Origin of the sequence: Pseudarthrobacter equi (assembly GCF_900105535.1) — a bacterium.
In the GTDB taxonomy this organism is placed as follows: domain Bacteria; phylum Actinomycetota; class Actinomycetes; order Actinomycetales; family Micrococcaceae; genus Arthrobacter; species Arthrobacter equi.
Map to the genome: position 1 here is coordinate 3251949 of NZ_LT629779.1, position 115343 is coordinate 3367291.

Below are 115343 nucleotides of genomic sequence, written 5' to 3' on the forward strand. Positions count from 1 at the left end.
CAGGACAACCGCTCCACAGCAGCGCCGATCCGTTCATCGGAGCCTGTCAGGGCGACGCGGACGAACCCGTTGCCGGCTTCGCCGTAGAACACGCCGGGCCCTACCACTATGCCGCGATCGGCAAGCCGTGCAACGGTATCCCAGGTGCTCTCCCCTGCCGAGCTCCAGAGGTACAGCCCGGCGTCGGAATCCTTGATCTCCAGGCCGAACCCTCGCAGTGCGGGTACCAGCTGCTCCCGGCGCCTGCGGTAGAGGTCCTTCTGGGCCTCAACGTGGGCATCGTCGCCGAGCGCCACCCGCATGGCCTCCTGGACCGGGAATGGAACAATCATTCCTGCATGCTTGCGGCTGTTGACCAGGTTGGGCATCAGCGCCGGGTCTCCAGCAACGAACGCCGCCCTGTAGCCGGCCACGTTCGACTGTTTGCTCAGCGAGTACACGGCCAGCAGGCCTTCATGGGATCCGCCCGCCACGCGCGGATCCAGGATGCTGGGGACCGGCTGGCCGCCGCGCTGGACGTCCCAGTCCCCCCAGCCGAGTTCTGCGTAGCATTCGTCAGAGGCAACCACGGCGCCGAGCTCCCGTGCCTGGACCACCAGTGCCTTCAGCGACTCGACGTCCCGCACGCTGCCGGTGGGATTGCCCGGGGAGTTGACCCAGATGAGGCGCACACGGGCGCGGACGGCGTCGTCGAGCTCGTCCAAATTGTCCGTGGCCACAGAGGTGACGCCGGCAAACGTGGCGCCGATATCGTACGTGGGGTATGCCACCTTGGGACGTACGACGACGTCTCCCGGCTTCAGGCCCAGCAGCAGCGGGAGCCACGCAACAAGTTCCTTCGAACCCACCGTGGGCATGATGTTGCGCGGGTCCAGGCCGGCCACCCCGCGGCGGCGCTCGAACCAGCCTGCAATGGCCTCGCGGAGCGCGGGGGTTCCGTGCACCGTGGGATAGCCCGGGGCGTTGGCTGCAGCCTTCAGCGCGTCCTGGATGATGGCAGGCGTGGGGTCCACCGGCGTTCCGATGGACAGGTTGACTGCCCCGCCCGGGTGTTCCGAAGCCTTCGCCAGGTACGGCGCCATGGCCTCCCACGGGTAGTCGGGCAGGTCCAGGCCGAAAGTGCGCACTGCAGCGGTCACCGTTACGTCCGTATCAGTGGTCTTGGTTCTGCGGGGGCAGCGCGGCGATCATCGGGTGGTCCTTGCCCGTGTTGCCGATCTTCGCTGCGCCGCCCGGCGAGCCCAGGTCGTCGAAGAACTCGACGTTTGCCTTGTAGTAGTCAGCCCACTCGTCCGGGGTGTCATCCTCGTAGTAAATGGCCTCCACGGGGCACACTGGCTCGCAGGCGCCGCAGTCGACGCATTCGTCCGGATGGATGTACAGCGAACGCTCGCCCTCATAGATGCAGTCGACCGGGCATTCCTCGATGCATGCCTTGTCCTTGACATCTACACACGGCTGCGCGATTACGTACGTCACGTCCCTGGCCTCTCCACGTTGGTTCCGGCATCCCGCCGGCTCTTTCGCCCGGCGCGGCCGGACTATTGACATCTGAGCCTATTATCTCCCACGCCGTTCCCGCGAACCTAGCCGGGCCTCCTAGTATGAAGTGGTGACGCTGCCCACCCCCGCTCCCGCCGGTTTCCTGTCCGCTGCCGCCCCCGGAACCCGCGTCGTGGTGCGGTACCGGATCGATGGAGGCTTCACTGACGCCCTGGGCCACCTTGTCTCGTGCGACGGCGGTGCGTGCACCGTCCGGACGCGGCAGGCCGACGTCGTGATCCCCCTCGCCGCCGTGGTGGCGGCCAAAGAGGTTCCGCCGGCCCCGGAGCGCCGCCCGCGGGGCTGAGCCGCAGGCCTGCTTAAGCGCGGAATGCCGCCGGCATGGGAGCCGGCGGCATTCTGTATGTTGCGGGGTGTTACGACTTGGCGCGGGCGCGGGCGGCCTTGGCGCGCTCGTTGGTGTCCAGGATGACCTTGCGGATGCGGATGGCGTCCGGGGTCACCTCAACACACTCGTCTTCGCGGGCGAATTCGAGGGACTCTTCGAGGGTCAGGTCGCGCGGCGGCGTCAGGTTCTCGAAGGTGTCGGAGGAAGCTGCACGCATGTTGGTGAGCTTCTTTTCCTTGGTGATGTTGACGTCCATGTCGTCGGCGCGGGAGTTCTCGCCGACGATCATGCCCTCGTACACCTCGGAGGTGGGCTTCACGAAGAAGGAGCCACGTTCCTGCAGGTTGATCATGGCGAACGGGGTCACAACGCCGGCGCGGTCGGCAACCATGGAACCGTTGGTGCGGTACTCGATGGGGCCGGCCCACGGCTCGTAGCCTTCGGAGATGGACGCTGCGATGCCGGCGCCACGGGTGTCCGTGAGGAACTTGGTGCGGAAACCGATCAGGCCACGGGCCGGAACGATGAATTCCATCCGGCACCAGCCGGTGCCGTGGTTGGCCATGTTGGTCATGCGGCCCTTGCGGGCGGCCATCAGCTGCGTGACGGCGCCCAGGTACTCTTCGGGGACGTCGATGGTCATGTGCTCCATCGGCTCGTGGATCTTGCCGTCGATGGTCTTGGTGACTACCTGCGGCTTGCCCACGGTCAGCTCGAAGCCTTCGCGGCGCATCTGCTCGACGAGGATGGCCAGCGCGAGCTCGCCACGGCCCTGGACTTCCCAGGCGTCGGGACGCTCGGTGGGGAGGACTTTGATGGAGACGTTACCGATCAGTTCCTTGTCCAGGCGGTCCTTCACCTGGCGTGCGGTGACCTTGGCGCCCTTGACCTTGCCGGCCAGCGGCGAGGTGTTGATACCGATGGTCATGGAGATCGCGGGATCGTCCACGGTGATCAGCGGCAGCGGCTGCGGGTTCTCGGCGTCGGTCAGGGTCTCACCGATGGTGATTTCCTCGATACCGGCGACGGCGACGATCTCGCCGGGGCCTGCGGACTCGGCCGGGACACGGTCCAGGGCCTTGGTGGCCAGCAGTTCGGTGATCTTGACGTTCTTGAGTTCACCGTTGGCGCGTGCCCAGGCCACGGTCTGGCCCTTGCGCAGGGTGCCGTTGTAGATGCGGAGCAGGGCGAGGCGGCCCAGGAACGGGGAGGCGTCAAGGTTGGTGACGTGCGCCTGGAGGACGCCCTCCGGGTTGTACGTGGGAGCGGGGATGTGCTCGATGATGGTCTTGAACAGCGGCTCAAGGTCCTCGTTGTCCGGGGCGGCGCCATCGGCGGGCTGGTCCAGGGAGGCGCGGCCAACCTTGGCGGCAGCGTAAACAACGGGAACTTCGAGGATCTTGTCCAGGTCAAGGTCCGGAACTTCGTCCGCGAGGTCAGAGGCGAGGCCCAGCAGGAGGTCCATGGACTCGTGGACGACTTCCTCGATGCGGGCGTCGGGACGGTCGGTCTTGTTGACCAGCAGGATCACCGGCAGGTGCGCGGCGAGGGCCTTGCGGAGGACGAAGCGGGTCTGCGGCAGCGGACCTTCGGACGCGTCAACGAGGAGGACGACGCCGTCGACCATGGACAGGCCGCGCTCCACCTCGCCACCGAAGTCGGCGTGGCCGGGGGTGTCGATGACGTTGATGGTGATGGTTTCACCGTTGGACGACGGTCCGTTGTAGGCCACCGTGGTGTTCTTGGCCAGGATGGTGATGCCCTTTTCGCGCTCCAGGTCACCGGAGTCCATCACGCGGTCTTCGAGGTGGTTGTGCTCGGCAAAGGAGTTGGTCTGCTTGAGCATGGCGTCAACCAGCGTGGTCTTGCCGTGGTCAACGTGGGCCACAATCGCGACGTTGCGGAGGTCACTGCGCGAGGCAGTGGCTACCGCGGTGTTGGTGGTGGTTTCAGACATGCGTAAAGACTCGATTCCGTGGTCAGCTGTAGTCATCGCGACATTTCCAACCGAAACGCACGACAGATCAGGCCCATAACACAGGGCTCCTTCAACAAGTCTAACCGCAGTGGCAAGTGATGGCCTAAAACCGGTCAGGAACCGGCGTGAATCCTGCCCTCCGCCGGTCCCCCGCAGGACGGAATTTGAGAGCAGTCACACTCACTGGATAAATACGGATTTATGCCCCATTATTGCTGTTGATGAGCAGCGAATACCATGAGAAACCAGCATGCGTCCCGCATCCGCTTTAACGCGGATCGCGGTATTTGCTATTGCCGCCGGCATCGTCCTGGCGGCCCCGGGCCAACCGGCACAATTTCCGGCGTCGGATGCACCGGCAGCCTCGGCCAGCCCGGACCAGGTTCCGCCTTCCCTGCTCAGGGCCGCTGCGACGGATCCGGCGGATGCGCCCCGATACACGCCGGGCGCCGACCTGTCCGAGGTCCTCTCCCGCCCCGCCATGCGCCCAGGGGAGGTCTTCCGGAACCCGGTCTTTGGCCGGAACGAAGTAGTGGTGCCGAACGTACGGAACACCGCTGTCCTGATCGGCGACTCCCAGTCGGTTCCGGACGACAGCTGGCCCCGCCGCGCCTTGGTTTCCCTTGGCTACAACGTCCACTTCTGCGGTTATGGCGGTACGGGCTTCACGGCAGCCAACGGCAAGGTGGGCAACTACATTGACGCCCTGGAGCGGGGCGACTGGATGCTGCCGGTGGGAACTCCCGGACTGGTGGTGATTGAAGGCGGCGGCAACGATGCTGCCCGCGGCGCCTCGGATGCCCAGATCACCGCCAACGCCAACCGCCTTGTCCAGGCCATGAAAGCCCGCTACCCCACTACCAAGATGGTCATGGTGGGCACCCTCGCGAAGGGCGCCAACAACGGTGGCGGCCGCCGGAGCCAAGTGGACAACCTGCTCTCGAGCATCGCAGCCAAGCAGGGCATAACGTTTGTCAGCGCGGGAGACTGGCTGACCAAGTACAACCTGGTACAGCACCTTGCGGACCCCGTCCACATGGACAGCGAAGGCCGGAAGGCGCTGGGGACGGTGCTGGAACGCCGCCTCCGGGAACTGGGAATTCCGGACATCACGGCCACTGCCGCGGCCACCGCCCAGGCCGGAGCCGGCAGCAAGAAGGGCTGAGGCCACGCTCCATTCGGAGCGGCGCCCCAGCCCTTCAGCTGTACGACGACGGATCGCGCTTTATGCCACTTCCGGCGGCAGCATCAGCTTCGCACCCGGGATGGCGTTCAGGAGTGCCCTGGTGTACTCCTGCTGCGGCGCTTCGAAGACTTCGTCGGTGGTTCCGGTCTCCACCAGGCGGCCCTTCTCCATGACGCAGACATGGTCGGCAATCTGCCGGACGACTGCCAGGTCGTGGGTGATGAAGAGATAGGTCAGGCCCAGGTTCGACTGCAGGTCAGCCAGCAGGTTCAGGACCTGCGCCTGGACCAGGACGTCCAGTGCGGACACGGCCTCGTCACAGATGATGACCTCGGGGTCCAGTGCGAGGGCGCGGGCAATGGCGACGCGCTGACGCTGGCCTCCGGAGAGCTCGTTCGGGTACCGCTGCATGGCGGACTGGGGCAGTGCCACCTGGTCCAGCAGTTCCCGGACCTTTTTCTCGCGGCTGGCCGCATCACCGATCTTGTGGACCCGCAACGGCTCCTCGATGGTGCGGTAGATGTTGTACATCGGGTCCAGGGATCCGTACGGGTCCTGGAAGATCGGCTGCACACGCCGGCGGAACTTGAACAGGTCCCCGGCCTTCAGCAGCGAGGTATCCACGCCGTCAAAGAGGATCTTGCCGTCGGTAGGCTTCTCAAGCTGGAGCACCATCTTGGCCACCGTGGACTTGCCCGAACCGGACTCCCCCACGATCGCCGTCGTTGTTCCGCGTTTGACGTCGAAGCTCACGCCGTCCACGGCCGCGAAATCGGTGGCCTTGCCCAGGCCCTGGCGGAGCTTGTACACCTTCCGAAGGTCCTGGATCTGCAGGACGTTGTCCGCGACGGACGTTTCCGCTGCAGGAGCCAGCATGTCCGCCGTCTCCACGCCCTGTTCCTTGGCTGCCTGGATGCGCCGGCTGGCAAGGGATGGCGCCGACTCAACCAGGCGCTTGGTGTACGGGTGCTGCGGATTACGCAGCAGTTCCAGTGACGGCCCTGCCTCCACGACGCGTCCCTGGTACATGACCACCACTTTGTTGGCACGTTCTGCTGCCAGGCCCAGGTCGTGGGTGATCAGCAGCACCGAGGTGCCAAGTTCCGTGGTCATGGTGTCCAGGTGGTCCAGGATCTGCCGCTGGACCGTCACGTCCAGCGCGGACGTGGGTTCATCGGCAATCAGCAGGCGCGGCTGGCATGAAAGGCCAATGGCGATCAGTGCACGCTGGCGCATACCGCCGGAGAACTCATGCGGATACTGGTTCGCGCGGCGTTTGGCGTCGGGCAGGCCGGCTTCGGACAGCACCTTGGCGATGTCATCCGGTCCGCTCGGACGGCCATTGGCGCGCAGGGTCTCCCGCACCTGGTACCCGATCTTCCACACCGGGTTGAGGTTGGACATCGGGTCCTGCGGAACCATGCCGATGGTGTTTCCGCGCAGCTCGATCATCCGCTGCTCACTGGCGTGGGAAATGTCCTCGCCGTCAAGCAGGATCTGGCCGCCGGAGACGCTGCCGTTATTCGGCAGGAGTCCTATGGCCGCCAGTGCCGTGGTGGACTTGCCCGAGCCGGACTCCCCCACAATGGCTACCGTCTCTCCGGGCATGATGGTCAGGTGTGCGTTGCGCACGGCCTGGACTTCGCCGCTGCCGGTCTTGAAGGTGATGGCAAGGTCGCGGATTTCCAGGAGCGGCTTGTTGCCGTTGGCGCGGGCCTCGCCGATGCTGACGTCTGGAGTTGTCATCTCTTTATCTCTCATCGCTGGCGGCTCTTCGGGTCGAGGGCGTCACGGACGGCATCGCCCAGCATGATGAAGCTCAGCACGGTGATGGACAGGGCTGCAGCGGGGAACAGCAGGATTTCGGGCCGGGTCCGGATGGAGGCCTGGGCACCTGCAATGTCATTGCCCCACGACATGATGCTCTGCGGCAGTCCAATGCCCAGGAAGGACAGCGTGGCTTCGGCCACGATGAACACGCCCAGTTCCAGGGTTGCCAGAACGATGATCGGTGCCAGGGCGTTGGGCAGGACGTGCCGGACCAGCGCCTTGAACTTCGACACGCCCAGCGCCTGGGCCGCGGTGACGAAGTCTGCGTTGCGTACTTCTATGACGGCGCCACGGGTAATGCGTGCCATCTGCGGCCAGGCCAGGAGCGATATGACGAACACTACTGTCCACACGCTCTTGTTCTCGCGGAACAGCGGCAGCTGGGTGATCACCAGGGCGCCGAGGATCAGCGGCAGCGCGAAGAAGATGTCGCCGAGGCGGGCCAGTACGGCATCGACCCAGCCGCCGTAGTAGCCAGCCAACGCGCCGAGGGTTACACCGATCACCAGTACGCAGAGCACCGAAAGGATGCCAACGGACAGTGATGCCTGTGTGCCGTGGATGACGCGCGAGTAGATGTCGCAACCCTGGAACGTAAACCCGAACGGGTGGCCGGCAGTGGGCCCGCCTTCCGAGTTCCCGAGTTCGCAGCCGTCGTTCGGCGGGGTGGACGTGAAGAGGCCGGGGAACAGCGCAATCACGATCAGGGCGAGGATCAGCAGCGACGAGATGATAAACAGCGGACGACGGCGGAGCTTGCGCCACGCGTCTGCCCACAGGCTGAGCGGGGCTTGGTCGGTCTTGACCGCGTCCGTCGCCTGCAGCGGGGTTTCATCGATGGGCGCCACGAAGTGGCTGTTGTTACTGGTCATAGCGAATCCTCGGGTCAAGCCAGGCGTACAGGAGATCAACGAGCAGGTTGGACACCACGAACACCAGCACCAGCACGCTGACGATGGACACGATGGTGGGGCCCTCAGTGCGCAGGACTGCCTGGTACAGCTTGTTGCCGACGCCCGGGACGTTGAAGATGCCTTCGGTAACGATGGCGCCGCCCATCAGGCCGCCAAGGTTGGCGCCCAGGTAGGTCACCACGGGGATCAGCGAGTTGCGCAGGATGTGTGCCAGGACCACCCGGGGCCGGGACAGGCCCTTGGCGGTGGCGGTCCGGACGTAGTCCGCGTTCATGTTCTCGCTGACCGACGCACGGGTCAGCCTGAGGACGTACGCGAAGGAGACAAGGCCCAGCACGACGGCGGGCAGCAGCAGGCTGCCCCAGTCTGCGTTGGCGCCCACGGTGGGTTTCGCCCAGCCGAGTTGTACGCCAAAGACCAGCTGGAACACGAAGCCCAGCACGAAGGTGGGAACTGCGATGACCACCAGGGAAGCGACCAGGACGGTGGAGTCAAACCAGCCGCCACGGCGGAGCCCGGCGAATACGCCGAACGCCACACCGAAGATGGCCTGGATGGCCAGCGCTTCGACGGCCAGCATCGCCGTTACCGGGAAGACTCGGGCCAGGCTTGCCGCAATGGGCTGGCCGGTGAAGTCGTTGCCAAGGTTGAACGTGAAGAGGTTCTTCAGGAACAGGCCGTACTGGACAATGAAGGGTTCATCAAGGTGGTACTGGCTGCGAAGGGTATCGATGACTGCCTGGGGTGGCTGGCGGTCGCCGAACAGTGCCGCGATGGGATCGCCGGGCAGGGCGAAGACCATGTAGTACACGAGGAGGGTGGTGCCGATGAAGACAGGGATCACCTGGAGGAGCCGGCGAAGGATAAAGCGGACCACGGTATCACCAGCCTTCCGGGGAGGAAGTGAACAGGTTCATGCATACCTTCCTGCCGTGCAAGCCAATGGGGGCCCGGCCGTAACCGGACCCCCATTAGCCTTGGCGGCAAGTTAGATTAAGGACTACTTAGCCGTGATGTTGTAGTAGAGGATGCTGCCGTTCCAGCCGGTTTCGGCCTTCACGACGTTGTTGCTCCACACGATCGGACGTGCCTGGTCCCACAGGGGCAGGCCGGGCAGATCCTCGAACAGCACTTCCTGTGCCTGGTTGAACTTGGCGTTTGCATCCTCGGTGGATGTGGCAGCCAGGCCCTCCTTGAGGAGCTTGTCGAACTCGGGGTTCGTGTACTTCTCGTAGTTGGAGGAAGCGTTGGTGCCCCAGACCGGGCCGAGGAAGTTGTACAGCGACGGGTAGTCACCCTGCCAGCCTGCACGGGTCAGGCCGGGGAGCTGCTGGGACTTGCGCAGGTTCAGGACTTCAGCGAACTTGGCGAAGGGCTGGATTTCAGCCTGGATGCCGAGGTTGTTCTTGAAGCCGTTAGCAACGGCGTCGATCCATTCCTTGTTGCCACCATCGGTGTTGGAAGCAATCTGGAGCGGCTTGGAGTCGTCGTAGGGCTGGATCTTGTTGGCCTGCTCCCAGAGGTCCTTAGCCTTGGCGGCGTCGAACTTCAGGACTTCGCTGCCCTTGAGGTCTCCCTTGAATCCGTCGATGACCGGCGGGACAAAGGCCTTGGCCGGGGTGCGGGTGCCGTTGAAGACAACCTTGGCGATTTCCTCGCGGTTGATGGCGTAGGAAAGGGCCTCGCGGCGCAGCTTGCCGGCTTCACCCTGGAAGTTCGGGTTGTACGGCGGGATGTTCAGCGTGGAGTTGGTGGCAACTGCCTTGGTGGCGTTACGGTCCTGGAAGTCCGTCTCATAGGTCTTCAGGGCGTTGGACGGCAGGACATCGGTGATGTCCAGGTTGTCCGACTGGAGATCCGTGTATGCGGGGCCCGGATCGGTGTAGAACTTGAAGGTCACGCCGCCGTTCTTGGACTCGCGCGGGCCGCTGTAGTCAGCGTTCTTGACGAGGGAAATCGACTGGTCGTGTACCCAGGCGCCTTCCTTCTCGAGCTTGTACGGGCCGTTACCCACCGGGTTCTCGCCGAAGGTCTTCGGGTCTGCCAGGGCAGCGGAAGGAAGCGGGAAGAAAGCGGAGTAGCCCAGGCGCAGCGACCAGTCTGCTTCAGGCTGGGCAAGCTTCACGGTGATCGTGGAGTCATCGGTTGCTGCCAGGCCGGACATGGTCTCGGCCGTCGGAGCAGGGGTGGTCTTGGTCTTGCCGTCGGCCGTCTTCTCGCTGTTGACCGCCGATACTTCTTCGTAGCCGGCGATGGACTCAAAGAAGAAGCCGTTGTTCTGCAGGTTCTTCGAGTTGGCTGCGAAGTTCCAGGAGTCTACGAACGTCTTGGCCGTGATGGCCTCGCCGTTGGTGAACTTCTGGCCCTGCTTGACCTTGATGGTCCAGTTCTGGGCGTCGGAGGAATCAATGGATTCTGCCAACGCGTTGACCGGCTTGCCGTCGGCGTCGTAAGTCCGCAGGCCTTCGAAGAGGAGTTCGACGACGCGGCCGCCGTAGACCTCGTTGGTGTTGGCCGGCAGCAGCGGGTTCTGTGGTTCGTTGCTGTAAGCCGTGATGACCTTGTTGGGATCGCCGGTGGCGTCGCTGGATCCCTCCGTGGTGCCGCCTCCAGCGCCGCACCCGGTCAGGGCAAGCGCAGCGATTGCCACGATGCCCAGTGCTTTGGAAGTGCGCGTGAAACGCATTCCGCCTCCTATGAGTTGTGGGAGATAACGAGGGGAAATCTGGTGTTTCCCCGCAGGCCGGGCACAGCTGTGAACTGTGACCTGTCCTACATGTACGAGTAGCCTAACCGCACGAAGTCCAGATACTGGTACTCCGTTGCCAAACCGTGACCGGGGCGTTCGAGACGCGTTAACCGGTTAACGGAAGTTGTGCAAGTCACATGCTACTCGGCGGTAGCGCCACTGCGAAATCGAAGCGTGGCCTGCATCACCCATTTGCCCGGCGGGGAATCAGTTCTTGGTGCCCTGCTGGGCCAGGCGCCAATCGGAGATGTTCCACCACACGCCGAGGGGACCCGGGCTGGGTTTCACGCCTGCCACCCGGGCGTTGAAGGCTATGGCTCCGACCGTCTGGTACAGGGGCAGTCCGTACGCCTTCTCCCAGACGCGTTTATCGATCCCGGCCAGCAGTTCGTCCTGTTTTCCGAGGTCAGTGGTGGTGGCCAGTTGTTCCATCGCCTTGTCCGCGTCGCCGTCGGAGAATCCGTTGAAGTTGCTGCCCGCTCCGGTGCGGAAGATCTGGGGGATGCGGCCCACGCCGGCGCCCGTTCCGATCCATCCCAGCAACGCGGCGTCGTAGCCTGCGCCCCCCAGCGACTTTGCCCAGTCCGCGTTTCCCTGGCCGGCATCAACCACGCGGAAACCGGCCTGCTGCGCAGAATCGCGGATCAGGGTGAACGCCTTGGCCCGGTTGGGGTTGTCCCGGTTGTACAGGATCCGGACCGTCGGTGTGGCGCCGTCGAGGAGTTCCTTGGCTGCGTTGATGTCCACCTTGGCGTAGTCGGCCGAGCCGTTGTTTTTCACCGTGTCCGCGTATTTGGGCTGCCCGGGAAGGAAGACCTGCGAATCAAGCGGTTTGGCGTCCGCAATCAGGTCCCCCACCACCGCGTCCACGATGGCCTGCCGGGGCACGGCCTTCAGGAAGGCCTTGCGCACGTCTTCGTCCGCGAAGGGCCCGGAGAAGTTGAGGTCGAGGTGGTCGTATCCCGACTGGCTGTACTGCTCCACCGTGTTTCCCTGGTCCGCCAGGCCGGCGAAGAGTTTTGCGGTGTCAGCAGAAGGCTGCGGCGAGATGATGTCCGCCTGACCGCTGCGGAGCGCATCAACAGCGGTGGGAAGGGCACCGGTGAACCGCACGTTAATCTCGTCAAGCCACGGCTCGGTTCCCCAGACGTAGTCGCGGTTCCGCACGAGCTTCATGGATACTTCAGGAACGATGTCCCGCACGATGTAGGGTCCGCTGGAAAGATACAGCGCGGGGTCGTCAGGCAGGGATTTCGTATCGAATCCGTTGTTCCAGAAATCTCCCACCGTCTTCAATGCCGAATTTACTGCCGGCTTCCCGGGGTTTCCCTTGGGCGCGTCCTTGATCAGGTCGACCAGGTCCTCTTCGTCGCTCAGCCCGGCCTTGGCGGCGACTACGTGGGCCGGCAGGCCGACGTCGAACGCGGTCTGCCAGTCCGCGTACGGCGCGGCGTACTGCAGCGTGATGGACCGGCCGTCGTCGCCGAGCTCGGGGAACGCCGTGCCCGCGAGACCGCCGGCGGCTGACGCGGCCGAGAAGTACCTGGTGCCCGTCCCCGCCGCGGGATCCGCGTCGTCGAAGTAACCCGAACCCGCGGCCCAGCTCAGGAGGAGGTCGCCGGCGTCGATCGGCGCGCCGTCGGACCATTTGACGCCTTCGCTGACTGTGTACCGCACCTTGAGCGGATCATCGGAGACTTTTTCGTAGCGGCCGAACTTGTCGTTCCGGACCACCACGGATTTGTCGTCCAGGTAGTAGAAGCCGGAGTGCGTGGCTGAACCGATCTTGGAATTGATGTCCGTGTTGCCATCGGTGCTGAACGGGTTGAAGGAGGAAAAAGCGTTGACCTCAGCCACGGTGGCGCTGCCTCCGCGCTTGGCCTCGCCCACCACGACCGGCGCGCTGCCGCCGCCTGAGCAGCCTGAAAGGGCCATTGCGGCCACTGCCGCTGCGGTGATGTACTGCATCAGGCGCCTGACTGGCATGCCTCCGCCTCCTTGTGTATTCCATCCCGGGGAAGGGGGCCTGGAGTCGCCAGGAACGCGCCCTACACAGTCAGGATACTTTGGTGTCGCCGGCTGGGCGGGGAGGAGGAACCCTACGCCCCCGGTTCGGGGGCGGGCCGCAGCAGCCGCGTGCCGCCGTCGTTCGGTTTAAGCAGCGCCTCCGCGCGGCGCCGGTGGCCGTTCCGGGTGTCCGGATCCATCGAGTCCAGCAGGGAGACCGCCATCCGGGACCGGGAGTTGCGCTCAATGACAGGGCGGTGGTCATCGATGAAGCTCCAGTACAGGGCATCCCAGTCGGGGATCCACTCCCCCGGAGGCAGATCGGACATTTTCCGCAGGTAGTTGCTGCCGGAGATGTATGGCTTGGTGGTGATTCCGGCACCTGAGGCGAACTGGCTCATCGCGTACACGTTGGGAACCATGACCCAGTCGTAGGCGTCCACATACATGGCCATGAACCATTCATAGACGTCGTGCGGGTGGATGCGCAGGAGGGACATGGCGTTGCCCAGGATCATCAGCCGTTCAATGTGGTGGCTGTATCCGGTGGTGAGCACCCGGGAAATCACCATATCCACAGGGGCCAGCCCGGTGGTGGCATCCCACCACCCGGCGCCCAGCTCATTCGTGTGGTTGAGCAGGTTGGCGCTGCGCATCTGCCGGCCGCGGAGACGGTAGGTGGCGCGCATGTACTCCCGCCATCCGATCAGCTGCCGCACGAAACCCTCGAGCGAAGCCAACGGCGTGTCTTGGCCGGCGCCGTCCAAAACTGCGTCCAGGACCTCGCGGGGGTCCAGTAGCCCGATATTGAGTGCCGGGGTGAGCAGGGCGTGGTTGATGAACGGGTGCGCGGTGGAGATGGCGTCCTCGTAGGCACCAAATCCGGCAAGCCGATCGCGGACAAACTCGTGTACGTGCTGCCTGGCCTCCGCCGCGTCGGTGGGCCAGGCAAAGGAAGCAGGGTTCCCCGGGGCGTCCGGAAACTCCTCCGCTACCCAGGCGATGGCTGCCTCGACCTCACTCGACCCGGCGTCGGGGGTGGCCTCCGGCCCGCCGTCGTCGTCCATCAGTGCGTCAAGGTCGAACATCGCTTGCCCGGCGTCGTTTCCGCTGTTGAACCTGCCCACGGCGGCCGGGACGTACCCGCGGGGAAGCTTCTTCCTGTTCTCGGCGTCAAAGGACCACTTGCCGCCCACGGGGCCGCCGCCGTCCACCAGGACGTTGAGCCGGCGGCGTTGCCACACGTAGAAGTCGTGCATCCGGGCAGGATTGCCCGCGAACCATTCGTCGATCCGACGGCGGTCCGTGAGGAAGTTGGGAGTCTCCAGGACGTCGCCGGCCTGCATCCGGTAGCCGCCGTCAGCGAGGGCGGCGAACAGGTCCTGCTCAAGCCAGTCGTCCACGACGTCGAACCAGGTCACCTGCCGCGGGCGGCTGCTGCGGATGAGCTGCCCCAGTTGGCTGCGCGATGTGCGCGAGGGGTGGCTGGCCAGGACGGCTACCTCATAGCCATGGCTGCGGAGCCGCCGCGCAAAGCGTGCCATCGATGCCCGGTGCAGGACCAGTTTGTGGGAGTGGAAGGCGTACTGCCGGAACATGAGGTCGTGCTCGATCAGCACAAACACCGTGCCGTCAGCCGGCAGTTCAAGCTGCTGTTCGAAGAGCTGATGCGGCAGGACGAGGCGCAGGTGCTGGCCGGCTTGCATGCCCCAACGATAGTTGGAATGTTCTCCGGACGTTGCCGGGCGGACAGCGGCTCCGCTGTCGCAAACGGTAACCTGCACCTGCCCTGTCCACGAGCGGCGGGCCAGGCGAGCATATTCTGGGGTCAACCACCAGGCCCAAGCAAGCAAAGGAAGCCCATGCCAGATCAGAACCGTCCCCTGCGAAAGCTTGGCTTCCTGACCATCGGCTTCTTCGATCCGGCCAACCCGGCCGCAGGCCACGAATCCACTTTGCAGGTCATCGAACTGGGTGAGCGGCTCGGTTTCGACAGCGCGTGGCTGCGGCACCGCCACCTGCAGTTTGGCATTTCCTCGCCCGTGGCGGTCATGGCAGCGGCCAGCCAGCGTACGTCCCGGATCGAGCTCGGTACAGCCGTTACGCCGCTGGGCTGGGAGAATCCCCTGCGCCTGGCCGAGGACATCGCCACCACGGACCTGCTGGCGGGCGGCCGGATCAACCCCGGCCTCAGCGTGGGCGAACCGATGCACTGGGACACGGTGAAGCATGAGCTCTACCCCGATTCCGCCGAGGTGGAGGACTTCAGCTACGCACGTGTGGAGCGGTTCGCCCGGCTGGTTGCGGGTGAACCTGTCCGCGATTTCTCCGGCAAGCAGGGTGTGGTGGAGGAGTTCTCCAACCGCGTAGAGCCGCATTCCCCGGGACTGCGCGATCGCCTCTGGTACGGCGCTGCCAGCCGGAAATCCGCGGTCTGGGCAGGGGAAAACGGCTTCAACCTGCTCTCCAGCAGCGTGATTTTCCCTGAAGCAGGCGAAGAACCCGACTTCGCCCGGATCCAGCAGTCCCAAATCCGCGCCTACCGGGACGCGGCCGCAGCGTCAGGACAGCCGCAGGAGCGGACCCGCGTATCGCAGGGGCTGGTGGTCATTCCCACCGATTCGGCCTCAGCGGCACAGAGGGAGAAGTACCAGCAGTACGTCGACGAACGCACGCCCCGCACGGCCGCCCCGCAGGGGCCGAAAAGAATGCTGTTCGCCCGGGACCTCATCGGCACGAGCGAGCACATCGCGGAGGAACTGTACGCGCACGCAGGTTTCCAGGAAGTTGACGAAGTAGCCTTCGCCCTGCCCTTCAGCTTTGAGCACGAGGACTACGTCCAGATCCTCACCGACGTCGCCACCCGGCTGGGTCCGGCACTTGGCTGGTCTCCGGCCGGAGCTGAACGAGCTTAGAAGGCGGTGCTGGGCAGGTCCTTCTCGCCATCGGCGATCGCAGTGACAATCCGCGCTGCAACCAGGTCGGGATCCAGCGCCGCGCCGAATCGCGGCGCTGTCCCGGCGATCGGATGCTCAGACAGGGCGGTGCCGGTGTGGCCTGGACGTGCGTCCACGATTCTGATGCCCGCCCGGCGATACTCGCGGGCCGCTGCAACAACGAAGGCCGCGAGTCCAGCCTTCGACGCCGAATATGCCGCCAGGCCAGCGACGGGCGCCTCGGCCACAACGCCACTCAATGTGACAATGAAGGGCTCCCGGCCCTCGCGTGCGGACACCGCGAGGTAGGGCTGGCTCTTGGTGATGAGGCGGATCGGACCGGTCGTGTTCACAGCGAAAAGTTCGTCCACTGTGGCGGGTTCAAGGTCTGACGCGGCGCCGAAGGCAACGACCCCTGACGCAACCACTAACCCGTCGAGGCGACCGTACTGCGCATTCGTCTCATCCAGCATCGCTTGGATCACGGAAGGTTCGCGCAGATCGTACCCATCTGACTTTGAGGACCGGGCGACGACGGCGCCGCTGCTCTCCAGCAGGGCGGCGACGCGCGAACCGAGTCCGCCGCTGGCGCCGACTACCAGAACCACCGCTCCCCGAAGTGTCGTCATGGAGAGATCCTAGGCCACGTGAAGCGCGCCAACAGGAACGGGCCCATCTGCGCAAGCAGATGGGCCCGTTCCGAAATCCTCTGGAACTAAACGTTAAAGCGGAACTCCACCACGTCGCCGTCGGACATGACGTATTCCTTGCCTTCGATCCGGACCTTGCCGCGGGACTTCGCCTCGGCCATGGACCCGGCCTCCACGAGGTCGGCGAAGGAGACCACTTCAGCCTTGATGAAACCGCGCTGGAAGTCCGAGTGGATCACTCCTGCGGCCTGCGGGGCCGTGTCACCCTGGCGGATGGTCCAGGCGCGCGCTTCCTTGGGACCCGCCGTCAGGTAGGTCTGCAGCCCGAGGGTGTGGAAACCGACGCGGGCCAGCTGGTCCAGGCCGGACTCTTCCTGCCCGTTCATCTCCAGCATTTCGCGGGCTTCTTCCTCGTCCAGCTCAACGAGGTCCGCTTCGAGCTTGGCGTCGAGGAAGATGCAGTCCGCGGGGGCTACGAGGGCCCGCAGTTCGTCCTGCTTTTCCTGGCTGCCCAGGATGGCCTCGTCGGCGTTGAAGACGTAGATGAACGGCTTGGCCGTCAGGAGCCCGAGCTCCTTGAGGTGCTCCATCTCCAGCTTGTCGCTCTTGACCGAGGAAAAAATGGTGTCGCCGCGCTCGAGGACGGTCTGGGCGGCCTTGATGGCAGCCAGTTCGGCGGCCTCCCGCTTCTTGATCTTGACCTCTTTTTCGATCCGGGGAATGGCCTTCTCGATGGTCTGCAGGTCCGCGAGGATCAGCTCGGTGTTGATGGTCTCCATATCCGAGCGCGGATCAACCTTGCCGTCCACGTGGATGACATCGGGGTCATCGAACACGCGCACCACCTGGGCGATGGCCTCCGCCTCGCGGATGTTCGCCAGGAACTGGTTGCCCAGCCCTTCGCCCTCGGACGCGCCCTTGACGATGCCGGCGATGTCCACGAAGGACACGGCGGCGGGCAGGACGCGCTGCGAGTTGAAGATCCCGGCAAGCTGCTGCAGCCGGGGATCCGGCAGGTTCACGACGCCGACGTTCGGTTCGATAGTGGCGAACGGGTAGTTCGCCGCCAGGACCTGGTTGCGGGTCAGCGCGTTGAAGAGAGTTGATTTGCCGACGTTGGGCAGTCCGACGATGCCAATAGTAAGAGCCACGAGCACTGATTCTACCCGCAGCGTCCCGTCCGCCCGTACCGGCGGATGTCACTCCCGTTGATTGTCAGTGCCCCGTGCAACAGTGAACTCATGGATGGATTTGCCTTGATTCTTGCCCTCTTCATGCTTCTTGCCGGTGCCCTGGCCGGTGCGGCCGCCACCTACTTAGTGCTGCGGAAGAACACCAACGGCGTGGAAGCTGACTTTGACGCCGTGTCCGCCCGGCTGTCGGAGGTTAGCGCACAGTTTGCAGCGGCCGACGCCGAACGCCGGCTTTTGGCGGCACAGAACCGCGAGCTGGGTGAGGCCAGGTCGCAGGACGGCAGCGTGCTGCGCGCCCTTGCCCCGGTGGCGGAGAAGCTCACGGCAGTCCAGCAGCAAGTGGCGCTGCTGGAACGGGACCGCGTGGAACAATACGGCCAGCTTGCCCAGCAACTCCAGGAAGCGCGCCTCTCCGACGAACAGCTGATGCGCTCCACGCATGCGCTGGAATCGGCCCTCAGGTCCAACAGCGCAAGGGGCCAGTGGGGTGAAGTCCAGCTGCGGCGCGTGGTGGAGGCTGCCGGCATGCTCCGCCACGTTGATTTCGTGGAGCAGGTCCACAGCGCGGGCGGCGACTCCGCAGTCCGTCCCGACCTTGTAGTCCAGCTTCCCGGCGAGAAGATCCTGGTGGTGGACGCCAAGGTCCCCTTGTCCGCCTACCTCGAAGCACAGGAGATGGGCGCTTCAGCGGCAAGCTTCACGCAGCATTCCGAGGCGCGGCAGGCACCCCAGTCGGTCTCCGACCGCCGTTCACAGCAGGCGCTCCTGGCTGCCCACGCAAAGGCGCTGAGGGCCCATGTGGATGCTCTGGGCAACAAGAGGTACTGGGACATTCCGGGGAACTCCCCCGAACTGGTGGTCTGCTTCATCCCTGCGGAATCGATTCTTGCGGCTGCCCTTGAAGCCGACGCGTCGCTCCTGGACCACGCGCTGTCCAAGAACGTCGTCCTGGCCTCTCCGGGGACCCTGCTTGCCGTGCTGAAGTCGGTGGCGTTCACGTGGCGGCAGGACGTCCTGACCGACAATGCGCGGGAACTGTTTGACCTCGCCCGGCAACTCTACGACCGGATGGGAACCCTGGGCGAGAACGTCACCAAGCTGGGGTCATCGCTGAAGACGTCGGTCGACCGCTACAACTCCCTGGTGGGGACGCTGGAAGCCCGAGTGCTGCCCACGGCCCGCAAGCTGAACACCTTGGACGAAGCGGGCCTGGCCTCCCCGGCACCCGTGGAGGTCACACCCCGCGCGCTTTCAGCCCCCGAGCTCCAGCAGGACGAGGCTGCCGCGTAGGACGCCGGACGTCAGTCGCGCGGCCGGCGTCCGCCGAGGGCGCGGCTGACGTCGCCGGCCTCCTTCAGGGTGGCGCGGAGTTCCTTGGGCAGCGAGAACAGGAGGTCTTCCTCGGCGGTGACCACTTCTTCCACGCTTCCGTAGCCGTATTCAGCGAGCAGTCGGAGCACATCCTGGACCAGCACCTCGGGAACGGAGGCCCCCGAGGTCACGCCGACGGTCGCTACGCCTTCAAACCATGCTTCGTCCACCTGGTTGGCGAAGTCCACGCGGTAGGACGCCTTGGCGCCGTATTCCAGGGCCACTTCCACAAGCCGCACGGAGTTCGAGGAGTTTGCGGACCCCACCACGATCACCAGGTCCGCCTGGGGCGAAATCTTCTTGATGGCCACCTGCCGGTTGGTGGTGGCGTAGCAGATGTCGTCGCTGGGCGGGTCCTGCAGGGTGGGAAACCGCGCCTTCAGCAGCCGGACCGTTTCCATGGTTTCGTCGACGCTGAGGGTGGTCTGTGAAAGCCAAATGACCTTTTCCGGGTCACGGACGGTGACCTTGTCCACCTCGTGGGGGCCGTTGATGATCTGGATGTGGTCGGGCGCTTCACCTGCTGTTCCTTCCACTTCCTCGTGGCCGTCGTGGCCGATCAGGAGGATGTCGAAATCGTCCTTGGCGAACCGGACGGCTTCCTTGTGCACCTTCGTCACCAGGGGGCAGGTGGCGTCGATGGTGCGCAGTCCGCGCTGCCCGGCAGACTCGACGACGGCAGGTGACACTCCGTGCGCGGAGAAGATGACCAGGGCACCTTCGGGAACCTCGTCCGTCTCGTCAACGAACACAGCACCCTTCTCTTCGAGGGAGCTGACCACATGGACGTTGTGGACGATCTGCTTGCGGACGTACACCGGGGGGCCGTAGTGCTCCAGTGCCTTTTCGACCGCGATCACGGCCCGGTCCACTCCCGCGCAGTAGCCGCGGGGGCCGCGAGCAGCACCTTTTTGGCCCCGGTGACGGGCGCTGCAGCTGCTACTTCCTCGGGCGAGCGGCGCCTACGCGGGACGGTTGGCATCGAGAGGGAAACAGCTGTGGAGGTCATCTCTCCATGCTACCGGGTTGCCCGGGGCCGCCTTCGCGATACGGCTCCGCCCACAAGAGCCAGGACCAACAGCCCCCCGCCGGCCACGGCCGTGCCCAGGGTCCAGCCCCCGAAATTCGATGCCGCAGCGGGAACGAACCCGTCACGGAACAGGTTCGCCACGTCGTTGCCCGTGTCTGTTGCAAGGGCCCTGGCCGTTCCGGCATCCGTGGCCAGCTTCCACGCACCGGCCATCAGGAGCGCACCGATGCCGGCAGCAGCCACCACTGTCCAGCGGCGGCGGGCCGCCACCAGCGCGAGGAGGAAGGCGACACCTGAACCGATGGCCAGCAGGTACCCCATGGGCGCGTAGGTAGCGAGGCGTTCCACCCACTCCCGGTGTTCCGGCTGGCCGACGTTGATCAGCGTCTCCTGCGGTGCATCAATGGGAATCCCGCTGGCCCTGGAAATTTCCTCCACCCCGAGGGCCACCAGCGGCGCGACGTCGAGCGTCAGGGAAGATGCCTGCCCGGCGGCGCCTGCATCACCGTCCGTGGAGGCGAAACTCAGGCGGTGGCTCTTGCGCAGCGTCTCGTCCCACGCCGCGGGATACCCGGGAAGCCCGGTCAGGGTTGTTGCCGCGTTCTCCAGGACCGGCTGCACCAGGTCGTTCAGGAACCCGGGAACGGCGCTGGTGTCGATGGTCCCGACGGCGGCCGTCGCCAGTTGCTGCCGGAATTCGGGGTCCTGCCCCATGGGCGCCGCAAGGCTCACGAAACCGTCTTCGCCGACGATGTTGCGGTCCAGCCAGATGGCAGGAACCGCCACGGCGGCCAGGAGGATGCCCAGCACGGTAGCCAGGGCGGAAACGAAAGTGCGCACAGCAGGTCCTTCAGGTTGATGGCGGTAACCCCATCCTAGGCAGGTAACCTGACCGGGCTCTGTCAGCCCGCGTGCTATTGCTTATGGATAAGGTTGAAGAACCGGTACCCAGCTTTCTTCGAACGCAGCTTTTCCTGACAGCCTGATTGTCACAGCCACCAAAGGACCCCATGCCCGCAGTTCCAGTCCCGCAGGGGCACACGCATGTCTGAGCAGCCTTCCCTGCCGGACACCGCGCCGACCACCCTGCCGGCCACGGCCGCTGAAACCACGCCGGAGAACCCGTGGCCCCTGCAGTTGCTCTCGCAGAAGCTGAAAGTCCACATCGACCGCACGCCGTCTGCCTGGGTGGAGGGCCAGGTCATCGAGATGAACCGCCGCGGAGGCAACGCCTACCTGACCCTGCGCGACGTCGATGCCGAAGTGTCGCTGCCGGCGTCTGTGTGGACCAAGGTCCTGGAACGCAAAAATCTTCCCTTGGAGCGCGGATCACGGGTGGTGGCCCTGCTCAAACCCGAGTTTTGGCTGAAGACCGGCCGGCTGAACATGCAGGTCCGGGATATCCGCCCCGTCGGCCTTGGGGACCTGCTCGCGCGCATCGAACGGCTCCGCCAGGCCCTCGCAGCTGAAGGCCTGTTCGCTGATTCGAGGAAGAAACCCCTCCCCCTCCTTCCCCACCGCATCGGCCTCATTACCGGCCGGGACTCGGACGCCAAGAAGGATGTCGTGCGCAACGCCGCCCTGCGCTGGCCCGCCGTCGAATTTGAGATCCGCGAAGTGGCAGTCCAGGGCAACAGCGCCGTCTCGCAGGTGGTGCGCGCCCTCAGGGAACTGGACGGCCTCCCGGAAGTCGACGTCATTGTGATCGCCCGGGGCGGCGGGGCGCTGGAGGACCTGCTGCCGTTCAACAGCGAAGAGCTGGTGCGGGCGGTGGCGGCGGCAGCCACGCCGGTAGTCAGCGCCATCGGGCACGAAGCCGACCGGCCGCTGCTTGACGACGTCGCCGACCTCCGCGCATCCACTCCCACCGATGCAGCCAAGCGGATCGTTCCGGAAGTCTCCGAGGAGCTGGCCGGTGTCCGGCAGGCCCGGGAACAGCTGCGCCGCTGCATTGAACGGCTGGTGGACAGGGAAACCGACCGGCTGGCCTCCCTCCATTCCCGTCCCGTCCTGGCGTCGCCGGAAGGCCTGGTCACTGTCCGCAGCGAGGAAATCGAACGGCTGCTTCGGCGTTCGTCAACGGCCGTGAACTCCACGGTGGTCCGTGCCGGTGACCGGCTGGAGCATCTCAGGACCCAGGTACGTGCCCTGTCCCCCCAGAAAACGCTGGACCGAGGGTACGCGGTGGTGGAGCTCGCCGGGCCGCACGCGGCGTCGTCTGGCTCCGGCCACGCAGTGGTGCGGCGCCCGGCCGATGCCCCCGCGGGGCAGCCCCTGGCCATCCGCGTCGCCGAAGGCCGCTTCGGCGCCACGTCCACCGGCAGCGGCAGCCGCAGCCCCGGGGAAAAACCAGAAACACCTGACCAGCACCATCCGGAAACGGGAGAAACAACATGACCGAGCAGACGCCGGCTAACGGCACCGCCGCATTGAGCTACGAGGAAGCACGCGAACAGCTCATCGCCGTCGTAGGCCGCCTTGAGGCAGGGGGCGCCAGCCTCGAGGAGTCCCTGGCCCTGTGGGAACGCGGCGAGGCCCTGGCGGCGCGCTGCGAGGAATGGCTGGAGGGCGCCCGCAAACGGCTCGCCGCCGCCCGGGACCAACCGCTCTGATCCACCCCCGTATTACGGCAACCCTTCCGCGACCGCCGGCGCGACACCCCGGCGTGGCCGGCCGGTCAGGAGCGGGCTACCAGTTCCCGTTCCACCTCAACGTCGAACGCCGCTTTAGGCCACTCCAGGCGGAAATCTGACAACGCGGACATCACCAGCTGTTGCACGGCGATCCGCGCGTACCACTTCTTGTTGGCCGGAACCACGTACCAGGGGGCCGCGGCAGTGCTGGTCTCGTTAAAGGCCGCCTGGTAGGCCGCCATGTAGTCCTCCCAGAAGGCCCGTTCCTTCAGGTCGCCGCTGCTGTACTTCCAGTGCTTGGCGGGATTGTCCAGGCGGGCCAGCAACCGGGATTTCTGCTCGTCCTTGCTGATGTTGAGCATCACTTTGACGATCCTGGTGCCTGCGTCCGCCTGCCGTGCCTCAAATTCATTGATGGCCCGGTAGCGGCGGGTGATTTCGTCCGGTGTGGCCCAGTTGTGGACCCGGTGGATGAGGACGTCCTCATAATGGGAACGGTCAAAGATACCCACCATGCCCGCGGCCGGCACCTCTTTCTCGATGCGCCACAGGAAATCGTAGGACTTCTCCAGCTCCGAGGGAGCTTTGAATGCCTTGAACTGGACACCTTGGGGATCCATGGTGGCCATGACGTGGTTGACGATCCCGCCTTTGCCTGCGGTGTCCATGGCCTGCAGGACCAGGAGGATCCGATTCTTCCCGCCGAACCGAGACTCCGCGAACAGCTTCTCCTGCAATTCGGTAAGTTTGCCGTCGAGGTCGGCCAACAAAGCTTCGCCGTCAGCCTTGCTGCCGCTGTATCCCGGAGTGGCCTCCGGATCCACCGCCGCCAGCGAGAAGCCCTTCCCGACGCGGAGGGTATCAGAGGGATGCTGGTCGAATCCGACAATGCTGGCCACGAGGGTCCTTCCGCAGGAGGGTCACGGACGCGGCGCGCCCGTGACCACAGGCTAGTTCCCCTGGTACCTGCTGAGGAAGTCCCCCATCCGGCCGACAGCTTCTTCGATGTCCTTGACGTTGGGCAGGGTGACCATCCGGAAGTGGTCCGGGCGCACCCAGTTGAAGGCGCGTCCATGCGACACCAGGATCTTCTGCTCGCGCAGGAGGTCCAGGACAAACTTCTCGTCGTCGCGGATGTGGTAGACCTCGGGGTCCAACCGCGGGAACAGGTACAGGGCCCCCTTGGCCTGCTGGGTGCTGACACCGGGAATGGCGTTGAGCATCTCATAGGCCTTGTTGCGCTGTTCGAGCAGCCGACCGCCGGGAAGGATGAGGTCGTTGATGCTCTGGTAACCGCCCAGGGCCGTCTGGATGGCGTGCTGGGCGGGAACATTGGCGCACAGGCGCATGTTGGCCAGCAGGCTGATGCCCTCGAGGTAGTCCGCGGCGTCCTTCTTCGGCCCGGAGATCGCCATCCAGCCTGCCCGGTACCCGCACACCCGGTAGGCCTTGGACAGTCCGCTGAAGGTCAGGCAGAGGACGTCGTCGCCGGTCAGTCCGGCCATGTTCACGTGGACGGCGTCCTCGTAGAGGATCTTTTCGTAGATCTCATCCGCGAAGAGCACCAGGCCGTGTTTCTCGGCCAGGGCAACGATCCGCTTCAGCGTCTCTTCCGGGTAGACGGCACCGGTGGGGTTGTTGGGGTTGATCACCACGATGCCCTTGGTGCGGGGCGTGATCTTCGCTTCCATGTCCTCAAGGTCGGGCTGCCAGCCGGATTCCTCGTCGCAGAGGTAGTGCACGGGCTTTCCGCCGGCAAGGGCCACGGACGCTGTCCACAGCGGGTAGTCCGGGGTGGGGATGAGGACTTCATCGCCGGAATCCAGGAGGGCCATCAGCGACATGGTGATCAGTTCGCTGACGCCGTTTCCCAGGTAGATGTCATCCACGTGGATGTTCTGGATACCGCGGGTCTGGTAGTACTGCGAGACGGCGGTGCGCGCCGAGAAGATGCCGCGGGAATCGCTGTAGCCCTGGGCGTGCGGGAGGTGGCGGATCATGTCCACCAGGATGGCGTCCGGGGCCTCGAAGCCGAACGGGGCGGGATTGCCAATGTTCAGCTTGAGGATGCGGTGGCCTTCCGCTTCCATTTGCTGGGCGGCCTGCAGGATGGGTCCACGGATGTCGTAAAGGACGTTGTTGAGCTTCGTGGACTGCCTGAATTCTGCCATTCCTCAAATATGCCACAGGAAGGATGGACAGCCGCTGAGACCTCGCCCACATACGGACGACGGCGGCTGCCGGACTTTGGAAGTCCGGCAGCCGCCGTCGTCATGGCAAATCTGGCCCCGAGGGGGCGCGGGAACTACTTGACGATGCCCTTGTCCTTCAGCCAGGCGGCCGCAGCGTCCTTGGCGTTCTGCTTCTGGCTGCCGCTGACTGCGCGGTTGAGGTTGATGAGGTCATCGGTGGTCAGGATGCGGGAAACAGAGTTCAACGCTTCCTTGGCCTTGTCCGTCATGTTCTTTTCGTTGTACAGCGGCACTACCTGCTGGGCGATGAAGTTGTTCTTCGGATCCTCCAGCACCACCAGGTCGTTGTCCGCGATGGACGGGGTGGTGGTGTAGATATCCGCCACCTGGACCTGGTCTTCGAGGAGCGCCTTCAGGGTCACGGGGCCGCCGCCGTCGCTGAAGGGTTCCAGCTTCTTGGGCTCGCAGTTGTAGTTCTTCTTAAGCCCGGGCAGCCCGTAGGCGCGTTCTGCGAACGTTGCCGGCGCACCCACCACAATCTCGCTGCAGACCTTGGCGAGGTCCTCGATGGACTTGAGCTGGTACTTCTCGGCGGTGGCCTTGGTGACCACCATGGCGTCCTTGTCCTCAGCCTTGGACGCGTCGGCTACGGCGAGGCCGTCGGCCAGCTTGTCCGGCAGGGCCTTGTAGATGTCGTCGGCGGAGACCTGTGTGGCTGCCTTGTCCACGTACAGCAGCAGGTTGCCGGTGTAGTCCGGAACCACGTCAACGGAACCGTCCTGGACGGCCTTGAAGTAGACCTCGCGCGAACCGATGTTGGGTTTGGTGGTGGCGGTGACGCCGGCAGCGTTGAGCGCCCCGGCATACAGTTCCGCGATGATCTGGCTCTCGGGGAAGTCGGCCGAGCCCACCGTCAGGGACGTCGCACCGCCGGAGGACCCGGCGTTGCTGGACGGGGCGTTGCTGAGCGGGTCGGAGGATCCGCCGCAGCCGGACAGCACAACGGCAAGGCCAAGCCCCGCCGCGAGGCCGCCGAAGCTCCTCCGGCCCAGGTTGAGTGGACGGTTTTCTTTCATGACTTACCTCCTTGTAGGACAGTCTCCGCAGGGACGGGGTCTGTACGATCTGCCGCGGCCTGCTGGCTGCGGCGTGGCTTGTGTGAGGCCCCGGTGGTGAGGAAGAGCCTTTGGAACAGGGCGAGGACAAGGTCGACGGCGATGGCGAGCGCCGCGATGAGCAGCGAGCCTCCCAGCATCTGGGGGAAGTCGCTGAGGACCAGTCCGTCGAAGAGGTACCGTCCCAGGCCGCCCAGGTTGATGTAGGCAACCACGGAGACGGTGGCCACCACCTGCAGCACGCCCGTGCGGAACCCTCCGAACATGACGGTCAGGGCGTTGGGGAGCTCGGCCCGGAACAGGACCTGCAGTTCCGTCATGCCCATGGCGCGGGCGGCATCCACGACGTTGCGGTCCACGCTGGAGATTCCGGCATAGGTTCCGGCCAGGAGTGGCGGAACGGTGAGGATCACCAGTGCCCAGACCGGCGGCATGAGGCCGATGCCGGCGAGCAGCACGAACAGCGTCAGGAGGCCCAGCGTGGGCAGGGCCCGCAGCGCGCCCGCCAGGGCCACCACCGCCACCCGCCCTTTTCCGGTGTGGCCCACGAACAGGCCGATGGGGACGGCAATGGCCGTGGCGATCAGCATCACCAGCCCTGTGTACTGCAGGTGCTCGGCCAGCCGGACGGGGATCCCCATGCTTCCGGACCAGTGCAGGGGGTCCGCGAGCCAGGCGAAGGTATCGGTGAAGACGTTGCTCATGCGTTGCCCCCTCCGGCCTGCGGCTGGGACAGGCGCCGCGCGGCATCGGCCGGTTCATCGGCAGCATACGCGTCCAGTCCCGGCCGGGAGTGCTTTCCGGCCCGTACCCAGGGCGTGAGGATTCTTTCAAGGAGAACCAGGACGGCATCCATCAGCAGAGCCAGCACCAGGATGGCGACGATGCCCACCACGATCTCGGTAACGAAGTCACGTTGCAGGCCGGAAGTGAAAAGCATGCCCAGGTTTCCGATGCCCAGGAGCGCTGCAACGCTGACCAGCGAGATGTTGCTGACGGACACCACGCGCAAACCGGCAAACATGACGGGCAGGGACAGCGGCAGGTCGACCTGCAGGAACCTCGCGAGCGGCCGGTATCCCATGGCGACGGCGGCCTGGCTTACTTCCTGGTCAACGGAGTCGAAGGCGTCCAGCGCGGCCCGCACGAGCAGTGCCACCGCGTAGATGGTCAGGGCCACCACCACATTCAGGGGGTCCAGGACGCGGGTGCCCAGGATGGTGGGGAGGATGATGAAGAGTGCCAGCGACGGAATGGTGTACAGCAGGGAGCTGGACGTCAGCACCACGGACCGCAGTGCCCCGTTCCTGCGCGCGAGCTGCGCCAGCGGGATGGACAGCACCAGCCCCAGCACCATGGGCACAAGGGCGAGGACCAGGTGTTGTCCGGCCCTTTCGAAGACCATGCCGCTGTTTGACAGGAACCATTCCATCAGAGCGCTGCCTGCCTGACCTGGCGGGCCTCTTCGATCAGGGCCAGGACTTCACCGCCCCGGACTGCACCGAGCACCTTGCCGGCGGCGTCCACGGCTACGCCCAGGCCCGACGGCGAGGACAGGGCCGAGTCCAGGGCACGGCGCAGGCTTTCCCCCGGCCGGAACAGCGACCCGCCGGGAATGAGGCCGGTGTCGTTGCCGGGCACCGCCCAACCGAGGGGGTGCATGTCCGCGTCCACCACCAGCTGCCAGCCGCCGGCGGCCCCGGGATCGGACTCGTTGCCGGCCGCCCCCCGGATGATCGTGGGCACCGGATGGAGGGTGACGCCGTCGGACGGGGTGAACCCGAGGTGGCGGAACCCGCGGTCCCTGCCCACGAAGGACGCGACGAAGTCGTTGGCCGGTGCCCGGAGGATCTCCTCCGGTGTGGCGTACTGCGCCAGTTTCCCGCCGACAGCGAAGACGGCAACCATGTCCCCCAGCACTGTGGCCTCGTCGATGTCGTGGGTGACGAAGACGATGGTCTTGGCCAGGTCCTTCTGGAGGCGGAGGAGTTCCTGCTGCAGCTCTTCCCGGACCACGGGGTCCACGGCGCTGAACGGCTCGTCCATGAGCAGGACCGGCGGGTCGGCCGCCAGGGCGCGCGCCACCCCCACGCGCTGCTGCTGGCCGCCGGACAGCTGGGCGGGGTACCTCTTCCCGAGGGGCCGGGCCAGGCCCACGACGTCGAGAAGTTCTTCGGCGCGCTTGCGGGCGTCGGCCTTCGAGACGCCGTTCAGCCGCGGAACGGTGGCAATGTTGTCCAGCACCGAACGGTGCGGCAGCAACCCCGCGGACTGCATGACATAGCCCATGGAACGCCGCAGTTCGGCGGCAGGCGCCGAAGTGACGTCCTTGCCGTCCACGGTGATCACTCCGGAGGTGGGCTCCACCATCCGGTTGATCATGCGCAGCGACGTGGTCTTTCCGCAGCCGGATGGTCCCACGAAGACCGTGATGGAGCCTTTGCGGATGGACATGGTCAAGCCGTCCACGGCAGCCTGTCCGCCCTGGTACTCCTTGGTCACGTTCTGGAATTCGATCATCGATGTGTCCATGGTGCGGACTTACCTGTTCTGCTCGGATGCCACTGAAAGCGACGTGACATGGTCATCGGCACGCTGATAGTTACGGTAGCCCAAGCCGGCCCGGCGCACAGCAGTTTGCGGCACGGATCCGGACAAAGGAATCCCTACTGTGACCATTCGCAGCCGGGTGCGGTCCGGATGGGACACCGCTGCCGCACTGCAGCACGCCACGGCCCTAAAGTGGGAGGGTGACCAACTTGGAAGTATCGCCGCAGCAGGAAGTCTGTCCCCCGGCCGCCGCAGAGGGTCCGTCCGGCCCGTGCCTGCAGCTGTGGCCTGAACGCGAAGTGCCGCTCGGCGGGGTGCGCGCCATGAACGTCCGGCGGACCCTCCCCCAACGCGGCCTGCCCACCATCGGCGCCTGGTGCTTCCTGGACAGCTTCGGCCCGGACCGGACGGCGATGTCCGTCCTGCCGCACCCGCACATCGGGCTGCAGACGGTGACCTGGCCGCTGGCCGGGAACATCAGGCACCGCGACAGCGTGGGCAGCGACGTGGTGGTGCGGCCCGGTGAACTGAACATCATGACGGCGGGCCACGGCGTCTCCCACTCGGAGTTCGCGGTCCTGCCGCAGGACGGCGTCCTGCCTGTGCAGCGCGGCCTCCAGTTGTGGGTGGCGCTTCCTGACGCCGACCGGCACTGCGCGCCGGCGTTTGAACAGCACCGGGAGTTGCCGCGGGCCACCGGTGCCGGTTTCACCGCCACCGTCATGGTGGGAACGTTCGACGGCGTGGCCTCGCCTGCCACGATGTTCTCACCCATTGTTGGGGCTGACGTCTCCTGCGACGGCGATGCCGTCCTGCCGCTGGATCCGGAGTTCGAACACGGGATCCTGGTGCTCGACGGCGGGCTGCGCCTGGACGGGCAGGAGCTTCCGCCGGGGCCGCTCGGGTACCTGGGGACGGGCCGAAAGGAGCTTCGGCTGCAGGCAGATCCCGGCACCAGGTTCCTGCTCATCGGCGGGGAGCCTTTCCGGGAGGAACTGCTGATGTGGTGGAACTTCGTGGGCCGCACCCATGATGAGGTGGAGCAGGCCCGCGGGGACTGGGAAGCGCAGGCGGGCCTGTCCGGGGCCGAGGCGGCAGCCGCACGCTACGGGCTGGTTCCCGGCCATGGCCCGGACGCCGGCGCTGAAGCCGGACGGATACCGGCCCCGCCGCTTCCAGGCGTCCGGCTCACACCCCGCAAGCGGACCGTCCGGGACTGACGCCGGGCCGCCCTGCCCGTCAGGCGGGCTCGGCCACCAGTTGGAGCACCCCGAAGACGGGTTCCTGGTCCAGCACCCTGACGTCGGCCGCGCCGCCCTCAGCAAGGTGGCGCCGGAAAGCCTCCTGGAGGGGAACCACATTCATGCCCAGGCCGCTTCCGAGGATGACCGGACCGTTGATTCCCAGCTGGCGCAGGACCTGGAGGGCCAGGCCTGCAAGGTCCTTGCCGGCCTGGTCGAGCATGTCCCGGCTTTCCCGGTGCCCACGGGCGGCTGCCTCAACAACGTGCCGTGCCTGCTGGGCCCAGAACCTGCGGCCGGTGTCCGGTGAGTGGAACAGGGCAATGAGCCGGTTGGGGTGGTCCACTCCGCATGACTCCAGCAGCGCTGCCGTGAGTGGATCGACAGCCAGTCCCTGGTCCATCCTGCGGAGGCTGTGGCGGACCGCTTCCCGGCCCAGCCAGTATCCGCTGCCTTCGTCACCGAGCAGGTAACCCCACCCTCCGGCCCGGGCCTCGGCGCCGTCGGCGTTCTTTCCCCACGCCGCCGAGCCGGTGCCGGCGATGACAGCCACGCCGGTACGGGCGCGTCCGGCTGCCAGCAGCAGGCGGGAGTCGTGCACCACCGTGACCACGGCGCCGGGAACGTGCGGCCGGATCAGGGCGGCGAGGGCTTCGGCGTCCTCGGCGGTATCGATGCCGCCGGATCCGGCGTAGACGCGGGACACGGCCCCCTCACCGATCCGTGCGAACAGCTCGGCAATGTTGCGTGCGGCCTCGTCGCGGCTGACGTTCTGGACGTTGGAGCTTCCCACTGACTCGTCAGCCGCCGGAATCCCGTCTTCGAACCGGATTCCGCGGGTCTTGGTGCCGCCGATGTCGAGGCCGATGATGATGCCGGCCAATGGGCCGGCGCCGGGCGCAGCGGAGTTCTGGAGGGGAACGGCAGGGGGTTGTTCGCTGTTTTGCACGTCACAAGACTACTGTCCGGAGCGGCCAGCGGGGCTGCTGCGGCATGCCGGAATGTCACTGCCGGTGTCAGTGCTCCGTGCGGTGCCTGACCAGGCCGGCCAGCAGCCGGGGACCTTCGGTCACCACCATCTCCCGGAACAGGCGCACGGACGCAGGTTCGGCGCCGGCCTTGGCCCGGCGCCAGGACAGGCCCACTTCGCGAACGGCGAGCGCCGAGCTTAGTGGCACCTCCACCCACCCGAGGTTGCCGGTTTCGGGGCTCACCGTGCGGCCGGGTGCGTCACCGCCCGGCGGCAGGATGCTGACACCGAGCCCGGCCGAGACGAGCCCTCGGACCGTGTGGGAATCCTGGCTTTCGAAGGCTATCCGGGGCCGGTAGCCGGCCTCTTTGAACAGCGCGTCAGTCAGGGACCGCAGCCCGTATCCGGCGCCGAGGGCCACGAATGGTTCCGTCCTGATGTCGGCAAGGTCCGCCGTCGGCCTTCCCGCGAGGCGGTGGGCATGGTGCACCACGAGGCGCAGCGGCTCCCGGTAGAGCGGCGCCGATTCCAGGTGGCGGCCGGCAGGTGCTGCCGGGGCGGTGAGGGCGAGGTCTGACTCGCCGGATGCCAGCTCTTCGAGGCAGGCGTTCCGGGCACCCTGGCTCAGCGTAAAGGCCGCTCCAGGGTGCCTGCTGCGGAAGGCGCTGATGAGCAGGGGCAGTGTCCCTTCGCCGAAGGTGTGCTGGAACGACACCGCGATCCTTCCCCGAGCCACATCCGATTCATTGCGCACCACGTCCAGGCCCGCCCGGAACTCCTCCAGGGCGTTTTCGATGTAGGGCAGGAGGGTCCGCGCGGCGGGGGTCAGGCGGACTCCCCTTCCGTCGCGGACCAGGAGTTCGGTTCCGACGACGGCGCTCGCCCGGGCGATGGCGCGGCTCACCGTGGACTGGGGTACTCCCAGGACTTCCGCTGTCCCGGTGATGTGCTCCGTGCGGCCCAGCTCGGACAGCACGGGGAGCAGCGGAAGCAGCTGAACGAGTTGTTTCCGGTCCGGTTCCATCAGCCCTTTCCTCACTCAAACCATCCGTGATGGCTATGAGTCTGACACGAACTATGCATTGGAAGCATCTGTTGGCCCGGGACTACGCTTACCCCATGCCACCAGACACCAGCCTTGCAGGCACCCACGCCTCGCCGCCGCGCTGGACCGGGCATGCGAAGGGATCCGCCGCCTACGCGAGGATCCTCGCCGGCCTGTCCTTTGCAGGTGTTGCCACCTTCGCCCAGCTCTACTCCACGCAGGCGGTGCTGCCCCTGCTTGCCTCCGACCTGCAGATCAGCGCAGCCGAAGCCGCACTGACCATCTCGCTGGCCACCGTGGGACTTGCCGCGACTGTCATCCCCTGGTCTTTCCTCGCCGACAGGATCGGCAGGGTCCGTGCCATGACGTGGGGAATCAGCATGGCCACCGTCCTGGGCCTCATGGTTCCCTTGGCCGGCAGTTTCCAGCTCCTGCTGGCCCTGCGCCTGCTGGAAGGGATGGCGCTGGGCGGAATCCCGGCCATTGCCATCGCGTACCTGAACGAAGAAGTGACAAAGGTGCACGCCGCCGTCGCTGCCGGCAGCTACGTGGCAGGCACCACCCTTGGCGGCCTGGCCGGGAGGCTGGTGGCCGGACCGGCCGGGGAACTGTGGGGCTGGCGCGCAGCTGCCCTGGCGGTGTCCGTCCTGGCCACGCTGGCAGCTGTTGCCTTCCTGCTGCTGGTCCCCAAGGCGCGGGGTTTCGTGGCATCCGGGGGCACCGGCCTGCGCGGGGCTTTCAGGACGCTTGCCGGGCATGTGCGCCATGGCCGCCTGCTGGCGCTCTACCTCCAGGCCTTCCTCATGATGGGCGGCTTCGTGGCTGTCTACAACTACCTGGGGTTCCGGCTGTCCGGCGAGCCGTTCACCCTGCCCGCGACCCTGATCAGCCTCATTTTCCTTGCCTACTTGTCCGGGACCGTCACCTCCCGCTGGGCTGCCGGCCTGACCATGCGCTTCGGCCGCCGGTCCGTCCTCCTGGCCGGCCTGGCGCTGTCCGTCGGCGGGCTTGCCCTGACACTGACGCAGTCCCTGGCACTGATCCTCGCCGGCCTGGTGGTCTTCACCGGCGGCTTCTTTGCCGCCCACAGCATCGGGGCCGGGTGGTCGGGAGCCATTGCCACGTCCGGCCGGGCCCAGGCGGCATCGCTGTACAACCTGGCCTACTACCTGGGCTCCAGCGTGCTCGGCTGGGCGGGCGGGCTGCTGTTCCAATCCCTGGGCTGGAACGCCCTGGCAGCAGCCGTCATGCTGCTGGCCTGCCTCACGGGGGCGATTGTCGCCGTCGTCCATCCCTCGCGCGAGCCCGCGGCGGGCTGAACGCGGCCCCGTGACTACCTGCGCAAAGAATTAAGTCCTTCGCAGGAGCCGATGGGACCGCAGAAATTCGGTGTGAGCGGCCCTGCAGGGCCCGGGAGGGCGGTTCCGGCGGTCTAGGATGAATGCAGGACCGTTGGAAGGAACCCGCAGTGAGCATGAATCCCCGGCACCCCAGGCCCGGAGCGCATTTGGAACCACTGGATGCCATCGACGAGCGCCTCCTTGCCGCGCTGGTGGCCGATGCGCGGATCTCGAACAAGCAGCTCGCCGAAATGGTGGGCATCGCGCCGTCCACAGCCCTGATGCGCACCCGGGCACTCTCCGAACGCGGAATCGTCAAGGGCTATGAAGCAAAGCTGAGCCTTTCGGCCATCGGCAGGTCCGTGCAGGCACTGGTGGCTGTCCGGTTGCGCGCCCACGACCGCGACCAGATCGACCGTTTTACGGCACGGGTTCCTCACCTGCCCGCGGTGCTGTCCACCTTCCACACCTCAGGTTCCGTGGATTACCTGCTGCACATCGCCGTCGGCAGCACCGAGGACCTCCGTGACTGGGTGCTCGACAACCTGGCCACGGACCCCGTGGTGGGCCATACCGAAACCACACTGGTTTTTGAGCACATCCAGGGCAACCACGGGCCGCTGCCCGACTGACGGATTACTGCCGTCAGGCGTGCCGGCCGCGCAACGCCCGTGCCAGCGTAAGGCCGGCCAGGACCAGCGCAGCGGCGCCGCACGCCACAACGAAGCCGAGCACCGCCGCAGGCTGTCCCACCATGCCCGACGCCCACCCCAGGCCCAGTACCGGGACGGCGCTGCCCAGGTACGTGATGACGTAAACCGTGCTGATCACCTGGGCATGGCGGGCGGGCTCCACCTTGCCCGCAACGTCATTGAAGACCGTGCGGAAAGCCAGCCCCTGCCCCATCCCAGCTGCCACGCAGGCGGCCACCAGCAGCAGCGGGCTGTGCATGGCCCCGGCAGTCCCCAGCAGGACCACCGATACCCCCAGGACGGCAAGGCCCGCCGGAACAACAAACCGGCCCCGCACGGTGAGCAGCTGGCTGAAGGCCGAGGCCGCCAGCGGCAAACCGGCAAGGACACCTATCAGTGGCCGGGAATCAGTCTCCAGGACCCGTGCAAAGTACCCGGGCGCCAGGGAAAGGGAAAACCCGAACACGGCGAAACTCAGGAACCCCACGCCGGAAGCAAGCCAGAAAGCTCCCCGCGCATTCCGGGACACCGCCGGGCGGCGCGGGGCAAGGGCCTGGAGCGGCCGCGACACGGCCGGAACCGCAATGGCCGGGCGTGCGCGGATAAGGAAGAGCGGGACCAGCAGGCCGGCGAGGACCACAGAATGCACGCCGTAGGGTGCCGTGGTGGCTCCCGGCAGCAGGGACAGCAGGCCGCCGATGGCCGGGCCAGCAGCGACTCCCCCGGAGGAAGCCAGCAGCGTGAAGCGCGACGCCCACTCCGGGCGGGAGGGCAGCAGCTCGCGCAGGGCGGCCGCGCTGGCGCCCGTTGCCAGCGCAACAGCGATCCCCTGCAGGGCCCGGCCCGCGCACAGCCCTGCCAGGGTGTGGGCCTCGGCAAAGACAAGGTTGCCGGCGAGGCCGCCCAGCACAGCCAGGAGCAGCGCGGCCCTGCGGCCGATGTGGTCCGACCAGTGCCCGGCCAGCATCAGGGTGGCCACCAGGGCCAGGACGTAGCTGGCGAATGCCGCCGTGACGTCCAGCGCGGAAAGTCCCAGCGATGCCTGCAGCAGCGGATACAGCGGGGTGGCGAGGTTGGCCCCCACCAGCAGGGCGAAGATCACCGCGCCGGAGATCACCAGCCGGGCAGTGGTAGAGGCGTTCCAGCCGGACGCCGTGGCGGGGCGCATCCGCAGTTCACTGAAGACCGTCATGGTGCCGCCTCCGGGGTTGGCCGCGCGGGTGGCCCTTGTGGGGTGCCGCGCAGGGGAAATACAGGTGTGACTCCAGAGTGCGGCACTGCTGCCCCTTTGATCCGAAACAAGTGCAAGAATTGAGCACAATCATCAAAGATGCCGCGAGCGAGTGACGGAGAATGAGCATTTGAACAATCTGGATGCCACCGACCTGAAGATCCTGCTGGCCCTCATCCGGGACCCCCGGATCCAGGTAGGGGAACTCAGCGATGCCGTGGGTATTGCCCGGAACACCGCGCAGACGCGGGTACGGCGCCTGATCAGGACCGGCGTCCTCCGGCCCGGCGGACGGGAAGTGGACCTGGAGGCCGTGGGCTACGACGTGGTGGCCTTCGTGACCATCGAAGTGTCACACCGGGAACTGGACGGCGTTGTGGGAGCCCTGAGGCTGATTCCCCAGGTGCTGGAGGTCCACGAAATTTCCGGGCGCGGCGATGTCTGGTGCAGGGTGGTGGCAACGGATACCCACAACCTCCAGTCATCGCTGCGCCAGGTGCTGCGGATCAAGGGCGTCATCCGTACCGAAACGGTGTTGGCTCTGCACACCCACATCCCGTACCGGACCGAACCACTCATCAGTGGCCTGAGCAATTCGGCATCCGCCGGCCGCTAGGATTTCCTGAATGACCATCATCGATAACGCCGTGTACGTGGACGGCGCCCGCCATGCGGAGCCGGAAAGCCTTGAGCAGACGTTCGAAACCCTGGCCCGGCACGGCGGCATGGCGTGGATCGGCCTGTACAGGCCCACCGCCGAGGAGATGGCTGCCGTAGCTGCCGAGTTCGGCCTCCACGAACTGGCTGTCGAGGACGCTATCTCGGCACACCAGCGCCCCAAGATGGAACGCTACGACGACAACCTTTTCACCGTCCTGCGGCCCGCGCGCTACCTCGATGCAAGCGAGACCGTGGAGTTCGGCGAACTCCACATCTTCACCGGAAAGAACTTCGTGGTGACCGTCCGGCACGCGGAGATGGCCGGCGTGGCCAGGGTTCGGCAGCGGCTCGAAGCCCGTCCCGAACTCCTGCGGCATGGGCCCGAAGCCGTGCTTTATGCCTTGCTGGACCGTGTGGTGGACGACTATGCCCCCGTGGTGGCCGGGCTGGAAAACGACATCGATGAGATCGAGGACCAGCTGTTCAGCGGCGATAGCAGCGTTTCGCGCCGGATCTACGAACTGGCCCGTGAGGTCATCCAGTTCCAGCGCGCCATCCACCCGTTGCCGGACATGATGCACCAGCTCAAGCGGGGGTTTGCGAAGTACGGAGTGGAAACCGAACTCCAGCACAGCCTGCGGGACGTGGAGGACCACGCCGAGCGTGTCATCTCACGGGCCGATTCCTTCCGGGACCTGTTGCAGAACGCCCTGACCCTGGACGGGACCCTCACCGCCAACCGGCAGAACGAGGCAAGCGCCGAACAGAACGAACAGGTGAAGAAGATTTCGTCCTGGGCAGCAATACTGTTCGCGCCGTCCTTCGTGGCAGGCGTCTACGGCATGAACTTTGACCATATGCCCGAACTCCATTGGGGTTTCGGCTACCCCATGGCGCTGGTCCTGATGGTGGCCGCTGCGGGACTCATGTACGGAATCTTCAAACGCAAGGGCTGGCTGTAGCCAGGCGGTGCCTGAAGAGCCTCCGGCAGGACGCGGGCGTCACTCCTGCCTGGGCCGTGACAGCGGCGGGTGGACATACCGGTCGGTTGCCGTAAACAACGCAGCGGGCGCTCCGCCGGTTGAGGCGCGGGCCTTCCTTCCGGTGTCCTCGAGGTGTGGTGTCATCTTGCGGGTGAAGTTTCCTGCCGCCAGCGGAGCGTTCCACACTGCCTCGTAAACGGTGCGCAGCTGGGTGAGCGTGAACTCTTCGGGGAGGAGCCTGGCCGCGACGGTGGTGTATTCCATCTTGCCTGCGAGCCGCTGCAGGCCCTCCGCAAGGATCTGCGAATGGTCGAAAGCCAAGGATCCGCCGGCGCCGCCGGCAAGCATGTCGTGGACCGGATACCAGTCGGCACCGGCGGCATCGGTCCCGGCCGAGACGGCGGGAAGGGTTGCGCCGTCCGTCGCCAGCAGGACCAGGTGGGCAACGGAAACCACCCGCATCCGGGGGTCGCGCCCGGGGTCGCTGTACGTAGCCAGCTGCTCGAGGTGGACCGGCAGTGTTCCCAGGTCCAGCCCGGTTTCCTCGGAGAGCTCGCGGCCGGCGGCTGCCTCCGCTGATTCCCGGGGTCCGACGAATCCCCCCGGCAGTGCCAGCCGGCCCCTGAAGGGGTGGGAGCCGCGGCGGACCAGGGCGGCGTGGAGGACGCCGCCGTTGACGGCGAAGACCACAAGGTCTGCGGTCAGGGCGACGGAGGGGTAGTCACCGGGCCGGTAGGACTCGAGATAGTCCCGCTCGGCGTTGGAGTCATTCATGCCGGCGCACCTTCCAGGACGGTGCGGGTGGCCCAGGGCGGGGTGGTGAAGCCGTTCCGCTGGGCCAGGACCAGGTCGATGACGTCGGTGGCGGTTTTCATGCGCCGTTCGTGGCTGCCGGTGACCAGGATCCAGGAGTGTCCTTCCGCGGTCAGGGTCTCCTTGAACCATTCGGTTATATCGGCACGGCGGTGCTCGCCTTCCCGCCAGCCGTCGTCTTCGAACGGCACGCCTGCATCGTCGGTGACCAGGTACAGATCACGGCGCGGCAGGGTATCCATGGCGTGATAGGAACCGTAGCTGCGCTCCCCCAGGTAATACCGTTCCCACAAGGTGGTGGCCAAGGCGTCGGTGTCGGCGATGACCAGCGGGCAGGTATCGGCTGCCGTGTTCTCCAGCTGGTTTTGCCGGGCACCGATAACGCTGAAGTCCCGCGCGGTCCACACCATGTCGGCCAGTTCCGCGTCCGGCTTCCAGGCCCGCAGGGCGTCGAACTTTTCGTAGGTGTAGGCGCGGCCGTATTCGGGCACGTCGGCGATCAGCGGGAACCGGGCCCGATAGTGGTCCATCAGGGCCCGTGTGAGGGTGGTGGTGCCGGTGGATTCCGCGCCGACAATGATGATCCTGGTGGCCAGCTCCTGCCGTGCCGGGGCTATCACATACGGCCAGGCCGCGCCGGGGTCGTCGCGGCAGATGGTGCCGCTGATCGGGTAGGTGGTGCGGGACTGGTCGACCAGCACGTGGTCGGCGCCGAAGTAGCCCGCCAGCCGGGCGCCGTAGGCCTCGGAGCTGAAGACGGCGTCGACGGCGGTGATTCCGTGGCACTTCAGGGCCAGGCGCATGAGCTCGTTCTGGGCTTTCCAGATGGCGTCTGAGTGGTAGTCCTCGGGGCAGTCGTTCGGCATGGCGATGACCTGCACGTTGGTGTCTTCGAATTCGGCGGCCAGCCATTTGGCGCGGTCGGCGACGGTGACGGACTCAAAGCGCGTGCCGAGGACAAGGACCGCGACACTTTCGGACTGTGAGGCGGCCGTGGCAATGAGATGGGCGTGGCCGGCGTGGGGAGGGTAGAACTTGCCGATGACCATTGACTGGGTGAACATTCTCAGGCTCCTGCCGGGACGGTGATCAGGGTGGTATTCGCAGCGGCCCGGGTGCGCTTCCAGCCGATGAGCCCGTAAATGCAGAGGGCGAGGAATCCGATGTAGAGGATGGCTGTCAGGGCCAGCCCCCGGCTGAAGTACAGCGGAATGGAGACCACATCGATGAGGATCCAGGCGTACCAGTGCTGGAAGATTTTCTTCGCCTGCCAGTAGGTCGCCACCAGGGAAGCTGTCAGGACAAAGGCATCCGGCCATGGCACCTGGGAGTCGGTGCCGTGGGTCAGGATCATGGCCACGGCAACAGTGCCGGCCAGGGTGGCACCGGTGCCGAGGAGGACTTCCTTGCCGGTGGCGTCCCGGATGGGCAGATCATTGCTGGCCTCGGTGGCGGAGCTGCCGCGGACCCAATTGAACCAGCCATAAACGGCCACTGCAGCGAAGATGACCTGAAGGACCGTTTCGCCGTAGAGGCCGGCACCCAGGAAGAGAATGATGAACGCAACGTTGTTCAGAATTCCCACCGGCCAGTTCCACAGCTTCTGCTTCGCGACGCCGTAGACGCACGCGGCGCCGGTGACGAAGCCGATGACCTCGATCCAGCTCACGGGAGAGCCGAGGAGATCTGGCACTGCGGTGGAGTTCATCCAGTCGAGTAGGGCCGTCATCGCCACTTCCTTTCCTAATTATCAATCCGATAATTACAACCTAGCGGGTAATTATCAAACTGACAACTCTGGTCCAAAGAACGGCGGCGCACTTTCCCCGCTGTGCCCGATGTTGCCTGGAAACGACAAAGGCCATCCCGGAGGGATGGCCTTTGATGAAACGAAAACTGTGGAGCTAAGGAGATTCGAACTCCTGACCTCTTCGATGCGAACGAAGCGCTCTACCAACTGAGCTATAGCCCCGGAACGGTGCGACCTTTTGGCGGGATCTGAACCGGTGACCCTAGGCTACACATTTTTCCTGTCCCAATGCCAACCGACGTTCCCGGCACCGTGAAGGCCCGCGCTGGCGGGCGTCGTCGGGTCCCTGTGGGGACTAAGCCCTGCGGCGCTGCAGGACGTCGTCGAGGTTGCTGAGCGCGCTCTGCGCCTTGGTGAGCTGCTGGGCGTCAGCAGGTGCAGCGCCGGCCGCTCCCGCCGTGTTTCCGGCCGCGCCCTGCTTCAGCGACGGCTTGCCGACGGCTTTCGGCGCCTCGGGAAGCTCAAGCGGCTTGGGCTCCGGCCGCTCGGCCTTGGCAGCCTCCACGTAAACAGGCTTGGGGACCTCAACAGGCTCCCAGGGCGTGCTGGAGGGAACGTCCGACGCCGGGGCTGCCGCGCTGGTATCGCCCGCGGCCACGGCTACGGCAATGGCTGCTTCACGCAGCTCGACGGCGGTCAGCGGCTTGGCCTGGGGTTTGTGGGCCTCGGCGTCGAAAAGCGGGCTGTCCGGCCGGGGAGGCACCGGTGCGGTTTCCGGCTTAGGCGGAATCCGGTCAACGGGGACAGCTGTCCTGGACGGGGCGCTCATGGCTGAGCGGAACGCTGCGTTGACCTTTTCCTTGCGGCTCCGGACAGCGAGGGTGCGGAGAAGAACGACGCACGCCGCCGTGAGCGCCACGCAGGACAGCGGCAGGACCGCGGAACCGAGGCCGAAGGGGAGCAGGACGCCGGAGACGAACGCCGTGATGAGCGAGAGCAACCCGACGAGTGCAATGGATGTGCGCCCGTAGTGGATGCGCAGCCGCCCATTGGCTGCGCCGGTGGCCCCGGCAGCGGCCGCGGGCTTGGCAGCGGGTGCGGCGCTCTTCCTCGTATCCATCGTTTTCTCCTGCTTGGCGGCGACGTTCAGAACCATGCCTTGCGGCCGTTCCGGTTTCTCCTCTGCGGGTGTGTCCGCCGTGAAATCGCCGGCGGGCTGGAACTGGTGCCTGCGGTTCCGGAGGACGTAAGGGGCAACCCACACGATCCAGAGCACGACAGCAACCACAAGGATCACAGAGCTGCTAAGGGGGAAGTCCACACTCAAAACCGTATGAGTATCACCACTGCCACAGTGGCATTGGCTGCGGTGTGTCGCAGGGCGGTTGCCAAATGAGTGGAATTAAGACGGCCGGGACGACATCCAACGCGGCAACAGGCCGTCCGGGACTTCTTCGGAGGTCAGCGCAAAGGACCGGTGGTCAGCCCACTCACCGTTGATGTGAAGATAGCGGGGCCGGTACCCTTCGTCGCGGAAGCCCAGCTTCTCCACCACCCGCAGGCTGGGTCCGTTTTCTGGCCGGATGTTGATTTCCATCCGATGCAGCCCAAGGGTCTGGAAGCAGTGGTCTGTCACCAGGGCCACCGCCGTGGGAGCAATCCCCCGGCCCGCCCGGGCCTGGTCCACCCAATAACCCAGCGTGGCCATCATTGCCGAGCCCCAGAGGATGGATGACACCGTCAGCTGGCCCACGATGTGCGGGGTCCGGCTGCCGGCCACCCGCTCCGTAATGAGGAACGGCAACGCCGTGGACTGGGCCGCCTGGGAATTCAGCGAACGTACCATTTGCCGGTAGTCCGGCAACCCTCCGCGCGGATCCGGATTGGACGCTTCCCACGGCGCAAGCCACTGGCTGTTCCGTGACCGCACTTCAGTCCATTCTTTCCGGTCGCGGTAGCGGATGGGCCGCAGGACCAGGTCACCGCACTCAAGCGTGGCCGGCCAGATGGGACCGAAGCGCACGATGCTACTTGGAAAGTTGGGCGGCGAAGCCCGGCAACCACTCCCGCAGGCCTGGGCCCAGGTCATCACTGTCGACGGCCAGCTGCACGCAGGCCTTCAGGTAGCTCAGTTTGTCGCCGGTGTCGTAGCGGCGGCCGCGGAAGATCACGCCGTAGACGCCGTAGCCTTCGCCCTCGCCGGTGGCAAGTTCCTGCAGGGCGTCGGTCAGCTGGATCTCGCCACCGCGGCCGGGGCCGGTTTCCTCCAGCACGTCGAAGACGGCGGGGTGCAGCACATAGCGGCCGATGACTGCCAGGTTGGACGGTGCCTCGTCCGCTGCAGGCTTCTCAACGAGCCTGTTGATCCGGACGTAGCCTTCGCCGTCGATCTCTTCGATGTCCGCGCAGCCGTAGGCGCTGATCTGGGACGGATCCACTTCGATCAGCGCAACCACCGAACCGCCGGTCTTGGCCTGCACGTCGATCATGGTTCCCAGGAGCTCGTCCCGGGCATCAATCAGGTCATCACCGAGGAGCACGGCAAAAGGCTCATTGCCCACATGCTGGCGGGCCCGCAGCACGGCGTGACCGAGCCCGTTGGGGTCGCCCTGGCGGACGTAGTGGATGTCGCCGAGGTTGCTGGCGGCCTGGATGGACTCCAGCTTCTTGGTGTCACCCTTGTCCGAGAGGGTGGACTCAAGCGACGGGACACGGTCAAAGTGGTCCTCGAGCGCCCGCTTGTTGCGTCCCGTAATCATCAGGACATCGTTGAGTCCGACGCCAACGGCTTCCTCCACGACGTACTGGATGGCAGGCTTGTCCACCACCGGAAGCATTTCCTTGGGCATAGCCTTGGTGGCGGGAAGGAACCGGGTACCCAGCCCCGCAGCGGGGATGACGGCTTTGCGAACTCTCGGGTTACTGGTAGTCACCGGACTAATCTAGCGTCAGCGGCAAGCATTAAGTAATCAGCGGTCCGGCCCCGGCGCCGACCTGCACATGAACCCGCCGCCCGCGGCGATGGAGGGAAAACCCATGACTGAACATCAGACCGGTGCCAAGGACGGCATTCGGGCTGCCCACCGTGCCCGCCGCGCGGAACTCTCGCCGGCGGCTCTGGAGGAGGCGGGCAACGCCCTGGCGGAACATGGCACAGCCTGGGCCGGCTCCCTTGCGGACGGCGCGGCCGCAACCTTCTGCGTCTACCTGGGCGTCGGCGTCGAACCCCCTACCCTGCCGCTGATCCAGGCCCTCCACGCCCGCGGACACCGGGTCCTCCTGCCGGTGTGCGAACCGGCGCGCGAACTGAGCTGGGTGTTCTGGTCTCCCGGCATCCCCTTTGCGCGCAGCCGGTACGCGCCCGTCATGGAACCCGACGGGCCGCGACACGGGCCGGATGTGGCCGGTGGGGCGTCCGGGCTGTTCATCCCGGCCACGGCCGTTGACCTTTCCGGTAACCGGATCGGCCAGGGCGGAGGCTACTACGACAAGTTCCTGGGCCATTTGGACACTGCCGGGAAGCATATTCCGCTTGCCGCTGTTATCTACGACGAAGAACTCCTGCCTGCCGGGCGGATCCCCGCCGAGGAGTTCGACCGTCCCGTTCCGGCCGTCCTGACTCCGGGCGGACTGCGGGTCCTGGCAGGCGCTCTCTGAACCCGGGACGCTGGTGGACGGGGATGATAGAATTAGCACTCAGGCCCTGCGACTGCTAACGGACCACCACTGGAACGGATGGCAGCACGGGACCTCTCGTTTGCCCAAGAGGAGGAGCACCAGTGCCAACATATGCTTACGCCTGCAAGGATTGCGGCCATGCTTTTGACATCGTCCAGTCATTCTCGGACAGTTCGCTGACGTCCTGCCCGGAATGCGAAGGCACGCTGCGCAAGAAGTTCAACAGCGTTGGCGTCGTCTTCAAGGGATCGGGCTTCTACCGCACCGACTCCCGCGACTCCAAGGGCAGCACCGTCTCCGCAGCACCCGCGGCCCCGGCAGCCCCTGCTCCGGCACCCGCACCGGCGGCTGCCGCCAGCTGACACCGGCCCCCACCACACTCGGGCTGACCGCGGCCCCGCTCCTGTTGGCAGCACCATGTTGTCCACATAGGATCGGGGCCGCTGTCGTCTGCCATGCCTGCCCGCCTAGCGTGAAGGCATGCCTGCACATCCCGTCCGTGCCCACCGCAGACCGCCTGTCTTCCAAGCCAAAAAGGGAGCTGCCTCGTCCCGGCGCGGCAGCCCGCTGACCCGTATGGGCGGGTTGCTCAACCGCAACCGGCGCCTCGCTGTTGCCCTGCTGCTCTGCGCAGCGGCGTCCATGACCGTCCACCAGCTCACCCCTGCGCCGGCCGACACTGCCACAGCCCTGTCCGCAGCGAGGGACCTGCCCGCCGGAACGGCTGTCACGGCCTCTGACCTTGTTCCGGTGCGGGTACCGCCAGGCCTGCTGTCCGAGGGCGTGCTGAGTGAGCAGACTGAGGCGGAAGGCAAACAGTTGGCAACGCCGCTGCGAAAAGGGCAGCTGGTCACCGATGTCCAGCTCCTGGGTCCCGGGCTGCTCACCGGCACTCCCCCGGGATCGGCTGCCGTTCCGTTGCGGATGGCCGATGCCTCGTCCATCCAATTGGTTTCGCCCGGGCAACTGGTGAACATCGTCCTGACATCCGGGAACGGGTTCGACCGACAGGGACCCTCGGAAGTCCTGGCCGCGGGAGTCCCCGTCCTCTGGACCGCTGCCAAAGGTGGCCAGGGCGGACAATGGTTGGGCACCGCCGAAACCGACGGGCTGATCGTGGTGGCAGCCACCGCTGAACAGTCAGCACGGCTGGCCGGGGCGTCCACGCAGGGCAAGTTGTTCTTCGTCCTGGTGGGACCGCCGTCGTGACCGGCCCTGCCTTGCCCGGCAGGGCCTGCCATCACGTCGGCAGCGCTATTGGCCGTCAGCCCCAGTGCGGGGGCTTCTGCTCCTTCAACCACGCGTCGTGGTCGTCGTCGCGATCGCCCCAGGCCCGCGGGTCATCTTCCGCGGCGGTCTTGGGCAGTACGTCCTCTACTTGGCCGCGCGCAGCCGGTGAGCCGGCCTCTTCCGCGTCCGCGGCATCGCCAGAACTTGCGGCGCTCCCGGTATCGGTCGCGTCCACGGTGCTCTCAACATCCTCGGCGTTCACGGCATCTTGTGGCGTCACGGCATCATTCGGGGTCACGGTGCCCGCCTCCTCACTGTCTGGTCCTGCAACGGCGTCATCGGCGCCGCCTGAATCGGAATCGTCCCGGGATTCGTGGCGTTCCTCGCCCCGCGCGGCGTCACGCCGGAACCCTGACCCATGCGTGCCCGCGTACGGGACCGAAGCGGGCTGCGCAGCGTCGATTCCATTCAGCGCCTGATGGACGTCGTCGTCAAGGAAACCGGCGGACTCGGCAGAGCGGCCCGGAAGAACCACCCGTTCCAGCCCCAAGTACCCTGCAATCCGGTCCGCACAGGCCGAAGGATCAGTGAACACCTCAATGGTCCACAGCGGCATGTACCGCCACCCCAGCCGCTCCAGCATCTGCGGGCGCAGCCGGCTGCGCTCACGGACACTCATGGTGCGGTACTGCTCGGTGCCGTCGGACTCGATCGCCACCGGCCAGGGAAGGTCTGCCTCATCCTGGCCCATGGTGCCCAGCGGGTCTGCGGCCGCCACCACGTCGATGACGCCGTCGTACTGGTGCCACACCCGGGCGCCGCGGGCACGAAGCCTGTCGCCGAGGTCGGCAACAAGCGGGTCGGCTCCGAGCGCCTGCTCGCTGGCAGCCGCCCGGGACGCCGGAGTGCCGAGGTCGGTGTTCCCCGAAATCTCCCGGTCAAGCAGCGCGTACAGGTCCAGAGCACCGTACGCCAGCCTGGTCTGGTCCAGGTCCTCCGGGCGGAAGCACGTCAGGACGTGGATGGAACGGCGGGCACGGGTCATGGCCAGCGCGAACTTCTCCCTGCCGCCCTCGGCGGACAGCGGGCCGAAGTTGTGAAGGGCCCGCCCATGCGGTGTGCGCCCGTAGCCGGGCGAGAAAATGACATGGTCACGCACCAGGCCCTGTGCCCGTTCAAGGTCAACAACCCGGAAGGACTCCGGCCCCGCTCCGAAGAAACTGGCCAGCCCGGGGTAGTTCGGCAACTGGAGCCGGATGGACTCGCCGATCCTCGCGGCATGCCGCAGGCTTGCTGTGACAACCGCCAGGGACGTCCTGGGCCGCAGCCGAGCGTGCTCGAACACCAGCTCCACCACGCGGTTGACCTCAGCCACCACAGACTCCACGCCCTCGTGGTCGGCGCTGGGCAGGCCGGTGCCGTCCGGCAAGTACTCCACGAGCAAGGACCGGTCCAGCCCGGTGGCCGACTGGCCCTCTGGAAGGCGGCGGAGGCCGCCGTCGTAGAAGTTCCTGCTCAGCTGCAGTACCAGGTCCTCGTCCACACCCCGGTAGACGTTGGTGAGCTGCCACACCGGCAACACGGCGGAGAGGGCCTTGAAGGCGCTCTCGACCCGCTGGTGCGCGGACTCGCCGGGCGCGAGCCGCTCCACCCCCACGGTGAAGCTGCGGGGACTGGCGATCCGGGCATCGCCGAAGGCAATGACCTGCCGGGCGCGGGCGATGGAAGGCAGGACCGCCTGCAGGCTGGTGGCTTCGGCGTCGAGGATCACCACGGCGTCGAAGTGCTGTTCCGCGGGCAGCAGCCCGCTCATGAGGTAGGGGCTCACCGACCAGACGGGAACCAGCGTGCCGATCAGGTCCGGCGCCTGGGCGGTCAGCGCCGGCAGTGAGACCCGTCCGTCCTTGAGCAGGCTGCGCAGGAGGCCTGCCTGCCGGGGCTGGTCCCCGATGGCTTCCCTCCAGCGCTCGGCCAGGTCCCAGCGCAGGCGTGCCGCCCCGCTGGCGATGTGGGCGTTGTCCGCGAGGCGGTACTCGGCTTCGAGCTGGCGCAGGGCATCGCCGTCGGACATTGCGAGGTAGTCGTCGCCGCTGATCATGGCCTCGAGGGCTGACTGCCACCAGGCCAGTTCAAGTTCAGCAGCCACCGATCCGGCGGGAACCTCACGTTCGGCGAGGTCGGCCAGGAGCTCGCCGAGGCCGTGCTCGCGCATGTTCTCCACGAGGAGCGTCCGTTCGGGGAGCGTCTTGAGCGTGTCAGTATCGGCGACCAGCCGTTCCAGCCGCTCCAGGAGGTCTTCGTAGCGCACGGTGGACAGCGCCCCGCCCCCGGCTGTGTGCTTCAGGCATTCACCAAGGCTCGCGAGCTCCTGGTCCAGCTCGCGGTACAGGGCGTTCATCTCCGCCAGCCCGGACGGGACGGCAGGGTGCCGCTGGGTGGTGGCGTAGCCTGCCCAGCGGACCCGCTGTTCCTGGACCAGGACCAGGGACGTGTGCAGGTCTGCGATGTGGACGCCCGGCCGGACGTACTCCTTGGCCACCCGTCGGAGCCGCGACCGCTGCATGGAGGTCATCTCGATCCCGCGTTCACGCCGCCACGCCGAGGGTGCGGTGGCGGAAATGAGGTCGGTGACCGGCCGGTCGAAGATATCCGGCGTGAACTTATCCAGGCTTCCACGCACGGCGACCAGCAGCTCCAGCTGTTCGCCCCACTCGGCGAACGATTCACCAAGACGGATTTCCGCGTGCTCGGCCACGGCGTTCATCCGCTCCCGGAGCACGGGCAGGCTCTTTGCGATGGCCCGGACCAGGTCCTGGGCTTCTTCCGTTTCCTTGCGCGTCAGGAGCCGGGCGCCATGCCACGGGCTGGTGGTGGACGCCTTGCTGAAACTGCCCAGCTCTGCTGCACGCTGCAACCGGCCGGCGAGTTCCTCGCGGTCGCGGATGCTGTCCAGGACGCTTCGCTTCAGCCGCACAGTGGTGGCGGGTGCGGGATGGATGGAGGTCAGCTCGGCCAGCGACTGCATGGCCTGGTAGGGCGAGCAGCCCCACCGGTCGCGGACATTGTGCAGGGACGCCACATGGTCCATCAGCGCGTGGCGGTGTTCGGTCAGCGTGCTGTGCAGGTTCCCCAGCTGTGGCTTGAGGGACTTTTCGTTCCGGACAATGGCGCGGACCAGCTGGGACTTCAGCTGCTGCGCGGTGACGTTCCCGGACAACTGGAACAGGATCGAGTCGAGGCCCAGGGCTTCGAGCTGGCCGGACACCTCGTTCAGGCTGGCGCGCCGGTCCCCCACCACCAGGACGGTCCGGCCGGCGTCCACCAGGGCGCCGATAGTGTTGATGGCTGTTTGAGTCTGCCCTGTCCCGGGCGGGCTGCTGACCACCAGCGAGTCGCCGGCGCGGGCGGCGTCCACCACGTACTGCTGGTCAGTGTCCGCGTCCAGGAGGAGCAGTTCGTCCTGGGGATGCCGGCTGTCCAGCGGCGGGAAGCGGGCCGGGTCCGGGGCCTCGACATCCACCACTTCCCCGCCGCCGGCCGTGGCCAGGGCGGAGACAACCGGGTTGGAGTCATTGATCCACGGGTCGTCAAGGTTCCCGGAGAGGTCCGCGAACGTGGACACCAGCAGGTTGTGCTGCGCTTCGGCGCCGTGGATGGGGCGGATGAGGGTGGAAAGCCGGTCCAGGACGGGCTGCGGATCGAAACGCGCTGTGCTGTACGCGAGGCGGGTGACGGCGTTGACGTCAAAGACAATGCCGTGGACAGACTTCAGGTGGCGGACCAACGCGGGGTTGATATGTGCCTGCTCCGTCAGCTGGAGCTCGTAGTCGTCTTCCCCGGGCCGGACGGTAAGGGAGATCGCTGTGAGCATGACGGGCGCGGAAACCCGTTGCGGTTTACCTCCGACGGCGGAGGTCCACACCACGGTGCCCGCGGAGAGGTACCCGGCGTCGATGCCGCGGTCATTGGACAGTTCGAAGATCTTGGACCGGATGTTGCGGGATGCCCTGGCTGCCACCACATACTGCTGCTGATCGCGGATCAGTGTGGACAGGCGTGTGCGGCGCCCGGCCATGAGCTGGGCCAGGCCTGAGGGGTGGGCCGAGGTGAGGTCTATGGAACCTTCGGGCGTCTTGGTGAAGCGCAGCATTGTGTCTGCCCCGGTGACGGGTTTGAGCCCGGACAGCCATTTACGAAGCTCTTCCGAGCCTTCCGGGTGGCCTTGACCAACTGACACTTCTGCCTTCTTTTCTGCGTTTGCACGTGACGCCCTGGACCATACCGGCATAGGTTCGAGAGTAGCCGCTTCCGCGGCCGGACTGAGAGACCGCAACACTGGAGCCGCGAAATAGGGGAGATTTCACAGGCGGATCCCGGGAGATTCACCACCGTGGCCCAGGCGCCAAGACAAAAGTGGCCGGCCTCCGTCAACGGAGGCCGGCCACTTCAGGATGCTATTCCCACTCGATGGTTCCCGGTGGCTTGCTGGTGACGTCCAGCACGACACGGTTGACGCCGTCCACCTCATTGGTGATCCGGTTGGAGATCCGGGCCAGGAGGTCATAGGGCAGGCGTGACCAGTCAGCCGTCATGGCGTCTTCGGACGAGACCGGGCGCAGGACGATGGGGTGGCCGTAGGTGCGGCCGTCGCCCATGACGCCGACGCTGCGGACATCTGCCAGCAGCACGACGGGCATCTGCCACACCTCGTTGTCCAGGCCTGCGGCGGTCAGCTCGGCGCGGGCGATGGCGTCGGCCTTGCGCAGCAGGTCCAGGCGTTCCTTGGTGACGTCGCCGACGATCCGGATGCCCAGGCCGGGGCCCGGGAACGGCTGGCGTCCCACGATCTCCTGGGGCAGTCCCAGCTGGGCGCCCACGGCGCGGACCTCGTCCTTGAACAGGGCCCGCAGCGGCTCCACGAGCTCGAACTGCAGGTCCTCGGGGAGGCCGCCCACGTTGTGGTGGCTCTTGATGTTTGCTGCACCTTCGCCGCCGCCGGATTCGACGACGTCAGGGTACAGGGTGCCCTGGACCAGGAACTTGATCTTCTCACCGTGCGCGGCGGCCTCGGCGATGATGGCCAGTTCGGCTTCTTCGAAGGCGCGGATGAACTCGCGGCCGATGATCTTGCGCTTGGTTTCGGGATCGCTCACGCCGGCCAGTGCGGTGAGGAAGCGTTCCTGCTCGTTCGCGATGTAGAGCTTGACGCCGGTGGCAGCAACGAAGTCGCGTTCCACCTGCTCAGCTTCGCCTTCGCGGAGCAGGCCGTGGTCAACGAACACACAGGTGAGCTGGTCGCCCACGGCGCGCTGGACCAGGGCAGCTGCGACTGCGGAATCGACGCCGCCGGAGAGGCCGCAGATGACCCGGGCATCGCCGATCTGGTTGCGGATGCGCTCAATCTGCTCTTCGAGGATGTTCCCCGTGGTCCAGTTGGGCTCGATCTTGGCGCCCTTGAAGAGGAAGTTCTCCAGCACCTGCTGGCCGTAGGCCGAGTGCTTGACCTCGGGGTGCCACTGCACGCCGTAGAGGCACTTTTCTTCGTTGGCGAAGGCTGCAACCTCGGCGCCGGCCGTCGTGGCCAGGACCTCGAAGCCGTCCGGGGCCGCGTGGACGGAGTCGCCGTGGCTCATCCAGGTGTTCTGGTGCTGGGGCATGCCCTCAAGCACGGAGCGTCCCTCGCCCAGGATGGTGGTCTGGGTGGAGCCGTATTCCCGGAGGCCGGTCTTGTCCACCTTGCCACCAAGGGCGTTGGCCATGGCCTGGAAGCCGTAGCAGATGCCAAAGACGGGTACGCCGGCTTCGAAGAGGTCGGCACCCACGCTGGGGGCGCCGTCGGCATAAACGCTGGAAGGTCCGCCGGAAAGGATGATCGCGGCGGGGTTCTTGGCGAGGAGCTGTTCGGTGGTGTAGGTATGCGGAACCACTTCCGAATACACATTCGCTTCCCGGACGCGGCGGGCAATCAGCTGCGCGTACTGGGCTCCATAGTCAACAACCAGCACCGGCTTCTGGGAAGTCTGGGATGCAGTGGGAGTAGTCACTGTAATAGCCTACGTTGCGGCGTTGCACCGGCGCACCTTGAGACGCCGCGCTGTGACGGAGCAAACGTCCGACGGCGGGTGGGCGGCACAGCTGCTGGCGAGGCAGCGCCGTGGTTCAGGCCTGCCGGGATTTCAGTAGCGCTGCGGCGCCTGCGGGTTCGCGGCGAGCTCGGCTTCCACCTCGGCATGGAACTTCTTCTCCACGATGAAGGAGAGGAACGGGACCACGCCGCCCAGTGCCAGCAGGATCAGCTTGAGGAACGGCCAGCGCATGAGCGACCAGAGCCGGAAGTTTGAAATCAGATACACCACGTACATCCAGCCGTGGACGATCAGCACCGTGATGGACAGGTTGACGCCGTTGAGGACTCCCGGCGGCTCGGCGTCGGCAAAACCGAAGCCGAAGGGCTGGCCGGTGGTGGCGTTGGTGCCACCGGCGAAGAGGTACTGCCCGAAGCCGTACCGTGCCACGAGCTCGGCGCACAGGAGCAGCAGCATGGCACCGGTCAGGTAGGCCAGCACCTTGTAGAACTTCAGGGCCGACCGGATCTGCGCTTCGGTGCCGCCGAACCGGCGCTTCCTGGGGGCGGCCTTCCCGGCCGTTTCGTTTCCGGTGGCCGGCTTCGGATCAATCATGGCTGTACCTTTTGCTCGGTGTGTTCAGGCTGCCGGGTGGTCCCTGGCTGCTGTTCTGGTTCATGCGGTTCGGCATGGCCCTCGAGGGCATCTTCGAGGTCCCGGTGGTAATCGTCCTTGACCAGGCGCCACCAGATGAAGAATGCGAACCCGGCAAAGACCACCCATTCCAGGGAGTAGAAGAGGTTGAGCCAGTTGATCTGCTGTGCGGGCGGCTGCGGACCGATCTCCAGCGGCAGGAGGTCCCCCGGGACGGCGGCAGCGCTGACGTCCGCTCCCCCGGCAACCTCGGCGGTGGCCGCCACGAAGCCCGGGTAGCTGCTGATTTCCCAATCGTTGATGAGTTCCGCCACGGAGACCGCCGTTGCTTCGCCGGGGTTGGCGGCCTTAGCGGCCACGGGCGCTTCGGAGGGCAGGAGCCGTCCGGTTACCTGCACGGGGCCCGACGGCGGCGCGGTCGCGTCAGCGGCGTCGGCCACCCATCCGCGGGCCACAGGGATCCAGGTCCGGGGCGACACAGCGGCACCGGTCAGCGCGGGTGCGCCGTCCACCGCGAAAGCGGAGACAACCCAGTAGCCGGTCTTCCCGTCGTGCAGGCGCCCGGGGACCAGGACCTGCTTGGCAGGATCATAGGTTCCGGTGGCACTGACCATCTGGTCGGCGTCGGACCCGTGGAAGAACTCGCCGGGCTGGAGGGTGTCAGTCAGCGGCTGGACCTTCTCGGTGTCCGGATTCACCGGCATTTCCGGGCTGGTGGAGCGGCCGAACTGCCACTGGCTCAGCAGCACGAAGACCCCGGACACGGCGATCGCAAAGATGAATCCCGCAATCCATCGGGGCTTAAGGGCTGTTTTCCACACGTCTTAACCGTACTTCGTAGTTCTGTAGAACAACTAAACGCCGGAGCTGCGGGCACGCCCGCCGGCTCCGGTCAGTGGTCGAAGAACACCAGGCTGGAGTTGATGAGTTCGGCGATCACTTCGGCGTCGTAGGCCCGGCGCAGCGATTCGCGGAACGATTCCTTGGACAGCGAGCGCGCCAGCGTGGCCAGGACCTCGAGGTGGTCCGAGAAGGAACTGGCGGGGGTGGCGATGAGCAGGATCACGGTGGCCGGGCCGTCGGCGGCGCCGAAGTCCAGGGCATGGCCATACTTGGTGATGCCCACGGCGATGGAGGTGCGGGTGACGAACTCGCTGCGCGCATGCGGCAGGCCGATGCCGCCCGGGAGTCCGGTGGCGAGCTGGTGTTCCCTGGCATTGACATGCCGGAGGAACCCGTCGAGGTCGGACACCCTGCCGGCAGCGAACAACCGCTCGGACAGTTGAGTGGCGGCGTCGTCCTTGTCCGTGGCCTCCAACTCCAGGATGACCATGTCCGGGGTGGTGAGTTCGGCGTCGTACGGGTCAAGCGGTTCCGCCAAGGCGTGTCCCTTCAGTCAGCAGCGCCGGCCATCCACCCCTTAGCGCAAGGGCACGATGTCTTCCACGCCCAGGCGGGCGGCGTCTGCGGATTCGTCATCCGGCTGTTCCTGGCTGAGCCGTTCCGCCTCAACCCGGGCAATGTAGTGCCGGACCTCATTTTCGCGCTGAGCGTCGCTCCAGCCGAGGACGTCACCCATCAGTTTAGCGACAACCGGAACAGCGGACACGCCGCGGTCCCAGGCCTCGATGGAAATGCGGGTCCGCCGGGTCAGGACATCGTGGACATGCCGGGCGCCTTCGTGGGTGGCCGCGTAGACCGCTTCGGCCTGCAGGTAGTCATCCGCTCCCGGCAAAGGCTCGGCCAGTTCCGGATTCTCGGCAATGAGGGCCAGGACTTCCGGGGTCATGGAGCCGTAGCGGTTGAGCAGGTGCTCGATGCGGGCCACGTGCACGCCCGTTTCCTCGGCCGTCCGGTTACGGCGGTTCCAGGCTGCGCGGAAACCGCTGGCCCCCAGCAGCGGGATGGTCTCGGTGCAGCTCGGCGGTACCCGTTCGTCCATGGTGCGGGTGGCCTCGTCCACCGCGTCCTTGGCCATCACGCGGTAGGTGGTCCATTTGCCGCCAGCCACCACCACCAGCCCCGGCACGGGGTGGGCCACGACGTGTTCGCGGGAGAGCTTCGCTGTGGAGTCGTTCTCGCCGGCCAGCAGGGGCCGGAGTCCCGCGTAGACGCCTTCGACGTCTTCCCGGGTCAGCGGCCGCTTGAGGACCTTGTTGACGTGCTCGAGGATGTAGTCGATATCCTTGCTGGTTGCGGCAGGGTGGGCCTTGTCCAGGTGCCAGTCGGTGTCCGTGGTGCCGATGATCCAGTGCCTGCCCCAGGGGATGACGAACAGCACGGATTTCTCGGTGCGCAGGATCAGCCCGACGGTGGATTGGAAGCGGTCCCTCGGCACCACCAGGTGGATGCCCTTGGACGCCCGGACCTTCAGCTGCCCGCGGTCCGTGACCATGGCCTGGGTTTCGTCGGTCCAGACACCCGTGGCGTTGATGACCTGCTTGGCACGGACGTTAAACCGGGAGCCATCCTCGCGGTTTTCCACCTTGGCTCCCACCACCCGCTCGCCTTCGCGGAGGAAGTCCACCACCGCCATCTGGTTGACGGCATGGGCCCCGTAATGGGCGGCAGTGCGGACCAGGTTGGCGACGTACTTGGCGTCATCCACCTGCCCGTCGTAATAGCGGATGGAGCCCACGAACGCGTCGTTCTTCAGGCTCGGCGCAGCCCGCAGGGTGCCGCGCCTGGACAGGTGCTTGTGGAAGGGCACGCCGCGGCTGTGGCCGCTGGAGACGGACATGGCGTCGTAGAGGGCGATGCCCGCGCCCACATAGGGCCGTTCCACGAAGGGCTTGGTCAGCGGGTAGAGGAAGGGAACGGGCCGGGCCAGGTGGGGCGCCAGTTCGGAGAGCAGCAGTCCGCGTTCCTGCAACGCCTCCTTAACCAGGGCGAAATCCAGCATCTCCAGGTAGCGGAGGCCGCCGTGGATGAGCTTGGATGACCGGGAGGACGTTCCTGCCGCCCAGTCGCTGGCCTCGACGATGCCCACGCTCAGGCCGCGGGTGACGGCGTCCAGCGCCGCTCCGGTTCCCACGATCCCGCCGCCAACAATCAGGATGTCCAGCTCCTGGCCGGGTTCCGTCGTGGCGCGCAGCCGCTGGATGGATGCTTCCCTGGCTTCCGGGCCCAGGGCCCCGCCGCCTGCAGGATCAGTCTTCATTGAACGCCTCCAGTGCCTCAAGTGCCGGTAGTAGAACCACCCTACTTGCTTGGGGCACGCTTGGGCAGAGCGCCCTTTTGGACGCCCTGCCGGAGTGCGTGGGTGTCAGTTTCCTTCGTAGGGGGAAACCACGACGTCGACCCTCTGGAATTCCTTCAGGTCCGAGTAGCCGGTGGTCGCCATGGAGCGGCGCAGCGCACCGATGAGGTTTGACGTTCCATTGGTGTGGTGGCCGGGCCCGAAGAGGACTTCCTCCATGGGCCCAACGGTTCCCACGTTGGCCCGGTCCCCGCGCGGGAGTTCCAGGTGGTGGGCTTCCTGGCCCCAGTGCCAGCCCTTGCCCGGCGCTTCTTCAGCGCGGGCCAGGGCACTGCCCAGCATGACGGCGTCGGCGCCCATGGCGATGGCCTTGACGATATCGCCGGAGGTGCCCATGCCGCCGTCGGCAATGACATGGACGTACCGGCCGCCGGACTCGTCCATGTAGTCGCGGCGGGCGGCGGCGACGTCGGAAATCGCCGATGCCATGGGCGCGTGGATCCCCAGCGCGCGGCGCGTGGTGGTGGTGGCCCCGCCGCCGAAGCCGACCAGGACACCGGCGGCACCGGTGCGCATGAGGTGCAGGGCCGGCGTGTAGCCGGCGGCCCCGCCGACGATCACGGGTACGTCGAGCTCGTAGATGAACTGCTTGAGGTTCAGCGGTTCGTGGTCCTTGGAGACGTGCTCGGCGGACACGGTGGTGCCGCGGATGACGAAGATGTCGACGCCGGCAGCCAGGACTGTCTTGTAGTGCTCCTGGGTGCGCTGCGGCGTGAGGGCGCCGGCCACGGTGACGCCGGCTTCACGGATTTCGGCCAGGCGGGACGTGATGAGTTCGGGCTGGATGGGGGCCTTGTAGAGCTCCTGCATCCTTCCGGTGACGGCGGGGCTGTTGGTCTCGTCCTCCAGGGCACTGATTTCATCCAGGACTGCCTGCGGATCCTCGTACCGGGTCCAGAGGCCTTCGAGGTCGAGGACGCCCAGTCCGCCGAGGCGTCCAAGCGCAATGGCCGTCTTGGGAGACATGGCTGAATCCATGGGGGCGGCGATGACAGGCATGCTGAACTGGTAGGCGTCGATCTGCCACGAGACCGAGACGTCCTTGGGGTCACGGGTGCGACGGTTGGGGACAACAGCTATGTCATCCAGGGAGTAGGCACGACGCCCACGCTTGCCACGGCCAATCTCGATCTCGTAAGTCACTGCTCTAGGTTATCCCAGCAGGTTCGGTGGCTTCGCCTGGCCTCGGCTCCGCGCGGACAAGCGGGGGTCCGGATGGGCAGGGCTGCCCATGGCGGCGGCGTGGACCAAGCACGTAGCCTAGGGCCGGGGGCTCGGTGAACGCTCCCGTGCCCAGCTTCCGAGGAGAACCACCATGGCCCCTGGCCTCTATGGCGCCGACATCGAACAATTGCGGTCCTTGTCCAAATCCATGGACCGTTCCGGATCACGCCTGATGGATACCGAACGCCAGATCACCAGCCTGGTATCGGCTATCGACTGGAAGGGAAACGACGGGGGCCGCTTCCGCCGTGAATGGAGCGATACGTGGCGCCCCATGATGAAGCAAACGTCGCAATCCCTCCTTGACGCCTCCAAGACTCTCGTCACGCAGGCTGATGAGCAAGAGAACGCCAGCACGGGCGGATCGTCCGGTGGTCCCGGTGCGTCGGGTCCGGGCGGTACTGCCCCGGACGCTGCCGCGACGAACCCTCTGGACAGTGTGCTGGGTGTCGCCGCGAGTCCTGGCTGGTGGGGTGCCAACGCCGCCGTGACCGGTGCGGGGCTGTACACGGACAACCTGCTGGCCACCATGGCCAAGGGCGGGCTCCTCACGAAGCTCACCAACTGGCCCTGGCTCAGCGCGCAGTACGCCCAGGTTCCGGGGGTCGGCTATGTGCGCGGAACACAGCTCCTCAACGGGACATCCATGCTGGGCCGGCTTTCCGGTGGCCTGGGAATCGTCACCGGCGGCCTCCAGTTGGCACAGGGCCTGGAGAGCGGCAATACCGGAATGGCGATCGACGGAGGTGTCTCCGCGGTCCTTGCGGCCGGAAGCTTTATCCCGGGCGCAGGACCCTTCTTCGCCGTGGCCGGGATCGCGTGGGGCGGTATGGGCCTGCTGGCCTCGAACCTCGGCTACGGTTCGGCCTCGGAGATGGTGGCAGATGCCGCCAAGAAGACTGCGGATGCCGTGGCTGACGGTGCAAAGAAAACCATTGATGCCGTAGCCGACGGCGCCAAGAAGGTGTGGGGCTGGCTCACCTGAGGGCCGGCTTCCCTAGAATAAGACCCGAGACCTGTCGACCCTAAGGCTGTTGTGACTATCCAAGAAGACGCACCCCTGCCCATTACCGAACACGAACTCATCGCACTGGTTGCCCTGGCAGGAACGCCGGGCGCACTGAAGTGCCAGAGTCTCTTCAGGCTTGACCACGCTGCCGGGGCGCCGCTCGAACAGGCCGGAGTGGCTACCCTCCTGGAACGCGGACTCATGACCGTTGAAGGGGAAAGCCTCGTGCCGGCAGGGCCGGCCGCAAGCGTGGCAGGGGTCCTTGCGGACTCCGATGCCTGGCTGGAAGTTGCCCTGGTGACCCCCAAAGCCGAACACGTCTACTTTCTGTTCGGCTCGAACGGCGGCGCCCTGGTCCTCAGCCTCAGCAAGTTCGGTGTCCACGAACTGCGACCGCTGACCGGTTCCGAGGGAATGTTCACCACCGCCGTCGAGATGGTCACGTTCTACCTTGGGACCGCACCGGACGGACGCCCGGCGGCCGGCACGGTCCGCAGGCACCTCGCGGACGGCAGCTTCCACTCCGTCCACGTCAAGACGGAGCCCGATGGTTCCCTGGAGATCGTCACCGGTGATGACGCCAAGCCTGCCCCTGCGCCGCTGCAATCGGAGGACCTTGAGGACCAGCTCCGCCGGGGACTGGGCCTGCTCCCGGCATGACACATCACATTCCTTTCCCCGCCGGCGCGCCCGCGCATTCGCTCGACCACTGGCTCTCGCCTGAACTGGCCCGCGTCAGCCCGCCGAACGCACCGTCCCGGCTGCGGCAGTTGGCAGATGCCCAAGGCACCATCGCTGCCGGTTGGAGCAGCGCGATCGCGGGTGGACCCGTTCTGGCCCTTGCGGGCGCATTCTTTTCAGCCATGTACGGACATCCGGCCCCGGTACTGGTGTTGCTCCCGTTGGGGGCGGCACTGACGCTGCTCGGCGTGTGGTCCTGGAAGCGGGTGCGCACCTCACTTCCGGATACCGGCCGGCTCCTCATCAGCCGCGGCCCGGGATCGGCCCGCGGCGGCATCGCCATGGTGTCGGTCCTGGGAGTTGCCCTGGCGGGGATCCTGGCCCTGTACCTGCCCTCCGCGGCGGCCAAGGGTGACGGCACGGCGATCTCCCTTGTGGGCGCCTTCGTGCTGCTCCTGGCCCTCCTGGTCGCGTGCATCGTGGTCCCCTCCACGGTCATGGGCCGTGCCCGGCAGTCATTTCGGCTGCGGGTTCAGTCCAACCCAGGGCTCCGGAGGGCTGTGGAAGAAGATCTGGCGGTTTGGCGGGATCCCCACGGCAACGCCGGCTACGGCCCGCTGTGAGCCGGTAGCGGGAGCAGCGCGATGCGCAATCGCTGGATCTTCGACGGGCACATTGCCGGGATCGGTACCTCATCTGGCCTCCGTGCAGTGGTGGGCATGTGGCAGCATTCCCCCTTCGGTGCTTTTGCGGACGTCATGGTCCAGCAGCCCACAGGGCACAGGCTGCTGTTGGCACCCACGGAAGCCATTGCGGAGTTCATCTTCGCCACGTACCGGTTTGACGATGTGCAGGTGGCTGACGTCCGGGCAGTCCTGGCCGACCGGATCCTGTCGGTCGATGCCGGCCCGCTGGCCATCCGGGCGGTGACCGGGCGCAGGACCTTGCTGGGTACAGCGCTGGGAATGCTTCCGCACCGGCTTGCCGTGCATCCACGCTGGCTGGCCACCGTCAACACCCTCGCATCGCTGGTGGCTGCGGGTGCGCAGACGTTCGGTACGGCCGGCAGCGGCAGGCTGGAGTACTACGGGGTGAGCGACCTCCACCATGTCAGGTCCGCCGTCGTCAGCTGGGATGGGGCCGACGCCGGTGCGCTGGCTCCGGTGGTGCCGCCGGTGACCTTCGGGTTCAGCAGCGTGCCGCCCCGCCCCAGCCTCGCCCGCGTCCGTACGACTGTGGTGGAAGGGCATGATCCAGTCCGGCGCTGACTTAGGGCTGGCCGGCTTCATCCACGGTGAGCTGCGATTCGAACATCCGGAAGTAGCGGCCGCGGAGGGCCACCAGTTCCTTGTGTGTTCCCTGCTCCACCACCTGCCCGTCCTCCAGCATGTAGACGACGTCCGCCTTCTCGATGGTGGCGAGCCGGTGGCTGATGGCGATGATGGTGCTGCTGCGGTCCGCGAAAAGCCTGGTGAAGATCCGGTGCTCGGCAAGGGCATCGATGGCTGATGTGGGTTCGTCCATCACCATGAAGGCTGCGTCGCGGTAAAAGTTGCGGGCCATGGCCAGCCGCTGCCACTGGCCTCCGGACAGGCCGCTCCCCTTGCGGCCGCGCGGGTCCTCCATCCAGTTGCTGACGTGGTTCTCCAGTCCGTTGGGGAGCTTGTTGATGAAGTCCAGCGCCTCCGCGTCGGCCGCCGAGCGGCGGATCCTGGCCTCGTCCCGGGGGCTTTGGACATCCCCGAAGTAGATGTTCTCCGCGGCGGTGGCGAACTCGTACTTGAGGAACTCCTGGCTGAGCACCGCCAGGTGCCGGTGCCATGAGGTGACGTCCACCGCGGCGAGGTCGACGCCGTCGAGCATCACCTGCCCGGAATCCGGACGGTAGAGGCCCGCGAGGATGCGGATCAGCGTCGACTTGCCGGCGCCGTTCTCCCCTACGATGGCGATGTGCTGGCCCTCCCGGATGGTCATGCTGATGCCGCGTATGACCTCTACGTCGCTGCCCGTGTAGGTGAAGCGGATGTCCCGGAGTTCCACTTCGCGAGGAGCGGCCGGCAGCGGCGGGGCGTGCCCGGAGTGGACGGGCAGGTCCATGAACAGTTCGTAATCCTTCAGGTTGGCGAGGTCCTCGTCGATGGAGCTGAGCGAGGAGACGAGGTTGTTCGCCGTGGACAGGGCCCGGCTGACGATCTGCTGGACGTAGAGGAACTGGCCCACAGGCTGGGCGTGCGCAATGATCTGGCCCACCACCCAGATCAGCGAAACCACCTCCGCACCGTACTGGAGGGCGTCGGCGGCCAGCTGGCGGGGAATGTAGCGCCGCTGGTAGTCAAGCCGGCGCCGTTCATCCGCGTCGCGCAGGCGGGACCTCAGGCCCATCAGGAAACCGACCACGCCGTAGAGCCGCATCTCGGCAATGTGCTGGGGGCGGAGCAGGTTGGTTTCGATCATCCGCCGCTGCCGCCGGGAATCCACCTGGGTGTTCCAGTGCGCTATCTGTTCACGGGACAGCTTGAACTGCAGGTAGACGCTGGGGATGATGGCCACCAGGACGATCACCGCTATCCACCAGCTGACCAGCAGCAGCGCCCCCACCGCCAGGATGACGGAGACCAGCTGTGTGAAGATCGCCGCGATGCGGTCCAGGACCCGTGCATAGGAATCCGAGAAGCGCTTGGCCCGGTCGTAGAGATCGACCGTTTCCTTGTCGTCGTAGCGCCAGAATTCCAGCGCCAGGAACCGCTCGTACATCTGGTCGCCGACGATGGCTCCCACCTTGAAGCTCATCAGCTGCTGGATGTAGCGGTCCACACTGGTGAAGGCCCCCCAGAAAAGGCCGAGCACTGCGGTGATGACGACGTAGACGATGGCCCGTTGTCCCGCCCCGGCGTCGCCCGCGTACGCGGCCGCCAGGGCTGTGGTGGTGAGGGCCGCGAAGTAGGTGGTGACGAGCGGAAGGACGGCGGAGATGAGCGAGCCGAGCACCTTCATGACCACGGCCCCCGGGGAGGCCCGGAAGCTTACCCTCAGGACCTGGGCCACCGCGCGGGCATAGGGCCGCAGGGCAAGCCTGCGTGCGGGCTCGCGTTTGGGGCTTAGTTCGGGCGGATGGCTCGGTTGGGACATGCCATCAGCCTATTACCGCTGGCAGCACGGATTTTCGCAGCAAAAAAGATGGGATGGGCAGGCTGCCCATCCCATCTTCATCGCAAGCGTCAGCGTCAGCGTTAGCGTTAGCGTCAGCGTGAACCGTAGTTCGGCGCCTCGACCGTCATCTGGATGTCGTGCGGGTGCGATTCCTTGAGGCCGGCCGGAGTGATCCGGACAAACTTGCCGCGGGCCTTGAGCTCGGGAATGGTCGGCGCACCGGTGTAGAACATGGTCTGGCGCAGGCCGCCGACCAGCTGGTAGGCCACGGAGGACAGCGGGCCGCGGTAGGCCACGCGTCCCTCGATGCCCTCGGGGATCAGCTTGTCATCACCGGATACGTCGGCCTGGAAGTAACGGTCCTTGGAGTAGGACGTGTTCTTGCCCCTGGACTGCATGGCGCCCAGGGAGCCCATGCCGCGGTAGGACTTGTACTGCTTGCCGTTGACGAAGATCAGGTCGCCCGGAGATTCGTCGCAGCCGGCCAGGAGGGATCCGAGCATGACGGTGTCAGCACCGGCCACCAGGGCCTTTCCGATGTCGCCGGAGTACTGGAGGCCGCCGTCGGCAATCAGCGGAACGCCGGCAGGAATGGCGGCCTTGGCGGATTCGTAGATGGCGGTGATCTGCGGAACGCCGACGCCGGCCACCACGCGGGTGGTGCAGATGGAGCCGGGACCGACGCCAACCTTGATGCCGTCAGCACCTGCGTCGATCAGCGCCTGTGCGCCTTCGCGGGTGGCTGCCTGGCCGCCGATGACGTCCACGTGGGCGGCCACCGGGTCTGACTTGAGCCGACGGATCATGTCCAGGACACCCTGCGAGTGGCCGTTGGCTGTGTCCACGAACAGGGCGTCGACGCCGGCGTCAATGAGCGTCATGGCACGCTCCCAGCCGTCCCCGAAGAATCCGATGGCTGCGCCGACGCGGAGGCGGCCTTCGTCATCCTTCGTGGCCAGGGGGTACTGCTCGGCCTTGGTGAAGTCCTTGGTGGTGATCAGGCCCTTGAGCCGGCCCTGCTCGTCAACCAGGGGCAGCTTCTCGATCTTGTTGGTGGCCAGCTTGTGCGAAGCTTCTTCGCGGCTGATCCCCACGTGCCCGGTGATCAGGGGCATCTTGGTCATGACGTCGCTGACGAGCCGCAGCGGGAAGTCGGACTCCGGCACGAAGCGGGTGTCGCGGTTGGTGACGATGCCCAGCAGGCGCATGCCCTCGTCCACTACGGGCAGGCCGGAAACGCGGTACTGGGAGCAGATCTCATCCAGCTCGGCAAGGGTGGCCTGCGGTCCGATGGTCAGCGGGTTGGTGATCATTCCTGACTCGCTGCGCTTCACCCGGTCCACCTGGTCCGCCTGGTCCTGGATCGAGAGGTTGCGGTGGATGACTCCCAGGCCGCCCTGGCGTGCCATGGCGATGGCCATCCGTGATTCGGTGACGGTGTCCATGGCCGCGGACAGCAGCGGCGTGTGAACCGAAATCCGCTTGGAGATCCGGGAGGAAGTGTCGGCGTCCGACGGGATGACGTCCGTGTGCCCGGGCAGGAGCAGGACGTCGTCGTAGGTCAGGCCGATGAGGCCAAAGGGGTTGTGTTCGGGCTCGGTCATGAGTGCGCCTCTTACCTTGGTTGCTGGGGCGGGTAGGGGTTGCAGCCGATGACCAGCCCGTCATTACGGAACTGGCCTGTGCAGGACATACTTCGGAACGCCGCTTGCGTCAGGCGGCCATCCGGAGCAGAAAGTGTTGAGTAAATATTAGAACCTTCGCGCCAATCCCCCTATTCCAGCCGGACGATGTGAGCAACCGCACTCCGCCGGCCCCGCACCTTGGCGTGCGGCCCGCAGGGCATGGCTCAGGTCCAGCCCGTGGCGGCGAGCAGCCGTTGCTCGAACATGGGAATCATCGATTCGGCGTAGGTCCTGCTCAGGTGGTTGTCGTCCTTGTAGACGTAGACGTTGCCCACCACAGCTGGGCAGACGCCGCGGGCGCAGATGAAGTCACTCATGTCCATCAGGTGCAGGCCGTCCACCTTGCCGCGGTAATTTTCCAGCGGCGAAGGCTCCACCAGGGACTCGGCAAGGGGCGGGTTGCATTCCGGTGCGTCGGCACCGTTGCGCTGGACGCACTCTGGCATGTTGAACGTGAACCGGGGGTTGTCGCGGATGCCCAGAATTTCGATCCCAGCGTCAGCAAACGGGCGGATGCCGTCCAGGTAGCCGGGGACTTCAGTTTCGAACGGGGCTTCCTCGTGCGTCAGTGATGCCACGGTGAAGACGGCGTCGGGCCGGTGTTCCAGCACGTAATCAGCGCTTGCCCTGTTGTAGGCGTTGCATTCGGCGGTCCTGGTGTCCGACTCGGCACCGAACCTGCAGGCAGGCATCAGGAGAGTGACCAGTTCCCAGCCTTTGGCCGCGGCGATGGGGGCCAGCGCACCGAGATACTGCTGCGAGTGGGAGTCACCCAGGACGACGATCCGCTTGGTCCCGCCGCCTTCGGGGATCTCCTGGCGGCAGCCCTCGAGGATGGGATCGTCCGTGGAATTGGACCCGACGCAGGGGGTCTGGATACCGGCCCAGTCATTGTCCAGGGCTGAGGGGCCCGGGATGATCCTCGCGGCGGGAGCGGGGTCCGCTTCGATCCCCGGGGTGAGCGCCGCGGCGCCGGGCGTCAGCTCCCTCGGCTGGGCCGCCGTCGCGGTTTCTTCCGCGGTGAGGAAGGTCTGCCAGACGGAAACGGGTCCGGCGAGGATGGCACCACAGGCGGCAATGACGACGGCGGTGCGCCAGGCCCGCAGCTTGGGCCAGTGCCAGTCCCGCAGCGGTTTCTCCACGAACCGGGTGGTGAGGACGGCCAGCAGGACGGACGCGCCGACGATGCCCAGCCCCTGCATGAGGTTCGGAGCTTCGACGCCGGTGGCCGCGAGCGCAAGGACCAGCACCGGCCAGTGCCACAGGTACAGGGCGTACGAGTTGTCGCCCAGCGCCACGGCCGGCCTGCTGCTGAGTACGCGGTCCACGCCGTACCGGCTGCCCGTTTGTCCCGCCACGATGATCGCGGCGGCGGACAGGGTGGGCCACAGCGCCACGAAACCGGGGAAGGACCTGTCCACCGTCAGGAGGAGGCCGCACGACACCATTCCCACCAGGCCGGCCCAGCCCAGTACAACGCGCAGCGCCTTCCCGGGTTTGAGGTACGGCAGTGCGAGCGCCAGCAGGGAGCCCAGGGCGAACTCCCATAGCCTGGCCCTGGTGTCGAAGTAGGCGTAGGCCTGGTTGCCGGCCGTTTGCTCAACGGAGTAGGCCAGCGACACGGCGAACACGGCGCCGAAGCCGATACCCAGGAGGCCACGGTAGGTCAGCCCTGCGCAGGCCGGGAGGCGGCGCAGCGCAGCGAGGATGCCGGCGGCGGCCGCGAAGATGAGCGGCCAGAGGATGAAGACCTGGCCCTGGATGGACAGCGACCAGAAGTGTTGCAGCGGGCTGGCTCCGGCGTGGTCCTGGGCGTAGTAGTCCACAGCGGTATCGGCGAGCAGCCAGTTTTGCCGGTACAGCAGGGAGGCCCAGGCCTGGTCCAGGATCTGCGGCCAGCGGCCCTGCGGCAGGATCAGCCAGGTGCCGGCGAGCACGCCGAGGATCACCACGACGGCGGCGGGCAGCAGGCGCTTGAAGAGGTGCAGCCAGTGCCCCAGCAGACCGAAGGGGCGGCCCGTTTCGGCTTTCCGCACGAAGGACAGCGTGAGGAGGAAGGCGGAGATGAGCAGGAAGATGTCCACGCCGCCGGAAACCCTTCCCAGCCAGACGTGGTAGGCCACGACCATCAGGACAGCGAGGGCCCGCAGTCCCTGGACCTCGGGCCTGAAAGAGGCCGCCCGGGTCTTGGCCCCGGCCGCCGGCTGCACCTTATCGCTGCCTGTCATTTCCACCCCGTTGCTTCGAAGAAGCGCCTGCCAAACTCGTCCGCCATGCTCTCCGTGTATTCGGCCGTGAGGTGGTTGTCATCCAGGTACACGAAGATGTTCCCCACCACTCCCGGACATTCCATTGCCGTACAGATACGGTCTGTGAGGTCCAGGATTGCCAGGCCCGGCAGGCTGTCCTTGAGCGTGGCAAGGGGATTCTCCGGCGCAAGGGAGTCCCGTACGGCCGGGCGGCAGGACTGGGCGTCCGGGCCGTCCGTCACGACACATTCGGCCATGTTGAACGTAAACCGGGGGTTGTCCCTGAGCGCCACCACGTCGATGCCCTTGTCGATCCACGGCCCCACCAGGTCCGCGAAGCCCGGCGTCAGCTCCTCTGCGGTACTGGAAGGCGCCGCAGCGGTGCCCAGCAGGATGATGGCGTCCGGCTGCTGCCGCTCGATCTCCTTCTGCACGGAAGCGTTGTAGGTCTCGCAGTCATCGCTGGCCGCCTTCCCGGCCGGCGCGACTTTGCAGGCGCCTTTCAGCATGGAGTACAGGAGCCAGTTGTTTTGGGCGGCGATGGGCTTGACGGCCCCGGACCACTGCTGCGCATGGCTGTCCCCCAGCACCAGGACGCGGCGCGCTGGATTACCGGACGGCTTTTGTTCAAAGCAGGTGTCCTTTACCGCCTGGTCCTGCGGAGTGATGTCGCCCGTGCAGGGTCCGTCGAGTGAAACCCAGTTCTGGGGCAGGTCGGTGGCAGTCGGCAGCAGGGTGACGTCGCCGGCGGGCACGGTACCGGCGAACGCCGGATCCAGAGCCCGCGAGCCCGGATTGTTCGCCACTTTCTGCTCCTGGGCCACCCGGCGCTCTGTGTCCAGCTGGTTGCGCCACAGAGCCAGGGGCGCCGCTGCCACGGAGACGGCCAGCATGATGGCCAGGACGGCACGGCGTTTCCTGGCCTCGGGCCACTTCCATTCCCGCCAGGGCTTTTCGATAAAACGGGTGGTCAGGTACGCGAGTGCGAGCGCCGAGACGATGATGACCGTGCCGGAAAGCCAGCCCGCATGCTCCTTGCCGGTCCAGGCCAACGCGAGCACCAGCACCGGCCAGTGCCAGAGGTACAGCCCGTAGGAGATGTCTCCCAGCCTGACCAGGGGTTTGGAGCTGAGGATCCGGTCCACACCGGCCGGGCTTTGCGTCTGGCCGGCCACAATGACGAAGGCGGCCGCCACGGTTGGCCACAGTGCTGCCACGCCCGGGAATGCTGCCTGGACGTTGAGCAGGATGCCGCAGGCGAGCATGGCGATGACACCCACCCAACCCATGACGATGCGCACGGCACGGGAGAGCCGCAGCCCGGGAAGGAGGAGGGCCACCAGCGTGCCCAATGCGAATTCCCAGAGCCGGGCGCCCGTGTCGAAGTACGCCTGGACCTGGTTGGTGGCCGTGAAGTAGATCGAATACGCCAGCGAGACGAGGAACACGAGGAAGAACACGTAGGCCAGCAGCGGCCGGTAGGAGAGCCTGAACCGGCGGGCCGCCCAGGCGGCTGCGAGGAAGATCAGCGGCCACAGGATGAATACCTGGCCCTGGATGGACAGAGACCAGAAATGCTGCAGGGGGCTGGCAAGGCTGTGGTCATTCGCGTAGTAGTCAACGGCCTGCGCCTGCAGAAGCCGGTTCTCCGAGTAGAACAGCGACGCCCAGCCCTGGTCGATGAGGTCCAGCCACCGGGTCCGCGGCAGGACCAGGTACGAGACGGCCAGGGTGGCGACGATAACGGTGACTGCGGCGGGAAGGAGCCTCCGGAACAGGTGCAGCCAGTGCTTGAGCAGGGCAAAGGGCTCCCTGCGCTCGTGGCGCCCGACGAACTGGAAGGTCATCAGGAATGCGGAGATCAGGAGGAAGACGTCCACGCCCCCAGACACCCTTCCAAACCACACGTGGTAGGTCACCACCATGAGGACAGCGAGGGATCGAAGGCCCTGGATTTCGGGGCGGTATGACGACTTTCGGGACGCCTGCCGGCGGTCAGCGGCAGGCGCCGTCGCTCCCTTGGTCCACAGTGTTGGCACAATCAAACCCTTCGGAGCGCGTAATCAACCGTCAAGTTTAGCGGAAGGCGGCACTCCTGCCCGAATCTACCGCGTGTCGTTCCGGTAGCCTGCCGGCCAGATACCGGGCATCACGGACGCTTCCGGTCACCGTGGCGGACGCCGCGGCGTACTGGAAATTCCGGCCGAGGAAGTAGAGGCCAGGAGTGTCCAGCGCTTCCCCGCGGTACTGCCGCGGCCCTCCCCCGGCGCCCGCCAGGGCCGGGTCAACCCAGTCCAGGTCCTCCTGGTATCCCGTGCACCAGATGACGTTCGCGACGTCCGCGCGCGCCCCGTCTGCGAGGACCGGCAGCCCGTCCTCCACGCCGCTGACCCGGGGGACGAACTGGACGCCGGCGGCAGCGAGGTCGCTGCGCTTGGTCCTGATCAGCGGTGCTCCGTGGGCTGTGAACTCCGGCGCAATCTTCCGTCCCACCGGGGTGCCCAGGCTCAGGATGTGCAGGCCGGCGAACCGGACCAGGGGCAGGATGAAGCGGGCCGTTGTCCGGCCGTGCTTGAACGGCATTTCCTTGGGCGCGTTCGCGGCAACAAACGTTGCGTGGGTACGGGCAACCTCCTTGGCGATTTCGGCTCCGGAGTTGCCCAGTCCCACCACCAGGACGGGGCCGTCCTGGAGCTGCGCGGGGTTCTTGTAGGCGCTGGAGTGGAGCTGCACGATTGAGTCCTTCAGTTCCGCGGCAAACGGCGGAACCTTGGGAGTCCGTTCCGCGCCCGTGGCCAGGACCACGTTGCGGGCCTCCCAACGCTCTCCTTTGGCGGCGGCCACATAGCGGCCGCCTTCACGCCAGAGGCGCTCCACCCTGACTCCCGTCAGCACGGGAAGCTTCAGGCCGTCGGCGTAGCGTTCCAGGTAGTCGGCCATGGTGTCCTTGCCGGGAAAGGACAGCGGATCCGCCGGGAAGGGAACTCCGGGAAGGCCGTTGTATTTTGCCGGGGTGAAGAGGCGCAGGGAGTCCCAGCGCAACCTCCAGCTGTCACCGATTCTCGGGTTGGCATCGAGAATCAGGAATCGCCGGCCTTGGCGGGACAGATGGTGGCCGATCGCCAGCCCTGCCTGCCCGCCGCCGATCACCAGGGTGTCCAGCACTTCCGGAGCGCTGTTGGTACCTGCAGTACCGGTGGTGTTCTCGTTCATGCTCTGAGGCTATGCCCGGGCCCGCCCGGCATGCGTCGGCGAAAATGTGCAACTCCCAGAGGCACTCCGTGGGTATTTCTACCCAGGGCCATCAGCCGGCCAGCCCGTGCTCGAAGGCATAACGCGTGGCTGCTGCCCGCGACGTGAGGCCCAGCTTGAGGAAGATGTTGCTGACATGGCGTGCCACAGTCTTTTCACTGAGGAAGAGCCCGACGGCGATGGCACGGTTTCCCTGTCCGGACGCCACCAGCCGCAGGACCTGTTCCTCGCGCGGGGTGAGCGGGCCGGCACCTTTGCCTCGGCCACGCGGCATCAGCGAGGCCGCCCACGCAGCGGCAGGCGCTGCACCGAGCCCGGTCAGGGCCTCGTGGGCGGCGGTCAGCTCCATGTCAGCCGACGTTTCGTCGCCCATCCCAAGGCAGGCCTGCCCGATGAGCACCCTGCACCGGGCGGCCTCGTAGGGCACGCCGAGGTCGAACCAGAGCCTCCATGCCCGCCGCAGGGCCGTGCAGGCTCCCAGGGGGTCCCCCTCTGCCAGCAGGACGGCGCCGTCGGCCTGTGCCGCAACGGCGCGCACCATGGGCGTGGCGGAGCCTGCGGCGAAGCGGCCCAGTTCATCGGCTCCCTGCCGTGCCGCCGCCACATCCGGAACCGCCAGTTCAATCTCCACCAGCGCCGGCAACAGGTGCCGTCGGATGACGGCATCCGCGGTTCCGGCAGCCCTGCGGATCATCGACTGTGCCTGCTGAAGGTCTCCGCGCTGAAGCAGCAGAAGGGCCAGGCCGGGTTGCGGCTCGTACCCGCTGTTGGCAGCCGTCCTGAAGGAGAGGCCGGCGGCTTCCAGCTGGCCGCGAAGCCGTTGCACCTCGCCCCGCTGGTAGTGGGCTCCGAACAGCACCTCGGGATCGTTGTCCGCAGCGCGCGCATCCGCCGTGGTTGCCGCAGCAAGCGCCTCTTCCCAGGCACCGTGCCAGCGGAACAGTTCTGCCCGGTGGGCCTGGCACTGGCCGCTGAATGCCGCCATGTCCGGTTGATCGGCACACCAGCGGTCAAGTGCTGCCGTCCATTCCAGTGCCCGGCCGAGGTCGAAAGCCAGCTGGCAGGATGCAATGACGGCGCAGTAGGCAATCCCTGACGGTATGGCCGAAACTTCACCCGCGGTCACCGCAACCATGACCTCATCGAAGATCTGCAGGCCCTCCTCCACCCGGCCCTGCCCCACCGCTGCCTGGCCGGTACCGAGCAGGGCGAGCGCCATGAGGTCCCGGTCCTGGAAGGCCTGGCCGATGCCGGCGGCCCGGGCGAGCAGCTCAAGCGCTCCACCGGGGTCACCCTGGTGCAGGCGTGCCAGGGACGTCGGGATCAGCAGGAACCCCTCGACGGCGTCAGGCCGCGGGATCTCCGCCACCAGCCGCTGCCCCCGGGCCAGCCAACCGCCCGCACGTTCTCCCTCGCCAAAGTGCATGAGGTGGATTGCCATCCAGCCCGCACAGCGGGCGGCCCCGGCAAGGTCGCCTACCACCAGGTATTCCTCATGGGCCCGGGTCAGCGACGCAAACCCGGCAGCGGCGCTGCCGGTCAGGATTTCGGCGGTGGCAAGGCGTTCGAGGTCCGCCGCGGGAAGTCCGCCCGATTGGTCTGCTTCCCGCAGGGTTTGGAAGGCATCGGTCCAACGCTGCTCGCGGAATGCCGCGCGGCCGCGGTCCAGGCCGTCATCCAGTCCTGTTTCAGCCGACACCTGGCCTCCTTCCGGATACCCGCCGAGCCGGCCCGCCGCCGTCGTGCGCTGGCCGCAGCGGTGCCTAAGCGTCACCGTACGCCGGGCACCCGCGCCAGACAAGCAGCAGGCCGGCTGCCGGATCAGGGGCGCAGCAGCGCTCGAAGGGCCTGGATGGTGTCGGCCTCAGCGGCGGTCTTGTCCTCGCGGTAGCCCTTGACCCGTGCGAAGCGGAGGGCGATGCGGCCCGGGTAACGCGGGGACTGCTGCACGCCGTCGATGGCAATCTCGACGACGGTGACCGGCTCCACCCAGACGGTGCCGGCGGTGCGCCGCACCTCGATCTCCTGGAACCGTTCGGTCTGCCACTGCAACAGGGCATCGGTGATGCCCTTGAAGGTCTTGCCCACCATCACGTACCCGCCGGGCTCACCGAACTCGCCGGCAGGGTCGAGGGCACCAAGGTGCAGGTTGGACAGCATCCCGGCGCGCCGCCCCGAGCCCCACTCGCATGCGAGCACCACAAGGTCGTAGGTGAGCACCGGCTTGACCTTGATCCAGTTGGACCCACGGCGCCCGGCCGAGTACACGGACCCCACCGATTTCAGCATGACGCCCTCATGTCCCGCCGAGAGCGCGTCACGCGATATCCGCCCGGCAACCTCCGGGTCCGCGGTAATCTCCCCCGGGATCCGGTGGGCGGGGGCAATGGATTCGAGCACCTTAGTCCGCTCGGACAGGGGTTCATCGAGCAGGTCCCGGCCATCAATGTGCAGCACGTCAAAAAACCAGGGATGCAGCACCGTGGTGCGTGCGGCGTCGGCACCGAACCGGGACATGGTCTCCTGGAACGGCCGCGGGGCGCCGTCCTCTCCCAGGGCCAGGGTCTCGCCGTCGAGGATCACATCGTGCACCGGAAACCCGCGCACCACCTCCACCACCTCGGGGAGCCGGTGCGTCACCTCGGCCAGGGTGCGCGTGAAAATGCGGACGTCGTCGCCGGACCGGTGCACCTGGATGCGGGCGCCATCGAGCTTGTATTCCACGGACGCTTCGCCCGTGGTCTCCAACGCGGCCGTGACGCTTGCGCCGGTCCCTGCGAGCATGGGCTGCACGGGCCGGCCCACCTGCAGGCCAACCTCGTCCAGCTCCGCCGCTGTGCCCGTCAGCGCCAGCCGGGCCGTCGAGCCGAGGTCACCGGACAGCATCGCGGCCCTGCGGACGGACTCGACTGAGCGCTCCGCTGCGCGGGCCACCGCATCGGTCAGGACACCTTCCAGCGCCCCCGTTCGCAGTTCGCCCAGGAGCACGCCGCCGATGAACGCCTGCTCCCGTTCGGTTGCCGCTGCGGTGAGCTCGCGGAGGGTGGCCGCGCGTTCGGCTGCCGAGCCCGCTCCGGCGAGGGCCTGGAGCCGGTCCAGCGCGGCGTCGAGGGCGGCGAGGGTGAGGCAGGGTTCCGCGGCAGGCACTCCCATGGCAGCTGACATGCCGCGCCACCCGACGCCCACCCGCCCTTGGCGGGGTTTGGCGGTGAGGAGGCCGACGGCGGCAGGAATGTCCGCGGGGTCGAGCCGCTTCAGCAGCTGGGCCAGGGCGTCCACCTTCGCCAGCCTGGAGCGGGTGGACGCGACGGCGTCAGTGGTCCTCACAAGCTCGTCCAGCAGCATGGCAACAGTCTGCCACGCCGCCGGACCCTCGACAGGTACGGACGGCCGGTTCCAGAATGGACGGATGGGCATCATCGTTGCGAACCTGTTCATCACCCTTGACGGCGTGTACCAGGCGCCCGGTGGCCGGGAGGAGGACCCCACGGACGGCTTCGCCTTCGGCGGCTGGCAGGCGCCGGTCTCCGATGATGAAGCAGGGGCGGACATCGCCGCGGCCATCGACCGCATGGATGCCCTGCTCCTGGGCCGGAAAACCTACGACATCTTTGCCTCATATTGGCCGCACCAGTCAGACGAGATCGCCGGCGTGCTCAACCGGGTCCCGAAGTTCGTGGTGTCCGGGTCCCTCACCGATCCCGGATGGGAGGGCACCACGGTGCTCCCGGACCCGGCGGCAGCGGGAGAGCTCCGCCGGCAGTATGACGAAGTGCAGATGTTCGGCAGCGGCGAGCTCATCCGTTCACTGTTGGCCGCCGACGTGCTGAACCGCCTCCACCTGTGGCTCTATCCTGTGGCACTCGGGCAGGGAAAGCGGTTGTTCGACGCCGGGACCGTCCCTTCCACGTTCCGCCTCGCCGAGCCGGTCCGTTCCTTTCCAAAAGGTGCGGTGTCGCTGGTCTATGAGCGTGCCGGAGACGTTGAAACCCGGGAGATGGATGCCACTTAGGCCGCCACTAACCTCGCTTCGCCCGGCCGGCGCCCCCTGGCGGCGTGGGCCCAGCCACTGACGGCACAGAAAAACCGGCCCGGCGGATGCCGGACCGGTTTTCTGTATTCGCGGCTTTACCCGCGGGACAACAGCCTTAGTGGCTGTGGCCTGCGTGCTCGTCCTCGTCAGCCGGCTTCTCCACAACAAGGGTCTCGGTGGTGAGAACCAGGGCTGCGATGGAGGCAGCGTTACGGAGGGCAGCGCGGGTGACCTTGACGGGGTCGATGACGCCTGCAGCGATCAGGTCCTCGTACTCGCCCGACTTGGCGTTGAAGCCGTTGTTGGTGTCGAGTTCGGCCACCTTGGCGGTGATGACGTAGCCGTCGAAACCGGCGTTCTGGGCGATCCAGCGCAGCGGCTGGACCAGGGCGCGGCGGACGATGCCGACAGCAGCTGCAGCGTCGCCTTCGAGCGCCTTGACGGCCGGGTCCTCATCCAGTGCCTTCAGGGCGTGGATCAGCGCGGAACCGCCGCCGGCCACGATGCCTTCTTCCAAGGCGGCGCGGGTGGAAGACACCGCATCTTCGATGCGGTGCTTCTTTTCCTTCAGCTCGACCTCGGTGGCAGCGCCAACCTTGATCACGCCGATGCCGCCGGCCAGCTTGGCCAGGCGTTCCTGGAGCTTTTCCTTGTCCCAATCGGAGTCGGTGCGGGTCAGCTCAGCGCGGAGCTGGGCAACGCGGGCGGAGACGTCCTCGGCCGAACCGGCGCCGTCAACGATGGTGGTGTTGTCCTTGGTGACGGTGATGCGGCGGGCAGTACCGAGCACCTCGAGGCCAACGGTGTCCAGGCTCAGGCCCAGCTCAGGGGAAACAACCTGCGCACCGGTGAGGGTGGCGATGTCCTGCAGCATGGCCTTGCGGCGGTCGCCAAAGCCGGGAGCCTTGACTGCCACCACGTTGAGGGTGCCACGGATGCGGTTGACGATCAGCGTGGACAGGGCCTCGCCATCGATGTCCTCGGCGATGATGAACAGGGGCTTGGAGCTCTGCAGCGCCTTCTCCAGCAGCGGCAGGAATTCCTGCACGGCGGAGATCTTGCCCTGGTTGATCAGGATGAGGGCGTCCTCGAGGACTGCTTCCTGGCGCTCTGCGTCGGTGACGAAGTACGGGGACAGGTAGCCCTTGTCGAACTGCATGCCTTCGGTGAGGACCAGCTCGGTCTGCGTGGTGGAGGATTCCTCGATGGTGATCACACCATCCTTGCCCACCTTGCCGAATGCCTCGGCGAGCAGTTCGCCCACCTCGTCGCTCTGGGCGGAGATGGAGGCCACGTTGGCAACCTGGGTGCCTTCGACCGGACGGGCGTTCTCGAGCAGGCGGGCAGCCACGGCCTCAACCGAAACCTCGATGCCCCGCTTGATCTGGCCGGGAGCGGCGCCTGCGGCCACGTTGCGGAGGCCTTCCTTGACCAGTGCCTGGGCCAGGACCGTTGCGGTGGTGGTGCCGTCACCGGCAACATCGTTGGTCTTGGTGGCAACTTCCTTGGCGAGCTGTGCGCCAAGGTTTTCGTAGGGGTCGTCCAGCTCGACTTCGCGGGCGATGGTGACGCCGTCGTTCGTGATGGTGGGTGCGCCCCACTTCTTGTCCAGGACGACGTTGCGGCCGCGGGGGCCGAGCGTCACCTTGACAGTGTTGGCGAGCTTGTCGATGCCGGCTTCGAGGGACCGGCGGGCAGCGTCGTTAAACGCAAGCTGCTTTGCCATGGTTGTGTCCTTTCAAGACAGAAACCCCGCGCAGCTGACCAGCATCAAGGCATGACCAGCGGCGCGGGGATCCGGAAGATTTACTTTACGACGATCGCCAGGACGTCGCGGGCGGACAGCACGAGGTACTCGGTGCCACCGGTCTTGACTTCGGTTCCGCCGTACTTGGAGTAGATGACTACGTCGCCGACAGCTACGTCGACCGGGACGCGGTTGCCGTCTTCGAAGCGGCCGGGGCCAACTGCGACAACTTCGCCTTCCTGCGGCTTCTCCTGCGCGGAGTCCGGGATTACCAGGCCGGAAGCCGTGGTCTGCTCGGCTTCGAGCGGGCGGACAACAATACGATCCTCAAGAGGCTTAATAGAGACCGACACTCGGACCTCTCCTTTTCGTCAGCAAATTCGTGGACTTGAAAGCCGTTTGCCGTGGCTGGCAACCGTCGTCGCGGTGCCGGCAGCAGCCAGGCTGGCAGCTCTTCATGTGTTAGCACCCTCCTAGGGAGAGTGCTAATGAAGACTCTAGGCCGGGGTTAGCACTCGGTCAAGGCGAGTGCCAGCCATTTCGTCATCGGAGAACACTTAGCCTGTACATTGAACCGGTGCGAGCCGCCTTCTTCCTGATCCTTGCCACCCTCTTCTGGGCCGGAAACTTCGTGGTGGGCCAGGCCGCCGTTCAGTCCATGGCCCCGCTGCAGTTGACGTTCTGGCGCTGGACACTGGCTGCCCTGCCGCTGCTGTTCCTCGCGCACGTGGTGGACCGCCCCAACTGGCGGGCAGTCCTCCGCCACTGGCCCACGCTGCTCATGCTCAGCGCGCTCGGCATGACCGCCTACACGCTGCTGCTCTACAGCGCCCTCCAGCACACGTCAGCACTGAACGCATCCCTGGTGACGGCCGCAAACCCGGTGCTGATCATGGTGCTTGCCGCGGTGTTGCTGAAGGACAGACCGCGGCCCTTGGGCTGGATCGGCCTGGTATTCGGCCTGGCGGGTGTCCTGCTGGTCCTCACCGGCGGGCAGCTGCAGCGGCTCCTGACCTTCTCGCTGGGCGCCGGCGAACTGCTGATCCTGGCGGCCATCACCGTCTGGGGCCTCTACACGGTCCTGGCCCGTCGCGTAGCCGTACCCGCCGTCACCTCCACAGCCCTGCAGGCGGCCATAGCGGCCGTTGCCCTGGCTCCTGTGGCCGCCGTGACCGGCGCAGGATTCCCGTCCAGCCAGTCCGGAGCCTGGTCCCTGGCGTTCATCGCCATCTTCCCCTCGCTGGGCTCCTACCTGCTGTGGAACCTGGCGCTGAAGCGCACCAGCGCGGCCAATGCCGGAAACTACCTCAACCTCATCGCGGTCTTCACGGCGATCATCACCGTACTGCTGGGCCAGCCCATCACAGCGGCCCAGATTGCAGGCGGCGTCCTGGTGATTTCGGGGGTCCTGCTGACGGGTGCGGGCCAGCGCCCTCAGCGGCCGAGGTCGTCGAAGCCGACGTCCTCGCCGCCATCGGAGGCGTTGCCCCGGTTACGGGCCCGGTAGAGGACCACGGAGGAGGCGAGGACCACCAGCAGCGACGCCACCAGGAGGGCGATTCCTCCCGCCCGCGCACCGGAATACAGGCCGCGGATGTCCTGCGCTTCCTGCGTGTTGTCCTGGATGTTGTTACCGCCCACGGAATAGACAGTGGCGTTGAACGTGTCCAGGAAGAAGATGATGACCAGCAGCGCCAGGCACACCACTGCCAGCACCGCACCGGCGATCAACGCGGGCCGCGCGTACCTAGCCGGACCCTGGACCGGGGGCGGCTGTTCTCCGGACTGTTCGGGACCTGCGCTGTCAACCATGGGTTCAACACTATCGGCATCCCGCCGCAGCCCGGGGCACTAGGCTGGAACGCATGGCTCACGCTCCCCAGGACCAGATTGCACCACTGCTGACCCCCGAAGGATGGGAGTTGCTGGCGTCGCTGGGCCCCTACACCGAGGACGGGTCCTTCGCCCTGAACGGTGAACTCCGGAAGGCCGGCCACAGCCCCGAACTGGTGTCTGCCGTGCTCACCCAGTCCCGGCTCCGCACGAAGGCCGGAGCGAAGTTCGGCGAGTTCGCCCGGCAAATGCTCTTCACCCAAGCGGGGCTGGAACAAGCCACCCGCCTGAATGTTGCCGCCCGGCACGCCCAGCGGTTCGCCGCCGCCGGCGTTAGCCACGTGGCGGACCTGGGCTGCGGGCTCGGCGCCGATTCGCTGGCCCTCGCCTCCCTGGACATCGCCGTGACGGCAGTGGAGCTCGATGAAACCACGGCCGCGTGCGCCACGGTGAACCTCATCCCTTTTCCCAATGCGGCGGTTGTGCACGCCGACGCCACCTCGGTCCCCCTGGACGGGGTGGACGGCGTCTGGCTGGACCCGGCGCGCAGGGTCACCTCCACCTCCGGCACAAGGCGCATCTGGGACCCCGAGGCGTTCTCTCCCCCGTTGTCCTTCGTGGAGTCCCTTGCCGCGTCCGGGAAGGCCGTGGGCGTCAAGATGGGCCCGGGCATGCCCCACGATTCGGTTCCGCAGGGCTGCGAAGCGCAGTGGGTGTCCGTTGGTGGGGACGTCACCGAAGTGGCCCTGTGGTTCAACTCGGTCAGCCGGCCGGGGATACGCCGTGCGGCCCTGCTGCTGGGACCGCAGGGAGCGGCCGAGCTGACCAGCGGGGAGGATTTCGGGGAGGGCCCCGAGGCTCCGGTGGGCCCGGCTGAAGGGTACCTGTATGAGCCGGACGGAGCGGTCATCCGGGCAGGCCTCGTGGCCGACCTCGCGCTCGAACTGCGCGGGCACCTGCTGGACGAGCACATCGCCTACATCTGCTCGCCCGCCCTCGCAGATACCCCGTTCGCCCGCGCCTATAAGGTCCTGCGGGTGATGCCGTACAACGTCAAGGCGCTGAAGTCCTGGGTGAAGCAGGAAGGCATCACCGTGCTGGACATCAAGAAGCGCGGCACCGCCGTCACGCCGGAGGAACTCCGCAAGCAACTGCTGGGCGGCAAGGGCGCGGGCAACAGGAAGGGCGGCCGGACCGCCACCTTGGTCCTCACCCGCATCGGCGAGGACCGGGTGGCCATCGAGGTGGAGCCGGTCAAGCCGGCGTAGGCGTTACTGCGCGCGGGTAAATTCCTCGGCGGCCCGTACCTGGTCCGCCGTGGGACGCACACCGGTGTACAGCACAAACTGCTCCAGCGCCTGGATGGTGGCCACCTCCGCACCGGTGATCACCGGCTTGCCCGCCGCCCGGGCGGCCCGGATCAGCGGCGTCTCGGCCGGCAACGCCACGACGTCGAACACAACTTTCGCAGCATCGATGGCTTCGGCAGGGAAAGACAGCGCGTCGGCGTCCGCACCCCCTGCCATACCAATTGGGGTCACGTTCACGATCATGTCGGCCGCACCGCCGTCGAGCGCTGCACGCCAGCTGAAGCCGTACTGCTCGGCGAGCGCCCGGCCGGCCGCCTCATTCCGGGCGATGACGGTGACGTCCGTGAAGCCGGCGTCGCGCAGCGCCGCCACGGTTGCTTTCGCCATGCCACCGGCGCCCTGGACCAGGACCGAGTAGTCGGTCGGAACCGAGTTCGTGGCCAGCAACTGCTCGATGGCTGTGTAGTCGGTGTTGTAGGCCTTGAGGTGCCCGTCCGTGTTCACGATGGTGTTGACCGAATCGATGGCCTTGGCCGAGGGGTCCATCTCGTCCACCAGCGCAATCACATCCTCCTTGTACGGCATGGACACGGCGCAGCCGCGGATACCGAGGCCCCTGACGCCGGCAATGGCCTGCTCCAGGTTGGTGGGCGCGAAGGCCTTGTAGATCCAGTTCAGGTCCAGCTGCCCGTACAGGTGGTTGTGGAAGCGCGTCCCGTTGTTGCTGGGCCGGGCCGAGAGGGAGATGCAGAGGGTCATGTCTTTATTGAGGATAGGCACCTGTCCATTAAACGCGGCCCGGGAGGTTAGGGGCATCCGCTGCCGGCAGGATAGGGCCCGACGGCGGCAGGCAGCTTTCCGGGGGCCGCCGCCTTTCCGGCCAGCACGGCTGCGAGGGCATCGAAGGCGGCGTCGGTCCGGCCGTACAACGCGATCTTGACCGGCGCGGGGGAACCCTGCAGCGGCCAGGGGGCATCCAGGGCGACGGCGATGTCGCCGCCGGCGGGCGCGCCGCCGTATCCGATGAGGCTGACCAGGGGTCCGGAGCCCACGGCCAGGCCTGCGCGGGCGGCCGCGGCTTCGAACCGTTCCTTGTCGCCCGGTCCCCCGCCGGCCACCCGGACAGCTCCGGGGACCAGCGGTCCACTGCAGCTGCCGGCCAGGATGGTGACGGCGGACCCGGAGACCTTGGCGGACAGTGCCGCGCCGCTGCCTGCGGGGGCCGGCGCGGAGCCACGACGGCCCTGCCAGATCATCATGGTGGCCACCCGCGTGGCCGCTTCGTCCAGCCGTTCCTTCGGGAGCGCCCCGGAGGCCACGCCCTGGACTATTGCGGCGTGCGCCTGGGCGACGTCGGCCGGCATGAGGAGCAGGTCGGCCCCGGCGGCGAGGGCAGAAACGGCGGCGGAACCCGCCGGGTACTGCTTGGTGACGGCGCCCATGTTCAGGGCATCGGTCACCGCCACGCCCTTGAAGCCGAGGCCCCGCAGCGCGGCGTAAGTCTTGGACGAGAGCGACGCCGGCACGCCGGGTTCCAGCGCAGGAACGGCGATGTGCCCGGTCATCACGATCGGCAGGCCGGAGTCGACGGCTGCCTGGAAGGGCTTCCAGTCCCGGCCGCGCAACTCCTCCACGCCGGCGTTCTGGAGTGGAAGGCTAAGGTGCGAATCGGTGGTGACTGAACCATGGCCGGGAAAGTGCTTGACGGTGGGCAGCACCCCGGCGGCCAGCATGCCCTGGGCGAATGAGACGCTCTGCGTGGCCGCAGCTGCCGGGTCCCCGGACATGGACCGGGCGCCGATGGTGGGGTCTTTGGGGCCGATGGTGACATCCGCGTCCGGGGCGAAGTCCAGGTTGAAGCCCAGCGGTGCCAGCTCCCCGGCGACACCCTGCCCGGCGTCCCGCGTGAGGGCGGCGTTCCCGGCGGCACCGTAGCTCATGGGCGTGGGCCATTCGGTCAGGGGCGCTGCCAGCCTGGCCACGATCCCGCCTTCCTGGTCCACGCCGACGATGCCCGGCCACGGGTCACCGTCAGCGGTGGTTGCCCGGGAGAGCCGCTGGTTGACCGCCGTCATGGCGGCAACGTCCACCTGTCCCCGGGGGTCGCGGGGAACGTTGTCACCCATGATGATGCTGCCGGCCAGGTGCAGCCGTTCGATGGCGGCAGCCTGCGCGTCCACCTGCTGCCCGCCGTAGGACGGGAGCAGGACCTGGCCGGCCTTTTGCTCGGGCGACATCGCTGCCACGGCGGCTGCTGCCGCGTCCTGGTCGCGCTGCTGGGGACCCCAGCCCAAGGGCCGGGAACCCGGATCAGGTGACGGGGACGCCGTGGTGGGGCCCGGCGTCGTACGCGGTGCTGACGAGGGCGTGCCGGGCGACGCGGATGCGGAAGCCGACGGCGACGGCGTTGAAGGCGCAGGACTGGGCGGCCCTGCCGTGCACGAGGCCAGGGCAACGGCGGACAAAGCCGCGATCAGGGGGAGGGTTTTGTGGGTACTGTCACGCAGGCGTTGGAACGGGGACATCATTATGATGCTACCCCTGCGCTATAGACTTGAAACACCCGTTCGTTTGCCGGCACTTTCCGGAAGCGGCGCCAGCCAGCGGCATCCCGGACAGTGAGGAAATGCGTGAAGATCGACTTCGCACCATCGAGGCAATCAACCCTTGGTGTTGAGTGGGAACTGGCGCTGGTGGACGGCCGCACCGGTGAACTCGCATCCGTCGCCAATGAGGTGCTCCGCGGTGTCGCCTCCCGCCATCCCGAGCTGAACGAGGATGACGAACACCCCCACATCAAGCAGGAACTGCTGCTGAACACGGTGGAACTGGTTACGGGTATCTGCGAGACCGCTGCCGAGGCGAAGGAAGACCTCAGCCGCTCCGTGGCCGCCGTCCGGGAAATCACCGACCCCATGGGCGTGGAGCTCTTCTGCGCCGGCAGCCACCCGTTCAGCCCGCCACAGCTGCAGCCGGTGACGGACAAGGCCCGCTACGCCAAGCTCATCGACCGTACCCAGTGGTGGGGCCGGCAGATGGTCATTTACGGCGTGCACGTCCACGTGGGCCTGGACCGCCGCGAGAAGGCCCTCCCGGTGCTCGACGGACTGGTCAACTACTTCCCGCATTTCCAGGCCTTGTCCGCGTCCAGCCCGTTCTGGGGCGGCGAGGACACCGGCTACGCCTCGCACCGTGCCCTCATGTTCCAGCAGCTGCCCACCGCAGGCCTGCCGTTCCAGTTCCCCTCCTGGTCCGAATACGAGTCCTACGTCCAGGACATGTTCACCACCGGGGTGATCGACACCATCTCCGAAATCCGCTGGGACATCCGCCCGGTGCCCGCCCTGGGAACCATCGAAATGCGCATCTGCGACGGCCTGGCCACACTGGAGGAAGTGGGCGCCATCGCGGCCCTTACCCAGTGCCTGGTGGACGAGTTCTCCACCACCCTGGACAACGGCGGCACCATCCCCACCATGCCGCCGTGGCATGTCCAGGAAAACAAGTGGCGTGCCGCCCGCTACGGCATGGACGCCATCATCATCCTGGACGCCGCCGGCAAGGAGCAGCTGGTGACGGACCACCTGCTGGAAACGCTGAACCGGCTGGAGCCCGTGGCGGCGAAGCTGGGCTGCCCGGATGAGCTGGCCGACGTCGAAAAGATCATCCGCCGCGGTGCCGGGTACCAGCGCCAGCGGCGCGTCGCGGAGGACAACGGCGGCAACCTGCAGGCCGTGGTCCTGGACCTGGTCAAGCAGATGCGCAGCGGCCCCACCGCCTGAGCCGGCCCCCGAGTTCGGTGGCCGCCTGATTGCCTTGCCCGAAATGGGGCACTTCGACACGGACACGCCGGCCGCCGTCGACATTTACGACGGCGACGCCCCCAAAGTGCCCCGCCATGGTTTTGCCCGACACAGGGCAGTCCCGGGTTCAGGCGTGGAGGGAGACCGAGGTGACGGGCATCGAAGAGTCCGGTGCGAATCCAATCCCGCTGGGTTCGGTGCCCGCCATGACCAGCTGCGCCCCGAGTGCGGCCACCATGGCCCCGTTGTCCGTGCACAGGTCCAGCGGCGGGACGTGAAGCCGGATCCCGGCGGACGCGCAGCGCTGTCCGGTCAGCTCCCGCAGCCTTGAGTTGGCGGCCACGCCGCCGCCCAGCAGCACGTCCTTGATTCCGTGTTCCCTGCAGGCCAGTACGGCCTTTGATGAGATCACGTCCACCACGGCTTCCTGGAAGGCGGCGGCGATGTCAGCCACAGGGATTTCTTCCCCGCGGGCTTCGAACTGTTCCACGCACCTGGCCACGGCGGTCTTCAGTCCGCTGAAGGACCAGTCGTAGCGGTGCTTGCCCGGTTCCTCGGCCGTTCCCATGTACTTGGGCTGGCTGAGGCCGCGCGGGAAACGGATCGCCTTCGGGTTGCCGGTACGGGCCACCCGGTCGATGGCAGGACCGCCCGGATAGGCGAGCCCCAGGATGCGGGCCACCTTGTCGTAGGCTTCGCCGGCGGCGTCATCGATGGTGGAGCCCAGGAGTTCCACGTCGCTGGTGATGCTGTTGATCCGGAGGATTTCGGTGTGGCCGCCGGACACCAGCAAGGCGCCGAGGTTTTCGGGCAGGGCCTGCTGCTGTCCGGTCGCCCGGTCATCCAGGAGCCCCACGCCCACATGCGCCACCAGGTGGTTGATGGCGTACAGCGGTTTGCCGGTGGCCACGGCCAGGGCCTTCGCGGCGCAGACTCCCACCATCAGCGCGCCGGCCAGGCCCGGGCCCGAGGTCACGGCGATGGCATCGACGTCGTCCAGGGTGGCCCCTGCCTCCGCGAGGGCTTGTTCCAGCGTGGGGACAAAAGCATCAAGGTGCGCCCGGGAGGCGATCTCCGGGATGACGCCGCCAAACCGGACATGCTCGTCCATCGATGAGGACACCGTGTTGGCCAGGAGCGTGGTTCCGCGGACGACGCCGACGCCGGTTTCGTCGCAGGAGGATTCGATGCCCAGCACCAGCGGCTGCGTGCGGTTCATGGCCGGATTCCTTTGCTTGGGGATTCTGTTTCTGTCTCGGGCACCAGCGCCAGCCGCATGATCAGGGCGTCCACGCCGTCACGGTAGTAGCGGGGGCGGATATGGATCTGCTGGAAGCCGAAACGGAGGTACAGCCGCTGGGCACGCGGGTTGTCGGCACGCACTTCCAGGAGGACGTCCGCGGCGCGCCGCCGGCGGGCCTCGTCGATCAGTTCGGTGAGGAGCGTGCTGCCGATGCCACGGCCCTCACGGTAGGGCACGACGGCGATCGTCTGGACATCCGCGATGGGTTCAATGCACATGAGCCCGGCATAGCCCACGATGCCGTCCGGCCCTTCGGCCACCAGGTAGCGGCGGGTTTCCGGCTGTGCCAGTTCGTCGAAGAACATCTGCACCGGCCAGGCGTCCACCGGAAACAACTCCTGCTCAAGGGCGCTGACCGCCGGGATGTCGGCCACCGTCATGTCCCGGATGGCGACATTGTCCAGGGAAGCTGAACGGGGCTCCGGAATTCCTTCCGAACCGGCGGCACTCACAGGGCCCTCTTCCGCGGCCCCGGAACCTGGGCGTCGGATTCCCGAAGGTACAGGGGTGTGGAGTCCAGGAGTCCCGCGCCGGAAGCCAGCCTGGCCAGGGCGAACTGCCCCAGGTACAGGGCGTCCGGCTGCTCACCGGCAAAGTCCGGGTCCGCCCGCAGCGCGTCCGCGTACAGGCCCGCGCCCGCACCGTACGCGGGCAGGTCCGGCAGGTCCGTGGCAAAGCCAACATGCGGCCCGTCTTCGAGCACCGGCAACTGGCCTTCGGCCAGGCTGTAGCGGGCCCAGTAGACCTCCTTGCGGCGCGCGTCGGTGACCACCAGGAACTCGGGGGCAGCCGCCGTCGACTCGGCCACCTCCAGGGCGATCGCGTCCAGGCTCATCAGGCCGTGCAGGGGCTTGCCCCAAACGAAGGCCAGGGTGCGTGCCGTGGCGATACCGGACCGGAGCCCGGTAAACGGGCCGGGCCCCACACCCACCACCAGCGCATCAATGTCCTCCCCCGTAACGCCGGCGTCCGCCAGCATTCCCGCGATGCCCGGGGCCAGCACTTCGGCGTGGCTGCGGGTGTCCTCGGTGGAGAAGTTGGCCACCACGCCTTCCAGGGCATCGTCCGAGACCAGGGCCGCACTGGCCACGGCCGACGTGTCGATTGCGAGAATCAGCATCAGTTCGTCCCCCCGGCAGCGCCCAGCTCCGGAGCGTCGGCCCAGCGGGGGCCATACCCGCGCATCACGATGGTGCGCGGCTCGTCGGTGTCGTCCGTGTCGAAGTCCAGGCTTTCGCGTGCGCCGTCTGGTCCGGCATTCGCGGCGACAGTGGTCCCGGTGGTCACGGACCCACGGCCGAAGCCGCCGCCGAGCCCGATGGCGCGGTGCAGGTCGATCTCCAACCGGTTCTCGCTGAGGTGTTCCACCCGGTCGTGGCCCCACTCCACCACCGTCACCGAGGTGTCCATGGTGTTCTCGAGGTCGATGTCGTCTACTTCGGCGGCCGAGCCGAGGCGGTAGGCATCCACGTGGACCAGGTCCGGTCCGCCGGGGCGGGGCCCATCGGGGAGGTTGGGGTGGATCCGGACCAGCACGAAGGTGGGTGAGATGATGCCGGAGCGCACTCCCAGCCCTTCCCCCAGCCCTTGGGTCAGGGTGGTTTTTCCGGCACCCAGCTCGCCGGAAAGCACCACCAGGTCCCCTGCTTCCAGAACCCGGGCCAGCCCCGCGCCAAGGGCATGGGTCTGGTCCGCCGTCGTGGCCGAATAGGTCTTTTCCCAGTTGGCTTCAGCCGCCTGGCCGGGCATGTGGTTCGCGGCGCTCACCGGGCCCCTTCCCTGCCGGCGGCAGAAGCTTTCGCGCTGCCGGACGTGTCCTGTTCGTTGATGAAACGGCGCGGCACGCGCGGACTGATCCGCGTGACGATCTCATAGTTGATGGTCCCGGCGGCGCGCGCCCAGTCATCAGCCGTGGGACCGCCGTCGGCCCCGCTGCCGAAAAGCTCGGCCTCGGCACCCAGCAGCGCGGCCCCCTGGACCCGCGGACCGAGGTCGATGACCATCTGGTCCATGGCGATGCGGCCCACCACCAGGTAGGTGGTGCCGGCCACCCGGACCGGCCCGCCGGTGGCGACCCGCGGGATGCCATCGGCGTAGCCCAGCGGGATCAGGCCCAGCGTGCTGGCGCCGGCAGTCCGGTAATGGAGCCCGTAGGAAACCCCCTGCCCCGCCGGGACGGCCTTGCACTGGGACACCTTGGTCCGCAGCGCCATGGCCGGGCGCAGGCCAAGTTCAGCGGAGGTCTGGCCGTCGAAGGGTGAGAGTCCGTAGATGCCCAGGCCTACGCGCACCAGGTCGAAGTGGGTGTCCGGCCGGGACAGGGTGGCAGGCGTGTTGGCCAGGTGCCGGACTTCGGCGTCCACCCCTGCGTCCTCGGCCACCGCAATCGCCTCGCGGAAAGCTGCCAGCTGGTGGTCGGTTTCGGGGCGTTCTGGTTCATCAGCAACGGCGAGGTGGGAGAAAATGCCCACCACCCGGAGCAGGCCCTGGTCCTGGTACTCCATCGCTTCGCCCACCAGCGTGTCCCAGTACTCCAGGGTGGCGCCGTTGCGGCCCAGCCCGGTGTCCACCTTGAGGTGGATCCTGGCCGGGCGCTCCTGCTCGCGGGCCGCGGCAACAATCCTCTCGAGTTCCCACCCTGAGCAGCCGATGTCGACGCCGGCCGCCACCGCCGCGCCGAAGTTGCTGTCCGTGGTGTGCAGCCATGCCAGCAGCGGCGCATCGATGCCGGCAGCGCGCAGGGCGAGCGCCTCGGAGATGTGCGCCACCCCCAGCCAGGCTGCGCCGGCCTCCAGTGCGGCCCGGGCAACGGGCACTGCACCATGCCCGTAGGCGTCGGCCTTGACCACGGCCATGACCTTGGCCGGCGAGGCAGCGGCAGCGAGCCGCCGCACGTTGTGCCGGATGGCGTCCAGGTCAATCACGGCGGAACGCTCGTAGTGGGGATCGTGCACTGAAGCAGCGCTGATTTCACCGGTTGGGGCGGGGTAAGTCACGGTAGTGATTCTAGTAGGGGTGCCTGCGGCCGAATAATCGCCCACCCGGCGCCGCCGTGGCAGGCACTCTTCAGGCGGCAGGCACTGTTCAGGCGGCACGGCTCAGGCGTACCGGGGTTGCTCAGGCGTCCGACAGGTGGGCGATGGTGGCTGCGGCCCTCCGCTGGGCCGCCTGCGGGACGTCCTGGATGATCTCGGCCAGGAATTCGAAGCGGCGCAGCCACTGGCTCATCTGGCGTTCGGGCCGGGCGTTGGCGCGTTTCCACCAGTCGGCGATGTCTCCCCAGCCGGGGGCGGCCAGCGAACCGCCCACTTCCTGCACGGCCAGGGAGGCGCACAGGTTGGCGAAGCGGAGCCTGTTGCCCAGCGGCCAGCCGGCCAGCGTGCCCACGATGAATGCGGCGTCGAAACAGTCACCTGCTCCGGTGGGGTCGAGCGCCTTGACCGGCAGGGACGGAACCCACTCCTCCTCCCCCGTTTCCGAATCGACGGCGAGCGCCCCCTGCGGGCCGAGGGTGACAACTGCCACGGGAACCCGGTCCGCGAGCGCATACAGGGCGGACCAGGCGTTGTCCTTCCCGGTCAGCGCCATGGCCTCACGCTGGTTGGGCAAGAACGCATGGAAGTACTGCAGGTTTTCCAGCCGGACCGGAGCCCATTCCCCGGTGGGGTCCCAGCCCACGTCCCCGAAGAGCTTGACGCCTGCCCCGTGGGCGGCGCGAGCCCAAGGTTCCACCTCCAGGCCCACTTCCGCGATGCCGGCGAGGCTGGGTGGCGGCTCCCCGATGAGCTCGGAGGACGTGACCGGGGCAGCATGCCCGTGGGTGACCATGGACCGGTCCTTCTCAACACACAGCGACACCGTCACCGGGGAGTGCCACCCCTCCACCCGGCGGGACAGGCTCAGGTCCACCCGCTCCTGGCCGGAGAGGATCTTCCAGTTGAAGTCGCCATAACCGTCATCTCCGAAGACTGCGGCCAGGCCTGTCCGAAGTCCCAGCCGGGCCGCCGCGATGGCCTGGTTTGCCACCCCGCCGGGGCAGCTGCCCATGCCGTCGCTCCAGATTTCGGTGCCCGGTTCAGGGCCGTGCGGCAGTCCGGTGAAAATGATGTCCTGGAAGACGGTTCCGGCCAGCAGGAGATCGAACCCGGGCCCGGAGTGTTTCCGGACCGAGGCCAGGGGGTCGAAAGGGCGTGCCGGGATCGCGTCCATGTCCGGCACACTACGCCCTGCCAACGACATCCGGTAGAGGAGCGCCGGTGCCCGCCCTAGACTGCTGGGTATGCGGCTTCTGATTGCCGGCGGCGGGGGTTTCCGAGTGCCGCTCATCTACCGGGCGCTGGTTTCCGGCCGCTTCGCCGGGCTGGTCACCGAACTGGTGCTGTACGACGTCGATCCCGCCCGCCTGGCCGCCGTCACTGCCGTGCTGCACAGCATGCCGGCGGGCCCCGGCCCGCGGCTGCCGGTCCGTTCCACCACCGATTTGGCCCATGCCCTGCCCGGGACGGACATGGTGTTCGCCGCCATCCGTCCGGGCGGGACCGCAGGGCGGATCGCGGACGAGAAGGTGGCCCAGGACCTGGGGCTGCTGGGGCAGGAAACCACGGGAGCGGGTGGCATCTCCTATGCACTTCGGACCATTCCGCACATGGTGCACCTGGCCCGCCTGATGGTCCGGCACTGCCCCGGAGCCCGGCTGATCAATTTCACCAACCCGGCAGGCATGGTCACCGAGGCCCTCGTCCCGGTGCTGGGGAACCGGGTGGTGGGCATCTGCGACTCGGCAGGCGCCCTCGTGCAGCGAGCAGCCCACGCTGCGGGAGCGGACCTGCCGGAGGGAACGCTCGACGGCGTGGGCTACTTCGGCCTGAACCACCTGGGCTGGCTATACCGGCTGGAGTCCGGCGGCCGCGACCTGCTGCCGGGGCTGCTGGCCGATCCCGCCGCCCTGGCGTCCTTCGAGGAGGGTCGCCTGTTCGACCAGCCCTTCCTGGCCGGTCTCGGCATGCTGCCCAACGAGTACCTGTATTACTACTACCGGCGCGACGCCGCCCGACGTACCATGCAGGCGATGCGGCAGACGCGCGGAGAGAGCATCCACAACCAGCAACTGGACCTCTATCCACGCCTCGCCGGCGCGGGAACGGACGCCTTCCAGTTGTGGGATGCTGCCCGCCGGTCCCGCGAGGAGGGCTATTTGGCCGAGGCGCGCCCGGAAGGTACCCAGCGGGATGAAGACGACCTCGCCGGCGGCGGCTACGAACGCGTGGCGCTCGCCGCCATGCGCGCGCTCTCCGGGGCCGGCGCTACGCAGCTGATCCTAAATACCCGCAACTCACTCAACCCGGGCGCCCAGGAACCCGCCATTCCGGGACTGCCCGCGGACGCCGTCGTCGAACTTCCCTGCATGGTGACGGCCGACGGCGCGCTGCCGCTGCCCCAGCAGTCTCCACCCGCGCCGCAGCTCCGGTTGCTGCGGCAGGTCAAGGACGTGGAACGGCTCACTGTCCGGGCGGCCACCACCGGCGACCGCGGCGCCGCCCTTGCGGCCTTCGCGCGGCATCCGCTGGTGGATTCGGAGGACCTGGCAGGCCGGCTCCTGTCCGGTTATGAGGAAGCATTTCCGGAGCTCCGGGCGATGTGGCGTGGTGAGACGGCGGCTGCGGCCCCGGTTGGCTGAAGGAGTAATGTTTTACCGAGTGCGCACTGAACGGGTACCCGGGACAGGTGCGCCCGTAATACGCGCCGGCGGCCGGAAGGAGGTCCCTTGGCATTGATCCGCAGGGTGGCCTTGCTGTCACTCCACACCTCGCCCATGGAACAGCCAGGTTCCGGCGATGCCGGCGGCATGAACGTCTACATCCGTGAACTGGCCTCGGCCCTGGCCGAAGCCGGCGTTGAAGTCGAGATCTTCACGCGCGCCACCTCGGCCGGCCAGCCCGCCGTCGAACATCCGGATCCCGGAGTCTGCGTGCACAACGTCCTGGCCGGACCGACGAAGAAGATTCCCAAGGAAGAACTGCCCGGTCTGCTCCACAGCATGGTCGAAGAGATCGAACAGATCCGCCGCCGTCAGCCGCACGGCCGCTACGACGTCATCCACTCCCACTACTGGGTGTCCGGCATCGCCGGGCTGGAACTGTCCGAACTGTGGGGCGTGCCGCTTGTCCACACCATGCACACCATGGCCAAGGTTAAGAACCTCCTGCTCGAATCCGGCGAACAGCCTGAGCCGCGGCGGCGTGAGGTAGGCGAGCACCGGATCGTGGACGGCGCAGCGCGCCTCATCGCCAACACCAGCTCCGAGGCGGCAGAACTCGTGTCGCACTACGGCGCCGACTACGACCGGATCGACATCGCTCCCCCGGGCGTGGACCTGGCCACGTTCACCCCCGCCTTCCGGAGCAAAGCGCGTAAGGACCACGGCGTGGATCCGGGGGCGTTCCACCTGCTGTTCGCCGGCCGCATCCAGCGGCTCAAGGGCCCGCAGGTGCTGGTCAAAGCGGCGGCCCTGCTGCGGCAGCGGCGGCCGGACATCGACCTGCGGCTCACTATCCTGGGCGAGCTCAGCGGCAACAAGGAGTTCAACCTCCGCAAGCTCGTGGCGGACGCGGAGATGGACGACGTCGTCACGCAGCTTCCGCCCGTCACGGCACCTGAGCTTGCGGCCTGGTTCCGCGCGGCCGACGTTGTGGTGATGCCTTCCTTCAGCGAATCCTTCGGCTTGGTGGCCCTGGAAGCCCAGGCCTGCGGCACCCCGGTGGTGGCAACCCGGGTGGGCGGGCTGTCCCGTGCCATCTTCCACGGCCGGACCGGGTTGCTGGTGGACGGCCACCACGCGGCCGATTGGGCGGACGCCTTTGAGGCGCTCTACGACGATCCCGCCACCCGGGTGGACATGGGCCGGGCCGCCGCCATCCGCGCCCAGAACTCGGGCTGGTCCCGCACCGCCGCCATCACGCTCGAAAGCTACCACGCCGCCGTCGACCGGCACGTGGGCCACCTTGTGCCGGCCGTTCCTGTAACCTGACGCCATGACCGGCGTTTCCAGCGACCTCGAGATAGCACGGGCAGCACGCATCAGGCCCATCGAAGACATTGCCGCTGCCGCAGGGGTGAACGCCGCAGCGCTGGAACAGTACGGGCGTTACAAAGCCAAGATCGATCCCGCCCGGCTGGACGCACCGCCGCCGCACGGCAAGCTGGTGCTCGTCTCAGCCATGTCCCCCACGCCGGCCGGCGAAGGAAAGTCCACCACCACCGTGGGGCTGGCGGACTCCCTGGCGCGGGCCGGCCACAACGTGATGATCGCGTTGCGCGAGCCCTCGCTTGGCCCGGTCCTGGGAATGAAGGGCGGCGCCACCGGAGGAGGCTACTCGCAGGTGCTGCCAATGGACGAGATCAACCTGCATTTCACCGGTGACTTCCACGCCATCACCTCCGCCAACAACGCCCTGATGGCTCTGGTGGACAACCACATCTACCAGGGCAACGCCTTGAACATCGATCCGCGGCGCGTGACGTTCAAGCGCGTCCTGGACATGAACGACCGGGCCCTGCGGGAAGTGGTGATCGGCCTCGGCGGGCCGGCCCAGGGCGTGCCGCGGCAGGACGGGTTCGACATCACCGTGGCCTCCGAGATCATGGCCGTATTCTGCCTCGCCACGGACCTGGCCGACCTCCGGGAACGCCTGGGCAGGATCACGTTTGGCTACACCTATGAGCGCGTTCCGGTGACGGTGGCGGACCTGGGGGTGCAGGGGGCGCTGGCCCTGCTGCTCAAGGAAGCAGTCAAACCCAACCTGGTGCAGACCATCGCGGGCACCCCGGCGCTGGTCCATGGCGGCCCGTTCGCCAACATTGCGCACGGCTGCAACTCCCTCATCGCCACCCAGACCGCACGGCGGCTGGCGGACATCGTGGTGACGGAGGCCGGTTTTGGCGCAGACCTGGGTGCCGAAAAGTTCATGGACATCAAGGCTCGGATCGGCGGCCTGGCACCGTCCGCCGTCGTGGTGGTGGCCACCGTGCGCGCGCTGAAGATGCAGGGCGGCGTGGCCAAGGACCAGCTGACCCGGCCGGACGTTTCTGCGCTGGAGGCCGGCGTCGAAAACCTGCGCCGGCACGTCCACAACGTGGAGAAGTTCGGTGTGACCCCGGTGGTTGCCATCAACCGGTTTGCCACGGATACGGCAGAGGAACTGGACTGGCTGCTCGCGTGGTGTGCCGCGGAGGGTGTTCCGGCTGCCGTGGCCGATGTGTGGGGCCGGGGCGGCGGCGGTGACGGCGGGGATGAGCTCGCCGGGCTGGTGGCGCGGGCACTGGAGGCACCCAACAAATTCCGTCACCTGTACGCGCTGGAGCTCTCCGTGGAGGACAAGATCCGCACCATTGCGCAGGAGATCTACGGGGCCGACGGGGTGGACTTCTCCGTCCCGGCCCTGAAGCGGCTGGCCGACATCGAACGCAACGGCTGGGCCGGGCTTCCGGTGTGCATGGCCAAGACTCAGTACTCCTTCACCGACGACGCCACCCGGCTCGGCGCCCCCAAGGGCTTCACCATCCACGTCCGCGACCTGCTGCCCAAGACCGGCGCCGGCTTCATCGTGGCGCTGACCGGCGCAGTGATGACCATGCCAGGGCTCCCCGCCGTGCCGGCCGCGCTCCGCATGGACGTCGACCCCGACGGCAACCCGGTAGGCCTCACCTAGCCTCAACGCGCGCTCACTCGTGGCGGCATAAACCCCAACCCGCGCTCACTCGTGGCGGCATAGATCCCAACCCGCGCTCAGGCTCGGATTCAGCGGCCTACGAACTGGGCTGACCCCTGTGGATAACTTCCGATGCTTGTCGGATGATTCGGTGAGAATGCAGTATGCGCAGCAGCACTCCGTTACCTATCCCTCTGGCAACCAAGCCCTTAACGGTCGAAAGTGCCGTGAGCGCCAAGCTGACGCGTGATCGGCTGAGGCGTGCCGATGTCGAGCACGTCGGCCGCGGCCTCTTCCGCCCGGCTTCCTGGTCTTTCGATCTGGAAGATACGGCGCGTGCGCTGTCGGAAGCAACACCGGGAGCCTGGATATCCCACGTAACGGCGGCTCGGCTCCGCAATTCGTACTTACCGCCGTGGCTTTCGGACTCCAACGAGCTCCACCTCAGCAAACCCAAGGCTCTTCCCGGCGTTAGGAGGCAGGGCATTTGCGGTCACCGGGTCATTTCCGGGCCCGGAGAAGTCGAGTTAGTGGAGGGGATTTGGCTCAGCACCCGTGCCCGGACGTGGCTGGACATGGCTCGCATTCTGCCGCTCAATGACCTCGTGGCATTGGGAGATGAGCTGATCCGAATGCCTCGTCCCGCTTTCGAGGGCAGGGCGGAGGCCTACACTTCCGTCTCCGACCTCAAGGCCTTGATCAGCCGGCATTCAAATCTTCAGGGCATCGTCCGTGCCCGGCAGGCACTCGATCTGATGCGTGTCGGATCAGATTCGGCGCCGGAAACGTTTCTCCGCCTTGGCATCCTGGACGCCGGCCTTCCGGATCCGGAATTGCAGGTGAACCTTCGGCAAGGAGACAGCCGTTCTCCATCCGCGGACCTGGGGTATCGTCGGTGCCGTATCGCGATCCAGTACGACGGCGGCCATCACCTTCAAGAGCCGCAGCGCCTCAGCGATCGACGCAGAAACAGGGCCTTCGAGGCGGCAGGCTGGACAGTCCTCGTGTTCGATAAGGCTGACAATGAGGACAACTTCGCTACCGCAATCAAACAGATCAAGCGAGCTATAAGAGCTTCCGCAAAGGATCCTGCAGCCTCAGCCGGATTCGCGCGTGCTCTCTAGGGCCGCTGTGCCAGGACTGCATCGCCACTAGTGTCACCGTGGGACTCCCCGTTCCTCCGGACCGGGGAAACAGTGCTTTTTCTGTCGCCTCTGATCAGGGATGCGTAAGCTACGCCAACGGACACCAGCACCAGAGCGGCGACGAAAAACGCCGTGCCAGAATCGGCCAAAAGAAGCCGGGGAATGCTGCGCCCCGGAACCCCCACAGCAAAACCAAAAGCAACAGCGATTCCGATGTAACTCCCTATCATGTTGCCGCGGTGGGCCGGGATGTTATGCCGCACTGCGCTGATCAGCCCGAGTGTGACGGTGATGATGGTGAACGCGGACAGCCCATGCAGCCAACTGAAATGGCCATCGCTGACAATGCCAAAACTGCTGAAACACACGTAGTACATGGCTGCTACCCACAAATAACCCATGGTCCGGTGAATGCGGTCGCGCCGCCGCCGTAGGATCTGCACCGGTCCGAGAGCCAGGACGAAGAGTGCCGCAACAACGTGGCTGACAAGTAAGACGTTCCAGTGCTCCATAGCTCTAAGATAGAGGCACTATCCAGTAAAAGTACATCAAGATAGTGGACCGGCTGTCCGCTACCTTACGGAGGCGCCATGCAACTGAAGGAGCTTAGCGAAGTCACCGGAACGTCCGCGGCAAGCATCAAGTATTACCTCCGCGAAGGACTCCTGCCGCCCGGCGAGTCAGTACACGCTACGCGCGCCAGCTACACCGCGGACCACGTCAAACGCTTGGAGTTAATCCGCTCACTGCGTCAGATCGTTGGCCTGAATATCGAACAGATCCGCAGCATTGTGAAAATGGCGGACGACGGCGTTCCGCACCTGGCGCTGCTTGCCCACGTGCAGCGCGTGGTCCTGAAGCTTGGACCTGACAGCGGTGAGGTTGTCCGCACTGCCGCGGCAGACGCCGTCGTTCGCATGCGAAACTGGCCCGATGTGCCCAGCGACGCTCGGGATGCACTGGACCGGCACATAGCCCTGATGGAAGGGCTGGGCATCGGATCAACGCTGGATCTGCTGGACCAGTACAGCAGCGCCGTTGACTCGATTGCCGGGCTCGACCTTGCCGCAACCACGGCAGGACAGGACACGGACAGCGTCATCCTGACCGCTGCCGTCGGCATGCATTTGCATTCACAGCTGATGCTCAAGCTTCTGGCCCTTGCCCAGGCAAGCCATGCCATCCGCCGCCTGACAACCACGGGCGCCCCTTAACGCCGAACGCTCCCCCGTGAAAAACGGAGGAGCGTTCGTTGGAGAACCGCCACAAGTGAGCGCGCGTTCCCCAAAGGAACCGCCACAAGTGAGCGCGCGTCGGAAGGGTTAGCGCTCCAGGTCGCCGCGGATGAAGGCCTCGACCTTTTCACGGGCGAGGTCGTCGTTGAACTGCTCCGGCGGGGACTTCATGAAGTAGCTGGAGGCGGAAAGCAGCGGACCGCCGATGCCGCGGTCCAGGCCGATCTTGGCGGCGCGGATGGCATCGATGATCACGCCGGCGGAGTTGGGTGAATCCCAGACTTCCAGTTTGTACTCGAGCGACACGGGGGCGTCACCGAAGTTGCGGCCTTCCAGTCGGACGAAGGCCCACTTGCGGTCGTCGAGCCACTGCACGTAGTCGGACGGGCCGATGTGGACGTCCTTGGCGGCGAGCTCGGCTTCGACGTTGGAAGTGACGGCCTGGGTCTTGGAGATCTTCTTGGACTCGAGGCGATCGCGTTCCAACATGTTCTTGAAGTCCATGTTGCCGCCCACGTTCAGCTGGTACGTGCGGTCCAGGGTGACGCCGCGGTCCTCGAACAGCTTGGCCATGACGCGGTGCGTGATGGTGGCACCGATCTGGCTCTTGATGTCGTCGCCCACGATCGGAACACCGGCGGCGGTGAACTTGTCCGCCCATGCCTTGGTGCCGGCGATGAACACGGGAAGGGCGTTGACGAAGGCAACGCCTGCGTCAATGGCGGCCTGGGCGTAGAACTCGGCAGCAGCCTGGGAGCCGACGGGCAGGTAGCAGACCATGACGTCAACATCGGCGTCCTTGAGGGCCTGAACCACGTCAACGGGCTCTTCGGTGGATTCCTCGATGGTCTCGAGGTAGTACTTGCCGAGGCCGTCCAGGGTGTGGCCGCGCTGGACGGTTACGCCGGTGGGCGGGACGTCGGCAATCTTGATGGTGTTGTTTTCGCTGGCGAGGATGGCATCGGCGAGGTCGTTGCCCACCTTCTTGCCATCGACGTCGAACGCGGCCACGAACTGGACATCGCCCACGTGGTACTGGCCGAACTCAACGTGCATGAGGCCGGGGATGGTCGCCGTGGGGTCGGCGTCCTGGTAGTACTGGACGCCCTGCACCAGCGACGCGGCGCAGTTGCCTACGCCGACGATTGCGACACGGATCGGATGTGAAGACACGGAACTCCTTAGGACAAACGTCAGCCGGCCTGGTAATGCGTCGGGGAAATTGCGACGGCGGCCGGCTGGGACAGCGCCGCGCGGCGCGTACTCATAGTACCCAACGCAGCGGGACCGGCCCTTGTTCCGCCGGTCCCGCTGCGTAAGAAAGGGGTTTCGTCAGACGGTCTGCTTCCACAGGTTGATGTCCGATTCCACCGCGAACTCATCGATGGCGGTCAGTTCGTCGGCGCTGAATCCGAGGTTGTTGATGGCGGAGAGCGTGTCCTCGAGCTGGCGCACGCTGGAGGCTCCCACCAGTGCCGAGGTCACCGGCGAACCCTTGGGCTGGTCCCGGAGGATCCAGGCGATGGCCATTTGCGCGAGCGTCTGGCCACGGCCTTCGGCAATGGCTTTCAGGCCCCGGATGCGGGCGAGCTTCTCATCCGTGATGGCGTCCTCGGACAGGAACCTGGCCTTGGCTGCGCGGGAATCGTCCGGAATGCCGTTGAGGTAACGGTCGGTGAGCATGCCCTGGGCCAGCGGCGAGAAGGCGATGGACCCCGCCCCCACCTGGTCGAGCGCCTCGTAGAGGTTGGGGCTGCCGTTCTCGGTCCAGCGGTTGAACATGGAGTAGCTGGGCTGGTGGATGAGCAGCGGCGTGCCGAGCTCCTTCAGGATGCGGGCAGCTTCGATGGTCTGTTCCGGGGTGTAGGAGGAGATGCCCGCGTAGAGTGCCTTGCCCGAGCGGACGGCGTAGTCGAGGGCGCCCATGGTTTCTTCCAGCGGCGTTTCCGGGTCCGGCCGGTGGCTGTAAAAGATATCTACGTAGTCCAGGCCCATGCGCTCCAGTGACTGGTCCAGGCTGGAGAGCAGGTATTTCCGTGAGCCCCACTCGCCGTAGGGGCCGGGCCACATGTAGTAGCCGGCCTTCGTGGAGATGACCAGCTCATCGCGGTACGGCTTGAAGTCGTCCTTGAGGTGGCGGCCGAAGTTGGTCTCGGCGGATCCGTCCGGCGGGCCGTAGTTGTTGGCGAGGTCGAAGTGGTTCACGCCAAGGTCGAAGGCACGGCGCAGGATGGCTCGCTGTTCATCAAAGCGCTTGTCGTCACCGAAGTTGTGCCACAGGCCCAGGGAGATGGCCGGAAGCTTCAGGCCGCTGCGGCCCACCCGGCGGTAGGGCATGGATTCGTAGCGGTCTTCCGCCGCGGAATAAGTCATGGGTTCCATCCTGCCAGCTGTGACCGGCGCAACAGGCAGGACCGCAAAAGTTACGCCGCGGGCTGACAATGCCAGCCCGCGGCGCAACGCGCGCACGCGGCAAGGAACGGAATCGTCAGGACTTCACGATGGCGGCGCTCCATGGAGCCAGAGCGAGGGCGTCGCCGTCCTGGCTTGTCCCCTCGTCGGTGGACAGCAGGAGGGATCCGCTGACGCCGTCCAGCCGCACCTTCGCGTCAGCGAAGTTCACCAGCACCTCAACGCTGCCGCGGCGGAACCGCAGCCAGCCGGAGTCGTCGTCGAACGCCACCTCGGTCTCACCGAAACCGAGCCCGGCCAGTTCGGGATGACTGCGCCGCAGCGCCGTCAGCGACCTGTAGAGCTCCAGCAGCCGGGCGTGGTCGCCCGTGGCGGCTTCGTCCCAGTCCAGTTTGGACCGGCGAAAGGTTTCCGGATCCTGGGGGTCAGGCACGACGGCGGGATCCCACCCCATGCGCTCGAATTCCTTGATGCGCCCTTCCGCGGTGGCCTTGCCGAGCTCGGGTTCCGGGTGGGAGGTGAAGAACTGCCACGGTGTGGTTGCCCCGTATTCCTCCCCCATAAACAGCATGGGCGTGAACGGCGAGGTCAGCGTGAGCACCGCCGCCACGGCCAGCTGCCCGTAGGACAGTGACTGGGACAGCCTGTCGCCGATGGCCCGGTTGCCGATCTGGTCGTGGTTCTGGTTGCAGACCACCAGCGCCGCCGGGTTCACCAGCGAAGCGTTGATCGGCCTGCCGTGGTGCCGGCCGCGGAAGCTGGAGTAGCTGCCGTCATGCAGGAAGCCGTCCTTGAGGACCTTGGCCAGCACCGCCAGGGACTCAAAGTCGGAGTAGTACCCGGTGGTTTCGCCGCTGACGTTCACATGGACCGCGTGGTGGAAGTCGTCGCTCCACTGCCCCGCCAGGCCGTACCCGTTGGCGTCCCGCGGGTAGATCAGGCGGGGGTTGTTCAGGTCGGACTCCGCGATCAGCGTCTTGGGCAGCCCGGTTTCGGCTGAGACGGCGTCGCCCAGGGCACCGAACTCCTCGAGGATGTGGACCGCCCGCTCGTCGCGCAGGGCGTGCACGGCGTCGAGCCGCAGCCCGTCCACGTGGTAGTCGCGGAGCCACAGCGCCAGGTTGTCCAGGATGTACTCCCGGACCACGTCGGAGCCGGGTCCGTCGAGGTTGACGGAGTCACCCCAGGTGTTGGCGTCGCCCTGTTTCAGGTACGGGCCGAACTTGGGCAGGAAGTTGCCGCTGGGGCCGAGGTGGTTGTACACCACGTCCTGGATGACCCCGAGCCCGGCAGCATGCGCGGCATCGACGAACCGCTGGTATGCGGCGGGCCCGCCGTAGCCCTCATGGACTGCGTACCACTGCACGCCGTCGTAGCCCCAGTTGTGGGTGCCGTTGAACCCGTTGACGGGCAACAGCTCCACGAAGTCGACGCCCAGGTCCGCGAGGTAGCCGAGCTTCCCGGCGGCGGCGTCCAGGATTCCCTCCGGGGTGAAGGTGCCCACGTGGAGTTCGTAGATCACCGAGCCGGTGAGTTCCCTGCCCTTCCAGCCGGAATCCTGCCACGCGTACGCGGCGGGATCGAAGGTCCGGGACAGCTTGTGGACTCCCGCGGGTACCCGCCGGGACCGGGGGTCGGGCAGCGGGTGGCTGTCGCCGTCGAGCTGGTAGCCGTAGTCCACTTCGCCCTCGGCCGGCGCGTCCGGGGCGGTCCACCAGCCTTCCGTGCCGGGCGCGGTGTCCTTCTTCGCCATGGGGTACTCCCGGCCGCCCGCCACGAGGGTGACCGAGGAGGCGTCGGGTGCCCAGACGTCGAAGCGTTCGGGTCCTTGATTGACCAGGGTCATGCGTTTCCTCCATCCACAGGGACCAGCAGGGCCACCGGGTAGGTACCCAGCACGTCGGCTACCAACACGGTGCCCGCACCAAATTCGGCGCCCGTCAGTTCGTCACGCATTGCAGCGGGAAGTTCGACGGCGGTATCGCGCCAGCCGCCCTCAGCGTCCAGGCCCGCAGGCAGCCGCGTTGCCAGGGTCACCGCCCCGGGTGTGCCGTCGGCCGTGCCGCGGGAGAACCCGAGCAGGTGTCCGGCTGCAGCACCGCTTGCCGTTATTGGGACGTAACCCTCAAAGAGCTCCGGCCGGTCCCGCTTGAGGCGAAGCGCCCGCGCAGTGGCCAGGAGCTTGCTGGCTTCCGTGCCCGCTTCGGGCAACATGCCGGCGTCGATCTTGGCGAGCTCCGCTTCCCGGAGTGCGAAGTCCACCGGCCGGCGGTTATCGGGATCGGTCAGGGACCGTTCCCAGAATTCGCTGCCCTGGTAGACGTCCGGAACGCCGGGCATGGTCAGCTGGACCAGCTTGGCGGAGAGGGAGTTGGACGCTGCGAAGGCTTCAATGCGTGCCACGAAGTCCTCCATAACCTTGGCTACGCCGGCGTCGTCGAACACAGCATCCACGGCGGCCTTCACCCGCGACTCGAAGTCCTCGTCCGGGTCAGTCCACTTCGTGGAGTTGCCGGCTTCGCGGGCAGCCTTCTCGGCGTAGCCCTGCAGGCGTTCCCGGCTGGCTGGCCAGGCGCCGACGATGGCCTGCCACAGCAGGTTCTCGTAGGGGCCGTCCGGGATGGGAGCCAGCTTCCGGAGGGTGTCCAGCGTTGCGGCCCACTCCCCCGGCAGCTCGGCGATCACGGAGATCCGTGCCCGGGCGTCCTCGCTGCGCTTGGTGTCGTGCGTGGACATGGTGGTCATGGACAGCGGCAACTCATCCTGCCGCCGGCGCATCCGGTGATGGAACTCCTCCGGGGACACGGCGAACTCGGTGGGTTCTGCGCCCACCTCGGTCAGCGTGCCCAGCCGTGTGTAGCGGTAGAACGCAGTGTCCTCCACGCCCTTGGCCATCACCATGCCGGAGGTCTGCTGGAACCGGACGGCGATGGGGTTGGCCGGGTCCAGCAGCAGCGGGAGGAGCGTCCCGACTGCAACCGCGAGGTCCGGACGGTGTTCGGCGGCAGACTCGCAGGCTTCCTTGAGAACCTCGGCCCCGGTGGGCAGGTAGCTCCGGTAGACCGGGAAGGAGGCGATGACCTCGGCCAGGGCGTCGGCTGCTTCCTCCAGTGCCAGTCCGTGGGATTCCGGGACCAGCCGGGCCAGGCGCAGCACCTCGGAGCGGAGGATGCCGTCGGCGATCATCCGCTTGGTGCCGCGGATCATCTCCGCGTAGTCGGCGGCCTCGGGAGTGCCACGCAACTCAGCGTCCAGCGCGTTCAGTGACTCTTCTCCGGCAGGATCCACGAACACCCGGTCCACGTCGGCGAGTGCGTCGTACCCGGTGGTGCCCTCGCAGGCGAAGTCCCCCGGCAGCACTTCGCCGGGTTCCAGGATCTTCTCCACCAGGACGTAGGCGCCGCCGGTGAGGTCCTTCAGCCACCGCAGGTAGCCGGCGGGGTCGGCCAGTCCGTCCGGGTGGTCGACGCGCAGGCCGTCCACCAGGCCTTCGGTGAACCAGCGGCCAACCTCGGCGTGGGCTTCTTCGAAGACGGCGGGAGTTTCCACCCGGATGCCGGCCAGGGTGGTCACCGCGAAGAAGCGGCGGTAGTTGAGCTCAGCGTCGGCGCGGCGCCAGTCCATCAGCTGGTAATGCTGGCGGCTGTGCACCTCCTGCGGGGAGTCCCCGTCGGAGTACGTCCCGTCGGCGAGGGGGAACCGGTGGTCGTAGTACCGGAGTTCCCCGTCCTTGATCTCCAGCTTGTCCAGGTCCGCGTCGGAGCCCAGCATCGGGAGCCGGACCTTGCCGCCGCCCACTTCCCAGTCGACGTCGAACGCTTCCGCGTACCGTGACCCGCGGCCCTCCTTCAGGAGTGACCACCACCAGGGGTTCTGCGCCGGGGTGGCGACGCCCACGTGGTTGGGCACGATGTCCACCAGGACACCCATGCCGTGCTCGCGGGCTGCGCGGGAAAGGGCCAGCAGCCCTTCCGGGCCACCGCGCTCGGGGTCGACGGCGGAGGGGTCGGTCACGTCGTAGCCGTGGTCCGAGCCCTGCTCCGCCGTGAGGATCGGCGACAGGTAAACCCAGTCCACGCCGAGCGACTTCAGGTACGGGACCTTCTCGGCGGCATCGAACAGGGTGAAGCTGCTGCGGATCTGCAGGCGATAGGTGGAGGCGGGCGTCCTCATGCCTGGGTTTCCTTATCGGCGCCCGTTGCCCTTGCCTCGCTCGCTTCAGCAGCCTTGGTCTGGGCTTCCACCATCTCCTCCTGGGCTTCCTCCTGCTCGGCCATGGAGGCCAGGGAGGCTGCCGCGGACAGATCCACTTCGGCCTCGGGGCCCGAGTAGGCGCGCAGAACCACCATGGACTTGGCGTCCAGCGTCAGCGTTGCACCGGCCTTGAGGGGTTCGTAGGCGTCTGCCTGGGCTGCGGTGTCGATCAGGACCTCCCAGTACTGCGAGTACTCGTCGGAGGGCAGGAGGAAGTCCACCTCGTCGTCGTGGGCGTTGAACGCCATGATGAAGCTGTCGTCGGTGATGCGGCGGCCCCGGGAGTCCTGCTCCTGGATTCCGTCACCGTTGTAGAAGACACCGATGGTCCGGCCAAAGCCGCTGCCCCAGTCCTCGGGCAGCATTTCGGTGCCGTCGGTCTTCAGCCAGACGATGTCGGGCAGCTTTTCGCCCTCGCCACGGCGGACGGGACGGCCATCGAAGAAGCGGCTGCGGCGGAACGTGGGGTGGTCGCGCCGGAGCTTGGACACGAACGCCGTGAACTCCACCAGGGGCTGGTCCATGGCTTCCCAGTGCACCCAGCTGAGCTCGGAGTCCTGGCAGTAGGTGTTGTTGTTGCCCTGCTGCGTGCGGCCCAGTTCGTCGCCGTGCAGGACCATCGGCACGCCCTGGGAGAGCAGCAGGGTGGCGATGAAGTTCCGCTGCTGGCGGGCGCGCAGGGTCAGCACCTTCTCGTCGTCGGTGTCACCTTCCTCGCCGCAGTTCCAGGACCGGTTGTGCGATTCGCCGTCGTTGTTGCCTTCGCCGTTGGCTTCGTTGTGCTTCTCGTTATAGGAGACCAGGTCCCGCATGGTGAAGCCGTCGTGGGCGGTGACGAAGTTGATGGAGGCGACCGGGCGGCGCGCGGAGCTCTCGTAGAGGTCGGCGGAGCCGGTGAGGCGGGAAGCGAATTCCCCCAGCGTTGACGGCTCGCCGCGCCAGAAGTCACGGACGGTGTCGCGGTACTTTCCGTTCCATTCCGTCCACTGCGGCGGGAAGTTGCCCACCTGGTAGCCGCCGGGGCCAACGTCCCAGGGCTCGGCGATCAGCTTGACCTGGGAAACGATGGGGTCCTGCTGGATGAGTTCGAAGAACGTTGAAAGCTTGTCCACGTCATAGAACTCGCGGGCCAGGGTGGAGGCGAGGTCGAAGCGGAAGCCGTCAACGTGCATCTCGGTAACCCAGTAGCGCAGGGAGTCCATCAGCAGCTGCAGCGAGTGCGGGTGGCGGACGTTGAGCGAGTTGCCCGTGCCGGTGTAGTCCATGTAGTGCTTGAGATCGTTGTCCACCAGCCGGTAATACGCCTGGTTGTCGATGCCCTTGAAGGACAGGGTGGGGCCCAGGTGGTTGCCCTCAGCGGTGTGGTTGTACACGACGTCGAGGATGACTTCGATGCCGGCCCGGTGCAGGTCACGGACCATGGCCTTGAATTCCTGAACCTGGTGCCCCACGTCGCCGGTAGAGCTGTAGGTGTTCTGCGGCGCGAAGAAGCCGATGGTGTTGTAGCCCCAGTAGTTGTTGAGGCCCTTCTCCTGCAGGGTGCCGTCGTTGACGAACTGGTGCACCGGCATGAGCTCGATGGCCGTGACGCCGAGCTTCTTCAGGTGCTCGATGACGGCGGGGTGGGCCACGCCTGCGTAGGTGCCGCGCTGCTCTTCGGGGATCTCCGGGTGCAGCTCGGTGAGGCCCTTGACGTGCGCCTCGTAAATGACGGACTGGTGGTACGGGACGCGGAGCTGCCGGTCGCCGTCCCATTCGAAGAACGGGTTGATGACCACGCCGTGCATGGTGTGCGCGGCCGAGTCGGCGTCGTTGCGCGAATCCGGATCACCGAACTCGTAGGAGAAGAGGGACGGGTCCCAGTCGATTTCGCCCTGGATGGCTTTCGCGTAGGGGTCCATCAGGAGCTTGTTCGGGTTGAAGCGGCTGCCGTTGGCGGGCTCGTACGGTCCGTGGACGCGGTAGCCGTACTTCTGGCCGGGCTGGATGTGCGGCAGGTAGCAATGCCAAACGTAGCCGTCCACCTCGGTCAGTTCGATCCGCGTTTCGGTCAGATCGTCAGCCAGGAGGCAGAGTTCCACCCGTTCGGCCTGTTCGCTGAACAGTGCGAAATTGGTGCCGGTGCCGTCAAAGGTAGCTCCCAGCGGGTAGGCAGTTCCAGGCCAGACTTCCATCGTGCTCCTCATTTGTTGGTCAGCAGCAGACGGCATCGGAACGCCCCTACTGCCGGTGCGAACTAATGCCTACCGTAATGGTTGGCTGTGACTATTACGTTTCCAGGCTCCAGAGTTACTAAGCATGCTGACTTTACCCCAGATTTCGGGTATGGCGTCCGGCACCGCACCTGCGGTGATCGGACCGCCGGATCGCGCGTCCGACGCCGCCCTCCCGGCGATGCCGTGCAGCGCAGCTCCCAGCGCGGCCAGCGCAGCCCAGCGGCCGTCGTCGTCGATGCCCAGGAGGCGGAAACGGTCGACGGCGGGACCCGCCTGCGCGAGCAGGGCACCGATGACGCCGGCCAGCACGTCGCCGCTGCCGGCAGTGGCAAGCCAGGGCGTGCCGTCCGCCTGGCTGAAGGCTCCGCCGCCGGGCCCGGCCACCAACGTGGCGGGACCTTTCAACAGGACGGTGGCCCCGGTGAGGCCGGCAGCCTTGCGGACGGCCTCGAAGGTGGCGGCTTCCACGGCCTCACGGTCGCCGAACCGGGCGTCGGCTTCGCCTTCCAAGCGCTTCAGCAGCGCGGCGAGCTCACCGGCGTGCGGGGTCAGCACCACATGCGGTGCGAGCTTTTGGGGCAGCGCCGGCAGCGCGCCGGCGTCGGCCACAACGGGCAGGCCGGTTTCGATGGCATCGCCAGCCCGTGCCAGCTGTTCGTGGTCCTCCGGCCCCATGCCCGGGCCCACCAGCCAGGCCTGCACCCGGTTGTCCGCCACGGATCCGTCGCTGCACACCACTTCGGGGCATGACTGCCGCACCAGGTCAGCCACCTCGGGCGGGCCGAGATACCGGACCATGCCCACACCGGCGGCAAGTGCCCCGCGGCAAGCCAGCACGGCAGCGCCCGGATACTGCACGGAGCCGGCCACGATGCCCAGAACCCCGCGCGAGTATTTGTGTGCCCGCCGGGCAGGATGCGGTAAAAGTCCGGAGAGCTCTGCCTCCCCGAGACGGCGGAGGACCGGAGCGGGCAGGTGTTCTTCGATGCCGATGGGTACCACGTGCACCCTGCCGGCATGGTCAGCACCGGGGTCAGCCAGCAGGCCCGCCTTGGCTCCGCCGAACGTCACCGTCAGGTCGGCGGGCAGCACCGGCCCGGCAGCCTTGCCGGTATCCGCGTTCACGCCGCTGGGCAGGTCGCAGGCCACCACGAACCCGTCGCCGCCGGCAGGGTGGCGCGCCTCAAGGACGGCTTCAACTAACGTGGCAGCACTCCCCCGCAGCCCGCCGTTCGCGCCGGTGCCCAGGATGGCGTCAATGACGACGCCGGCACGCAGGGTTTCCGCGGCGAGCGGCTCGAGTGCGAGTTCGGTCAGTTCCTCCGCACGGCCGCCGGCGCGTTTGAAGGCAGCAAGCGCCGCCGGGTGGGCCGCACCGCCGGTGAGGACCGCCGTCGTACGCATCCCGCGAGCGGCGAGGAAAGCTGCGGCGTAGAGGCCGTCGCCGCCGTTGTTGCCTTTGCCTGCCAGCACCACCAGGCGGGTGCCGTAGATGCGGCGCCCCCGGGAGCGCAGTTCGGTGATGACCGCGTTGGCGAGGCCGTGGGCAGCGCGCTGCATCAGGACGTCACCGCGGCCGGCATCGAGGAGCGGCTCCTCGGCGGCACGGACCTGTGTTCCGCTGTAGGCGTTGATCATCGTCTGGGGTCCCTGCGGGCGGGGCCGGGTCAGCCTTCGGCCACGACCGTTGCCGTGGCGATGCCGCCGTCGTGGCTGATGGACAGGTGCCAGCGCTTGACGCCCTTTGCCTCCGCCACTGCCAGGACCGTGCCCTTGACCTGCACGGTGGGCCCGTTGTGGTCCAGGCCGATCCAGCAGTCCTGCCAGTTCATGCCTGCAGGCGCGCCAAGGACCTTGGCCACGGCTTCCTTGGCGGCGAACCTGGCAGCCAGGGACCGGGTGTTGAGCTCGCGCTCGGCGGGCACGAACAGCCGGTCCCGAAGGCCCGGTGTCCGTTCCAGCTGGCGGCCGAACCGCTCGATGTCTACTACGTCTACCCCAATGCCAACGATCATGGGACTACTCTACGGTGACGCTCTTGGCGAGGTTGCGCGGCTGGTCCACGTCGTAGCCCTTTGCTGCGGCGAGTTCCGCGGCGAAGATCTGCAGCGGCACGGTGGTCAGCAGCGGCATCAGCAGCGTGGGCGTTTCCGGGACGTAGAAGACGTGCTCGGCGTAGGCCTTCACGGCTTCATCGCCTTCCTCGGCGATCACCAGGGTCCGGGCGCCGCGGGCGCGGATTTCCTGGATGTTGGAGACCACTTTGGCATGCAGCGAATCGCGGCCGCGCGGGGACGGGACCACCACGAACACCGGCTGGCCCTCGTCGATCAGGGCGATCGGGCCGTGCTTGAGCTCGCCGGCTGCGAAACCTTCGGCGTGGATGTACGCGATTTCCTTGAGCTTCAGCGCACCTTCCAGGGCCACCGGGTAGCCCACGTGCCGGCCCAGGAACAGCACCGACTTCTCGTCCGCCATGGACCGGGCCAGTTCCCGCAGGGGGCCGGCGTTGTCCAGGATGGTCTGGATCTTGTCCGGGATCTTGGCCAGGTCCGCGAGGACGTCCTTGATCTGGCCGGAGAAGATGTTCCCGCGCAGCTGCGCCAGGTACAGGCCGAGCAGGTACGCGGCCGTGATCTGGGCCAGGAACGCCTTCGTGGACGCCACGGCGATCTCCGGGCCGGCGTGCGTGTACAGCACAGCATCGGATTCACGCGGGATGGTGGACCCGTTGGTGTTACAGATCGAGATGGTCTTCGCACCCTGCTCGCGGGCGTACCGGACAGCCATCAGGGTGTCCATGGTCTCGCCGGACTGGGAGATGGACACCACCAGGGTGTTCTCGTCCAGGATCGGGTCCCGGTACCGGAACTCGTGCGCCAGCTCCACCTCGGTGGGGATCCGGCACCAGTTCTCAATGGCGTACTTGGCCACCGTGCCGGCGTACGCGGCGGTGCCGCAGGCCAGCACCACGATCTTGTTGACCTGCTTGAGCAGCTCGGGGTCGATCCGCAGCTCGCTCAGGGTCAGCTTGCCCTCCAGGTCCGAGCGGCCCAGCAGGGTCTGCGCCACGGCGTCGGGCTGGTCATGGATTTCCTTCTCCATGAACGAGGAGAAGCCGCCCTTCTTCGCCGAGGCCGGGTCCCAGTCAACGTGGTATTCCTTGCCCTCGGCCGGGTTGCCGAAGAAGTCAGTGATTTCCACCGAGTCGGCGGTGATGGTGACAATCTGGTCCTGGCCCAGCTCCACCGCGCGGCGGGTGTAATCGATGAACCCGGACACGTCCGAGCCCAGGAAGTTCTCCCCCTCACCCAGGCCCACCACCAGCGGTGAGTTACGGCGGGCAGCAACCACCACGTCGGGCTGGTCCGCGTGGACAGCCAGCAGCGTGAAGGCGCCCTCGAGGCGCTGGCAGGCCAGTTCCATGGCCTTGGTCAGGCCTCCGTTGGAGACGTCCCCGCCCAACTGGTTCCGGAAAATGTCCGCCAGCAGCGCGGCAGCAACCTCGGTGTCCGTCTCGGACAGGAAGGTCACACCCTTCTCCACCAGCTCGAGCTTGAGCTCGGCAAAGTTTTCGATGATGCCGTTGTGGATCACGGCCAGCTTCCCGCCATCAGCCAGGTGCGGGTGCGCGTTACGGTCCGTGGGGCCGCCATGGGTGGCCCAGCGCGTGTGGCCGATGCCGGTCAGGGTCTCCGGCAGGGGACGCTCCTCCAGCTCAGCCAGCAGGTTGCTCAGCTTCCCGGACTTCTTCCGCGACTCGATCACACCATCCGAGACCACAGCAACGCCCGCCGAGTCATAACCGCGGTACTCCAGCCGGCGAAGCCCCTCAAGGACAACGTCCAAAGCACTGTGACCATTAACAGCGCCGTCAACAGAACGGCCTACATAACCCACGATTCCACACATAGCCTCAAGAGTATCGGGTGGGAACTGGTTGCTTGTAACCCGGAACCGTATCTTGAGCCCTTCTTGCCCGTCCCGCCGCGCCCCGGAGCCGCTTCCATTTCGCTATGCGCGGAGTGCGGGGCAGAATCTCTAACGTGACTTTGCAACGCAACGAGGCGAACGGGGAGGGTGCCTCCCCGTTCGTGGAACTGGACCGGCAGACCTGGTCCAGGCTGGCAGCACAGATGGAGCAACCCCTTAACGAAGAGGATATTGTCCGCCTGCGCGGCCTTGGCGATCCCCTGGACATGAAGGAAATCCGCGAGGTCTATCTTCCGCTGTCCCGCCTCCTGCACCTCTATGTGGAAGCTGCGGGCCAGTTGCACGCGGCCACCACCACCTTCCTGGGCGAACAGACCCAGCGCACCCCGTTCGTCATCGGCGTTGCCGGGTCGGTTGCCGTGGGCAAGTCAACCATTGCGCGCGTGCTGCGGGAGATGCTCCGGCGCTGGCCCGGTACACCCAATGTGGAGCTCATCACCACCGACGGCTTCCTGTATCCCCTGGCCGAGCTCAAGCGGCGGCAGTTGCTGGACCGGAAGGGTTTCCCGGAGTCCTATGACCGGCGGGCGCTGCTGCGGTTCGTGAGCGAGATCAAGGGCGGGGCCGAGGAAGTCCACGCACCCTGGTACTCGCATGTCACGTACGACATCGTTCCCGAAAAGGAAGTAGTGGTCCGCCGGCCAGACGTCCTCATTGTCGAAGGCCTGAACGTGCTGGCTCCGGCGCGCCCGAGGCATGACGGCCGGCAGGGGTTGGCGCTGAGCGACTTCTTCGACTTCTCCATCTATGTGGACGCCAAGACTTCCTATATCGAGGAGTGGTACGTGGACCGGTTCCGGAAGCTGCGGACCACGGCGTTCGCGCAGCCGGAGTCCTACTTCCACCGGTATGCCAGCCTGTCCGATGACGAGGCGGAGAGCACCGCCCGGGACATTTGGAAGCGGATCAACGAGCCCAACTTGGAGGAGAACGTCCTTCCCACCAGGGGCCGGGCCCAGCTGGTGCTCACCAAGGACTCCGACCACACCATCCGCCGGATGCTCCTCAGGAAGGTTTAGCACAGGTGTGCCACAACTGCGCTGCGTCAGCCGTAACGGCCAGCCGCCGGAGCTTCGCCCGCTTCCTCGCCGTGGGGGCCGGGCTGACTGTACTCACCGCCTGCACGCCCGGCGCACCGGAGGCCGCGGCGCCGTCGTCGGCCCCGCCATCTTCTTCCCCGGTTCCGTCCCCGACGGCGGCGGGCACCCCGGTTGCCGCACCTGAGGCAGCGACGGTGGCCGGCACGCCGCCGGAACCTTCCGCATCCCCTTCACCGTCTGCGGCGCTCCCCCGCCAGTTTTCCCTGACGGATCCTGCCAGCCCGTGGGTAGTGGTCAACAAGCACCGGCCGCTGGCCCCCGCTGACTATGCGCCGGCGGACTTGGTGAGTCCCGCCGTCGGGATCTCCGCGTCCGGTGAGTCCGCGCTGCTGAACAGTACGACGGCGGCAGCGGCCGAGGCGATGTTCGCGGCTGCGGCGCGGGACGGCGTGGTAATGGTCCTGGCCAGCGGGTACCGCTCCTATGCCACGCAGGTGTCCACGTACAACGGGTATGTGGCCGCGCGCGGTCAGGCGGACGCAGACACCGCCAGCGCCCGGCCGGGCTACTCGGAGCATCAGACGGGATGGTCCTTCGATATTGCCGACGGCGGCGGAGCGTGCGCCTTCCAGCCGTGCTTCGCAGAGCAGCCCGCCGCCGTGTGGGCGAAAGCCAACGCCCACCGGTTCGGTTTCGTGGTGCGGTACCCGTGGATGTTCCATGAAACCACCGGGTACTACTACGAGCCGTGGCACCTGCGGTACATCGGCGTCGAGGCGGCCACGGACATGTCCGCACGCGGCATTGTCACGCTCGAGGAGTACTTTGGCGTGGGGGCGGCACCGGGGTACCCCTAACGGACAATGCGGCCGCCAAGTTCCCAACACGGTTCAAAATTGGGGGCTTGGGTTCACACGGGGTTAACAGACGTGGGCTAGCTTGGAACTCATGTTGACCGGATTCAAGAATTTCATCATGAAGGGCAACGTCGTAGACCTTGCCGTCGCTGTCGTGATGGGTGCCGCTTTCGGCGCCGTCGTCACATCGATCGTTGAAGGGCTGCTCACACCGCTGATCGGCCTCCTGTTCCAGGCGAAGGGAATCGAGGAGATGCAGTGGGAGGGCTTCCTCTACGGACGCGTCATCTCCGCCATCATTTCGTTCGTGCTGATTGCCGCCGCCATCTACTTTGTTGTGGTCATGCCCATGAACCACATGATCGAGCGGCGCAACCGCCGTCTCGGCATCAACCCTGACGTCAAGGAAGAATCTGCAGAGGATCCGCAGATCGCCCTGCTCACCGAGATCCGCGACGAGCTGCGAAGCCGCTCGTCCTAGCCGCTATGCAGATGAGGCCCGCTTCCAGTCGTGGAAGCGGGCCTCATCTGTTTATCCAGCTATTCGCTGATGAGTTCCAGCGCCAGTTCCGTGCGGACCACCTGTGCAAGGTGTTCTGCAATGGACTGCGCGGTTTCTTCGTCGGCGGCCTCCACCATGACCCGGACCACGGGCTCGGTGCCCGAGGGGCGGAGAAGGACGCGGCCGGCCTCACCCAAGGCGGCCTCAGCGGCTTTAACGGCCTGGGCCAGGACGTCATTGCTGTTGACCTTGGTGCGGTCCACGCCCTTGACGTTGATGAGGACCTGCGGGAGCTTGGTCATGACGGCGGCCAGGTCCTTGAGGGTGGTCCCGGTCAGGGCCACCTGGGCGGCGAGCTGCAGGCCGGTGAGCAGGCCGTCGCCGGTGGTGGCGTGGTCCGAGAAGATGACGTGGCCGGACTGTTCCCCGCCGAGGTTGAAGCCGCCTTCACGCATGCTTTCCAGGACGTAGCGGTCCCCCACGGCTGTTTCGCGGATGCTGATGCCGGCGTCGCGGAGGGCGATCTTGAGGCCGAGGTTGCTCATGACGGTGGCCACCAGGACGTCGTCATTCAGCTTGCCGGCCTTTTTGAGGGCGACGGCGAGAATCGCCATGATCTGGTCGCCGTCCACTTCGTTGCCTTCGTGGTCCACGGCCAGGCAGCGGTCCGCGTCGCCGTCGTGGGCGATGCCAAGGTCCGCACCGTACTGGAGGACGGCTTCCTTGAGCGGGCCCAGGTGGGTGGAGCCCACGCCGTCGTTGATGTTGAGCCCGTCCGGGTCCGCACCGATGACGATGACGTCCGCGCCGGCGTCCTTGAAGACCTGCGGCGAGCAGCCGCTGGCAGCGCCGTGGGCGCAGTCCAGGACCACGGTGAGGCCCTCGAGTCGGTGCGGGAGGGTGCTGAGGAGGTGGACGACGTAGCGGTCCTCGGCGTCGGAGAAGCGCTGGATGCGTCCGACGTCGGGACCGATGGGGCGGACGGCCTCGTTGTGCATCTGGGCCTCGATGGCGTCTTCGACGTCGTCGGGGAGTTTCTGGCCGCCCCTGGCGAAGAACTTGATGCCGTTGTCCGGCGCCGGGTTGTGGGAGGCGGAGATCATGACGCCGAAATCGGCTTCAAGGTCTGCCACCAGGTACGCGGCGGCCGGGGTGGGAAGGACGCCGGCGTCGTAGACGTCGATGCCCGAACTGGACAGCCCGGCCTCCACCGCGGCGGCGATGAATTCCCCGCTGGCGCGCGGATCACGGGCCACCACGGCGCGGGGCCGGGAGCCGTTGGAGTTGCGGTCGTGGCCAAGTACGACGGCGGCCGCCTGGGCCAGCTGCAGGGCCAGCTCCGCTGTCAGCAGGCCGTTGGCCAGCCCCCGGACACCATCAGTTCCAAATAATCTAGACACCGGTCAAGTGTATGGGATGGCGGTGGCGGCACCTGCGTAGGCGGCCTCGGAAGAGCCAGTTCTACCTGTTGGGTACCTGCCTTCCGATGGGCGTAATCACTGGGACTACTTGGTTCCTTTCGCTGCTACCTGTCTTCAGCAAAAACCCTCGCCACGCCCAATTAGCGGCCCCTACGATCCATTCATGACACCTAGCTATGGGGGCTTGGCGCTCGAAATTGTAGTACCGGTCTACAACGAAGAAGCGGTACTCGAAAGCAGCATCACAAGGCTCGCCGAATACTTGACGAATGAAATGCCGTCGACGTGGAGAATCACCATCGCCGATAATGCAAGCACCGACCGGACGCCGGTGATTGCCGCTCGACTCAGCGAGCATTTGGAGAACGTCGGTTACCGCCGGCTTGAAGCTAAAGGGCGCGGACTGGCACTGAGAGATGCCTGGAGCGCCTCGGAAGCCAAAGTGCTCGCATACCTTGATGTGGACCTCTCAACCGACTTGGCCGCGCTTCCGCCGCTGGTGGCACCCCTGTTGTCCGGGCACTCCGATATCTCTATTGGTACGCGACTGGGCCAGAGTTCGAGGGTGAGCCGTGGCCCAAAGCGCGAATTCATTTCCCGTTCCTACAACTTCCTGCTGCGGCGAACAATGCAGGTTCGTTTTTCGGACGCGCAGTGCGGGTTCAAGGCAATTCGGGCTGATGTGGCCAAACGCCTGCTCCCCCATGTGGAGGATAACGGCTGGTTTTTCGACACCGAGTTGCTGATCATTGCTGAGCGCTCCGTACTCCGCATCCACGAAATTCCCGTTGACTGGGTTGATGACCCGGACAGCCGGGTGGATATCAAGCAGACTGCTTTTGACGATCTGCGCGGAATGGTGCGGGTGGCCGGATCCCTGGTTAAAGGTGCGATTCCCGTGCAGGCCATCTATGCCGAGCTCGGACGCCGGCCGATCGTCCCTTTGGGCCGGCCAAGCTTTTTCGGCCAAGTTCTCCGCTTTGGACTTGTAGGGGTTGCTTCGACCCTGGCCTTCGCGCTGCTCTACCTGGTACTGCAGGACCCTTTTGGTGCACAGGAAGCCAATTTCCTTGCGCTGCTGCTGACCGCCGTCGGCAACACGGCGGCCAATAGGCGCTTCACCTTCGGTATCAGCGGACCGGCCAAACTCTTCACCCAGCAGTTTCAAGGGCTGATAGTCTTCCTGCTCGCCTGGAGCATTACGTCTTCATCGCTGCTGACGCTCCACGCACTGCATCCCGATGCCGCGCCTAACGTGGAGTTGTTGATTCTCACGGCCGCAAATGTTCTGGCCACCATGATGCGTTTTGTTCTACTTCGTCTGTGGGTGTTCCGAAGCAACCACAACCACGTGATCTCCGGGCAGTCCTTCGGCGGCAAAGTTGCAGCTAGTGGGAATGTCCTGTGAGTGGGCTGCTGTCACACTCCGGACGTGGGATTGAAAACAGGGCAGATTTCGTGACCGGGAAGCTGGAACGAGTTGTTCCAACTTTCTGGAGGCGCCTCATATGGGGGAACAACCAAGAGCGGACGTGGGAACGTCCCGCGCTCGTGTTCCTGCTTATTGGGACGTCGTTTATCTACTTGTGGGCGCTCGATTCCAACGGTTGGGCTAATCCCTACTATTCAGCAGCTGCCCAGGCGGGAAGTCAGGATTGGAAAGCCTTCTTTTTCGGATCATTCGAGGGAGGGAACCTGATAACGGTGGACAAGACACCATTGAGCATTTGGGTCATGTCCCTTTCGGTGCGATTATTTGGCTTGAGTAGCTGGAGTCTTCTCGCGCCCCAAGCCCTGATGGGCGTCTTATCCACTGGCTTTCTCTACGGCATCGTTCGTCGTGGTTTCGGCCCGAGGACGTCACTGTTTGCAGCAGCAGCATATGCGAGTACTCCGGTAGTAGTGCTGATGTCGCGTTTCAACAATCCAGAACCACTCATGGGCTTTCTTACCATCGTTTCAGTTTGGACTGCACTAAAAGCAATGGAGTCGGGGCGGCTAAGGACCTTTGCATTGGCAGGATCCCTGCTGGGACTGGCTTTCATGGCCAAACAGGTACAGGCACTTTTGGTTGTTCCCTCGCTGGCCGTGTCTGTACTGGCGTTCAGCACCGGCAGTCTGTTCGCCAGGACCCGTCAGTTGTTGGTGTCGGCAACCGCCCTCATCGTGGCGGGGGGCGCCTGGCTACTCGCGGTAGAGGTCATCCCATCATCCGCGCGTCCCTATATTGGTGGTTCGGTCACAAACAGCGCCATCGAGCTGAGTCTGGACTACAACGGTCTTGCACGGTTTGTTCATATACCGATCAATTCCGAGGGTAATCGAGCCACAACCAAGGACGATGTTTCTCCCCACAGTGATGGCTTCACCCGAATCTTCAACGGCAATTTTGCACCCGAAATCGCTTGGATCTTGTTTGCGGGCGTGGTGTGCTGCCTAATTCTGGTTGTCCTCGGCAGGACTATGAACTTTTCCCTGCAGCAGCGCAATATTACAGCCATCGCGACAACATGGTTTCTCACGGCGTTCCTTGTTCTTTGCTTCATGGGAACCATGATTCACACCTACTACACCTATTCCCTAGCCGCACCGCTAGCAGTAGTCCTAGCAGTCGGGTTCTCATGCCTGTGGCGGGTCAGACAGCGACTGATACTGAGGACTCTCGGTGCAGTTCTGGTGGTTTCGAGCAGCTACATGACAATCAGGATCATGGAGTACGGCAAGGACTGGCCCGCTTGGATGGCGCCGACGATCATGCTACTGGGCGCAATTGCTGCAGTCTTTTGGCTGCTCGCTGCTACTCGAGGCCCGATACCAACAATGGGTGCCCTCGTTTTGGGGGCGGTCCTCCTTGGCGCGCCTTTGGCAGCTGATATGTTCACCCTCTCAACACCGCAGCATGGCACAAATCCACTTTCCGGACCGACGGGAAATGACCCCATGTCCATGTCACGCCTTATCCTCGCAATCAAGGATGGTAAGCCGCCATGGGCGCAGCAGACGGCGCTTGGGGCGGAGCCTTCGAACAAGGTAGTGAACCTACTTCACAACGAGACTTTGCAGCAGACCTGGGGCGCTGCCACATACTCTGCGCAGAATGCGGCCTTATACCAACTGGAGTCACTCCGACCCGTAATACCTTTAGGAGGTTGGCTTGGAACGGATCCCGCTCCTACTCTGGCAGAATTCCAATCCCTTGTCGCCCAGCACCGCATCGGCTTCTTTATATGGCAACAGGACCTTTTAGACCGAGGTGAACTCAGCGCTGAAACCATCAGCATCTCCGATTGGGTCCGGGAAAACTTTCAGGAGCAGGTGATTGACGGTGTCCACCTTTACGACCTTCGAGGCTGACAATCAAAAAATCCCTCTAGCCACCGCGGAGCTCGTCAGGGCACGGATATGCCTTGCCGGCATGCGCCTTTGGCGGGGGCAATTAGAAGATCCTCGCTGGGAACGACCTGCGCTTCTGCTTATTCTGGCAATGAATGCAACGCTCTACTGCTGGAATCTGAGCATTAATGGCTGGGCGAACTACTTCTACAGTGCCGGAGTGCAGTCGGGAACGATGGATCCTAAGGCACTATTCTTCGGATCCTCTGACTGGGGTAATTCTATTACCGTGGACAAACCGCCATTAAGCCTTTGGATAATGGGCTTGTCAGTCCGTCTCCTTGGCCTAAATTCCGTGGGAATCCTACTTCCCCAGGCTTTGATGGGTGTTGTAACAACCTTTCTAATATACGCTATTCTTCACCGTACGGTCTCCAGTATTGCCCGCCTTTTAGGGGCGGTCATATTCTTCACAACGCCGATCATTACCCTGATGTCTCGCTACAACAATCCAGACCCTCTGATGCTGTTACTCATGGTCGGCGCCCTGTGGTTCACAGTTCGAGCCATAGAGACGGGCCGCGGGAGGATGCTCGTTGCAACAGGAGCATTGCTGGGCTTGGCATTCATGACCAAGCAGTTGCAAGGTCTGCTCAGCCTCCCAGCGCTCGGGATATCTTTTCTACTCTTCAGTGGCCAAAGGTGGCCCAAACGTATCCTCACAGCTGCATGTGCGGGAGTCGTTCTGGTTGTATCTGGAGGGCTATGGATGACGATGGTCGACCTGACACCCGCGAACCATAGACCATATGTAGGCGGGTCGGTCAACAACAGCGTTTTAGATCTAACGTTCGGCTACAACGGCATCGATCGGATAGCTACCGGGGGCGAAATCACGAACGCCATGCAGGTGCCGGATCAATATCGAACGAGTCCAAGCGACGCCGGCCTATTTAGGCTATTGAATGCCAACTACAACCAAGAAAGTTCCTGGCTTCTTTTCGCAGCCATGTTGGCGATTCTACTGCTCGGTGCGGCGTGGAAAAATTTGCCAAATGCCCCTGCGTTACGCTTCTTGGTTGTGGCCTCTTGCACGTGGCTGCTCACCGCCTTTCTTCTTCTTAGCTTCATGGGGAACCAGATTCACACGTACTACACCGCAGCGCTGGGGCCACCGCTCGCACTTGTACTCGGGCTGACGGTCGAAGTAGTAGTTTGCCAGAGGCACCGAATAGGGATTCGCCTATCCGGCACTGTCATAGCACTGGCTGCCCTGGTGTCAACATGGCTGATAATTTCGGGAACGACGCTCTGGCCCGAATGGCTATCTACGGCCGCCCTGCTCATCGGCATACTGGCGCTCTCGGCCTTAGCTGTGAATGCACCCAGTCCAAAGATTCATGTTGGCGCTGCAATGCTCTTGGCGGTAGCGCTTCTTTCCGGGCCCGCTCTAACCTCCATGCATAACGTAACTGTTGGATTTACAGGCTCAAACCCACTTTCTGGAGGGTTGTCTAGAAACCCTGCCGGCATAAGTCACCTCTTGCAAGCGCTGCGCAACAATGAGATGCCGTGGGGTCATGACATTGCCTTCGGTCGAGCTCCTGACATAGAGCTGGTTGAAACTGTCGCGAACGCGAAAGGCTGTACGTGGGCAGCTGCAACATACGCGAGTCAAACGTCAGCACGACTTCAATTGGCTTCCAATCGGCCTGTCATGCCTCTGGGAGGATTTGCCGGCAGCGATCCCTCGCCATCACTTGACGAGTTCAAGCGGAAGGTGGCCGACGGGCAAATTTGCTACTACGTGGAACAGCAAGCCTTCTTGGAAGTCCAGGGCCCGGATTCTATTGCAGTAGCGATTTCCGATTGGGTGCACAGCAATTTTCAATCGCAATTACTCGGAAGTACCACAGTTTTCCGTCTCGTGAAGGACTCATAACAGCACAGAAGCCCGCCCCGCCGAAAGGCGGGACGGGCTTCTTTATAAGCGGATTTAGCGCTTGGAGTACTGCTGAGCCTTGCGGGCCTTCTTGAGACCGGCCTTCTTACGCTCGATGACACGAGCGTCGCGGGACAGGTAACCGGCCTTCTTCAGGGTGGCGCGGTTGTTCTCGACGTCGATCTCGTTCAGCGAACGGGCGATGCCGAGGCGCAGGGCACCGGCCTGGCCGGAGATGCCGCCGCCGTGGATGCGGGCGATGACGTCGTAGGCGCCTTCGAGATCAAGGATCTTGAGGGGCTCGTTGACGTCCTGCTGGTGCAGCTTGTTCGGGAAGTAGTTGTCCAGCGCGCGGCCGTTGATGGTCCACTTGCCGGAGCCCGGAACGACGCGAACGCGTGCAACGGCTTCCTTGCGACGGCCAACTGCTGCGCCGGCAACGGTCAGTGCCGGGCGCTCCTTCTTGGGAGCGGCTTCTGCAGCCGAGCTCTCAGAGGTGTAGCTGGTGGGGGTTTCCTCAGCCTCAACGGCTTCGGTGGTCAGTTCTTCGTTCTGAGCCACGATTCTCCTTGTATTAAGTAAGTTGTTTGGTGGCCAGGACTACTGGGCGACCTGGGTGATTTCGAAAGTCTTGGGCTGCTGTGCGGCGTGGGGGTGCTCAGCACCGCGGTACACCTTCAGCTTGCCCAGCTGCTGTGCAGCGAGGGAGTTCTTGGGGAGCATGCCCTTGATGGCCTTCTCAACGGCGCGGACCGGGTTGGATTCCAGCAGTTCCGCGTAGTTGACGGAGGTCAGGCCGCCCGGGTAGCCGGAGTGGCGGTATGCGCGCTTCTGCTCCAGCTTGGCGCCGGTCAGGGCTACCTTCTCAGCGTTGATGATGATGACGAAGTCGCCCATGTCCATGTGGGACGCAAAGGTGGCCTTGTGCTTGCCGCGCAGCAGGATTGCGGTCTGGCTGGCAAGACGACCAAGGACAACGTCGGTGGCGTCAATGACGTGCCATTGGCGGTTGATATCGCCGGGCTTCGGGGTGTACGTACGCACGGTGTTTGCCTCGTTCTTGTTCTGGCGTTCTTTGTTTAGGCGCCACTCAGGGGTGAGCACCTACTTCCTGCGCGCTACCGGAACAGAGGTGAGGGCTCTATGTAACCAGTCATCCTGAGGTTCCGA

Annotated in this window: 98 protein-coding genes, 1 tRNA gene and 1 pseudogene (1 of these 100 only partly in view); 33 read left to right on the forward strand and 67 right to left on the reverse strand. The window is 66.2% G+C overall.

Going from position 1 to position 115343, the window contains the following annotated elements:
- Together dapC and fdxA are read right to left on the reverse strand one after the other, a co-directional pair.
- Positions 1-1139: the 5' portion of a succinyldiaminopimelate transaminase gene (dapC, locus tag BLT71_RS14700; protein WP_091721692.1), read on the reverse strand. 1 nt of this gene lie to the left of the window's left edge; only the first 1139 of its 1140 coding nucleotides appear in the window; it begins with the start codon at positions 1137-1139; only part of the stop codon is in view: it crosses the left edge, with 2 bases visible at positions 1-2.
- Between the two features lie 13 nt (positions 1140-1152).
- Positions 1153-1479, reverse strand: coding sequence for a ferredoxin (gene fdxA / locus BLT71_RS14705; RefSeq protein ID WP_009356972.1), 327 nt, complete (start codon positions 1477-1479; stop codon positions 1153-1155).
- Between the two features lie 133 nt (positions 1480-1612).
- Between fdxA and BLT71_RS14710 the strand changes: the two genes are divergently transcribed.
- A complete protein-coding gene (locus BLT71_RS14710) occupies positions 1613-1849 on the forward strand; it encodes a putative acetyltransferase (RefSeq protein WP_091721694.1) in 237 nt (78 codons plus the stop codon).
- A 70-nt stretch (positions 1850-1919) separates the two neighbouring features.
- Here BLT71_RS14710 and typA read toward each other — a convergent pair whose 3' ends face one another.
- Positions 1920-3848: a translational GTPase TypA gene (typA, locus tag BLT71_RS14715; protein ID WP_056075034.1), complete on the reverse strand. Its 1929-nt coding sequence runs from the start codon at positions 3846-3848 to the stop codon at positions 1920-1922.
- 271 nt (positions 3849-4119) lie between these two features.
- On the opposite strand from typA, the gene BLT71_RS14720 reads away from it, so the two are divergent.
- The gene (locus tag BLT71_RS14720) at positions 4120-5034 is read left to right on the forward strand and encodes an SGNH/GDSL hydrolase family protein (RefSeq protein ID WP_091721697.1); all 915 of its coding nucleotides are present in this window, start codon (positions 4120-4122) and stop codon (positions 5032-5034) included.
- A gap of 60 nt (positions 5035-5094) precedes the next feature.
- On the opposite strand, the gene BLT71_RS14725 is transcribed toward BLT71_RS14720, so the two are convergent.
- The 6 genes from BLT71_RS14725 to BLT71_RS14750 form a co-directional block, all read right to left on the reverse strand.
- Entirely contained in the window at positions 5095-6801 is a 1707-nt protein-coding gene (locus BLT71_RS14725) for a dipeptide ABC transporter ATP-binding protein (RefSeq protein ID WP_091721700.1), read from the reverse strand.
- Between the two features lie 11 nt (positions 6802-6812).
- Positions 6813-7757, reverse strand: a complete 945-nt coding sequence (locus BLT71_RS14730; protein ID WP_056075044.1) for an ABC transporter permease — start codon at positions 7755-7757, stop codon at positions 6813-6815.
- On the reverse strand, positions 7747-8676 hold the full coding sequence (locus tag BLT71_RS14735; protein WP_056075047.1) for an ABC transporter permease: 930 nt from the start codon (positions 8674-8676) through the stop codon (positions 7747-7749). The genes BLT71_RS14730 and BLT71_RS14735 overlap by 11 nt, the downstream gene beginning before the upstream one ends.
- Before the next feature lie 123 nt (positions 8677-8799).
- Positions 8800-10485 carry a peptide ABC transporter substrate-binding protein gene (locus tag BLT71_RS14740; protein ID WP_091721703.1) on the reverse strand — a complete coding sequence of 562 codons (1686 nt, stop codon included), beginning with the start codon at positions 10483-10485 and terminating at the stop codon, positions 8800-8802.
- A 270-nt stretch (positions 10486-10755) separates the two neighbouring features.
- Positions 10756-12534 carry an ABC transporter family substrate-binding protein gene (locus BLT71_RS14745; protein WP_091721705.1) on the reverse strand — a complete coding sequence of 593 codons (1779 nt, stop codon included), beginning with the start codon at positions 12532-12534 and terminating at the stop codon, positions 10756-10758.
- 113 nt (positions 12535-12647) lie between these two features.
- On the reverse strand, positions 12648-14261 hold the full coding sequence (locus tag BLT71_RS14750; RefSeq protein ID WP_091721708.1) for a cryptochrome/photolyase family protein: 1614 nt from the start codon (positions 14259-14261) through the stop codon (positions 12648-12650).
- 156 nt (positions 14262-14417) lie between these two features.
- Here BLT71_RS14750 and BLT71_RS14755 point away from each other — a divergent pair, with 156 nt between their 5' ends.
- Positions 14418-15470 carry an LLM class flavin-dependent oxidoreductase gene (locus BLT71_RS14755; protein WP_091721711.1) on the forward strand — a complete coding sequence of 351 codons (1053 nt, stop codon included), beginning with the start codon at positions 14418-14420 and terminating at the stop codon, positions 15468-15470.
- Here the strand turns inward: BLT71_RS14755 and BLT71_RS14760 are convergent.
- Together BLT71_RS14760 and ychF are read right to left on the reverse strand one after the other, a co-directional pair.
- Positions 15467-16120: an SDR family NAD(P)-dependent oxidoreductase gene (locus BLT71_RS14760; protein WP_091721714.1), complete on the reverse strand. Its 654-nt coding sequence runs from the start codon at positions 16118-16120 to the stop codon at positions 15467-15469. The genes BLT71_RS14755 and BLT71_RS14760 overlap by 4 nt on opposite strands.
- Positions 16121-16206: 86 nt before the next feature.
- Positions 16207-17292, reverse strand: coding sequence for a redox-regulated ATPase YchF (gene ychF / locus BLT71_RS14765; RefSeq protein ID WP_056076350.1), 1086 nt, complete (start codon positions 17290-17292; stop codon positions 16207-16209).
- 90 nt (positions 17293-17382) lie between these two features.
- On the opposite strand from ychF, the gene BLT71_RS14770 reads away from it, so the two are divergent.
- Positions 17383-18624, forward strand: a complete 1242-nt coding sequence (locus tag BLT71_RS14770) for a DNA recombination protein RmuC (protein ID WP_091724056.1) — start codon at positions 17383-17385, stop codon at positions 18622-18624.
- A gap of 11 nt (positions 18625-18635) precedes the next feature.
- Here the strand turns inward: BLT71_RS14770 and BLT71_RS14775 are convergent.
- Positions 18636-19714 (reverse strand): annotated as a pseudogene (locus BLT71_RS14775) (4-hydroxy-3-methylbut-2-enyl diphosphate reductase).
- A gap of 9 nt (positions 19715-19723) precedes the next feature.
- Complete coding sequence (locus tag BLT71_RS14780; RefSeq protein WP_091721716.1) at positions 19724-20575, reverse strand: hypothetical protein; 852 nt, start codon at positions 20573-20575, stop codon at positions 19724-19726.
- Positions 20576-20779: 204 nt separating this feature from the next.
- Here BLT71_RS14780 and xseA point away from each other — a divergent pair, with 204 nt between their 5' ends.
- Both xseA and BLT71_RS14790 read left to right on the forward strand, forming a co-directional pair.
- Entirely contained in the window at positions 20780-22132 is a 1353-nt protein-coding gene (xseA, locus tag BLT71_RS14785) for an exodeoxyribonuclease VII large subunit (protein WP_091721719.1), read from the forward strand.
- Positions 22129-22347, forward strand: a complete 219-nt coding sequence (locus tag BLT71_RS14790) for an exodeoxyribonuclease VII small subunit (protein WP_091721721.1) — start codon at positions 22129-22131, stop codon at positions 22345-22347. The genes xseA and BLT71_RS14790 overlap by 4 nt, the downstream gene beginning before the upstream one ends.
- A 65-nt stretch (positions 22348-22412) precedes the next feature.
- Here the strand turns inward: BLT71_RS14790 and BLT71_RS14795 are convergent, their stop codons facing one another.
- The 6 genes from BLT71_RS14795 to BLT71_RS14820 all read right to left on the reverse strand — a co-directional run bounded on the left by BLT71_RS14795 (position 22413) and on the right by BLT71_RS14820 (position 28207).
- Positions 22413-23267 carry a polyphosphate kinase 2 family protein gene (locus BLT71_RS14795; RefSeq protein ID WP_091721724.1) on the reverse strand — a complete coding sequence of 285 codons (855 nt, stop codon included), beginning with the start codon at positions 23265-23267 and terminating at the stop codon, positions 22413-22415.
- A 51-nt stretch (positions 23268-23318) separates the two neighbouring features.
- Complete coding sequence (locus tag BLT71_RS14800; protein ID WP_015937728.1) at positions 23319-24539, reverse strand: pyridoxal phosphate-dependent aminotransferase; 1221 nt, start codon at positions 24537-24539, stop codon at positions 23319-23321.
- A 134-nt stretch (positions 24540-24673) separates the two neighbouring features.
- On the reverse strand, positions 24674-25636 hold the full coding sequence (locus BLT71_RS14805; RefSeq protein WP_091721726.1) for an ABC transporter substrate-binding protein: 963 nt from the start codon (positions 25634-25636) through the stop codon (positions 24674-24676).
- Positions 25633-26379, reverse strand: a complete 747-nt coding sequence (locus BLT71_RS14810) for an ABC transporter permease (protein WP_091721729.1) — start codon at positions 26377-26379, stop codon at positions 25633-25635. The genes BLT71_RS14805 and BLT71_RS14810 overlap by 4 nt, the downstream gene beginning before the upstream one ends.
- Positions 26376-27107, reverse strand: a complete 732-nt coding sequence (locus tag BLT71_RS14815) for an ABC transporter permease (protein WP_091721732.1) — start codon at positions 27105-27107, stop codon at positions 26376-26378. The genes BLT71_RS14810 and BLT71_RS14815 overlap by 4 nt, the downstream gene beginning before the upstream one ends.
- Positions 27107-28207, reverse strand: a complete 1101-nt coding sequence (locus BLT71_RS14820) for an ABC transporter ATP-binding protein (protein ID WP_091721735.1) — start codon at positions 28205-28207, stop codon at positions 27107-27109. Before BLT71_RS14820 ends, BLT71_RS14815 begins: the two co-directional genes overlap by 1 nt.
- Before the next feature lie 218 nt (positions 28208-28425).
- Here BLT71_RS14820 and BLT71_RS14825 point away from each other — a divergent pair, with 218 nt between their 5' ends.
- On the forward strand, positions 28426-29445 hold the full coding sequence (locus BLT71_RS14825) for a pirin family protein (RefSeq protein ID WP_091721737.1): 1020 nt from the start codon (positions 28426-28428) through the stop codon (positions 29443-29445).
- Between the two features lie 19 nt (positions 29446-29464).
- On the opposite strand, the gene BLT71_RS14830 is transcribed toward BLT71_RS14825, so the two are convergent.
- Both BLT71_RS14830 and BLT71_RS14835 read right to left on the reverse strand, forming a co-directional pair.
- A complete protein-coding gene (locus BLT71_RS14830; RefSeq protein ID WP_091721740.1) occupies positions 29465-30415 on the reverse strand; it encodes an N-acetylglucosamine kinase in 951 nt (316 codons plus the stop codon).
- 67 nt (positions 30416-30482) lie between these two features.
- A complete protein-coding gene (locus BLT71_RS14835) occupies positions 30483-31460 on the reverse strand; it encodes a LysR family transcriptional regulator (protein ID WP_091721742.1) in 978 nt (325 codons plus the stop codon).
- Positions 31461-31555: 95 nt separating this feature from the next.
- Between BLT71_RS14835 and BLT71_RS14840 the strand changes: the two genes are divergently transcribed.
- Together BLT71_RS14840 and BLT71_RS14845 are read left to right on the forward strand one after the other, a co-directional pair.
- Positions 31556-32800, forward strand: a complete 1245-nt coding sequence (locus tag BLT71_RS14840) for an MFS transporter (RefSeq protein ID WP_091724058.1) — start codon at positions 31556-31558, stop codon at positions 32798-32800.
- Positions 32801-32955: 155 nt separating this feature from the next.
- Positions 32956-33453, forward strand: coding sequence for an Lrp/AsnC family transcriptional regulator (locus BLT71_RS14845; protein ID WP_091724060.1), 498 nt, complete (start codon positions 32956-32958; stop codon positions 33451-33453).
- 13 nt (positions 33454-33466) lie between these two features.
- Here BLT71_RS14845 and BLT71_RS14850 read toward each other — a convergent pair whose 3' ends face one another.
- Positions 33467-34705 (reverse strand): MFS transporter, encoded by a 1239-nt coding sequence (locus BLT71_RS14850; RefSeq protein ID WP_091721745.1) that lies wholly within the window; start codon positions 34703-34705, stop codon positions 33467-33469.
- A gap of 169 nt (positions 34706-34874) precedes the next feature.
- On the opposite strand from BLT71_RS14850, the gene BLT71_RS14855 reads away from it, so the two are divergent.
- Together BLT71_RS14855 and corA are read left to right on the forward strand one after the other, a co-directional pair.
- A complete protein-coding gene (locus BLT71_RS14855; RefSeq protein WP_091721748.1) occupies positions 34875-35360 on the forward strand; it encodes an Lrp/AsnC family transcriptional regulator in 486 nt (161 codons plus the stop codon).
- A 10-nt stretch (positions 35361-35370) separates the two neighbouring features.
- Entirely contained in the window at positions 35371-36366 is a 996-nt protein-coding gene (corA, locus tag BLT71_RS14860) for a magnesium/cobalt transporter CorA (protein WP_045729655.1), read from the forward strand.
- A gap of 39 nt (positions 36367-36405) precedes the next feature.
- Here the strand turns inward: corA and BLT71_RS14865 are convergent, their stop codons facing one another.
- The 7 genes from BLT71_RS14865 to galU all read right to left on the reverse strand — a co-directional run bounded on the left by BLT71_RS14865 (position 36406) and on the right by galU (position 41883).
- Entirely contained in the window at positions 36406-37161 is a 756-nt protein-coding gene (locus BLT71_RS14865) for an NUDIX hydrolase (RefSeq protein WP_091721751.1), read from the reverse strand.
- Positions 37158-38264: an AAA family ATPase gene (locus tag BLT71_RS14870; RefSeq protein WP_091721754.1), complete on the reverse strand. Its 1107-nt coding sequence runs from the start codon at positions 38262-38264 to the stop codon at positions 37158-37160. Before BLT71_RS14870 ends, BLT71_RS14865 begins: the two co-directional genes overlap by 4 nt.
- Positions 38265-38266: 2 nt before the next feature.
- Complete coding sequence (gene pnuC, locus BLT71_RS14875; RefSeq protein WP_091721756.1) at positions 38267-38929, reverse strand: nicotinamide riboside transporter PnuC; 663 nt, start codon at positions 38927-38929, stop codon at positions 38267-38269.
- A gap of 170 nt (positions 38930-39099) precedes the next feature.
- Positions 39100-39172 (reverse strand) — tRNA-Ala (locus BLT71_RS14880).
- A 133-nt stretch (positions 39173-39305) separates the two neighbouring features.
- Entirely contained in the window at positions 39306-40247 is a 942-nt protein-coding gene (locus BLT71_RS14885; protein ID WP_091721759.1) for a hypothetical protein, read from the reverse strand.
- A gap of 105 nt (positions 40248-40352) precedes the next feature.
- The gene (locus BLT71_RS14890) at positions 40353-40973 is read right to left on the reverse strand and encodes a GNAT family N-acetyltransferase (protein ID WP_091721761.1); all 621 of its coding nucleotides are present in this window, start codon (positions 40971-40973) and stop codon (positions 40353-40355) included.
- Positions 40974-40977: 4 nt separating this feature from the next.
- Complete coding sequence (galU, locus tag BLT71_RS14895; protein WP_091721764.1) at positions 40978-41883, reverse strand: UTP--glucose-1-phosphate uridylyltransferase GalU; 906 nt, start codon at positions 41881-41883, stop codon at positions 40978-40980.
- 103 nt (positions 41884-41986) lie between these two features.
- On the opposite strand from galU, the gene BLT71_RS14900 reads away from it, so the two are divergent.
- The 3 genes from BLT71_RS14900 (at position 41987) to cpaB (ending at position 43837) form a co-directional block, all read left to right on the forward strand.
- Positions 41987-42607, forward strand: coding sequence for a 5-formyltetrahydrofolate cyclo-ligase (locus BLT71_RS14900; RefSeq protein ID WP_091721766.1), 621 nt, complete (start codon positions 41987-41989; stop codon positions 42605-42607).
- 122 nt (positions 42608-42729) lie between these two features.
- Positions 42730-42990, forward strand: coding sequence for an FmdB family zinc ribbon protein (locus BLT71_RS14905; RefSeq protein WP_015937748.1), 261 nt, complete (start codon positions 42730-42732; stop codon positions 42988-42990).
- Positions 42991-43108: 118 nt separating this feature from the next.
- The gene (gene cpaB, locus BLT71_RS14910) at positions 43109-43837 is read left to right on the forward strand and encodes a Flp pilus assembly protein CpaB (protein ID WP_091721768.1); all 729 of its coding nucleotides are present in this window, start codon (positions 43109-43111) and stop codon (positions 43835-43837) included.
- A gap of 55 nt (positions 43838-43892) precedes the next feature.
- On the opposite strand, the gene BLT71_RS14915 is transcribed toward cpaB, so the two are convergent.
- From BLT71_RS14915 to BLT71_RS14945, 7 genes are all read right to left on the reverse strand, one after another.
- A complete protein-coding gene (locus BLT71_RS14915; RefSeq protein ID WP_091721771.1) occupies positions 43893-48146 on the reverse strand; it encodes a DUF4011 domain-containing protein in 4254 nt (1417 codons plus the stop codon).
- Positions 48147-48312: 166 nt separating this feature from the next.
- Complete coding sequence (guaA, locus tag BLT71_RS14920) at positions 48313-49902, reverse strand: glutamine-hydrolyzing GMP synthase (RefSeq protein ID WP_091721773.1); 1590 nt, start codon at positions 49900-49902, stop codon at positions 48313-48315.
- Positions 49903-50034: 132 nt separating this feature from the next.
- The gene (locus BLT71_RS14925; RefSeq protein ID WP_091721776.1) at positions 50035-50538 is read right to left on the reverse strand and encodes a DUF3817 domain-containing protein; all 504 of its coding nucleotides are present in this window, start codon (positions 50536-50538) and stop codon (positions 50035-50037) included.
- On the reverse strand, positions 50535-51398 hold the full coding sequence (locus BLT71_RS14930) for an SURF1 family protein (RefSeq protein ID WP_091721778.1): 864 nt from the start codon (positions 51396-51398) through the stop codon (positions 50535-50537). The genes BLT71_RS14925 and BLT71_RS14930 overlap by 4 nt, the downstream gene beginning before the upstream one ends.
- Positions 51399-51469: 71 nt before the next feature.
- Positions 51470-51958 (reverse strand): PTS sugar transporter subunit IIA, encoded by a 489-nt coding sequence (locus BLT71_RS14935; RefSeq protein ID WP_091721781.1) that lies wholly within the window; start codon positions 51956-51958, stop codon positions 51470-51472.
- A 39-nt stretch (positions 51959-51997) separates the two neighbouring features.
- Positions 51998-53737, reverse strand: coding sequence for a glycerol-3-phosphate dehydrogenase/oxidase (locus BLT71_RS14940; RefSeq protein WP_091721784.1), 1740 nt, complete (start codon positions 53735-53737; stop codon positions 51998-52000).
- 105 nt (positions 53738-53842) lie between these two features.
- A complete protein-coding gene (locus BLT71_RS14945; RefSeq protein ID WP_091721788.1) occupies positions 53843-54979 on the reverse strand; it encodes a GuaB3 family IMP dehydrogenase-related protein in 1137 nt (378 codons plus the stop codon).
- 172 nt (positions 54980-55151) lie between these two features.
- On the opposite strand from BLT71_RS14945, the gene BLT71_RS14950 reads away from it, so the two are divergent.
- From BLT71_RS14950 to BLT71_RS14965, 4 genes are read left to right on the forward strand one after another with little or no spacing between them, the layout of a single operon-like run.
- Complete coding sequence (locus tag BLT71_RS14950) at positions 55152-56045, forward strand: WXG100 family type VII secretion target (protein ID WP_091721789.1); 894 nt, start codon at positions 55152-55154, stop codon at positions 56043-56045.
- Between the two features lie 51 nt (positions 56046-56096).
- A complete protein-coding gene (locus BLT71_RS14955; RefSeq protein ID WP_091721792.1) occupies positions 56097-56729 on the forward strand; it encodes a hypothetical protein in 633 nt (210 codons plus the stop codon).
- Positions 56726-57373: a hypothetical protein gene (locus BLT71_RS14960; RefSeq protein WP_091721795.1), complete on the forward strand. Its 648-nt coding sequence runs from the start codon at positions 56726-56728 to the stop codon at positions 57371-57373. The genes BLT71_RS14955 and BLT71_RS14960 overlap by 4 nt, the downstream gene beginning before the upstream one ends.
- 21 nt (positions 57374-57394) lie before the next feature.
- Complete coding sequence (locus BLT71_RS14965; protein ID WP_091721796.1) at positions 57395-58018, forward strand: hypothetical protein; 624 nt, start codon at positions 57395-57397, stop codon at positions 58016-58018.
- 1 nt (position 58019) lies between these two features.
- On the opposite strand, the gene BLT71_RS14970 is transcribed toward BLT71_RS14965, so the two are convergent.
- The 7 genes from BLT71_RS14970 to BLT71_RS15000 all read right to left on the reverse strand — a co-directional run bounded on the left by BLT71_RS14970 (position 58020) and on the right by BLT71_RS15000 (position 70431).
- Positions 58020-59879, reverse strand: a complete 1860-nt coding sequence (locus BLT71_RS14970) for an ABC transporter ATP-binding protein (protein WP_091721799.1) — start codon at positions 59877-59879, stop codon at positions 58020-58022.
- A gap of 113 nt (positions 59880-59992) precedes the next feature.
- Positions 59993-61504: an IMP dehydrogenase gene (gene guaB / locus BLT71_RS14975; protein WP_091721801.1), complete on the reverse strand. Its 1512-nt coding sequence runs from the start codon at positions 61502-61504 to the stop codon at positions 59993-59995.
- A gap of 245 nt (positions 61505-61749) precedes the next feature.
- A complete protein-coding gene (locus BLT71_RS14980; RefSeq protein ID WP_091721804.1) occupies positions 61750-63813 on the reverse strand; it encodes an acyltransferase family protein in 2064 nt (687 codons plus the stop codon).
- Entirely contained in the window at positions 63810-65873 is a 2064-nt protein-coding gene (locus tag BLT71_RS14985) for an acyltransferase family protein (protein ID WP_231994305.1), read from the reverse strand. Before BLT71_RS14985 ends, BLT71_RS14980 begins: the two co-directional genes overlap by 4 nt.
- A 37-nt stretch (positions 65874-65910) precedes the next feature.
- Positions 65911-67047 carry a flavin-containing monooxygenase gene (locus BLT71_RS14990; protein ID WP_091721809.1) on the reverse strand — a complete coding sequence of 379 codons (1137 nt, stop codon included), beginning with the start codon at positions 67045-67047 and terminating at the stop codon, positions 65911-65913.
- Between the two features lie 91 nt (positions 67048-67138).
- Positions 67139-68785 (reverse strand): helix-turn-helix transcriptional regulator, encoded by a 1647-nt coding sequence (locus BLT71_RS14995; protein ID WP_091721811.1) that lies wholly within the window; start codon positions 68783-68785, stop codon positions 67139-67141.
- Positions 68786-68907: 122 nt separating this feature from the next.
- Positions 68908-70431: an ATP-dependent DNA ligase gene (locus BLT71_RS15000; protein WP_091721813.1), complete on the reverse strand. Its 1524-nt coding sequence runs from the start codon at positions 70429-70431 to the stop codon at positions 68908-68910.
- A gap of 64 nt (positions 70432-70495) precedes the next feature.
- Here BLT71_RS15000 and BLT71_RS15005 point away from each other — a divergent pair, with 64 nt between their 5' ends.
- A complete protein-coding gene (locus BLT71_RS15005) occupies positions 70496-71098 on the forward strand; it encodes a dihydrofolate reductase family protein (RefSeq protein ID WP_091721815.1) in 603 nt (200 codons plus the stop codon).
- A 136-nt stretch (positions 71099-71234) separates the two neighbouring features.
- On the opposite strand, the gene groL is transcribed toward BLT71_RS15005, so the two are convergent.
- Both groL and groES read right to left on the reverse strand, forming a co-directional pair.
- Entirely contained in the window at positions 71235-72845 is a 1611-nt protein-coding gene (groL, locus tag BLT71_RS15010) for a chaperonin GroEL (RefSeq protein ID WP_056075200.1), read from the reverse strand.
- Positions 72846-72925: 80 nt separating this feature from the next.
- A complete protein-coding gene (gene groES / locus BLT71_RS15015; RefSeq protein WP_003805290.1) occupies positions 72926-73219 on the reverse strand; it encodes a co-chaperone GroES in 294 nt (97 codons plus the stop codon).
- 224 nt (positions 73220-73443) lie between these two features.
- Here groES and BLT71_RS15020 point away from each other — a divergent pair, with 224 nt between their 5' ends.
- Positions 73444-74373, forward strand: a complete 930-nt coding sequence (locus BLT71_RS15020) for a DMT family transporter (protein WP_091721818.1) — start codon at positions 73444-73446, stop codon at positions 74371-74373.
- On the opposite strand, the gene BLT71_RS15025 is transcribed toward BLT71_RS15020, so the two are convergent.
- Positions 74301-74678, reverse strand: coding sequence for a hypothetical protein (locus tag BLT71_RS15025; protein ID WP_082497262.1), 378 nt, complete (start codon positions 74676-74678; stop codon positions 74301-74303). The two genes, BLT71_RS15020 and BLT71_RS15025, sit on opposite strands and share 73 nt — an antisense overlap.
- Positions 74679-74731: 53 nt before the next feature.
- Between BLT71_RS15025 and BLT71_RS15030 the strand changes: the two genes are divergently transcribed.
- Entirely contained in the window at positions 74732-75967 is a 1236-nt protein-coding gene (locus BLT71_RS15030; protein WP_091721820.1) for a class I SAM-dependent methyltransferase, read from the forward strand.
- Positions 75968-75970: 3 nt separating this feature from the next.
- Here the strand turns inward: BLT71_RS15030 and BLT71_RS15035 are convergent, their stop codons facing one another.
- The 3 genes from BLT71_RS15035 to BLT71_RS20910 form a co-directional block, all read right to left on the reverse strand.
- Positions 75971-76789, reverse strand: coding sequence for a shikimate 5-dehydrogenase (locus BLT71_RS15035; RefSeq protein WP_269457131.1), 819 nt, complete (start codon positions 76787-76789; stop codon positions 75971-75973).
- 26 nt (positions 76790-76815) lie between these two features.
- A complete protein-coding gene (locus BLT71_RS15040) occupies positions 76816-78246 on the reverse strand; it encodes a glycoside hydrolase family 3 N-terminal domain-containing protein (RefSeq protein WP_091724061.1) in 1431 nt (476 codons plus the stop codon).
- A 73-nt stretch (positions 78247-78319) separates the two neighbouring features.
- The gene (locus tag BLT71_RS20910; protein WP_269457132.1) at positions 78320-78451 is read right to left on the reverse strand and encodes a hypothetical protein; all 132 of its coding nucleotides are present in this window, start codon (positions 78449-78451) and stop codon (positions 78320-78322) included.
- Between the two features lie 188 nt (positions 78452-78639).
- Between BLT71_RS20910 and BLT71_RS15050 the strand changes: the two genes are divergently transcribed.
- Positions 78640-79791, forward strand: a complete 1152-nt coding sequence (locus BLT71_RS15050; protein ID WP_091721825.1) for a glutamate--cysteine ligase — start codon at positions 78640-78642, stop codon at positions 79789-79791.
- Between the two features lie 148 nt (positions 79792-79939).
- Here the strand turns inward: BLT71_RS15050 and tsaD are convergent, their stop codons facing one another.
- From tsaD to BLT71_RS15080, 6 genes are all read right to left on the reverse strand, one after another.
- The gene (tsaD, locus tag BLT71_RS15055) at positions 79940-81031 is read right to left on the reverse strand and encodes a tRNA (adenosine(37)-N6)-threonylcarbamoyltransferase complex transferase subunit TsaD (RefSeq protein ID WP_091721827.1); all 1092 of its coding nucleotides are present in this window, start codon (positions 81029-81031) and stop codon (positions 79940-79942) included.
- A complete protein-coding gene (gene rimI / locus BLT71_RS15060; protein ID WP_091724063.1) occupies positions 81028-81495 on the reverse strand; it encodes a ribosomal protein S18-alanine N-acetyltransferase in 468 nt (155 codons plus the stop codon). The genes tsaD and rimI overlap by 4 nt, the downstream gene beginning before the upstream one ends.
- Positions 81496-81563: 68 nt before the next feature.
- A complete protein-coding gene (tsaB, locus tag BLT71_RS15065; RefSeq protein ID WP_091721830.1) occupies positions 81564-82235 on the reverse strand; it encodes a tRNA (adenosine(37)-N6)-threonylcarbamoyltransferase complex dimerization subunit type 1 TsaB in 672 nt (223 codons plus the stop codon).
- On the reverse strand, positions 82235-82864 hold the full coding sequence (gene tsaE / locus BLT71_RS15070) for a tRNA (adenosine(37)-N6)-threonylcarbamoyltransferase complex ATPase subunit type 1 TsaE (RefSeq protein ID WP_091724065.1): 630 nt from the start codon (positions 82862-82864) through the stop codon (positions 82235-82237). The genes tsaB and tsaE overlap by 1 nt, the downstream gene beginning before the upstream one ends.
- Before the next feature lie 14 nt (positions 82865-82878).
- Positions 82879-84111 (reverse strand): alanine racemase, encoded by a 1233-nt coding sequence (alr, locus tag BLT71_RS15075; RefSeq protein ID WP_091721832.1) that lies wholly within the window; start codon positions 84109-84111, stop codon positions 82879-82881.
- A gap of 121 nt (positions 84112-84232) precedes the next feature.
- Positions 84233-85324 (reverse strand): carbohydrate kinase family protein, encoded by a 1092-nt coding sequence (locus tag BLT71_RS15080; RefSeq protein WP_091724068.1) that lies wholly within the window; start codon positions 85322-85324, stop codon positions 84233-84235.
- 70 nt (positions 85325-85394) lie between these two features.
- Between BLT71_RS15080 and BLT71_RS15085 the strand changes: the two genes are divergently transcribed.
- The 4 genes from BLT71_RS15085 to BLT71_RS15100 all read left to right on the forward strand — a co-directional run bounded on the left by BLT71_RS15085 (position 85395) and on the right by BLT71_RS15100 (position 90947).
- Positions 85395-86792: a family 4 glycosyl hydrolase gene (locus tag BLT71_RS15085; protein WP_091721835.1), complete on the forward strand. Its 1398-nt coding sequence runs from the start codon at positions 85395-85397 to the stop codon at positions 86790-86792.
- 87 nt (positions 86793-86879) lie between these two features.
- The gene (gene mshA / locus BLT71_RS15090; RefSeq protein WP_091721838.1) at positions 86880-88142 is read left to right on the forward strand and encodes a D-inositol-3-phosphate glycosyltransferase; all 1263 of its coding nucleotides are present in this window, start codon (positions 86880-86882) and stop codon (positions 88140-88142) included.
- Between the two features lie 4 nt (positions 88143-88146).
- Positions 88147-89823: a formate--tetrahydrofolate ligase gene (locus BLT71_RS15095; protein ID WP_091721841.1), complete on the forward strand. Its 1677-nt coding sequence runs from the start codon at positions 88147-88149 to the stop codon at positions 89821-89823.
- A gap of 164 nt (positions 89824-89987) precedes the next feature.
- Positions 89988-90947, forward strand: a complete 960-nt coding sequence (locus BLT71_RS15100; RefSeq protein WP_091721844.1) for an endonuclease domain-containing protein — start codon at positions 89988-89990, stop codon at positions 90945-90947.
- Here BLT71_RS15100 and BLT71_RS15105 read toward each other — a convergent pair.
- Positions 90944-91480, reverse strand: a complete 537-nt coding sequence (locus BLT71_RS15105) for a DUF2306 domain-containing protein (protein ID WP_091721846.1) — start codon at positions 91478-91480, stop codon at positions 90944-90946. The two genes, BLT71_RS15100 and BLT71_RS15105, sit on opposite strands and share 4 nt — an antisense overlap.
- Before the next feature lie 78 nt (positions 91481-91558).
- On the opposite strand from BLT71_RS15105, the gene BLT71_RS15110 reads away from it, so the two are divergent.
- Complete coding sequence (locus BLT71_RS15110) at positions 91559-92182, forward strand: MerR family transcriptional regulator (protein ID WP_091721848.1); 624 nt, start codon at positions 91559-91561, stop codon at positions 92180-92182.
- Between the two features lie 108 nt (positions 92183-92290).
- Here the strand turns inward: BLT71_RS15110 and BLT71_RS15115 are convergent, their stop codons facing one another.
- The 8 genes from BLT71_RS15115 to glmS form a co-directional block, all read right to left on the reverse strand.
- Positions 92291-93376 carry an inositol-3-phosphate synthase gene (locus BLT71_RS15115; RefSeq protein WP_091721852.1) on the reverse strand — a complete coding sequence of 362 codons (1086 nt, stop codon included), beginning with the start codon at positions 93374-93376 and terminating at the stop codon, positions 92291-92293.
- 159 nt (positions 93377-93535) lie between these two features.
- Positions 93536-94576 (reverse strand): L-glyceraldehyde 3-phosphate reductase, encoded by a 1041-nt coding sequence (gene mgrA, locus BLT71_RS15120; RefSeq protein ID WP_091721855.1) that lies wholly within the window; start codon positions 94574-94576, stop codon positions 93536-93538.
- A 115-nt stretch (positions 94577-94691) separates the two neighbouring features.
- On the reverse strand, positions 94692-96461 hold the full coding sequence (treZ, locus tag BLT71_RS15125; RefSeq protein ID WP_091721858.1) for a malto-oligosyltrehalose trehalohydrolase: 1770 nt from the start codon (positions 96459-96461) through the stop codon (positions 94692-94694).
- Positions 96458-98788 (reverse strand): malto-oligosyltrehalose synthase, encoded by a 2331-nt coding sequence (gene treY, locus BLT71_RS15130; RefSeq protein WP_091721861.1) that lies wholly within the window; start codon positions 98786-98788, stop codon positions 96458-96460. The genes treZ and treY overlap by 4 nt, the downstream gene beginning before the upstream one ends.
- On the reverse strand, positions 98785-101043 hold the full coding sequence (gene glgX, locus BLT71_RS15135) for a glycogen debranching protein GlgX (protein WP_091721863.1): 2259 nt from the start codon (positions 101041-101043) through the stop codon (positions 98785-98787). Before glgX ends, treY begins: the two co-directional genes overlap by 4 nt.
- A 69-nt stretch (positions 101044-101112) precedes the next feature.
- A complete protein-coding gene (locus tag BLT71_RS15140) occupies positions 101113-102723 on the reverse strand; it encodes an NAD(P)H-hydrate epimerase (protein WP_091721866.1) in 1611 nt (536 codons plus the stop codon).
- Between the two features lie 29 nt (positions 102724-102752).
- The gene (locus BLT71_RS15145) at positions 102753-103100 is read right to left on the reverse strand and encodes a holo-ACP synthase (RefSeq protein ID WP_091721869.1); all 348 of its coding nucleotides are present in this window, start codon (positions 103098-103100) and stop codon (positions 102753-102755) included.
- 4 nt (positions 103101-103104) lie between these two features.
- Positions 103105-104997 (reverse strand): glutamine--fructose-6-phosphate transaminase (isomerizing), encoded by a 1893-nt coding sequence (glmS, locus tag BLT71_RS15150; RefSeq protein WP_091721872.1) that lies wholly within the window; start codon positions 104995-104997, stop codon positions 103105-103107.
- Between the two features lie 104 nt (positions 104998-105101).
- On the opposite strand from glmS, the gene coaA reads away from it, so the two are divergent.
- The 3 genes from coaA to mscL all read left to right on the forward strand — a co-directional run bounded on the left by coaA (position 105102) and on the right by mscL (position 107456).
- Positions 105102-106097: a type I pantothenate kinase gene (gene coaA / locus BLT71_RS15155; RefSeq protein ID WP_172829987.1), complete on the forward strand. Its 996-nt coding sequence runs from the start codon at positions 105102-105104 to the stop codon at positions 106095-106097.
- Positions 106098-106102: 5 nt separating this feature from the next.
- Positions 106103-106975, forward strand: coding sequence for a M15 family metallopeptidase (locus BLT71_RS15160; protein ID WP_091721875.1), 873 nt, complete (start codon positions 106103-106105; stop codon positions 106973-106975).
- 91 nt (positions 106976-107066) lie between these two features.
- Positions 107067-107456 carry a large conductance mechanosensitive channel protein MscL gene (gene mscL, locus BLT71_RS15165; RefSeq protein ID WP_091721878.1) on the forward strand — a complete coding sequence of 130 codons (390 nt, stop codon included), beginning with the start codon at positions 107067-107069 and terminating at the stop codon, positions 107454-107456.
- Positions 107457-107515: 59 nt separating this feature from the next.
- On the opposite strand, the gene glmM is transcribed toward mscL, so the two are convergent.
- Positions 107516-108877: a phosphoglucosamine mutase gene (gene glmM, locus BLT71_RS15170; RefSeq protein ID WP_091721880.1), complete on the reverse strand. Its 1362-nt coding sequence runs from the start codon at positions 108875-108877 to the stop codon at positions 107516-107518.
- Between the two features lie 184 nt (positions 108878-109061).
- Here glmM and BLT71_RS15175 point away from each other — a divergent pair, with 184 nt between their 5' ends.
- The 3 genes from BLT71_RS15175 to BLT71_RS15185 are packed head-to-tail and all read left to right on the forward strand — an operon-like array spanning position 109062 to position 114173.
- Positions 109062-110306, forward strand: a complete 1245-nt coding sequence (locus tag BLT71_RS15175; RefSeq protein ID WP_091721883.1) for a bifunctional glycosyltransferase family 2/GtrA family protein — start codon at positions 109062-109064, stop codon at positions 110304-110306.
- Positions 110307-110356: 50 nt separating this feature from the next.
- Complete coding sequence (locus BLT71_RS15180; RefSeq protein WP_231994306.1) at positions 110357-112252, forward strand: ArnT family glycosyltransferase; 1896 nt, start codon at positions 110357-110359, stop codon at positions 112250-112252.
- Positions 112224-114173, forward strand: a complete 1950-nt coding sequence (locus BLT71_RS15185) for a glycosyltransferase family 39 protein (protein ID WP_091721885.1) — start codon at positions 112224-112226, stop codon at positions 114171-114173. The genes BLT71_RS15180 and BLT71_RS15185 overlap by 29 nt, the downstream gene beginning before the upstream one ends.
- A gap of 54 nt (positions 114174-114227) precedes the next feature.
- Here the strand turns inward: BLT71_RS15185 and rpsI are convergent, their stop codons facing one another.
- Together rpsI and rplM are read right to left on the reverse strand one after the other, a co-directional pair.
- The gene (rpsI, locus tag BLT71_RS15190; protein WP_091721888.1) at positions 114228-114734 is read right to left on the reverse strand and encodes a 30S ribosomal protein S9; all 507 of its coding nucleotides are present in this window, start codon (positions 114732-114734) and stop codon (positions 114228-114230) included.
- Positions 114735-114773: 39 nt separating this feature from the next.
- The gene (rplM, locus tag BLT71_RS15195) at positions 114774-115217 is read right to left on the reverse strand and encodes a 50S ribosomal protein L13 (protein WP_015937805.1); all 444 of its coding nucleotides are present in this window, start codon (positions 115215-115217) and stop codon (positions 114774-114776) included.
- Positions 115218-115343: the final 126 nt, after the last annotated feature.

Excerpts from the sequence above, each read along its gene's own strand:
- typA (WP_056075034.1), bottom strand. The coding sequence starts at position 3,848 with ATGTCTGAAACCACCACCAACACCGCGGTAGCCACTGCCTCGCGCAGT.
- BLT71_RS14720 (WP_091721697.1), top strand. The coding sequence starts at position 4,120 with ATGCGTCCCGCATCCGCTTTAACGCGGATCGCGGTATTTGCTATTGCC.
- BLT71_RS14725 (WP_091721700.1), bottom strand. The coding sequence starts at position 6,801 with ATGACAACTCCAGACGTCAGCATCGGCGAGGCCCGCGCCAACGGCAAC.
- BLT71_RS14730 (WP_056075044.1), bottom strand. The coding sequence starts at position 7,757 with ATGACCAGTAACAACAGCCACTTCGTGGCGCCCATCGATGAAACCCCG.
- BLT71_RS14740 (WP_091721703.1), bottom strand. The coding sequence starts at position 10,485 with ATGCGTTTCACGCGCACTTCCAAAGCACTGGGCATCGTGGCAATCGCT.
- BLT71_RS14745 (WP_091721705.1), bottom strand. The coding sequence starts at position 12,534 with ATGCCAGTCAGGCGCCTGATGCAGTACATCACCGCAGCGGCAGTGGCC.
- BLT71_RS14750 (WP_091721708.1), bottom strand. The coding sequence starts at position 14,261 with ATGCAAGCCGGCCAGCACCTGCGCCTCGTCCTGCCGCATCAGCTCTTC.
- BLT71_RS14755 (WP_091721711.1), top strand. The coding sequence starts at position 14,418 with ATGCCAGATCAGAACCGTCCCCTGCGAAAGCTTGGCTTCCTGACCATC.
- BLT71_RS14760 (WP_091721714.1), bottom strand. The coding sequence starts at position 16,120 with ATGACGACACTTCGGGGAGCGGTGGTTCTGGTAGTCGGCGCCAGCGGC.
- BLT71_RS14770 (WP_091724056.1), top strand. The coding sequence starts at position 17,383 with ATGGATGGATTTGCCTTGATTCTTGCCCTCTTCATGCTTCTTGCCGGT.
- xseA (WP_091721719.1), top strand. The coding sequence starts at position 20,780 with ATGTCTGAGCAGCCTTCCCTGCCGGACACCGCGCCGACCACCCTGCCG.
- BLT71_RS14790 (WP_091721721.1), top strand. The coding sequence starts at position 22,129 with ATGACCGAGCAGACGCCGGCTAACGGCACCGCCGCATTGAGCTACGAG.
- BLT71_RS14800 (WP_015937728.1), bottom strand. The coding sequence starts at position 24,539 with ATGGCAGAATTCAGGCAGTCCACGAAGCTCAACAACGTCCTTTACGAC.
- BLT71_RS14805 (WP_091721726.1), bottom strand. The coding sequence starts at position 25,636 with ATGAAAGAAAACCGTCCACTCAACCTGGGCCGGAGGAGCTTCGGCGGC.
- BLT71_RS14810 (WP_091721729.1), bottom strand. The coding sequence starts at position 26,379 with ATGAGCAACGTCTTCACCGATACCTTCGCCTGGCTCGCGGACCCCCTG.
- BLT71_RS14815 (WP_091721732.1), bottom strand. The coding sequence starts at position 27,107 with ATGGAATGGTTCCTGTCAAACAGCGGCATGGTCTTCGAAAGGGCCGGA.
- BLT71_RS14820 (WP_091721735.1), bottom strand. The coding sequence starts at position 28,207 with ATGGACACATCGATGATCGAATTCCAGAACGTGACCAAGGAGTACCAG.
- BLT71_RS14835 (WP_091721742.1), bottom strand. The coding sequence starts at position 31,460 with ATGGAACCGGACCGGAAACAACTCGTTCAGCTGCTTCCGCTGCTCCCC.
- BLT71_RS14840 (WP_091724058.1), top strand. The coding sequence starts at position 31,556 with ATGCCACCAGACACCAGCCTTGCAGGCACCCACGCCTCGCCGCCGCGC.
- BLT71_RS14845 (WP_091724060.1), top strand. The coding sequence starts at position 32,956 with ATGAATCCCCGGCACCCCAGGCCCGGAGCGCATTTGGAACCACTGGAT.
- BLT71_RS14850 (WP_091721745.1), bottom strand. The coding sequence starts at position 34,705 with ATGACGGTCTTCAGTGAACTGCGGATGCGCCCCGCCACGGCGTCCGGC.
- corA (WP_045729655.1), top strand. The coding sequence starts at position 35,371 with ATGACCATCATCGATAACGCCGTGTACGTGGACGGCGCCCGCCATGCG.
- BLT71_RS14865 (WP_091721751.1), bottom strand. The coding sequence starts at position 37,161 with ATGAATGACTCCAACGCCGAGCGGGACTATCTCGAGTCCTACCGGCCC.
- BLT71_RS14870 (WP_091721754.1), bottom strand. The coding sequence starts at position 38,264 with ATGTTCACCCAGTCAATGGTCATCGGCAAGTTCTACCCTCCCCACGCC.
- pnuC (WP_091721756.1), bottom strand. The coding sequence starts at position 38,929 with ATGACGGCCCTACTCGACTGGATGAACTCCACCGCAGTGCCAGATCTC.
- BLT71_RS14900 (WP_091721766.1), top strand. The coding sequence starts at position 41,987 with ATGACTGAACATCAGACCGGTGCCAAGGACGGCATTCGGGCTGCCCAC.
- cpaB (WP_091721768.1), top strand. The coding sequence starts at position 43,109 with ATGCCTGCACATCCCGTCCGTGCCCACCGCAGACCGCCTGTCTTCCAA.
- BLT71_RS14915 (WP_091721771.1), bottom strand. The coding sequence starts at position 48,146 with ATGCCGGTATGGTCCAGGGCGTCACGTGCAAACGCAGAAAAGAAGGCA.
- BLT71_RS14925 (WP_091721776.1), bottom strand. The coding sequence starts at position 50,538 with ATGATTGATCCGAAGCCGGCCACCGGAAACGAAACGGCCGGGAAGGCC.
- BLT71_RS14940 (WP_091721784.1), bottom strand. The coding sequence starts at position 53,737 with ATGAAGACTGATCCTGCAGGCGGCGGGGCCCTGGGCCCGGAAGCCAGG.
- BLT71_RS14950 (WP_091721789.1), top strand. The coding sequence starts at position 55,152 with ATGGCCCCTGGCCTCTATGGCGCCGACATCGAACAATTGCGGTCCTTG.
- BLT71_RS14960 (WP_091721795.1), top strand. The coding sequence starts at position 56,726 with ATGACACATCACATTCCTTTCCCCGCCGGCGCGCCCGCGCATTCGCTC.
- BLT71_RS14965 (WP_091721796.1), top strand. The coding sequence starts at position 57,395 with ATGCGCAATCGCTGGATCTTCGACGGGCACATTGCCGGGATCGGTACC.
- BLT71_RS14970 (WP_091721799.1), bottom strand. The coding sequence starts at position 59,879 with ATGTCCCAACCGAGCCATCCGCCCGAACTAAGCCCCAAACGCGAGCCC.
- guaB (WP_091721801.1), bottom strand. The coding sequence starts at position 61,504 with ATGACCGAGCCCGAACACAACCCCTTTGGCCTCATCGGCCTGACCTAC.
- BLT71_RS14980 (WP_091721804.1), bottom strand. The coding sequence starts at position 63,813 with ATGACAGGCAGCGATAAGGTGCAGCCGGCGGCCGGGGCCAAGACCCGG.
- BLT71_RS14990 (WP_091721809.1), bottom strand. The coding sequence starts at position 67,047 with ATGAACGAGAACACCACCGGTACTGCAGGTACCAACAGCGCTCCGGAA.
- BLT71_RS15000 (WP_091721813.1), bottom strand. The coding sequence starts at position 70,431 with ATGCTGCTGGACGAGCTTGTGAGGACCACTGACGCCGTCGCGTCCACC.
- BLT71_RS15005 (WP_091721815.1), top strand. The coding sequence starts at position 70,496 with ATGGGCATCATCGTTGCGAACCTGTTCATCACCCTTGACGGCGTGTAC.
- groL (WP_056075200.1), bottom strand. The coding sequence starts at position 72,845 with ATGGCAAAGCAGCTTGCGTTTAACGACGCTGCCCGCCGGTCCCTCGAA.
- BLT71_RS15025 (WP_082497262.1), bottom strand. The coding sequence starts at position 74,678 with ATGGTTGACAGCGCAGGTCCCGAACAGTCCGGAGAACAGCCGCCCCCG.
- BLT71_RS15030 (WP_091721820.1), top strand. The coding sequence starts at position 74,732 with ATGGCTCACGCTCCCCAGGACCAGATTGCACCACTGCTGACCCCCGAA.
- BLT71_RS15040 (WP_091724061.1), bottom strand. The coding sequence starts at position 78,246 with ATGTCGCCCGAGCAAAAGGCCGGCCAGGTCCTGCTCCCGTCCTACGGC.
- tsaD (WP_091721827.1), bottom strand. The coding sequence starts at position 81,031 with ATGAACCGCACGCAGCCGCTGGTGCTGGGCATCGAATCCTCCTGCGAC.
- rimI (WP_091724063.1), bottom strand. The coding sequence starts at position 81,495 with ATGACGGTGGCCGACATCCCGGCGGTCAGCGCCCTTGAGCAGGAGTTG.
- tsaB (WP_091721830.1), bottom strand. The coding sequence starts at position 82,235 with ATGCTGATTCTCGCAATCGACACGTCGGCCGTGGCCAGTGCGGCCCTG.
- tsaE (WP_091724065.1), bottom strand. The coding sequence starts at position 82,864 with ATGCCCGGCCAGGCGGCTGAAGCCAACTGGGAAAAGACCTATTCGGCC.
- BLT71_RS15080 (WP_091724068.1), bottom strand. The coding sequence starts at position 85,324 with ATGGACGCGATCCCGGCACGCCCTTTCGACCCCCTGGCCTCGGTCCGG.
- BLT71_RS15085 (WP_091721835.1), top strand. The coding sequence starts at position 85,395 with ATGCGGCTTCTGATTGCCGGCGGCGGGGGTTTCCGAGTGCCGCTCATC.
- BLT71_RS15095 (WP_091721841.1), top strand. The coding sequence starts at position 88,147 with ATGACCGGCGTTTCCAGCGACCTCGAGATAGCACGGGCAGCACGCATC.
- BLT71_RS15100 (WP_091721844.1), top strand. The coding sequence starts at position 89,988 with ATGCGCAGCAGCACTCCGTTACCTATCCCTCTGGCAACCAAGCCCTTA.
- BLT71_RS15105 (WP_091721846.1), bottom strand. The coding sequence starts at position 91,480 with ATGGAGCACTGGAACGTCTTACTTGTCAGCCACGTTGTTGCGGCACTC.
- BLT71_RS15110 (WP_091721848.1), top strand. The coding sequence starts at position 91,559 with ATGCAACTGAAGGAGCTTAGCGAAGTCACCGGAACGTCCGCGGCAAGC.
- mgrA (WP_091721855.1), bottom strand. The coding sequence starts at position 94,576 with ATGACTTATTCCGCGGCGGAAGACCGCTACGAATCCATGCCCTACCGC.
- treZ (WP_091721858.1), bottom strand. The coding sequence starts at position 96,461 with ATGACCCTGGTCAATCAAGGACCCGAACGCTTCGACGTCTGGGCACCC.
- treY (WP_091721861.1), bottom strand. The coding sequence starts at position 98,788 with ATGAGGACGCCCGCCTCCACCTATCGCCTGCAGATCCGCAGCAGCTTC.
- glgX (WP_091721863.1), bottom strand. The coding sequence starts at position 101,043 with ATGGAAGTCTGGCCTGGAACTGCCTACCCGCTGGGAGCTACCTTTGAC.
- BLT71_RS15140 (WP_091721866.1), bottom strand. The coding sequence starts at position 102,723 with ATGATCAACGCCTACAGCGGAACACAGGTCCGTGCCGCCGAGGAGCCG.
- BLT71_RS15145 (WP_091721869.1), bottom strand. The coding sequence starts at position 103,100 with ATGATCGTTGGCATTGGGGTAGACGTAGTAGACATCGAGCGGTTCGGC.
- glmS (WP_091721872.1), bottom strand. The coding sequence starts at position 104,997 with ATGTGTGGAATCGTGGGTTATGTAGGCCGTTCTGTTGACGGCGCTGTT.
- coaA (WP_172829987.1), top strand. The coding sequence starts at position 105,102 with ATGCGCGGAGTGCGGGGCAGAATCTCTAACGTGACTTTGCAACGCAAC.
- mscL (WP_091721878.1), top strand. The coding sequence starts at position 107,067 with ATGTTGACCGGATTCAAGAATTTCATCATGAAGGGCAACGTCGTAGAC.
- BLT71_RS15175 (WP_091721883.1), top strand. The coding sequence starts at position 109,062 with ATGACACCTAGCTATGGGGGCTTGGCGCTCGAAATTGTAGTACCGGTC.